We start from the raw sequence: 113,448 nt of genomic DNA on the forward strand, positions 1-113,448 counted from the left end.
ATTTATAAGTCATTCTGGCTTCATCCTCATCTGTTAGTTGTCGCACCCACCCAAACCCTCCCTTCCGAGGGAGGGCCCCAGAGGGCTCTGCCCTCTGGACTCCCGTCTTGCTCATCGGTGTTAGGCCGGGTCTTGCTATGTAACGGTTGTCGTAGGAACACTTGTTGCCAGGCACACCGCTGGTCAGCGGCGGTCCCGGCCAAGCTTAACCGGGACCATTACGGGCAGGGTTTCACTCTCTGCCCGGCTCCCTGCTTCACTTCGTGAAGAACGGGAGCTTTCCCGCCTTCGGCGTTCGTACCAGGGCTTCGTTTCCCTCCACAACTCCCTGCTCCGCTTCGCGAAGGACGGGAGCTTTTACTTCCGCAGAAGGTTCAACTCATCTGCGGTTAGTTCACGATAGCTTCCGATAGCAAGATCGGAAGCTAATTCAAGCTCACCCATGGCAACGCGTTTCAGATAGATCACTCGCTTGCCTACCGCCTGAAACATACGTTTCACCTGATGAAATTTCCCTTCGTGAATAATAAGCGAGATCGACGAGATCGTGCCTTCTTCGGTCTCTTCCCGGCCAAGTATAGTCAGCTCAGCAGGCAGCGTCTCGTATCCGTCATCCAATTGAATGCCCTCCTTGAAACGTTGCACATCCGCTTCATCCACGTTTCCCAGTACACGGGCTTCATAGGTTTTGGGCACATGCTTGCGTGGAGATAACAGATCATGGGCAAGTGGACCGTCATTCGTGAGAATGAGCAGTCCCTCCGTATCCTTATCCAGTCGTCCCACAGGAAACGGATTAAAGACACGATCCTCTTTCCGCAGCAGATCCAGCACGGTTTTATCTCTGTTGTCTTCGGTAGCAGACACGACACCAGGAGGTTTATGCAGCATCAGATAGATCATCTCCCGATACACAATTCGCTCCCCATCAGCTTCAATGACGTTCACCTCGGGATTCACCTGTACACCACTGTCTTTCACCGCTTTGCCGTCCACATGGATTCTGCCTTGTTTCACCATCTTTTTGAGTTCACTTCGTGTCCCCACACCCATATGGCTTAATATTTTGTCCAGACGCAGCGTTTGTTTACCTTTTCCACTCATGCCGATGTCCACCTCCAACCTGCCGGATATTCATTCTTCAGTACACCATCCAGCCATTTCCCCCAGCCAGCGGCATAACCATCTACACATACAAGAACGTACCCTTTGGCAAACGTATCCGCCTTGAGCACCACTCGTTCTTCTTCAATATTTAACGTTTCACCCTTGAGGTATCTCACGGCTTCGCCATCAGTGGATGACAGATTTACGCTTCTCCGTGCTTCAGATGCATTCAGAGCACACGCAAGCGGGTGGGACGGAACGAATCGTCCATTCTTGATCGTGCCCATAAACCAGCCTGCACGAATGACTTTCAGTCCCTCCAACCGTGCTGCACCAACCGAGGATTGATACACACGATCTCCATAACATACCGTTTCTCCAGTTAACTCAATCTCCAATTGTTCTTTCATAAACTGACTGTAGATCGCAACCGGATCAATACTTGCCGGATTAGCTCCGCGTCCCTGACCCCGTTCCGATTTACGTCCACCGTGATCTTTACCTTTTTTGCTCGGTCTACCCGAATTCTTGCCGCCACCAGCCTGTCTGTCATGGGACTCACGGGATTCGATTCGCAACAAACGTTCCTTTTTACGATCAGCCTTGGTCATAGCAATTGAAGAAGCAGCAATAGAGTGATCCTTGTTCCCCTCTATTTCAATCCTGGACACAACCACTACCTGTCCATACTCCATTGCTCCTTCTTTAACTACTCCAGGTTGATCTGTTTCTAATCCTTGCCCTGCACGATGCTGCAACACAGCGACATAATGTCCCTCTCCTTCCAAAAGGTGAGGCCACAATCTTGCGGTACCACGCGTTTGATCCAGTACAGCTTCTGTCTCTTCTGCCTTCTCAGGCATCATCTGACGTACCCATTCCGGACGCCCTGGAGCAAACCCTGTCTCTTCAGGAATGTTCATAACTACGAAATCATGGTTTACATTCAGAAACTCCGCAATCATCGCTTCATTTTCCTCCGGCGCAAAGGTACATGTCGAATATACGATGGTTCCTCCCGGGGCTAGCAATCGTGCCGCAGTCTCCAAGATGTCCCGCTGCATGAGCACACATTTTTCCACCGAATGATGTTCCCACGATTTCACCATGTCTTCATCCTTGCGGAACATGCCTTCACCCGAGCAAGGCGCATCAATTAATACTTTGTCAAAATAATGAGGAAATGCATTTGCGATCCGCTCTGGCGACTCATTCAAAACAACCGCGTTACGCACCCCATACAATTCCACGTTCTTGGCCAGCGCTTTGGTGCGTTCAGCATGGATATCGTTCGTGACAAGTACACCCTTGCCTTGCAGCTTTGCAGCAATCTGTGTCGTTTTCCCTCCCGGAGCAGCACATAGATCAAGCACGCGATCTCCAGGCTCCACCTGCAATAATTCAACTGGAGCCATTGCACTTGGTTCCTGTATATAATACAGACCTGCATGATAATAAGGGTGGAGCCCCGGTTTAACACCATGAGGTACATAGAATCCTGTCTCACACCACGGAATAGGTCTTAGATCAAACGGAGCAATCTCATCGAATTGTTCCATCGATATTTTTAGCGTATTCACTCTCAGTCCCGCATGGGGAGACTGTTCATAAGATTTCATAAATTGTTCAAACTCATCACCCAGCAAACTTTTCATTCGCTCAGCAAAGATCAAAGGTAACTTTACACCCATATTCCCACTCATCCTGTCTTGGTAAGATTGCAATATCGTTTTATTTTATCATATCCAAGCTTTGCTTTCCTATCATATCGTATCTATTCCACTACAGCGTGTAATGTAGTATAATGGCAAGTAGATTGATTCCTGAGCAAAAATTCGGGTGTTTATGCATATTATCCCAACCTTTATTTTTGCCCAAACTATATTTCGATATGATCGATGGGGGATGTCCAATGAAATCCAAGAAGAAAAAGAAAAGTGCTGCGATCCTTATATTCCTGGGTATTTTAATCATTATGATTGCAGCACTGGTTGTCGTAGACCAGCAATCCAAGAAACAGATGGATTCAGTGGAAAATGCTTATGGCATCGCTGCTTCCAAGCTTAATCCTGCTACACGGGAGCTACTGAGTGATCCCAACTATCAACAAATTATTGTACCCACTGATCTCAAAACCAAAATCGATAACAAAGACAGCTTTTTTGTTTATTTCTTTGCTTCCGACTGCTCGCACTGCCGTGCCACAACACCTCAATTGATGCCACTGGTTGACAGTGAAGGTATTGAGCTTCCACAGTTCAATCTGCGTGAATTCGAAGCAGGATGGACCGATTACAATATCGAGTTCACACCTACACTCGTCTATTATGAGGCTGGTGTCGAGAAAGACCGTATGGTTGGCGGACTGAAAGAGAATGGCAGTGACCAAGGCTACACACTGGATGATTACAAACAATTTTTCCAAAAATATAAAGGCAGTGCAGCTCCTTCGGCAAGCTAACTGCTAGATCCGTTTCCAAAAGTATCTACAATCAGGCATTTGTATCACCGACACTGTTCTGTTGAAGGACAGGCTGTGCCACCTGCAATCATCTGAATATGACGCAACATTCAAAAACACCCCGATCTTTCCCTTTACAGGAATCGTCGGGGTGTTTCATATACATGGAACTTCATATCCATGGGATGCTCATTTGAATGCTAACGCTGATAACGGCTTAACTTTTACCCTGTTCCATCGCCTTCATCTTCTCTTCGTAAATTCGCCCTCTGGTAGGACTCCGACGTTGCGGAATATTAGGTTTTAGCTCAAGTGATCTTCTAGATATCTCCTGTTCTAAGACCTCATCAACAATTCGTATGGACAAATCCCTGTAAGTCACAGACTGAATATTTGATTGGGACAGTTCCTTCACGATTTCCTGTACATCCCGTACCAAAGTCCCAAGGTCAATGCCCAGAATTGTAGCAGGATAAGGTTCCAGAAGATCAAGTGAGCTCTGTAACATCATCGTTCCTCCGCGGAGATTGCCATTCCTGAAGTGGTATAATCCAACCGCAATCTGCAACAATCCTTTATAGAGAGAATCCCGGTCCCGCTCAAGCCACAATTCTTCCAGCACCTCATGACACTCGAAATAATCCTGATCCCGATTGAAGTAGATTAAGTAGTCAATGTACAGTGGCTCATAGATGCTCATCCGGGTTTTCGCCCTTTCTGGCGTTGTTCAGAAGTGTTTTCACGTCATCCAGCAAGTCTTTGAGCCCTTCCATATCATGTCGTTCCCAGTAATCGTTAAAACGCTTCTGTGCTTCAATCGCTTCACTGACAAGGTGGTAGAAGTATAATTGATGAATGATATTCAATGTTCTTGACACGATATTGGAATCATCCTCAAAGGCCTTCTGCGCCTCCAAAATCTGTAGACGAATGGCAGACATCTCATTATCCAGTACAAAAGCGGCCTCAGCTGTTTTTTTCAGCCTGGCTCGCATGTCATCCGGTAAACTCTCCCGAAATTTGTAGCTCAGAGAATGTTCAATGGTAGCCCAAAAATTCATGGCAAGTGTCCGGATCTGAATCTCGGCCAATACGATCTTTTGTCCCAGAGCCGTCTGAACGGGATACTCAATAATCATATGAAAGCTGCGATAGCCGCTCTCTTTAAAATTCGTAATATAATCTTTCTCAATGAGTACCGTGAGATCCTTGCGGCCTCGAATGTATTCGGCAACCCGACGGATATCATCTACGAATTGGCACATGATACGGATACCTGCAATATCCTCAATGCCTGTCTCCACGTCATCAAGCGACACATTCAGTCGTCTGGATTTCTCCAAAATACTGGATATTTTTTTGACACGACCGGTAACGAATTCAATCGGGGCATACTCTTCCCGTTTTTTCAGCTCCGCCCGCATTGTCTTAAACTTGACTTTTAGTTCCTCTACCGCTTGTTCATAAGGAAGTAAAAATGTACCCCAGTCTCTACCGTCCATGCTTATGCCTCCTGTCTCTATAGCGTCCCCTGTTCTATTCCATTATACATGATGTTTGGTGGGGGGAAGAGTCCCGAACCATTTTACGCTCTTCCATGCTTCTATATTTTCAATCCGGGGATCCACATTCCTTCTTAACGATGCTCCGCACCAACCGCTTCAGAGATATGACGATAACCGTCCTTGCGCAGTAACTCACGCAGTCCGGCATGAATACGCCGATTCACCTCAGGTCCTTCGTAGATTAATGCTGTATATATTTCGACCAGACTTGCTCCGGCTTTAATTTTCTCGTAAGCATCCTCACTTGTGAAAATACCACCTGAACCGATGATCGGAAGTTTGCCTTCGGTCTGACGATAGATCTGGCGAATAATCTCCGTAGAACGCTCACGCAGAGGTTTGCCGCTCAGACCGCCAGTCTCTTTCGCATGTTGGTGGGAAAGTCCTGTACGACTGATGGTTGTGTTCGTTGCAATAATGCCAGCAACACCGCTGTCTGCAATGGTGCGAACCATATATTCAAGTTCCTGATCATTCACATCCGGTGCGATCTTCACCAGAACGGATTTGGTCGCTCCGCCCGCTCGTGCATGCTGCACGTTCATCTCGTTCATAACCGCAGCGAGCAGTTCCTTCAATTCATTCCCATGTTGCAGATTACGCAAATCCGGTGTATTTGGTGAACTGATATTAACCACGAACAGATCAGCATAATCGTATAATGCCTGAATGCACTTCGAATAGTCCAAGTGAGCTTCCTCATTAGACGTTGCCTTATTCTTGCCGATGTTAACAGCCACTGGAATACGCCGATCCTGTAGACGTGCCAATTCACCTGCCATCGCTTCCGCACCAAGGTTGTTGAAGCCCATACGGTTCACCAAAGCCTCATCTGGAGGCAAACGGAACAGCCGTGGTTGATCGTTACCTGGTTGTGCAAGTGGTGTCACGGTTCCCACTTCCATGAATCCAAATCCGATGGAAGAAAAGCCCGTTACGGCCTGTCCATTTTTGTCCAGACCCGCAGCCAGACCAACAGGTGTAGGGAAATGACACCCAAACATGTCAACAGCCAGATCAGACGTTTCACGAACGCCGTACATCACTCGCAGTCCGGAAGGAACCGGACGGATGCTACCCATGCCACTAAGGCCGCCAATAATCAGATGATGGGCCTGTTCAGGGTCCATTTTGAACAACAAAGGTTTAGCAAGACTTCTGTATAACAAATCACTCACTCCGTTCTGGTCCGGTACGCCAAAAAGCCGCTTTCCGTCTTTTCATATGTAAAAAACACTCTACACACAAGTCTATCTGTTTCTTATTAAAAAGGAAAGTAGTTTGCGCATAGACAGCACAAATCGAATAATACATAATGCTCACAAGAAATCCACCCGCCCACTGGAAATGACGAGTTGAATTCTTTACAATGAGAGCATGGTTACTCTACACCAGTTCTATTCCAAATAAGGAGGAATAACTCATGGCTCCCAAACGTAAACCACCTGCATTACAGCAAAAGAAAGAAGAAGTGAATCGCAAAGCCATTGCATGGACTGCAGCCAGTGTAGGCGGCTTGATCATCATCATTGGTGCTCTTATCATTATTGCCAACATGTAGATGATTCAGGCTGAATCCATCTGATTCTACATATCAAACAGATCAATTCAGCCAGTGATACGTTTTGTTCGGATTATTCTGCTTTGGAACAAGCGTATGCTGATAACGCTGCTTTGCTTCTGGAACAAGCGTCAGATCTGGCAGTACATCTTCTCCAATACGTACCGGAGTGCCTTGCGGAGCAAGAGCGAATAACTCTTCTACATCTCCCGTACGCATTCTCACACATCCAAGGGACTCGTCCAGTCCGATACTGTCTGGCTCGTTGGTCCCATGGATGGCATAATTCGTATTCGAGAGCTGCATACCTCTGCTTCCAAACTCACCGTTCGAGCGTCCATTCGGATTGACCACTTTATCTGTAATGATAAATGAACCCTCCGGTGTTCGATCACCGCCAAGTCCCACATCATACATACGAACAATGGTATCCCCACTGATTAATGCAAGTTTATGTTTATCCTTATCAATGAAAATTTCCAGCGGTTCCTGCAAAAAAGGCAGACCTCCCAGCGTATCTGCAAAAGCGGCATTCTGTCCTTGAGACGAATTCGAAGTCGTCGAACTGTTATCTGCTCCACCGGCTTCACTCTTTCCTTGCTGTGCCTTTCCTTGATGCAAGGCTAGCAGCTTCGGAAACATCTCGGTCATGCCTGGCGCCGTCTCTCCGAGAATATTATTTGGAAATGGCTGAGCCATTTGCGTTACACTCTTGGGCCAAGCGTCATTTTTTTTGCGATAAGCAACAATTGCACTTGATAATGATGCAGCGGCTTCCTGCTTCGCGGTCCACGCCATAGCCATCTTTTTGATCTTCGGCGTGACTTCTGGAGGTTCACAGTTACACTGCTTGGCATCATAACTCTGTGCAGTTAGTTTCCCGCTTGTGTTGGTTTGTACTATGTATTTCACAGGCATATTTCGCTTCCATAAAGACCATCCATCCGAGGTTTGCATACCCAGTACAGCCGAAGTCTCTATTTTCGGGCCAGACCCGGACCAGGCAGCTGCAAGCGCAGCCTCCCCATGGTTGCCTCCACCAAATGCCGCAGCGGTGAACACATTACTTGGCGCAATGGATGCAGTCCCAACCTGTTTATCCGCTTCTACAGGCGCTGCGATATCCTCTGTGGATTCCAATGCTGCTGACAGTGCGTCGGCCGCTTCACGACTGAAACCCGGAGCGTCCGCAGGTGGCAGACCTGCCAGCACAAGCAGCATGAACAACGTAAGCCACATTTTGCGTCTACGTTGTTTTTTCTCTTTTTGCTCAGACATTTCCACCAGTTTGTCCTGATAGTCCACCCAGATGTCAGCAGGAGCTTTACTACGTTCAAATGCCTCGTAAACCTCGCCCGCTTGCTGAAAACAATAATTGGCTTTGGCCTCCTGCCCTTCGCCCAAGTACTCCTTTCCAAGCAGATACCAGGCCATTTTATTGTCGGGATGTTTCTTGACATATGTTCTTAGATGAGTATTTTGCATCCGATCCTCCACTATTTCGCCTTTTTCCTTATATCATTATATATCGGCATAACCAAGCGTTGAATCCATAGGACTTGAGTACCCGGTGGGAAAAAGGGTTTTCGACAATAATCGTCCTTGATTCGCAGGTCATAAGATCACAGTTAAATGAAGACAAAAAAAGCACCTTCCCTTGTCGTAAAGACAAAAGAAAGTGCTCTATGTTCATGTTAGAAATACTTAGCCTTCTTTATTGAAAGGCTCGTCCGCTACTTTGATTGAATCTGTAGGGCAGCCATCGCATGCATCCTGCATATCGTCAAACAAGTCGTCTGGAATAGCTTTGACACCCTGGTTAGCATCGCCGTCAAAGATAACTTCAGCCAAACCTTCATCATCATAATCGTAGATGTCTGGAGCCGTTGCTCCACAAGCGCCACATGCGATGCATGTGTCTTTTTCAACCCAAGTATATTTACTCATTTACATTCTCTCCTCCTAAAATTCGAAACGTACAGTGTTTTTATCTAGAAACATATTAATACAAAGTAAGGATAATTACAAATCATTTTGCAACCACAAGTCTCTATTATCCCTTATTTAATCAAGACTTTGCAAGTTATCTTTTTGCAGGGAAGTACCGCGCACTTTATGATTCCGAAGCAGCACGGAAGGATCGTCTCCAAGCATGCCTGCGGTGACAACAGCATTCTCACCAAATTTATCACGTAACTGATCCATAATCCGAATCAGATTGTCCTTCTTGGGCTTCTGCTCATATTCAAACAAGTCCATCTGCACAGCGGATTCTTCTCTTGGAATCAGGTTCTGAAGTGTCACACCCAGCATGCGTACAGGCTTGCCACTACCCCAATGCTTCTCAAATAGTTTACAGGCCTCACGGTATATGACCGTTGCATCCTCCGTAGGAACTTCCATTAGACGTGATCGGGTGATTGTCTTCATATCCGGTGTGCGGATCGTAATCTGAATACCCTGGCTGAACATTTCGTGCTTGCGCAATCTTCTGGCTACCTGGTCACTTATATTGAGGAATACCCGATGAATCTCATTCATATCCGATACATCCGCCGGTAAAGTGGTTGTATGTCCAATGGATTTATTGGCTTCCCGTTCCGCGTGAACTGCGGAATGGTTAATGCCATTCGCAGAATTTTTGAGCCATGCTCCATTAACTCCGAATAGTTCGGTCAACATGTTCTCATCCGACTTGGCCAATTGACCAATCGTTTCAATGCCCAGTTTTTTCAGCTTTTCAGCCGTTTTTTTGCCAATGCCAAACATCTCGTTACATGGCCTGTGCCAAAGAATCCGGGGTACGTCCCTCATACGTAAAATGGAGATACCGTTCGGTTTTTTCAGATCCGAAGCCATTTTTGCCAATAATTTGTTGGGTGCAATGCCAATGGAACATGGCAGCCCCAATTCATCCTTGATTCTACGCTGAATGCTCTCCGCAATCTCCATTGGATTCCCGAATTGCCTTGACCCTGTAATATCAAGATAACATTCATCAATGGACGTTGCCTCAAGTTGAGGGGTATAACTATACGCAATCTGCATGAAAGCTCTTGAATATTGACGATATAAATGAAAATCAGGACGAATCACAATGAGATCAGGGCACTTTTTCAAGGCTTGGTGGACAACCATACCTGTTGAGATGCCTCGATTACGAGCGGCATATGAGCAGGTTACAATTACACCCTTTCGCAGTTCACTGCTGCCCGCAACGGCCGTTGCTTTTCCTCTATATAAATCTGGTTCCTCGGCTTCATGTACAGAGCAGTAGAAAGCATTCATATCGACATGCAGAATCACCCGTCCGGCTGTAGGGTAGTATTGATCCACATTCGCTGGAGGATTGCCGTCTGAAGACATCATGAACCCCCGCCCTTTCTTGCACACTAATTAATGAAACGAATTTCTTTCTTCTATAGTATATCAAACCCGTTATGTTAATTCAGTCACGAACATTTATTTTCTGCGAGATCTGATCAGAGACCGAATAATTAACCAGCCTACACTCACAAAAAGTATCAAAGTGATCAGGGCAATAACTGTATTTTCCCATACAAAAGTCAAAAATTAACCCTCCTTTTCTTCCATATATTCCAATTGAAACTCAATAATAGATTATAACATACATCCGGATTATGATTACCTTCCTTCTTTTTTCTCTAGAATCCGTTAATTGTTACATGAAACTGCGATTTCTATGTAGCATTTGGCTATAATGGTGCTATAATAATTAATTATACAAATTGACGACTTTAGGACAAATCAGCGCACCCAGTTTAACACAGTGTAGCGTTGCCGAATCGAAGGATTCGTCCACTAACGTACTTAACAGCTTTTCCCAACTTACAATCCAATCTTTTAAAAGAGCGCTTTATCTCAAAGGAGGATCTTCATGTCAAAGGCCATTTCCATCTTCGATACGACTTTACGTGACGGCACACAAGGGGAGGGTGTCAGCTTATCGGCAGACGACAAACTCAAAATTGCCAAGAAGCTTGATGACCTGGGTGTCCATTATATTGAAGGCGGAATTCCCGGCAGCAATACCAAGGACATTGAGTTTTTCAAAAGAGTCAAGGAATTAAACCTGAACGCAAAGGTTGTTGCTTTTGGCAGTACCCGCCGAAAAGGCAGCGTCGCTAGTGAAGACGCCAACCTGAAGCGCATGATCGAATCTGGTGCTCAGGCTGCAACTTTAGTCGGTAAATCATGGGACTTCCATGTGCATACCGCTTTGCAGACTACATTGGAAGAAAATTTGTCCATGATCTATGATTCCATCGCCTATCTGAAGCAGAATGGTATGGAAGTGATCTTTGATGCAGAACACTTCTTTGACGGATTCAAACATAACCCGGAGTATGCTCAAGCTGTTTTGACCAAGGCTCACGAGGCAGGAGCGGACTGGCTCGTCATGTGTGATACCAACGGCGGGACGATGCCAAACGAGGTACACGAGATCGTATCCACACTTCATAGAAGCCTGCCTCACGCACATCTCGGCATCCATACACATAATGATTGTGAACTGGCTGTGGCCAACACACTCAGCGCTGTACAAGCCGGAGCCCGTCAGGTGCAAGGTACAATGAACGGTTATGGAGAGCGTTGTGGTAACGCCAATCTCGCATCCATTATCCCGAACCTGCAACTGAAACTTGGCTATGAATGTGTTACTGAGGATTCCATGAGACAACTTACAAACGTGGCTCGTTATGTTAGCGAGATTGCCAATGTGAATATGCCGATTAATCAGCCTTATGTCGGCAATGCTGCTTTTGCTCACAAAGGTGGGATTCACGTCTCTGCCATCCTGCGGGATTCACGTACCTATGAACATATCGTCCCTGAACTGGTCGGTAACAAACAACGTGTGCTGGTCTCGGAACTTGCCGGACAAAGTAATATTGTATCCAAAGCGCAGGAACTGGGGCTTGAGTTCGATCCAAGCAGTGCCAATTCACGTCAGATTATTGAGAAGATCAAAGATCTGGAGCATCAGGGTTATCAGTTCGAAGGTGCAGATGCTTCGCTTGAATTGTTAATTCGTGAAGCGAACGGTGACATGAAAGAATTGTTCACTTTTGAATCATTCAAAATGCTTGTGGAGAAAACGGCGGGGAAATCCGTTGTTTCTGAAGCTTTTGTCAAACTTAATGTAGCTGGAACAAGTGTTTATACCGCTGCTGAAGGTAACGGTCCGGTGAACGCACTCGATAATGCGCTTCGGAAGGCATTGGTACAATACTTCCCTTCACTTGCCAACATGCATCTGTCGGACTACAAAGTGCGTGTACTGGATGAGAAAGATGCCACCGCCGCTAAAGTTCGTGTATTGATCGAATCCAAAAATACGGAGAACACATGGAACACTGTTGGTGTATCCGAGAACGTAATTGAAGCAAGTTGGGAAGCCCTCGTTCACAGTTTCCGCTATGCATTGCTTCAAGAAAAATTGCAGGATGAGCCGGGCACACTCCCTATTCCTGCTCATGGGATAAGCAACCACTAATAACCCATATTTCCCGGAAAATAAAAAGAAGCCTCTGTACCCATGATTCATGGATGCAAAGGCTTCTTTCTTTGCAGAAAATTAATTCGTAATTAACTTTTTAATCTTACGCTCCAACTCTTTCTCGGGTAATATACCCAGAACAATCTCCTGTATAACTCCTCTGGAGTCAATCAGAACATTCGTTGGAAAAGCCACCCCATTGTATTGAGCATACACAGTCCCCTTCTCATCCAAGGGAATAGGGAAATTCAGTTGGTACTCATCCACAAAAGCTTTGGCATCTTTGAGTTTATCGTATGATGTTACATTAACCCCATACATGTCAAGCTTATCCTTGTATTTCGCGGCCATTCTATTCAGCTCTGGGGCTTCCTGCTTACACGGCTCACACCAGGATGCCCAGAAACTGACGAACGTGGCCTTATCTTTGGCACCGCCCACACTGTACGTCTTCCCATCCATTGCTGTCAGAGAAAAAGCAGGTGCCAGAAGACCCGCACGTGGTCCCGTCTCTGTAGGCATGGGTTCTTCCTGCTTAAAGACGGCTGCAATGCCGTCACCCGCATTCTGGGCCAGTGCAATACCAACCAGCAAGACAACACCAAGGAGTATGTATATGTTTCGTTTCATAACCCGCCACCCTTTTATATAATTAGCCTGTTGAAACTAAAACCGCAATTTCTGCACATGCTAAGTGTTTATCACGCTCTATGACAGTTCACCAGAACATGATTCCCAAATGTTCTCTTTATTATTGTACCCTTTTCCTTTAAAATTTTACAATCCGGAATACAGAAAATAAAATGAAAAAGGACTCCTGCCTAAGCAGGAGCCAAAGAGAGAGGGGTGAATACAAATGGCAGCACTTCACGGGCAGCAAAACGCCTTCTACATCCCTTCTTCCGTAGAACAAGAGATGTCAAAGCACATGTTCCTTTCGCTGCCGCAAGAAGCCTGCGGGGTTATGCTGGGTGAAACCGCAGCGGGCGGTATACGAATCAGTCGGTTTCAGCCCATTCGTAACGTAGCACCTGACCCGCTGCACCATTTTACTCTGGACGATGCCGAATGGATTCGGTGCGTACTTTCCGAACCTAAGCTCATTGGTATCTTCCATTCTCATCCGCAGACCAGGCCTGTTCCTTCCTTAGAGGACTTGCAAGCTCTCCCGGCCTTCGCCGGCTTGCTTCAGATGTACCTCATCGGCTCACCCGACCAAACAAGCGGGTTGCGATCTCATATGCATCTGAACGGTTATCTGATTGAATCCTCGAAGGAATCGCAGGATCCGACACACCGCGTTGTGCCTTCGTACAATCTGCTTCCCGTTCCGTTATGCGTGACTTAGCTGGGTATACAAATCACCCAAGGTCTCCACATTTTGACGCATCATGTCCTCCAGATAACAGGACCATAACTGCGCAGTCATTTTTGAATCTTCCAGTGCATGGTGACGCCCATAGATCGGAATCCCTCTGGATTCCAGCAATTCATCCAGACCATATCCCGGCCTGCTTGGTTCAAGCCAGCGGGCCAACATCATCGTATCGATTAAACGATGTGTCAGCCTTACTTTTGAAGTCCGCCACAGAGCGGCATTCAGAAAAGCTCGGTCATGCGCACTTGCGTGTGCAATCAGAACATTTCCGCCAACAAAAGACATGAAATCATGCAGTCCCTCCAGCAAAGTTGGTGCGTCCAGCGTCATCTCCTGTGTAATACCTGTAAGTTCAGTAATATGTTCCGGAACCGCAGTCTTGGACTGCACCACCGTATAGAACTGCTCTCCTTCCAGCACGACACCACCATGTATACGGACCGCACCAAATGAGATAATCTCATCCCCATGCTGGGGCGAAAAACCCGTCGTTTCCAGATCAAATACAACTGCGTCCAGCTCATTTAGAGGCGTATGCAGAACCTCAGGTCTGCGCTGTTCTCTCATCATAGAGCGGATAAACGCCATGTGTTGCGCCGTAGGGGCTCCCATAATGGAAGCGATGGCGGAAGGGACCCCTCCCTGACGCAGCGAATTCCAGAATCCTGTATTGCCCCTTGCCGGCTCCCTCATGGACGTCTCCTTTCTGCAAAACGCAACTGTCTTTGCAAAGCACGATGCACTCGTCGTACCAACCCGAGCGTATCCCTGAGCTCATAATGAATTTGCTTTTGTTTCATCTGTTTCTCATCCAGGAACCCACTGCTATGTTGCAAATCCCCTTGGATGACAACCGGTGTACTTCTACGAAACTTCAAAGCGGCTAAGAAGGCCCGCTGGCATGCATCCAGTAATGTAAACGGAACAGCTTCAAGTGAAGTCAGTCTCTCCATTCTTTTTAGCGTAGATGACTCCTTGATCCCATGTTGCAAAGCCAAATAACGGGCACTGTTCACCAGCGGAATGTATAAACCATACTTAACATCAAATCCGCCTGCATGTGCACCAAATCGTTCTGTGACCACACGTCCAAGTACATTTAATGTAGCTTTATGTTTAACCGTATTGCGAAGAACTGCATCCGAAAGTTCAGGAACCAGTCTGAACTGTTCATAAAAACTCGTGATCCATTCCTCCGCCAGACTTTGCTCACCTGCAACAAAACGCATGTCTGAAGCAATAATCAGATTACGAACGGGCTCCCAATTCAGATCCGAGCTCCAATCTGCTAATTGATGCTTCCATGACGCCAGCGTTTTTCTCCAGAGTGGCTCAGAGCACATGACTTTGCCTTCGCATTTGGCGTAACCAAGCTCTTCCAACATATCCGTCATTCGCTGTCCGAGGTGAGCAAAATATTCCTCTTTACCTTCATGCGGAGTATCGCTAATGATCATGCCATTATCCTGATCACTCCATAACGTCGCTTCTTCCCTGCCGGAACTGCCAAATACGATAAAGGCATAGGGGACGGGAGGTTGGCCGAAGCCTTCCTCAACCATCCCCTGAATGCATAACTCTACTGCTTTCCGTGCGATCCGGTCATGCAGTTCATTTACCGTTTGGTACCACTCGATCGGCGACAAGGAAGCGGACAACAATTCTTGGAGCTCGTTCTGTAATATCACACGTGCCTGCCGCAGTTCTTGAGAAGACACCGCACCATCGATTCCCTGATAAGACCAGGAATAGTTTGTATACGAGATGGGTTCCATCATGTCCAGCCTCCTTGAAGCATGATTCAGCATCATTCACCTCAGGAGCTGAACGTACCACCATTGGATTTAGAATCTACATTTTTCATTTGTTCAGGGTATCCGTAAGTACCGTGCTCACTGATATCCAGACCCATTGTTTCTTCTTCTTCAGTAACACGGATGCCCATGATCGCTTTCATTCCGCCCAGAATAATGAAGGACATTACCAGTACGAAGGCAAAAGCACCTGCCAGACCGAGAAGCTGTACGCCCAATTGGTGGAATCCACCGCCATAGAACAGACCCGCTTGACCTACACCAGCATTCTCGGCAAGTTCAGGAGTAGCGAACAAGCCCGTGGAGATCGCACCCCACATACCAGCAATACCATGCACGGAGAAAGCGTAGATTGGATCGTCAATTCCTTTACGATCGAAGTACTGTGCTGTGAAGAATGTGATGATACCCGCCAGAGCACCGATAACCAGCGCTGCCCAAGGTTCAACGAATGCACATGCCCCTGTAATCGCAACGAGTGCCGCAAGCACACCGTTTAACATGCTAGGAATATCAGACTTACCAAGTACTGCCCATGAGATCAACAGCGCAGCAACACCACCAGCTGCAGCAGCTACGTTAGTAGTTAATGCAACATAACCGAAGAATCCATCCCCCATAGCAGATAATGTACTACCTGGGTTGAATCCGAACCAACCGATCCAGAGGATAATAACCCCGAGTACAGAATACACTTGGTTGTGACCTGGAATGATGTTAGGTTTGCCGTCTTTGTTATATTTACCAATACGTGGTTTCAACAAGATGGTAGCTACCAATGCTGCAGTCGCACCAGTCAAGTGAACTACCGTCGATCCTGCAAAGTCTTGCATACCCAGCTCAGCCAACCAGCCGCCGCCCCATACCCAGTGAGCAACAACCGGATACATAATAATGGTATACAATGTACCAAACACGATATATACGCTCATCTTTGCACGTTCAGCCATACCACCGCAGGCAATGGCCAGAGATACCGCCGCAAAGGCGAGGTGGAATACGAATTTAATAGTCAGTGGAACATCGGAGAAAGCCAGTGATTCGAAGGAAGCAGCCATACTGTCTCCACTTAGGAAGAATCCGGTAGTTCCAAAAAATCCATTACCATTACCGAAGCCTAGACCAAAACCCAGCCCCCAGAAGGCAATAACTGAAATTCCCAATGTCAGGATGGTCTTACCTGCAATGTGTCCTGCATTCTTCATCCGTGTTGAACCCGCTTCGAGTAAAGCAAATCCCCCTTGCATCAAGAATACGAGTACCACAGCCAGAAACGTAAAGGCTGAGTTCAAACCACTTTGAAGTTCAATGTTAGTCGGACCCTCCGCAGCCGCAAATGCGCTGACCGGAAAAGCGAACAAAGTAAGCATTACTAACACGGAAACCAACCATTTCTTTCTCATATACCCCACTCCCTCTTATGTTAAGTTTCTTCACATAACGTGAAACTCTTAATGTCATTATAAGCAGAAGAGAGGAAAGTTGACAAGAGTATTTTCATCAAAACTGAAAATTATTCCTGGGAATAAAGTCATACGTCTTTTTCTTGCACTTAAGTACATAATCACATTCTATGAGTACATAGATATAGAAATGCAGTATGCTGATTGCCAAAGCATAACGTTTGACTGTACGGTTAAAGATCATGTATCATACTTATTAGTAAGAAAAATTGGGCGTAGTCTAGAAATTCACAAGTGGAAACTACAATTCCCTACATTTGAACTTGCAAGCGAGGTGAATATCATTGGGGATATGAAACTTTTTCGGATTGGCGAACTCGCCAAGACCGCTGGTGTTAGTGAACGGACGATTGATTATTACACGAAGCTTGGACTAATCGCTCCCGAAGAACGTACACAAAAAAATTATCGTCTCTATAGTAATGAAACTTTAACGAGGCTTGAACGTATTGTACAGATGAAACAAGAGAAGTATAGTCTCGACGAGATTAAGCAATCTCTTGAAAAGTGGCGTCTGGTTAGTACAGAAGAACAAGTTGCCAGCAAATTGACAACATTGGAGCTTCATGTACAACAACTTGAGCGAGAGGTTAACGAACTCAAACCGCTACTTGGAGAGATGAAACCTGTACAAGCACGTAAAATGATGGCAGGACTCCTCACCAAAAGTGCCGGTACAATGGAGGCCCTAAAAATCTTGCTTGAGAACACCATGATGTAGCTTATTCTTAGAAAGCGGAGGAATGAATATGAGTTTTAATAACGGTATGTTCGTATTGATCATTATCGCCTTTTTGCTCTCTTTATGGGCGCAATTTCGCGTTAAAGGTACATTTAGACGTTGGTCGGAGGTACCGAACCAGAACGGAATGACTGGTTACGATGCCGCTCGCCAGATGCTTGATGCTAACGGCCTGCACGATGTTCCAATTGAACCTGTACGCGGCACGCTCTCTGATCACTATGATCCGATCAATCGGGTTGTACGTTTATCAGAACCAGTATATTATGAAAACTCAATCTCAGCTGTTTCGGTAGCGTGTCATGAAGTTGGCCACGCCATTCAGCATAAAGAAAGTTATCCGATGCTGGCACTGCGTCACCGGATCTTCCCAATTGTGAACTTTGCATCCGGATTAGCTCCATTCCTGTTGATTGCAGGTTTCATCTTCAATGCCATGAACCTTGTAGGTATCGGTATCATCTTCTTCTCCGTAACTGTAGCATTCCAACTCATCACTTTACCGGTTGAGTTCAATGCAAGTAATCGCGCTAGAGAGATTATGGTATCCGAAGGGTACATCCGTAACGAAGAAGAAAAAGGTGTTGCAAAGGTTCTGAATGCCGCAGCCTTGACTTACGTTGCTGCAGCGTTGATCTCATTGCTTGAGTTGATTCGTTATATCGGAATCTTCAACAGCCGCGATTAATTGGATACCTAATACAACAAAAACAATACCCCACCGTTAATCGGATGGGGTATTGTTTTGTTGTAAACCGAAATAATGAAGCAAAAATGAACGAAAGGACTGGGCAACCAACGGCAATTTGTCATCCGCACGGTGAATTAACCCGATGGTCCGTGTTACTTTGGGATGAGAGATGGCCACATGTGCCGGTTGCAAAGGATTCGTCTGGAATAACGCCATCTCAGGCAGCAGACTGACCCCCATGCCCGCAGCAACCAATCCGCGGATGGTGTCGGTCTCTTCCCCTTCAAAAGCGATCTTGGGTGTAAAACCAGCTTCCAGACAGGCATGCCACACAATAGGACGAAGAGAATAACCTTTGCTAAACAATACAAATTTATCATCCTTGAGTTGTTCAAGCGCAATGGTCTCTTCACCAGCTAACGGGTGATTGGGAGGAAGGATCGCATGCAATTCTTCTGTGAGTACAATATCACCGTCTACTTGATCATGCTTCTCTGGAAAAGGAGAAATGAATGCCAAGTCTACCTCTCCAGATAACACATCACGAATCAGTGTAGGGAACATCCCCTGCTTGAACCTGAATTTCACGTTAGGGTAACGCTGACGGAAAGCAGCCACCACGGAAGGAATGAGATGAATCCCCAGGCTATGCGGAAATCCAATTCGAATCTCCCCATGCTCCGGGTCCAGAAACTCATGAACTTCCCCGACTGCCTTGTCCAAATCTTTCAAGATACCTTCAATTCGTTTGCAAAAAAGCTGCCCCACTGCAGTCAACTGCAGGTTCCGCCCCTTTTGCATAAAAAGGTCCACGCCCAGCTCTTCTTCCAGCTGATGAATCTGACGACTCACCGCCGACTGTGCCACATGCAACTCTTCAGCAGCCTGTGTTACATGTTCCTTCTGTGCCACTTTCAAAAAGTAATGCAACTGTCTTAATTCCACTCGCCTGATCGCTCCAATCTGTTATACCCTACTTATCCTTGATTGCATTCCATCTTGAGAACGTTCTGACTACCGCTTTAAGCTACGGGGTTTCCACAATCTGATCAACAGTCCGTAAATAAAGAATCCACCCAACAATCCGCCAAGGTGAGCCATCCAGTTGATGCCTGACATGGCGAAGGAGAATATGATCCCGAACAAAAGCAACGTGTACATCGTTTTGCGCGAAGCCTCGTCCATCATCGTTCGCTGGAACAGCGCTACATACAGGAATGCACCATAGACGGCATAGATCGCTCCTGAAGCCCCTACCGAGATGGTAATACTCCCAACCGAGTTGTACCACGCAACAGCAAGAATATTACCCAACACACCGCCACCCAGGTACAATACACCATACCTTACCGACCCGAGCAACCGCTCCATCGGTGGTGCAAATACGATTAAAGCAAAGCTGTTAAACAATAAATGACTGAAGCCCGCATGCAGGAACATGGATGTAATGTAACGCCACCATTCATGCGCGAACAGTTCATGATTCGTAAGTGCCCCGAATTTCAGCAGCACCATATTGTTCGTTGATCCACCGTTCACCGTTAACACAATAAACATGACTACATTGGCAATTAAAAAAAGCGACGTCAAAGGGAAATACTTCAAATAACCTTTCCAGTTCTCATAGCGAATAAATATCATAAATTTCTTCTTTCACTCCACCCTGTTCAGATCGGACTTACATCTCTGATCCATCGTAATGGTACATGTCCGAATTGGACAATGCCTTTCATAAAAGATTATAATGGATTTTGGCACGGATCACCAATTTATAAGGAGGAACATTATTATGACACAAGAACGTACAGGCGCAGCCACATTTAAAGGCAACCCTATTACATTGATCGGACCCGAACTGAAAGTGGGCGATCAAGCACCTGATTTTACACTGAGCAAGAACCTGGTTGAGGATGCTTCCCTGAAAGACTTCGCAGGCAAAATCAAATTAATCAGCGTTGTTCCTTCCCTGGATACTGGCGTATGCGATGCGCAAACTCGTCGTTTCAACGTGGAAGCTGGAGAACTCGGAGACAATGTAGTTGTCTTGACAGTCAGCGTTGACCTTCCGTTCGCTCAAGCCCGTTGGTGCGGAGCAGCTGGTGTTGACCGCGTAGTTACATTGTCAGACTACAAAACACGTTCTTTCGGTGAAGACTACGGTGTTCTGATCAAAGAATTCCAACTCGACATGCGCTCCATTTTTGTTTTGGATGCCGAAGACCGGATTACATATGTGGAGTATTTGCCTGAAATGACAGACTCCCCTAACTTCGAACAAGCAATTGCTGCTGTAAAAGCTTTGCTGTAGAAGTTATCATACGTTCAGAACAAAAGCGAGGAAGGTTAACCTTCACTCGCTTTTTGTTATTAATCATCTATTTCAATCATTTGCTTTATACTTGCTTAGCTTTTTATCCAGTACAGAGAATAAGTTCATAATCGTGCGATAATTGGAACCCAAGTCTCCAAGTGAACCACGAGAAGCTGAATACATATCCACCGCACTGCGAACAGGACTTACCGAGATAATGGAAACTGTAATATCCATCGTCCGTCCAAAGGTAGTCCGCTTCTCCAGAATAACTTCTCCAACAGAAGGCACTTCATGCAGCACTTTATAACCCGGAATCTTTTTGAGTGTCGAAGAGACCTCTTCCCAGGCTCTGTCTTTGGATAAGTTATAATACCGTGTTTTTAATTTGGGATCCTTGGCTCGATCGCTGGTCCCCTCCATGCTGCGGATGATACCGACGAGCGTTCTCTTTAAGGTCAAGACCCTTCCTCCTTTGAATGTAACCGTTCCATTTATGTATCTTAGTGTAACATTGTTCAAGTAGTAACAAAAGGGCAAGCATCATATTTATCGTAAAACCAATCAAAAACATTCATCACAACTTAAAAACACCCTGAAATTCCTTCTGAAGAGGAAAAGTCAGGGTGCTGTACATAAGATTTAGGAACCCGCCTATGCCGTCCGGCTACATTGTCTTATGAACCTGCTTGGCAGGTGGGTGACCGCAAAAATGCTTTTTGAAGTCCCCATGTCGTATAGACAGGGCTTTTCAGCAACATTCTGTGTTGATCTCCCGAAGACATCATCATTGGTTCAAAACAACGAATAACCGAAACGTACATCGCAGGATGTACAATTATTATATCCCTAACTGTGTAAAAAGTAAATGGCGATCCATCATGTTTTATTTTTGCAATGTAATGTTTTTGTCGTCTGATGGCTCAGATGTTTCACCATTCTCTGCTGATTGTTCAGCCAGCGCAGCAGCTTCCTCTTCTTCCTTCTTGAGTTGCATCTTCTCCATCTGCTCCTGCATCTTGTTGAAGGTTGCGTAGAAGTTAAAGAAAGCGAACCATGCAATGATGCTGATAATGAAGAAAACAAACAAGACCGGATAACGGAAACCGATGTAGAACAGCAACCCACTTCCCAGCAATGTGGAAAATACACGGAATGGTCTGATCAGCGTAAGTAATACCGCGTTTTTGATAATGAGTCCGATGGACATATGATAGTGTACAACCATCGAGAAAAAGTTAAAGAGTGATACAAATAACAAGAGAAGCAGTACTAGCATGATGATTCCCACGAGCTGCATATTGCGGAACTGCGTCATGTACACTGTATAATCCAGATACATAATCGCGAACAGCAGTGTGTAAAAAATACCCCCAATTAAACTTTGCTTGTAGTTTTCCTTGTAACCTACAAAGAAAGTACGGAAGATCGGTACATCCGTATCGCCCATATTCCATTTACGAACAACCGTAAACAGCGCCGAAGTCGCCGGGAACAGTGTAAGCGGTGCCACAATAGCTATAGCCCAGTTCATTTGCAATGATTCGTTTGCGAGGTTCTGCTGCATCACGAGCAGTTTCATAATCAAGAAAAACAAGAACGGAGACGAACAAATAGCCCACAACAGATTGGTTGCGGCCAGTCTCGTAATCCACTCTGTAAGCCGGTAGATCCCACCCATAGCTCCTTTAAATTCCAAACATTTCTCCTCCTCTGCAGCCTTGCGTATTACCTGAAGTCTAATATTAATATACCTTATTATAGATAGGAAAAGCCAGTACTTCCCGAAAAGAGATCGTCATTGTCCTTAACTAGCGCTTCTGGCAGTGAAATAAAATGATGCAGTAATTTTGAAAATAAAAAAATGGAGCAGTTGCCCGCTCCATTTTTAAGATTATACGTTTATATTACTCGAAAGAAGAATCTTTCGCTGGACGACGTCCTTCGTTGCTGCTTGGACGCGGTTTGCGGTCACGGTTGTAACCACCTTCTCTGCTTCCACCGCCAGTGCTGCTGCCGCTGTTACGATCACGGTTGTAACCGCCACGTCCGCCACCACTGCTGTTGCGATCGCGATTGTAACCACCACCACTGCCGCCGCTACCACTTGTGCGGTTACCGCTGTAACCTGATGGTTTACGTCCGCCAGAGCGAACATCTGGTTTACGACGTTTCGCACGGATTGGATCTTCAGGAGTCAGATCAACTTGAGCATCTTTTTTGTCACCTGTCAGGAGCTTCAGTGCAGCCGACAACAGTTGAACAGAATCATATTGCTCAAGCATTTGAATCGCAATACCTTTGTATTCGTTCAGTTCGCCTGATTGTACGATTTCCAGCAAACGCTCTGCTGTCAAACGTTGTTTACCTTCAACCGCTTCTGCCATTGTTGGCAGTGGTTTACGAGGAATACGGTGACGTGTTACACGCTCGATGAAGTGCAAGTGATCAATCTCACGCGGTGTAACGAAGGACCAAGCAGCACCCTCTTTACCCGCACGACCTGTACGACCGATACGGTGAACATAGCTCTCCGGATCTTGCGGAAGGTCAAAGTTAACAACGTGAGTTACACCTGATACGTCGAGGCCACGTGCAGCCACGTCTGTTGCAACGAGTACGTCAATGCTGCCGTCACGGAACTTACGCATTACCGCATCACGTTGATTCTGGGACAAGTCACCATGAAGACCGTCTGCAGAATATCCACGTTTTTGCAAAGCTTCAGCCAATTCGTCAACACGACGTTTTGTACGTCCGAATACGATCGCCAGTTCAGGAGATTCCATATCCAACAAACGGCTCAATGCTTCGAATTTTTGACGCTCAGGTACTTCGATATAGGATTGGTCAATCAATGGTGCACTAACATGTTTCGGAATCACAGAAATGTGTTCAGGATTGTTCAAGAATTGTTGTGCCAATTTTTGAATGTTAGGAGGCATTGTTGCTGAGAACAGCATGGTTTGGCGCTCGTCTGGAACTTGTTTCAGGATGGATTGGATATCCTCCATGAAACCCATGTCGAGCATTTCATCTGCTTCATCCAGTACAACAGTTTGTACATCATCTAGTTTGATTGTTTTGCGGTTGATGTGGTCAAGGAGACGTCCAGGTGTACCAATGATGATCTGTGGTTTTCTTTTCAGTGCACGGATTTGACGCACGATATCTTGTCCGCCGTAGATTGGCAGGGAGCGCAGACCTTTGAAGCGAGTGAGTTTTTCGATCTCTTCAGCAACTTGAATTGCAAGTTCACGTGTAGGTGCCATAATAAGGGCGCGGATTTTCTCATCACTTTTTGTGATTTTGCTGATCAACGGAATACCGAATGCAGCTGTTTTACCCGTACCTGTTTGAGCTTGACCAATCAAATCTCTGCCTTCGAGTGCCAAAGGAATCGCTTTGGATTGGATCGGTGTTGCTTCTTCAAACCCGAGCTCAGTGATGGCTTGCAGCACCAGTGGTTCAAGATTGAAATCTGTAAAGTTTAAATTTGTCAAAATTATTCATGCTCCTTTTATATGGTGGACATGGTGGACAATCCACTTTGTTGTCTGTATTCTTAAGTAGCGTTAATATTTATAGGGTATCCCAACGGGACGAATTATTTTCATAACGAATATAATTCCAATGAATGGGTCCCCAACATAAGACTAAAACTACATACATGTGTTTGAAACATTTCAAAATTTTATTGCTCCATTTAGGAAAAGTTTCCTACTCAAGAATATCCACAAATTATTATATCACAAAACAATTCAAGATTACCAGCAATCTGGTTTTAAATATAAATGAGGTGATTAAATTGCCCAAAATAATTTGGCACTCTATAGTGATCATTTTGGGTGCTGCAGCTATTGCCTGCGGCTTTAACTGGTTTTTGGTCCCCCATCAGCTTTTAAGCGGCGGGGTGTCCGGTATTTCAATGCTTCTGGGTTATTTTACAACGTTGAATCTTAGTATAATGTATTTTGTTCTTAACATTCCCCTGCTCATTGCAGGTTGGTTTATTCTTGGACGTCGTTTCATTACATTAAGTATTCTCTCGGTAGCAGCCACTTCTTGGTTCATTGCGCTTCTGCCTGTTTTTGCTGTGGCTACAGACCCTTTACTTAGTTCTGTATTTGGCGGTGTGCTTATTGGAATGGGCACTGGCGTTTCCTTCCGAGTCGGTGGCTCCACCGGAGGACTTGACATTGTCGGGTCCATTTTCACGCGTAAACGAGACTTTCCGATTGGTACAGTGATGGCCGGCATGAACGGTTCGATTATTATGCTTGCAGGATACCTGAGTGACAATTGGAACACAGCCTTGGCCTCCATGGTATCCATTTACATTACAGGCAAAGTGCTTGATCTGATCCATATCAGTCACGTCAAAGTAACACTGTATATTATCACAAACGAAACCGAAGCCATGTTAAAAAAATTACTTGTTCGGCCTCGTGGAGTTACCAAAATTAAGACTCAGGGAGCATACACGGATATTGAAAAAGACATGCTCATGACCGTTACCACCCGCTACGAGTTGGTTGAAATTAAACGTATTATCAAGGATACCGATCCAAATGCTTTTGTTAACATAGTGGAAACGGTTGGTGTTATGGGCTCATTTCGCAGAAGTTAAGACACCTGTACGGTTAACAATTCACAACATTGTGGTATAATAACGGTGTACGGCTCCTAAATATGTTGTATAGCAGGTTCAACCCTTCAATTTCACAGGCCATATGCTTTCCCGAATGCACCGAATGACTTACCATTTTGGAATTCGAGTAGGAAAGGGTGATTAATGTGGATATGGAAACGGTAAAACTGTTTGAAATTGTCAACAGATGGTGCCCGGAAATGCTCCCTTTCTTGAAACCGAATGAACTCGACTCACTGATTGTCCTCCGGGATGGGCTGGGCATCCTGGAACAGGGAGACGCAATGGAAATCATTCAGTACAGTATTTGTGAGCATCAAAATGAGATTTACATTCAATAATTTTTTTTCAGATTGATCACGCCGCTTTTTGCAGGGGGATTTCCTCAGCAGGAAGCGGTTTTCATTTTTTCCATGTGTTTCATTACTTGCTTAATATGGTTAAAAGCCCGGAGGCTTTAATGTATAATTCATACATGGAATGCACATAAGGGAGTGGAAATGAATGAACATGTTTTTGGCTTTATTGGCAATGGCCTTTGGAAGCTTTGGTAGTGCCCCCGCAGCAGCGGATCAGGGAAATCCCCAGTTCCAATCGTTAACCAACAGTTTTAACACCGCAATCATCCAATCTCAAAAAGATCAGGTCGTTATTGATGCCGATAACCCACCTGCCAAAATTGATCCTCAACCTGACGCACCTGTGGTCAAAGGTATTTATGTCACAGCCTACAGCGCTGGCGGCGCACGCATGAAAGAATTGCTTGAACTGACAGACAGTACCGAACTGAATGCCATGGTCATTGATATCAAAGACGATCTCGGATACATAACTTATCCCACAGAAAACAAAGCGCTACAGAAAATGGGCAAATCTCAGCCCTTTATTCGGGATATAGATGCATTGATGAAACGATTGCAAAAACATGAGGTCTACCCGATTGCACGTGTCGTTGTATTCAAAGATACGATTCTTGCCAAGAAAAATCCGGAGCTCTCCTTCCGCAACAAGGATGGATCTGTGTGGGCAAATGGCAAAGGCGATAGCTTTGTGAATCCGTACAGCAAGGAAGTATGGGACTACAACATTGAGATTGCCAAGGAAGCAGCCAAACTTGGATTCAAAGAGATTCAATTCGACTACGTTCGTTTCCCGGAAGGTTTCGAAACTCGAGCCGATGTCCTGAAATATACCAAATCCGATAAGTCACGGGTCGATGTTGTGGCTGAATTCGTGCAATATGCACGCAAGGAGTTGGCCCCGCTAGGTGTTCGTGTATCGGTGGACATTTTCGGTTATGCCGCTTCTGTACCCGCAGCTGAAGGCATTGGACAGGATTTTGTTAAAATATCCGAAAATGTGGATGTCATCTCTCCGATGGTATACCCTAGTCACTATTCAACAGGATGGTATGGGGTGAAGGACCCTGACAAAGATCCTTACACAACCATCAAGGGCTCAATGGAAGATACACACAAGAAACTGGACCCTGCCAATGAACTCAAACCCGTCATTCGTCCGTGGATTCAGGACTTCACAGCAAGCTGGCTGGGCAGTGGGCATTATATCAAGTATGGCAAGAAACAAGTGGAAGACCAGATTAGAGCGATGAAGGACATGGATGTGCATGAATATCTGCTCTGGAATGCGTCCAACCGTTATACATCAGGTGTACAATATAAGTAATCCACACTCTTTCATACTTCTCTTTTCATCCAGCCTCGTTCTGCTTGAAGCGGAGCGAGGTTTTTTGTTGTTCATTTTTTGGTGTTCATTTTTCTCTGTACACCCCCTACTCTGCTTCTGTCCCTATTCAAATTGAACAAAATCCTCTACAATAAATAGCTGTCCATATATGACACTTGGATGACATCTCTTTAGAATAGCGAGGCACTGCCAGTGAACATGAACACAATAAGTTTTTCCCAAAAAGTGAAGCAATTCCTGATTATATTTTTGCCCATCTTCACCACTCAAATCGCCCTCTCTGCCATGTCGTTCTTCGACACCAATATGTCAGGCAAGTTTTCTCCGGCCGACCTTGCAGGAGTCGCAATCGGCACAAGTCTGTGGATGCCAGTTCAAACTGGACTAAGCGGGATTCTGATCGGTATTACACCTGTCGTTTCCCATCTGTTAGGTTCCAAACGTAATGATCAGATCGGGTATAACGTCATCCAGGCGTTGTATCTCGGGATTGCTGTCAGTCTCGTCGTGATCGGAGCCGGGGCGTTGTTACTTGGCCCTATACTGAACGGAATGCCTCTGGAACCCCGAGTTGCCCAAGTTGCCTTCTATTTTTTGTGCGCACTCGCTTTTGGCATTATCCCGCTCTTCGGATATACCGTGCTGCGCAGCTTTATGGATGCACTAGGCCAGACGCGAACTACAATGTTCATTACGCTGGTCTCCCTGCCCGTTAATATTTTGCTGAATTATCTGCTGATATTCGGCCGCTGGGGCTTTCCACAATTGGGCGGTGTTGGTGCTGGTGTTGCTACAGCATGTACATACTGGCTGATCTTTCTTATTAGTCTCTTTTTTGTCCATCGGGTCGAACCTTTCGCCCAGTATGGCATTTTCCGTCAATGGACCCGTGTATCATTGTCCAAATGGAAAGAGTTACTCCAGATTGGAGTGCCCATCGGATTTGCGACTTTTTTCGAAACGTCCATCTTCGCTGCTGTGACTTTAATGATGAGCCGTTTCGATACCACAACAATTGCTGCCCACCAGGCAGCGCTGAATTTCGCTTCTACGCTCTACATGCTGCCTGTGAGCATATGCATGGCTCTTACAATCCTCGTGGGCTATGAGGCAGGTGCAGGGCGTCTGAAAGATGCCAAACAATACAGTCTGCTCGGAATTGGTGGTGCCATCGGCCTCTCACTGCTGACAGCGATCGTGTTGATTGTGTTCGGCGAACAGATTGCAGGCGTATATTCAAACGATCGAGAGGTCATTGCACTTACACAGCATTTCCTCATCTATGCTATTTTCTTTCAGATCTCGGATGCGATTGCTACACCGACTCAAGGAGCATTACGCGGCTACAAAGATGTTAATCCGGCACTAATCATTACGTTCGTAGCGTATTGGATCATTGGCTTGCCTGTAGGTTATCTAACTGCTACGTATACTTCACTCGGAGCCTTCGGATACTGGATCGGCCTCATTGCCGGCCTTGCTGTAGGAGCAACAGCGCTTCTCTGGAGACTCTTTCGGGTACAAAAACAAGCCGCACTCCGCAAGGCGTAGCATTGATATACTCACTCCTGAAAACAACAAAAAGAGCACAATCCACGTTAAAGCGGGATTGTGCTCTTTGCTTATGAATCGAATTATTGGGACAAACGTTGTGCAAGCTCGTAAGTCACCATATCGAAATCTTTTTTTGTGTTAACCACTTTATCAATATCCGTCAGGGTAAGCTCACCCTTGATAATGCCACAACCTTTGTCTGTCTCGCCTGCGATGAGGCTACGAACAGCGAAGTCACCTAAGCGGCTTGCCAGGTTACGGTCGAATGGGGTTGGCGTCCCCCCACGCTGAATGTGACCCAGAACGGTTACACGCGGCTCATATGTCGGGCAACGTTCCATCAGTTCTTTTGCTACATCCTCACCCTTGCCCACGCCTTCAGCAACGATGATAATACTGTGGCGTTTGCCGTGTGCAAAGTTAGCTTTCATGCGATCTGCTACTTCGTCCATATCAAATGGAACTTCTGGGACAAGAATCGTTTCAGCACCCGAAGCAAGTCCGGCATGCAGAGCGATATCCCCACAGTGACGGCCCATAACTTCCACGATGGAAGATCGCTCGTGTGAAGACATCGTATCACGCAATTTGTTCACGGCATCCACCACTACACTTACAGCTGTATCGAATCCGATGGTATAATCGGTGAACGAAACGTCATTATCAATCGTTCCTGGAAGACCCATCGTATTAATGCCCAGCTTGCTCAGTTTATTCGCTCCATTGTAGGAACCATCCCCACCGATAACAACCAGACCATCAATGCCACGCGCGCGCAGAATGTCTGCACCTTTTTGCTGACCTTCAGCTGTATAGAACTCCTTGCAACGTGCCGATTGAAGAACCGTTCCCCCACGTTGGATGATATCCCCTACACTCCGCAAATCCATTGGGAAAATGTCATTATTCAAAAGACCCTGGTATCCACGTTGAACTCCATATACTTCGAGACCGTGAAACAGTCCGCTGCGAACAACCGCACGAACAGCCGCGTTCATCCCCTGTGAATCACCACCGCTCGTTAATACTGCGATTTTCTTTACTGCTGTCATGATGTTTCTTCCTCCTCTAGTTTCACTTCAGGCTCCGCAATATCACACCTGACTTACATATTTTTCCGTATCCAGCGACTGAAAATGAAGAAAAATATTCTTGTGATCGGACTATTTTTCAGCAGACGTTTGGATACGACGCGAACTTCCTGTTGTTCGCTGACTTTGGGATCAGACAGGTAAATGGCAATCAGTCCTTCGATGATCATCCGGTGAAAGGAGCTTCCCGGAATCTTCTGTACATCACTGCGTGCCATCTCCACAATAAAAGCAATTCGGTCCAGCATTGTCTCCACATTCTCATAATAGTTGCAGAAGTTGAGATCTCCCCCGATGCGGTCCTCATCCTGATCAATTAAATAATCGAGCATAATGTGCAATGCGCATACATGTGGGAAATAGGCCGTGTGGATCGAGGCCGCTTGCTCTTCAGTCAACTGATCGTCACTCGCAGCCAGAAACAGCATGAAAACGCCCAGTGTAGAGCCAGTTGCAGCAGCAAATTCGTTCCAACGAAACTGAGGTGTGCGATGACGATGCTCCGACCACCATTCGAGCAGTGCCGTTTCTCTCAGTTCCGGCTTGATATGCTTATATACCTGCAGGTCCGTGTATAGGCCTGCCAGATCCTGAATTTGGGGCTTGGCGGACGTATAGCCTGGTAACTGACGGGTCAGTTCCTGACATGTGGTCACCAGATTCCGCAGATATCCACCGTCATCCTGCTCCTCACGGAGGGCATAATAATTAACGGGAATTGCTTCGGGATCTACCGCATCAAGCATGGATTGATGGAGAAGACGAAAGTCATCCGGGTCCATCGACGTGCTGCGGTCGCACAGATTGTCCAAATAATCACTAATAGTTTGATATGAAACGATCAGCGGAATCAGAATGTGTCTGTTGGGCAAATCAGCTAATGCGTAGACGGTTCCGCCTTCACAGTGAAACTGTTTATCCTTCAGACTGGCAAGTGCCTGTGTACGCAATTCCTCATTCGGAATCGCCTCAGCTTGAGCACGCCATCCATTCAGTGCCTTCCGTGTTTCCGGAATGGTGTATTTGTACACCCCTCTCATCAATGCCAGCGGTCCACGCGGATATTGATGACGTTTTCGATTTGATTGGCTCAAAATAAATGTGCCTCCACTTGGTTGAATACGTATTAGAGCGATTTTTAACCATTCCTATTATAATATGATCCCCTTAATTGTACAAATGATCTGCCGCATATTCCGCATAAAAAATCGCATCCGCGCCCAAAGCTTTGTGATATACTAGGCATATTTCATCCATCAAAGGAGTCGTTGACATGTCGTCAAGTGAATCACTTTCGTGGAGACGGTTATTTTCTTTTTTTGTGCCACTTGGCATTTCCGCCTCTCTCGTCACCATTTCTCACGTCATCATAAACAGCACATTAGCACGTTCCGCTCATCCCGAGACGGTTATTGCCAGCTATGCCATCGCTGGTAGCTTGTTAACCCTCACGGAACGCCCCTCCACCCTGCTGCGGCAAACCTGTTCCGCACTGGTTCGCGATCGCCTTTCCTTTCAGGCCCTCACGTTTGTGACCAAAATATTTCTTGCTTGTGTGCTTCTCATTGGGTTTCTCATCGTATACTCTCCCGTTGGTACCGGGGTGTTCAAATACCTGTTTGGTGTAAGTCCGGATCTGCTGACCAAAGTCATCGACGTATATGAAATTCTCATGTATGTGAGCATCTTTTCAGTGATCCGCAACATCTATCAGGGGATCATCATTACGAATAACCGCACCAAGTGGTTAACCATCGGCATGGTATTCCGTTTAGCCGGCATGTACGGCCTATCCCTCTATTTTATATACACAGACAGCATTGACAGTGGACGTGTAGGCGCTATCATTTTTGCTGCTGGCATGATGATTGAAGCGCTCGTCAGCTTTCTGGAGGGAAACAGCATCAAGCGCAAGATGCCAGCCAAGCTTGATGATCATCCCGTCGAGAGCAAGGGAGACGTATTTCGCTTTTATAAGCCGCTGCTGTTATCCAGCTTTGTAGCGCTGTTCATAGGACCGGTTATTAACATTGTACTGGGCAAAACGACCGGGATCGCACTAGCCATTTCGTCCTTTGCCATAGCAAGCAGTCTGATGCAGTTGATGCTAAGCTTCTTTACATACATCCATCAGATCGTGCTGAATTTCTACCTTGTGGACGCCAAACTGGTACGAAAATTCGCACTTGTCACCGGATTTATTCCGTTTGCGATGATGGTGTCGATTGCCTATACCCCCTTGGGACCATGGGTACTCGAAAATGTCATGAGCGTTCAGGGCGTACTGTTGGAACAAAGTCTGTGGACACTGCGTGCGTTCGTCTTATTTCCGCTGATCTTCCCTTTTCTGGATTTCAGCAATGGCCTTATTCTGCTTCGCGGTCAGACGAAAACGATGTTTCGTTCGCAAACTGCGAATGCAATCTGCACGGTAATTGTGCTGCTTATACTGGTTAGTATTTTCCCTGCGTGGAACGGCATGATTGGCGCTGTAGCCCAATCCCTTGGTCTGCTCGCCGAACTTGTTATTGTCTGGCTTGTTATCCGGCGCACGAAGCAAGAACCTACGATGTCCGTGCCGAAAGCCCGTAAATCAACATCCCTGAAAGGGTAATAAAATCATTGAATTGTTATCAGGATTGGAGTCTCTCATCATGAAATTAAGTCACAACGCCCGCCCGGACCAGAACTGGCTGCGGGCTCTCATGTTCACCATCTTTGGTTCCACCGTTCTGGTGGTATCCTACTTCCAGCTTTACTTCAGTCATCTGGGCTTCAGTCGGGCTGAGATTGGATATCTCTACGGAATTGGCCCCCTCATCTCCGTGTTCTCCAATATGTTCTGGAGCATGGCCAGCGACCGCTACCAAACGGTACGCAAAGTGATGATCATTCTGCTTGGTGGTCAATTGATCACAGGGATCATGCTTGCCAACGCAACAACTTTCGGTCAGGTATTTGTACTCGTGACCCTGTTTTACTTTTTCTATTATCCGGTCTACCCACTTTCCGATACGATGGCTATTACAACGGCCAGCAAGTACGGCCGAAATTTCACTTCCATTCGAGTCTTCGGATCGATCGGTTATGCCTTCTTTGCATTAAGTATCGGATATTTCCTTGGATCTTTTGGTCCAGCATGGACGATCTGGGTCTGCGTTGGTCTTGCTGCAACTACACTATTGATCAGTTTTCAATTGAAGGATCAACCTTCGGGGAGCAGTAGCAAAATGGATCTATCGGGGTTATGGGCTATTTTGAAACGCAGAGATGTGCTCACCTTTTTTGGCTGTGTATTTTTGCTTGCCATGGGACATCGCATGAACGAAGCTTTTCTTACCATCACGCTAAAAGATCTGGGTGCCAGCGAGGGGCTGATCGGCTGGTCTTTGCTGATCTCTTCCGTAAGTGAAATCCCCATATTTCTGCTGCTCAGCAAGTATGGAAACCGTTATAAAGAACTGCCGCTAATTGCTTTTGCTGCACTGATGTATACGGTTCGTTTGCTTCTCATGTCCATATCCGATACACCAGCAGCTGTCGTTGCAATTCAGACGATGCACAGTGTTACCTTTGGTATTTTCTACGTTACGGCGGTCCGCTATATCATTCGCCTAGTTCCGGACGGCTACAGAGCTACGGGTATGGCTTTGTTCACCATTGTCTGGTCCAGTGCTTCGGGACTTCTTAGCGGAACGTTAGGCGGACTGCTGCTGGAACATGCAGGCAGACAAACCTTCTATCTCACCGCTATGGCTTTCTCCCTGGCTGCACTGATCGGTTTCGGATTGAAGTTATGGTCCAGCATGACCAATCGCGTCTCCTGAACACACAGGGAACAGACACCGTTTTCAACCGTTATTTCAATGAAAATTTTAGAATCAAAAAAAGCACAGCCTCCCTTGGGGGACTGTGCTTAGGTTCTTAATATTCAGCTATAAATTTATCATATATAAGAAGTCCGTTGACCGGAAAAATTCTTACAGTTTGTTTACGTTAGCTGCTTGAGGACCACGGTTTCCATCAGTGATTTCGAATTCTACCGCTTGACCTTCTTCCAATGTTTTGAAGCCATCTCCTTGGATTGCGGAGAAATGTACGAATACGTCCTCGCCGCCTTCAACTGAAATAAAGCCATAGCCTTTTTCTGCGTTAAACCATTTAACTGTACCTTTCAAATGAAAAACCTCCTAAAAATATCGCCATCTATGGCGAATACCCTTATTATACTGTATGGGCTTCCATTTTGCAATTTATCTTTCCATAAATGTCGAAAAAATTTGCTTTGAATCGTAGGGTACGGTATCATTTTACCAAAACCGTTAGTTTGGAGACTACCTATGATAAAAAAACATGAAATATACAAAACAGACAAGTGGAATATGATGACCGTAGAAGTTCAAGGCAAATATCTCGTACTGCGAGAAATTTCGGAAGAGTGGGGCGAAGAATGCCATACTTTCCTAAGCCGTCCTGCATTAATGCACTGGGCTGAACGCCGTTTCCCAAAAGCAGATTTTGAGAACCGTGAGGATGAATGGCGTCAATTGATGGCTGCCTTCAAAGGGGTCTAACCCATGCAGCTTGACTCAAGCAATGTCGTCATCTTTATTATCCTTGCCTTCTCCCTTGGTATTGTGCTTATTCTGGGACGCAATTCCATCCCGGATCGACTGAGACGGGGAATGGCGCTTATTGCTACCCTGCTCATTTGTTTCGCCTTTTTCCTGATCGTTTATTTTCTGTATAACATGGGAACCTAATCACGGGGACCCAGATGCTCAAATATTTCAACACGCCTAAGGTCATACTATACGAGATTATTCGTATCGTAAGGAGGAAGGCCGTTGAAATACCAGAAATCGCTATCTGTTATCCTGGTACTTAGTCTGATTCCTTCGTCTCTCTCCGCACAGGCGAGCGCGACGAAGGCAGCTTCGTCCATACATTCATCAGATCATCAAAGGAGGATTTCCATGAGTCAATTATTGAAACGTTCCGAGGTGCCAGCTGAACATAGCTGGAAACTGGAAGATTTATTTGCCGATCAGAAAGCCTGGGATCAGGAATATGAAGAAGTATCGTCTTTGACCAAGAAGGCCTCCGAATTCCAAGGCAAACTGAATCAACCCGATGTACTCAAATCTTGCTTCGAATTCGAAGATGAGATCAGTCTCAAAATAGAACGCCTCTTTGTGTACGCACGTATGCATCAAGATGAAGACACAGCTAATCCTACATATCAAAACCTGTCCCAAAAAGCCCAGAAATTAGGCGTACGGGTTGGTGAAGCACTTTCTTTTGTCACACCGGAGATTCTTTCCCTGCCGGATGATCAGTTGGACGCATTTATTGCGAACGAAAAACTCTCTGCTTATACATTTACGCTGGAAGAGATGAAACGTGAAAAAGCACATGTTCTTAGCCAAGCAGAAGAGGCTTTGCTTGCACAGGTAGGCAACCTTTCACAAGCACCACAGACCATCTTCAGCATGCTGAATAACGCCGATCTCAAGTTTCCAAGAATTAAGGATGAACATGGTAAGGAAGTCGAGCTGACACACGGCAGCTACATTCAGTTCCTGGAGAACCCTAACCGTGAAGTTCGCGAACGCGCCTTCAAAGCGGTATACGAAACCTATGCTAAACAGAAGAACACAATTGCCGCTGCCCTGAATGCAAATGTAACCAAAAATATGTTCTATGCTAATGTTCGGAAATACCCTTCCGTGATGGAAATGTCCCTATATGGAGATAACATCCCAACGGATGTGTACACCAATCTGGTAGACACCATTCACGAGAGCCTTCCGTTATTACATCGTTATATGGACCTGCGCAAAAAGTTGCTGGGTGTGGATCAATTGCACATGTACGATCTGTTCGCTCCACTCGTAGACGAATACAAAATGGATATTACCTATGAGGAAGCGAAACAAACGGTCAAAGATGGTCTGAAACCACTCGGCAAGGACTATGCTGACGCATTGCAGACTGGATATGATAACCGCTGGATTGATATATATGAGAATGAAAATAAACGTTCAGGCGCATATGCCTGGGGCGCTTACGGCACTCACCCGTATGTCTTGTTGAATCACAAAGATAACCTGAACAGCATGTTCACACTCGCACATGAAATGGGTCACGCTCTTCATTCACATTACTCGGATACAACACTTCCGTATCGTGATGCCCAGTACACCATCTTCCTGGCTGAGGTTGCATCTACAACCAACGAAGCATTGCTCATGGATTATCTGCTTAACAAATCAACAGATCCAAAGGAAAAATTGTATCTGTTAACCTATTATGCCGACCAATTCCGTACAACGGTATTCCGTCAGACCATGTTTGCTGAATTCGAAAAAATCATTCATGAACGAGCGGAACAAGGTGACGCATTAACACCACAATTGTTATCCGAGATCTATTATGATCTGAACGTTAAATATCACGGAGAAGGCATGGCTGTGGACAAAGAAATTGAAATGGAATGGGCTCGTATTCCCCACTTCTATAACAGCTTCTACGTTTACAAATATGCTACAGGCTTCTCCGCAGCGACAAGCTTTTCCAAGCAAATCCTGGAAGAAGGCCAACCGGCTGTTGACCGATATCTTGGCTTCCTGAAGAGCGGTGGCAGTGATTACTCCATCAACATTCTGAAAAAAGCAGGTGTGGATATGTCTACACCACAGCCAATTCGTGAAGCCATGAGTGTTTTCAAGGAATTGATTGAACAGATGGAGCAGCTAACCAAATAAGGTTGTCTTTCCATGTGACCTGCATCCCTTGCCCGTTTGGGCAGGGGATTTTATCATCATTGCAAGATGCAATATACCCGAATACGGGTAATGCATATCTAGTTCTCAATTGTTCAACAAGGAGGCAACATCATGAAAATGCAATGGGCACTCATAGCAGGTCTTGTTTTTGCACTGCTCACGGGAATCTTTGCGGTCATTAATGTGGATTCCGTACAAGTCAACCTGTTATTTAACACGGTACAAATCCCGCTAATCTTGCTCATTCTCGGCTGTACCCTGATCGGTGGAATTATTGTAGGGTCATATGGCATCTATCGCCAATACAGACTGCAACGTGAGAATAAACAATTGAAATTGCGTGTATCTGAATTGGAAAGTTCCGCGACAAGCAAATCTACATTGGATTCTTTCAAATCGATGGATCCGCTTGACTCAAATGAATCCAACAGCCTATTGGAGAATGATTCGATCCAGAGTCAGCGCAAAGGAAACCCTACGGGAACACTGTAACCAATCAGAGACAGCCTGCTGGCGAGTCAGGAATGGTAGTATCACATTCTCTCCCCCAGACAGGCTGTATTTTGTTTCACACCATACCCACGATCCGAGGAGGAATTTACACAATGAGTTTTACAATTGATGAATCATACGTTATGTCTTTCCTGAAAAAATTGCTGGATACACCAAGCCCAAGTGGTTACACACATCATATTATCGAGATGATCCGGAAGGAAGCAGCAGCACTGGGCATCTCCTGTGAGCTGAATAACAAGGGCGGTGCGGTGCTTACATTGCCCGGACAGGACTCTTCCAAGACAATTGCTTTAAGCGCTCACGTAGATACGCTAGGGGCCATGGTTCGCTCGGTTACATCCTATGGCACATTGAAGCTTACCTCTGTCGGTGGGTTTTCGATGCAAAGTATCGAAAACGAATATTGCACCATCCATACACGGGATGGAAAGACATACACAGGCACCATTCTCTCCCTTCATCCGTCTGTCCACGTCTATCCGGATGCACGCACATTTGAACGGACTGAGAGCCATATGAAAGTTCGAATCGATGAAGTTGTCTCCTCCAAGGAAGATGTGTTGGAACTCGGGATCTCTGTCGGTGACTTTATCTCCTTTGATGCTCGCGCAGTCATCACGCCGAGTGGTTATATCAAATCACGTCATCTGGACGACAAAGCCAGCGTGGCAGCCCTCTTCGGCATCCTTGAGTCTGCACATCGTGAAGGCTGGAAACCATTACATAACGTTTCTCTGCTTATCTCGAACTATGAAGAAGTTGGACATGGCGCATCGTATATCCCTGCGGAAATCAGTGAAATGATCGCTGTAGACATGGGAGCCATGGGTGATGACCTGAGCTGTAAAGAAACTGACGTTTCCATATGTGCCAAAGATTCTTCTGGACCGTATGACTACGATATGACCAGTCGTCTCATTGAACTGGCCCAACAGGATGGGATGGATTACGTCGTGGACATTTATCCCCACTATGGCTCAGATGGCAGTGCAGCATTACGCGGAGGAAACAATATCCGAGCAGCACTGATCGGTCCGGGGGTTCACGCATCTCATTCCATGGAGCGTACGCATAAGGATGCTGTCCTGAATACGGCACGATTGCTCGCAGCCTACATTACGACCAAGTAAAACAGAATCATTGATCGACGAAATTGTCATGGATAACATCCACATGTTCGTCTAAGCAGAAGGCCACTTCCAAGCACACAATTCGGTGTGCTTGGAAGTGGCCTTTGTTGTCATATCTCTTAATCTGCCTTTTCCACATATGCATGATACTTGCGATCCAATATCTCTAACTCTGCCTTATGGTCACGCATTTCATTTCTTAACACATGCATGGTTTGCCGAACCGCGCTCAGTCCATCCTTCACCTGGCGTTCGGCTTTGCGAATTTTGTCCTGAACCATCCAGTCTACGAAGAGGTTATCGAAGAAATAGTCTGCGAATGAAAGCAGACCTCCCAGATGCAGATCCGCGTGTACTGCCATCTCTACATCCTCCAGTTCCTTCTGAAAACGTCGTAGACGCTTACCTGCATCCATGATGGCAACCTGAGCGTCATCCATTCTTCCTCGCTTGATATGTGTGGAGATGACCCCACCGCCCATCATGTCATATACACCCCAATTACCTGCCGAAGACAAAGCCTTCTCGGCACGTTCAAGAGCATAGAGCAGATATTCTCCCTCCCGGAAAGCTTCATCCAGTTCTTGTAGCTCGCTCGCCAGATGTTCCCGATTCTCAGCCATCTGTTGCAATTCCGCATCCTGGTCCAGCAGTCGACCTTCCTTCTTCCCCCACAGAGCGTTGTAATCGCTTTGCCAGTACTGATACTGCCGCCCACCCTCCAACTCCTGCTCCACATGGATTCGTTGCTCCTGTACGTCTTGTAACATGCGACAAGCGGTGTCGTATGCAGCCTTGCTCTCCATGAGTTCGAGCTCTTCCTTCTCCAGACGTTCTGTCTTCTTGCCAATCAGTTGATAGAAAAATGCTGACAATGTCATACCGTTCAATCGATCAACGTCCTTCTGCTCCTTCTGGAGATGCTCCAGACGACATTTTACCTTTGCTTCCCATTCAGTTTCCTCCGTTTGAAGCTTCTCCAAACGTTTGGTCCATTTCTCGTAAATTCTCCCCTTTTCCTTGAGCACAGCCAACTGTTGATTAATTTCCTTATACATAAGTGTGGTGTTCTCTCCCTTCTATGGAATTCTTTACTTATAAAACGTGATGAGTATACAGAACGTTTCACTTTAATGCGCAAATTCACAGACAAAAAAATCGCCCTTTTCTCCAATGCGACATAAAGTCACTATAGAAGAAAGGGCGATGTTTAGTTATAAATCAAGACTTGCTCTGTTCAATCTGCTCTGCAAGTTCATTCAGAACGGTCCAGCGTTCCATCAATTCGTCCAGATGACGCTCAGCCTCAACCTGCTCCGCCATCAACTCCTGCAGACGGGCAGAATCACTAAATGACTCTTCCATCTCTTTGTTAATCCGGACAAGATTGGCTTCAGCCTTCTCAATATTTTCATCAATATGGTCGTATTCACGTTGCTCCTTAAAGCTGAATTTCAACTTCGGTTTAGCCGCTGACACAGCAGGTGTCGTTTTCTCCGATGACTGCTTCACCTTCGCTACTCCCGTGTCACTTTCTTGATTAGCTCCAGGCGCATTTTTCAGCATCCATTCCGCATACTCACTGTAGTCGCCGACGTGTACACGTACAGCACCGTTGCCCTCAAAAGACAGCACTTTATCCACAGTACGATCAAGGAAATAGCGATCATGGGATACCACAAAAACAACACCAGGGAAATCATCCAGATAGTCTTCCAGTACGGCGAGTGTCTGGATGTCCAGATCATTCGTCGGCTCATCCAGCAGCAATACATTCGGTGCAGCCATCAGCACACGCAGCAGATACAGGCGACGCTTCTCTCCACCAGACAGACGCGAGATTGGCGTCCACTGGGATGCCGGAGTGAACAGGAACCGCTCCAGCATCTGGGATGCCGTAATCAGAGAACCATCGGCCGTTTTCACATTCTCAGCCACTTCTTTGATGTATTCTATGACACGCAGAGATTCGTCCATCTCCTGATGTTCCTGTGTGAAATAACCCAAATTGACCGTAGGACCGACGTCAACCACACCTGCATCGGGTTCCAGCTTGCCAGATATCATCTGTAACAACGTGGACTTACCACTACCATTCGGTCCGACAATCCCTACCCGATCTCCAGGTACGGCAATATAACTCAGATCTTCGATCAGTTTGCGACCACCGACGGATTTGGAAAGATGCTCGATCTCCAAAATCTTTTTACCCAGACGAGTGGAGCCAACCGATACTTCCAATGAACCCGAGCGATGGATTCCTTGTTGGTCTTTGAGTTGTTCGAAGCGATCAATTCTCGCTTTTTGTTTCGTCGTCCGTGCCTTGGCACCACGACGAATCCATGCAAGCTCCGTCCGAAGCAAGTTCTTACGTTTCTGTTCGGAAGAGGCTTCCCGTTCTTCACGCTCTGCCTTCAGTTCAAGAAAACGTGTATAGTTGGCTTCATACCGGAACAAACGACCATGATCCAATTCAAGCATGACATTGGCCACACGATCCAGGAAATACCGATCATGCGTTATCATAAGTAGTGCGCCGCGGCGCTTCTGCAAGTACTGCTCGAGCCATACTACCGAATCATTATCAATATGGTTCGTTGGCTCATCCAAAATGAGCAGTTCGCAAGGATGAATCAGTGCAGCAGCAAGTGCCACCCTTTTGCGTTGTCCACCAGACAATGTGCCCATCAGTGCATCGAATTGACGAATACCCAGTTTGGACAAAATGCTCTTCGCTTCGCTCTCCATCTGCCAGAGCTGAAGCTGCTCCATTTGCTGATTCAAACGTAATAACCGCTCTTGCAATGCTGGATCGGACGAATTCAGCTCCAATAATTCCATCGTTTCCGTATATTCACGCACGGTTTTCATTTCCATGCTGTCACCTTCAAATACTTGTTGCAGTACCGTATTATCCGGATTGAAGTCCGGATTTTGCGCCAGGAACTGAATACGTACATCATTACCGATCGAGATCTGTCCCGAATCTGCAGGTTCCATGCCAGAAATTACACGCAAAAACGTGGATTTTCCGGTTCCATTTACCCCAACGACACCAATCTTGTCCTGATCAGCCATGCCAAATGAAGCGTCCTTGAACAATATTTTCTCGCCATAACTTTTTGCAATTTGTTCTACCGTCATTATGTTCATTGCTCGTACCCACTTCTCTGTAAATTAAAATTCAATATTACGTACATTCGCACTTACTTTAAACTTGTAAAAAGGAACGGCATCCATCCAGAAACAATGCTGCTGCAAAAGCAATTCGTTTGTTCAGATGTTCCTCATTAAACTCCGGATTCAACATAATATCCATCTTCAGCCGGTCCAGGATTCCAATGTAGGCTTCAGCAAGCAATACAGGCTCAGGTACACTTGCACTTTCCAATACCTCACAAACCATACTCATGTATTGATTCATGAATGCCTTCATGAATTTCATCAGGTCCGGATCATTATTGGGTGCCATAAAAAAGAGCTTGGTATGATTGCGGCGCTCATAATAATACGTAAGGTGAGTCTTGGCTATTGCTCCAAGTTTATCACCTGTATTCTCATGCGAGTTCAAAGCATATTCCAGGCGGCTAATAAAGCTGTTACAGTCCCGCTTGGATACTGCGATAAATAATTGTTCCTTGCTTTTGAAATATAAATAAATGGTGCCTTTTGCGATGCCGGCTTCGTCTGCAATATCAGACATTTTTGTCTCATAAAAACCTTTCGAGCCAAAAATACCATAGGCCGCATCCAAAATAGCCTCCGATTTGTCTCCCTGTACAGTGTTCAAATGTTACTCCCTCCTACAACGCCAAAATGTTACCTAAACCAATCGCCACACATCCGCCGATCACTGAGCTAAGCACGTTCACCAAGTCGTTACTCATCCATGCCCAGCCACGAGCCCGAACCGTCGGATGCCCGCAATGTTCATGTACCTCAACTTCACGGCCACACACAGTACAACGATACATCATCTGCACCGTTGCGCCCAGATAGGAATCGGCAAAAGCCCCTGCCAACCCGCCTACAAGACCGACAAAAGTCCAACTAAACAGACCAAGCCCTTCGATCCCGGCGATCCAGGAAAACAAGAATGCTCCCGCACCAATCAGAGCCCCACCAACGGCTGCAGCCACGGTGCCAAGAAGTGAGACACCTCCTGAAGCACCTGGCGTAAGTACCTTCCACGTGAGCACAGAGCGCGGCGGCTTACGACTGAGACTCCCAATTTCGGTTGCCCATGTATCCGATGTAACGGTAGCCATTACACCAATGAAAGCATATACCCATGCCGGATGTGGAAATATCCAGTATCCCAGACATAGGAACATGCCCATTCCACCATTAGCCATCACTTGCCCGGCATCCCGATTTCCTGACTTGGCATAGGATTTCTCCAGCTCCTGCTTCCGATCTTTACGAAACCTGGAGAGCAACGTTGAAGTAATGAAAAACAACAATAACGTGCCAAACCAGAACAGGTTACCCGCTCCGTAATATATCGTTCCCATCATGATGGCTGCCAGGCAGCCAGACAGGGTTAGCGACTTTTTCGCATAGGCAGCACCTGCCACCATAGAAGCGCATACGGCGCCAATAATCCAATCCATAATGTCTCCTGCATGCAGCGTATGTACAGCCCGCATGACGTTAATTGTATTTTTGAAATTCAATTATACCACGGTTTGATCCCAATGCCGAAACTCCTTACGCCAGCACACAAAAAACCTGTTTCGGCCTCGTGTAGAAGTGCCAAAACAGGTTATTGATCAAACGTTAAAACAAGATAACTTCACTCTTCAAGTAACGTCTGTAATTCAGTGTTCCTAGGTTCTGTTTCAGACCCGCTTCGCTCCTCCAATGACCCCATATCGGTTGAGTACTCTGCGACCAAACCAGTTGAACAATCGATCCGTCAGGAATCCCATAAAACCCAGGGATATCAGCCCGACAAAGATCCAATCTGTTCGGAAAAAGAGTCTGGAATTCCAGATTAGGTAACCCACTCCCTCATTCGAGGCAATCATCTCAGCACCGATTATGGCCATATACGAGGTTCCCATCGCCAGTCGCACACCTGTGAAGATATACGGGGTTGTCGCCGGAACAATCACATGCAGCAGAATCTGCCGTTCATTGGCTCCCATACTGCGGGCCGACCGGATTTTGTCTTCTTCAACGGAGAGTACGCCTGTCAGTGTATTCAATACAACAATGAAGAAGGTTGCATACATAATGAGCGCGATCTTGGATTGCTCACCAATTCCGAACCACACCAGAAATAAGGTAATAAAGGCGATCGGCGGGATAAAACGTATAAAGTTAAGGAACGGTTCCGCGAACAGCCGGATGAGATGAACTTTGCCAATAATCAGCCCTACCGGAATAGCAATGATGCTTCCGAGTACCCAGCCCGCCAGTACACGAGTGAAGCTGATTCCGATATACTCCATCAGCGTACCGTCAGCTATCAGTTCGCGTGCTCCCAGGATCGTATCCCACGGACCAGGGATCACGTCGGGCCCATAGATAAGGGCACCAAGCTGCCAGATTAAGATGACCGTTACCCATAGAAGCGGGATAGACACCCATTTTTCCTCTAACCATTTCATCTTACATATCACCTCAGTTATTCTTCAAAGTGGCCTTGAATTCGGTCATACAGGGTGTTGAACTCAGACGAGGCGATGTTCCTAGGGTAAGGTAACGTGTTGTGGTAAATATCCGTTATATTCGAAGACGGACCTACGGACATAATGCCTATGCGCTCACCAAGCAATAACGCCTCCTGAATATCGTGGGTGACAAAGATAACGGTCTTATGAGTTTCTTTCCAGATATTTACCAGTTCCTTCTGCATCGTCCGCCGTGTCATCGCGTCCAGCGCACCGAATGGCTCATCCATCAACAAGATCGCCGAGTCATTCGCAAGTACACGGGCCAATTGAACCCGCTGCTTCATGCCCCCCGATAGTTCTTTTGGAAATTTCCCCTCATGAGCACTCAGTCCCACAAGCTGGATGTATCGATCAGAGATCTCACGTCGTTGTGTCTTAGGTACCTTGGACATTCGAAGTCCGAATTCAACATTTTCCCTCACAGTTAGCCATGGAAAGAGAGAAGAATCCGCCTGCTGGAATACCATTGCCCGATCCCTGCCCGGTCTGTCGATCTCCTTGTTGTCTACCTTGAGCTGTCCACCCGACTTGGAGATGAAACCCGCGATCATATTCAGCAGCGTTGACTTCCCGCACCCGCTGGGACCAAGCAGGACAAAGAACTCTCCTCCCTTGATAACCAGATCGACATCCTTAATGATATAATGCACATCCCCATTGGTCGGGGCATGATACGTTTTCCGCAGCTGTTCAATATGAATGGTATGCTGAGTTGCAGGTAAGGACATAACGGACACCTCCCATTTCAATAAGAATTATTTACTATATGTCACTTTTTCCGGCAGAGCCTGCTGGAGAGAAGTCAGATTGAGTTTGGTGTCGAGATCAAAATCCTGTTCGATGATTCCGGTGTCCACCATATATTGCTTCTGACCCGCCAAACTATCATAAGCAGCCTGCGTAAATCCAACTTCCCATGGATTGATCGGAAGATCTTTCAACGTGGCATCTTTAGGCTGTTTTGTCTCTTGATACATCAGATCGGCAACCTCTTCAGGATGCGCTTGGGCATACGTGGATGCTTCATCCAGCGCCGCAAGGAAGTCACTTATCTTTTCAGGGTTTGCCTGGATGAATTCATTACTTGATACCAGTCCCATACCAAGGCGTATAGGGGTCTGAGACATATCTGTCAGCTGATGGACTCCTTCGAGTGCATCGAATTTATCAGTTAACGCGGAACCTATAACCCAAGCGGCATCAAGGTCTCCCTGTTTCAGTGCGATGTAGGCTTCATCAAAAGCCCCCTGACCAATTTGCGTCACATCACTCAGCGCCACCCCCTGATCTTTCAAATATTCATCCCATAGATATGGAATAAATGTGCCTCGAATGAAACTCACTTTCTTGCCTTTCAAATCTGCTCCACTCTGAATATCATCCCTTGCATACAGCTTCCAGGCGGCTGCCGCTTCATCCGTAGTCTGGCCTGCAGAAGCGATGACTGAATATTCCCCTTTAGCCAGAGCATTCAATACAGGGAAGTCCGCTCCGTACGCAATATCTACCTGTTTGATAAATAGTGCATTTACACCTTCAGCCGGTGAGCCAAACGTGATACTCTCTGCATCTATGCCCCGGTTTTCAAAAAAACCTTTGGCAATGGCTACCCTGAACGTTGGGTTCGTACTTGTATCTGCAATTCGAATTTTTACATTATCGGTATTCTTGCCGGTAGCGTCTTTTGCTCCAGATCCTGCTGCGTTTGAACTGCATCCGGATAATATGAGTGCCGTAGCCAGGAATAATATCAATACGCCGGTAATTATGGATGGTTTTCTCACAATATACACCCCATTCGATCTAGTCATGATTCTTGAAGCTTAACCGCCTGACTTGCCTTCATCCGACGTTGCCACACAGGCTGCACCCTCCACAAATGGAAGAGTTGTCTCTACGCTCACGATGGATGCAGAACCTTTGGGTGCTGCTCCCGGGACCCTGTAGGTGGAGACATCAATGGCTTCGATGGCAACTTCCTGCGGCTTCTCCAACTGCGGAACCCACTGATAAGGAACTCGATATGAGCGATAGACCATATTGGTATTCCGCCCATCTGTGTACGGGGAGACATACTCCCAGACCAGCTCATGCTCGGCTGTCACTTCGAACAATCTGCCATTGGAACCTTCGGTTATTAGGGTGTTGCCGTTAGGTAAACGCTGGGCGGAACTGATGTATGGGCTATAAAATTTATAAGAATCCGTCGGAACCGAGAAACCTGCTTCTGCCGAGGTATACTGCCAGACAATCTCCAGAGTGACCGGGCTAATCTCCAGTACACGGGAGTGATCCCGAATCGCATGTTTCAATCCAAATGGAGAAGCCGGATTTGGGAGGCCGTAACCTGCCCAGCCGCCATTGTCGAATACGAGCAAATTCCCTTCACCCGGTAGACCTTGGGGAATGATATGTGCATGATGCTGCCCGATAATTGTGCCGATGTGTTTCACTTCAGGTGAAGTATAGTCTGGCCCTAATCTCCACACGATCTTTCCGCTCTGTCTGTCTGTAATGGCGATAATGTTGGCCTCTCTGGCATCCCAGATAATATTGTCGGGGTGGAACCGTTCGTCTCCTTCCTCATAGAAACGGTTGGGTCCGACATAAGAAGCAGAATTAATATGTAACCAGTCACCGACACCACCGCCCAGATGACCGAAAGAGCGTGTATTCGGGTCACGGAACAGGACATTTCGAGCAGCTTCATCAAAACCCAATTCTTCAAAATGCTCGTTAGGCAACCACTCCCAGAGTACCTTCCCCTCCCAGTCCACTTCGATAATGGCATCATCAAGCAATGGCTTATCGGAAATGTGCGGGTTACTCACATTTTTGTGAGCCAGAATAAGTGTTTTTCCACTCTTCGTCTTCGGCGCAAGCCCAGGTGCATAGTAACCTACCGGATTGCCCTCACGCTGATAATCATGATGCTGGCGGGCATACCATAGTGGCTCATACCCCGGATCCTCGATGTGTTCGTAGCTATTGTATTTCCAAACAATGTTGCCGTCCCAATCCACCTGAACCAGATCGACATTATCCTGAATACCGAACTTCGGATCTCTCCGACCCGTGCTGCCCAGCACGTAGCCGCCAGGTAATATTTTGGCCGGAAAACCTAATAATCCTTTCCACAGGTGAACCTCCTTGCCATTCATATCGATCAACACTACGCCTTCCTCACCTGCCTGATAAACGGTATAACCGCCCCAAGCCTTATCCGGATTGTATAACGTTGCTCCAGTTGGATATATTGTTGAGTGTCCCATTGATCATCTCTCCCTTAGAATGTTTGTGGTATATCAAATGTCGTTACTTTGACCCAACCTCAATAACTGAGATAGTTACTCTTCCCGGTATTGTCCCGCTGCTTCTGCTCAAGGTTACTTGTGGAGGACCGATCATGTTCTTGTATCCCGTTGTTCTCCGCCAATTCCAGCACCGTGTCCGAGAATCCCTCCAGATTCGCTACTACCCGCTCGTAGAATCGACTTTGTTGCTCCAGTTCCTCACTCGTAAAACCCTCAAACAGAAGCGTGATACATCGGGCACCGATATTGCTGTTTCTCGCATACATCTCCCGCCCGCTGGATGTGATGTCCAGCAAAACCGTCCGGCGGTCATCTTCCTTTCGTCTGCGGATGGTGAGTCCCTTTTTCTCCAACTTATCGGTCAGAGCTGTAATGGCACCCGATGTAAAATCCAATTGTTCTGCCAGATCTCCAAGCCGCTGTTCTCCCTCACGAATGATTTTGTGCAGGATAAGCATGCCTGGCAGGCTGATACCTTCTACAGAAATGCGATCCCGCTCTTTGACGAATCGTCTGACCATTTTGCGAAATAACCAATCCGTCCGCTCCAACGCTTCCCAGTCTCTATCGCTCATTTCATAACCTCCTTGATCGTTTGAAGCTTCAACAGCGAACAAAAAAAGGCCCCCGAGGACATTCCTTAGAGGAGTAGTCCCGGGAGCCTTTGGTGGTCCAATCAGCTCAATGCAGTTTTCAGTTCAAATTATTTCACTGTTCATTTAATGAGTATTAAAATAATTGAGATTATCATATAACCAACTAACCCAACCTGTCAAGTGTGAATTATGTTAGTGATCTTTTCTTTTTGCAGCCATTCTCCGCTAGGTTGAAATTACTTATCCTGTTTTAAGTTTCACTTCAGGTTTCCCGTTTACACTATTCTCAGATCGAAACACTTACAAATACATCAACGACAAGTTACGATTCAGTTCGTACTCAACTACAGAAATGAGGATTATCCATATGAATATGAAAAGAGTCATTATTATAGGCACAATGATTGTCACCATGTCCTTCGCTGGAACAGCCTGGGGCCAATCCGCCATCTCTCCCATACCTACTGCTAAATGGTCCATCGTTGACTTGGATACTCGTGAGGGAAACAGCGACGAGCTGCTCAGCGCTCTGAATCAGGCTTCAGAAGCGGATCTCTATCAGGAACTGTACAGCGGCAAATCACTGAGGACGATTACGGAAGAAAATAACGGGAATTTGGATGAGGTCATTGCTATACAAATAAGACAGCTCAGAGAGCAGTTGGATGAACGGCTCGCAAGTGGAAGTATCAGTTCGGAGCAACATGCTGCACAACACGCTGAACTGAAAGAGTTGGTCACACAGAGCGCAAATACAGCATACAGCTTGGCGTAAATTAGTAGCGTATCCGTACGATAAAGGTATAAACATATATCCACGATAACACAGCAAAAAGGAGCGTATTCACGCCCCTTTCTTGTAACCTATTCATCTCAAGCAGGTATGATGTGTAATCCTTATTGCGCTGCCCCAATCGTGCAGGCACCCAAGGATTCGCCGTCCCATGCCAGTTCGAGCACATCTCCTGCTTGTGTTGGTCCAACGCCTTCCGGTGTTCCTGTAAAAATGACATCGCCCGGCCCTAGGCCGTAATGGTGACCTACATAATCCACAATATCCTGTAAACTGAAGATCATGTTACGAATGTTACCACGCTGGACTTCCTCACCATTTTTGGTCAATGTAAAGTCTTTCTCCAGTAATGCTGCCGCACCCGGAAATGCCTTAAATGCAGTAACCGGAGCGGAATTTCTGAACCCTTTGGCCGCTGTCCACGGGTGGCCCTTTTTCTTAATCACGGTCTGTACGTCACGTAACGTAAAATCAATACCAAACGCATACGCATCCGCCAGCTCGTCTACCGCCATACCTGGCTCATAACTCCGGCCGATTTGCACGACCAATTCAGCTTCATAGTGAACTTCACCCTTGGTAGCAGGCAATTCAAGGGTTTCACCATTCAGGGGCACGACTGCATGGGAAGGTTTCATAAAGATCATTGGCTCATCCGGAACCGCGTTACCTAATTCTTCCGCATGAAGTTTATAATTGCGTCCTACACAGTATACATTGCGAATGTTAGTCAACATGGGTATATTACCACCTTTATCGGATTCATTAGTGCATATAGGAAAGTTAGGGTCTGAAAAATCGGCTGCTCGTCTCCTGAAATGCCAACTCCCATACATCAGGACGGTTCGTACATAACATGAGTTCTGGATCAACTGCCGCCAATTTCTTCATAATGGTCTTGTCATCCACTGTCCAAGCCATCACCCGAATGCCTGCACTCCGCATCTCGTTCATTAAGGATTTGTCTACATTGGTGTATCCAATCGAGAGGAATGTACAATTCATCTGCCGCAGGGCGGTTAACAGATCACCTGGTCGTGCATCGATAATCAGCCCCGTCTGGATCTCCGGTGCAAGTTTCTTCACTTCGATCAGAGCGGCTGGTTCAAATGAGGTGATCACAACATCATTTTGCATATGTCTTTTTCTCACTTCATGTATAACAGCCGCAGGCAGACCCGGGTACATGTCTCCCTGTGTTTTCAATTCAATGTTCAAACGCACTCTGCCACACGAGCGATCTAACAATTCACTTAGCGCCGGAATCCGTTCGCCTTTGTAAGACTTGTTTTTCCATGCTCCGGCATCCAGACGTTGCAGATCAGCCCAACCAGTTTCCCGAACCAGACCCTTCCCATTCGTCGTGCGATCCACTGTAAAATCATGAATAACCACTGGCACACCATCACGCGATAACTGCACATCCAACTCCATCCACTGAACTTCAGGCCGCTCCATGGCCATCAGGAATGCAGCCATCGTATTCTCTGGTGCAATAGAAGAAAATCCACGGTGTGCTACACAAAGGTTGTTCATTCGATTCCCTCCTCAAAAAGGTTTTTAATTAGGTGAAGCGACTCCATTCCCATCATATCGAATACCCGGGGAGAGCTTCGCCATCTGTTCCAACAGCAGTTTGTTCGCCTCATCAATCATTGGAATGGCCTGACCTAGCCCGGCCTCATAAGGGATAACTTTCATGCTGCAAGCTGCATCTTGACTACAGCGAGCCTGAAATACCGCCGTTTTCCACGTCTCTTCGGTTGTGGATCTGGAGAAAATGAAATTTCCCGTACTGTATGCAATCCACTTCCCCTTATAGTACTCCAACCCTTGCAACACATGAGGATGACCACCTATAACCAGATCAGCGCCAGCATCTACAAACTCATGAGCCAATCGGGTCTGGTCACTATTCGGGTTACTTACACGTTCCTCTCCCCAATGTGCAATCACGATCACCAGATCAGCCTTCTTACGGGCCTCCTGGATCGCTGTTACTGCTCCTGTGGAATCATAGGCTTCAGCCACGCCAGCCCGATTGCCTTCCGCCTTCCAACTCGTTTCCGGTACCACTCGGGAGAATCCAAGCAATGCAATCTTCATACCTTTGCGTTCCAGATATGCTGGTGCATAGGCCTCATCCCTGTTCATACCTGCCCCGGTGTGAGCTATGCCATATTCCTTAAGATAAGTTAACGTATCCACCAAGCCCTCTACGCCCTGATCCAGAATATGATTGTTAGCCAAGTTGACAGCATCAAAACCCGCAGAGGCCATTGCCGCCAATGCTTTGGGCGAAGATTTGTATACATAGGTTTTGTCGACTGCACCAGTTCCACCCAGGGTTATCGGTGTCTCCAGGTTGCCGATGGTAAGATCATCATCCTTGAATAATCTGCCGAGTTTGGCAAAGGGATAGTCATAACCGTTCTTATCCAGCAACTCAGCAACTTTGCCTGAAAATTGAATATCACCCACAAAGTTAATCGTGACATCCTTCGCTGAATTGGAAGGTTTCGACGTCCCTGATTCCTGATCCACACCTGCATTTCCCTTGGTGCCGGACGGTGTCGAATCTGCCGCAGGTTTTTTCGTTCCGGATTCTGCTTTCCCACTATTGGTATTGCCTGAAGTGTCAGGTGTCGCTACTCCAGATGTCTTATCTGCATCCGCTGTTGTCTCTTCATCCGTAGCTTCGGGTTCTTCTTCCGAAGTCTCATCGGATTCCGAGTCTGGAGAACTTACTTGATCCCCGCCTTTGGCATCGTCTCCAATGGAAGGCTTATCCTGATCAACTATTTCTTGTTTCACTGGCTGGTCTGCCTGTTGCTGACGTGTATTAATGACATAAAAAATGCCCACCAGACCAATTGCCATGATCAATACAATATTAACTGTCCAGATGATTGTATTGCGCGTGCGTTTGCCTTTTTTCTTCTTTACACTTCGCTCTGATCTTGGGGGATACATAAGCAACTCCTCTTCTTCTTCACAGCCATACATACCATTATATCAGGCATATTCTGGATTTCCATCATTCCTTGGAACTGTATCGATTGAAAGGGTATTAACTCGGTTAGCTTCCAGATCTTCATATAAAAAAAGCCATCTCTCCAGTAGATAATTCTACGTTTGAGACAGCTCTCTTGCTGTACTTAATCTGCTGCAAGCTTTTGTGTAGCCTGAACAGACATTTCCTTCGCTTGTCTGATGCAATCAGGCAAGCCTACACCCTCATAACCTGCACCTGCAATGTATACACCCGGTAATTTGCTGCCAAGCTCCTCACGGAGGGCGGCAATATGTTGGAGGTGTCCCACCGGATACTGTGGCATGGATTTACGAAGCCTTGTAATCTCGGAGAAGATCGGCACTGCTTCAATTCCCATCGTCTCTCTCAGATCCTTGAGAACCAGATTCGTCAGCGCTTCATCCGGAAGCTCTACGTTCTGTTCGTCACCGGAGCGACCAACATAACAGCGGAGCAGTACTTTATCATCCGGGCTGGTATGCAGCCATTTCGTCGATGTCCACGTGCAAGCCGTAATATTCCGACCCTCTTTCCGCGGAACGAGGAAACCCGACCCGTCGAATACATGCTCCACCTCTTTTTTCTCAAAAGCGAGCACTACATTGGCTACAGACACATAGTTAATCGCATCCAGAGCTGCTGTATCGACGTGAGGCTTCAACAGCTCCGACGCGACATATGTCGGCACAGTAACCACTACATCATCCGCCTCAAGCTGTTCACCATTCTCCAGCTCAACTTGGTATCTGGTCTCCGCTCCGTCAAGTCGTTGCAGCGATTTGACCGCGGTGTTCAGACGTTGATCCACATCCTGCAACTCATGGACGAGTGCATGAACAAGGCTCTGAAGTCCCTGGCGAAAGTTCAGAAAAGCGCTCCGTTTTGTTCCGGTATGCGTCTCAGCGGGTTTGCGACCCGTCATCATGCCCCGGATCAAGCTGCCGTAATCGCGCTCTACTTCTCCGAACTGCGGGAAGGTAGCCTGGAGGCTCAATCGCCGCATATCACCTGCATAGATTCCCGCGAGCAGTGGTTCCGTCAAGTTCTCCAGCACTTCTGCTCCAAGACGGCGTTCAATCATATAACCGAGCGATTCATCCTCTGTTGTACGACGCGGCGGGATGACAAAATCCATCAACGCCCGCAGTTTGCCTGCCGGAGAGACCAGACCACTTCTCAAGAATGGTCTTAGTTCTGTCGGAATACCGAGAACAAGTCCTGCTGGCATAGGATGAAGCTTGCCACGCTGCATGATATACGTTTTCTTCGACTCCGGATTCTGACTGACCAGTTCATGATCGATCTCCAATTCTTTAGCGAGGTCAATCATTGCTGTTTTGCGAGCCAGGAAAGAATCCGGCCCTTTTTCAATCACAAATCCATCCCGGTGCAGTGTCTCAATCATGCCTCCCATGGACGAGCTTTTCTCGACCAAAGTAATCACGGGTTCAACGCCCGCTTCCCGGTAATGCTTGCGGATATAAAATGCCGCGCTGAGGCCGGTAAGGCCACCGCCGACAACAACAACACGGCGTTTCTTATCACCCATTACTCATCCGACCCTTGCTGCCATTGGCTTATAATAACGTCGCTTAACGTCTCCATGTATAGAGGATCGCTATTGAGAGAATCAATACGCATCAGGCGCATGTCGATCTCTTTGGCAATCGATTTGGCCTCAATATCGAGATCATAGAGCACTTCGAGATGATCCGAGACAAACCCGATTGGTGCCACAAGCACATCCTCTACCTGTTCACGAGAAAGCTCCTGTAACGTATCCAGAATATCCGGTCCGAGCCAAGGCTCAGCTGTTCGTCCGGCACTCTGCCACGTAAATTGCCAATTGGTTATTCCTACACGTGAGGCAATCACTTCCGAAGTTTCCAGCAATTGTTGCGGGTATGGATCACCCATCTCCACAATACGTGCCGGCAGACTGTGCGCACTAAACAACACCTTCACATCTCCGCGTTTTGCTCCAGCTTCTTCGAACGCATCCAACTTGGCACTGACACGTGTGGACAACGCCTGAATTAACTTCGGATGCAGATGATAACTCTCAATAAAGGACATATGAACGCCCAGCTCTTCTGCTTTTTCACGCGCACGTTTGATATAACTGCCTACACTCATCGTGGAAAAATGAGGAGCCAGTACAATACCAATCGCTGTCTGAATTCCATCCTTGGCCATCTGCTCCACGCCATCCTCAATAAACGGATAGGCATGCTTCAGTCCTTGATAACAACGGAATTCCACATCAGTGCCACGCTCATCGCGGTTTAATGTCTCTTGGAGGGCCTTGACCTGATTGTCTGTGTTCTCCCGAAGGGGGAAAACACCGCCAACAATCGCTTCATAACGATCCGTCAGTTCCTTCAATTGCTCCGGTTCAGGCGGACGTCCTCTGCGGATATGTGTGTAATACGCTTCAACACTCTCCATATTTTCGGGTGTGCCATACGACATCACCAGTACACCTACAGTATTAGTCATTGGTTACCGTCACCCCAGTCTTCATTGCTTCGGCAGAATATTCATGAATATACGCCGTTAGTTCTCTGAGCTTCTCTAGCGATGCTTCAGGAAATAATCCGTGTCCCAGGTTGAAAATATAACCCGGCTCCTTGATTCCTTCGTCAATAATCACTTTGGCTTGCTCCTTGATCAGTTCCATCGGCGCAGTCAGCACATATGGGTCCAGGTTACCCTGTACTGCAAATTTGCCGCCAAGACGTTGGCGCCCTTCCGAAATGGATACTCTCCAGTCCAGTCCAATCACATCGGCTTGCAGATTATGCAGTGCTGGCAACAACTCACCGGATGCAACACCAGGGAAATAAATCTTCGGTACATTCAAATCGGATAATTCGGTAAAGATACGGGTAATCGTAGGCAACACATATGTTCTGAAGTCTTTGGGAGAAAGTGCTCCAACCCAGCTGTCAAACAACTGGAATGCCTTACCGCCATTCGCTATATGCGCACGGACATATGTAATAACCATATCACCAAGCTTCTGCATCAGCTTATGCCACACCTCTGGCTCGCTGTACATCATCGTTTTGGTGCGGATATACCCTTTCGAAGGTCGGCCTTCAATCAGATAACTCGCAATCGTGAATGGTGCGCCCGCAAACGTAATAAGAGGCACGTCAAGCTCCTTATCCAGAATTCGAATGGTTTCCAGAATATGTGACAGATCTCCTTCTACGTCGATGGGACGCAGCCGATCCACATCTGCAGCGGACCGAATAGGATTATCGATAACTGGACCAATATTTTTTACAATGTCAAAATCAATGCCCAATGAGGCAACCGGATTCATAATATCGGAATACAAAATAGCCGCATCGACACCAAGTTTGCGTACCGGCATGAGTGTAACTTCAGCCGCCAGCTCGGGTTGTTTGCAGATTTCTAGCAAGGAGTACTTTTCTTTAATTTTGCGATATTCAGGATCGTAACGCCCAGCTTGACGCATGTACCACACCGGGACACGGTCTACCTGTTGTTTGAAACTTGCCCGAATCAGTCGATCATTATAGCTCATGTAAGAAGCCTCCAATAGTTTTTGGACTCATAATTACCATTATGCCCTTTTTAAACAGCCGTAACAACCACATGCAGATGCGTTCTACGTGACAATACTATGACATTCCTTACACCCATCCCTCATATGCCAATTGTGTTATAATGAAAGAATGGTGTTTTTTTGAGAATTACAGAAATATCTTTGAAAGGAAGTGAAAGCACTTTGAAAACGTGGAAAGTAAACCTCATTGTGCTTTGGTTCGGACAATTTTTGGTCAATTCGGGCATGACCATGATTACCCCATTTTTGTCTCTGTATCTCGCAAGAGATCTGGGCGTTGTTGGCGAACATGAAATTGGCATTTGGGCGGGATTTATTTTTGCAGCCAATTTCCTCACCTCATTTTTGTTTCAACCGCTGTGGGGCAAGTTATCGGACAAGTATGGTCGTAAAGTTATGCTGCTTCGTTCGGGATTCGGGATGGCCATCGTAATTGCCCTTATGGGTCTGGCACAGAATCCCTGGCAGCTTCTCTTATTGCGTTTGCTTAACGGTACCATCTCCGGTTTTAATCCAGCGGCTGTTGCGCTGATATCGGGTACCACTCCGAAAGACCGCATGGGTTTTGCCATGGGAATTAGTCAGTCCGGGCAGGTTGCCGGCACAATTCTGGGGCCGCTCATTGGTGGCTTGTTAGCGGATGCGGTAGGCTTCCGCCCCATTTTCTATATTACAGGTGGACTGATCTTTGCTGCTTCCATGCTCGCCATGTTCCTGGTGAGGGAGAAATTTGACCGTCAAGAAGCAGCCAAACTGCCGGCACAATCCGTATTGTCCGGTCTGAAGGAGCTGAACAAGTCACCTCAACTGCCCGCACTGTTTGCTGTGACCTTTCTGTTGCAGTTTGCAATGATTAGCCCCATGTCACTCTTGCCGCTGTATGTGCAAAAATTGCATGCTTCGGATGTAAACGTGGCCTTCTGGGCAGGACTTGTCGGTGCAGTTACGGGACTATCCAATATGGCTATGTCTCCGATTCTCGGGAAGCTGAGTGACCGGATTGGTCCTCACAAGGTACTTACGTTCTCCCTCATAGGAACAGGACTCATGCTTATTCCGCAGGCATTTGTTCAGACCGTGTGGCAGCTCATTCTTGTTCGTTTCATGATGGGTGTGTTCATGGGTGGCCTGCTTCCGAGCGTTAATGCCTTGATCCGTTCCTATACATCCGATAGCATGATCAGCCGTGCATTCAGTTTTAATACGAGTACCCTTGCGTTAGGCAACATGCTTGGAGCGATCATTGGAGGTTTTATGGCAGGATTCATCGGGATCGAAGGTCTGTTTATCGTCTCTGGCGGACTGCTGCTGCTTAATATGGTTTGGGTCCGATTCAAATTGTATAACAAACCTGCTTCTATTCGGGAATCCTGATTCCCTATCCATTTTAGTCCATCTTACTTTTCCATTTGAAAAAGCCGCTTCCAGCGCCTAATTGGCCTGAGAGCGGCTTTTGTCATTCATGCGCCATTCATCATTTATTTATCTATTTATTAATTCGATTGAAGTGTATTGGATAATGTTTCACACCAAACACAAAGGCACTTTGTATCGGTTCCAGAGCCGTTCCCGGCACAAGTTGAATGTTTCCCATGTGCTGAAGCAATGTATGAAGAACTACCCTTGCCTCCAATCGAGCGAGTGGTGCACCCAGACAAAAATGAATGCCAAAACCAAAGCCCATATGCCTGTTCGGCTTGCGATCAGAGATGAAATCTTCCGGGTTTTCAAATTGGGCACTGTCCCGATTGGCTGCTCCAACCCAGGAAATCACCTGCTCTCCAGCTTGAATCGTCTGACCATTCAACTCTACAGTTTCCTTGGCGACCCGCCCTATCGCGACAATTGGCGGATAATATCGCAGCGTCTCTTCAATCGCAGAAGTAATCCGTTCAGGATGTTCGCGCAACTCCTGTTGTAGCTCGGGTTGTTCAGACAGAATACGAACCGCATTGGTAATCAGGTTGGTTGTTGTTTCATTACCGGCAGCAAGTAAGAGAATACAGAAGCCTACCACTTCATCTGAAGTCAATTTCTGACCATCAATCTCCGCAGCAAGCAGTAATGAGATCAGATCATCCTTTGGCTGCAACCGACGTTCTTCCATAATGCCAGTGAAATAGATATGCAACTCCTGCATATTTCTTTTTTTCTCCTCCAATAACTCCTGGAAGGCCTGCTCACTATCGTCACGTGCGCCTTTCACCAATACATCAGACCAGTCTTTGAACTTTTGACGATCCGCCGCAGGGACTCCGATCAATTCCGCAATGACAATGACGGGCAATGGTATTGCAAGGTCATCAATAAGTTCCATATGTCCTTCTGACAGGTGTGGAGCAATTAACTCATCTGTGATTTCCTGAATACGCGGAGCCAATGCTTCAATTGCCTTGGGTGTAAACGCCTGGTTCACCAGATCACGCAGCTGTTTGTGTTTGGGAGGGTCTGTCGTCAACATGCTCGTATTGGCACGATCACGTGCAGAAGAGAACAGTTTGGGATTTTTCAGAACGTACTTCACATCTTCATACCCGAAAACATCCCAACATTCTCGATGCTCATCATATCGGACTGGAGTGTTATCACGAAGTTCTGCATACACCTTGAAGGGAAGTAACCTCTCTTCCAAAGTCTCCAGTTCCCGAATCGGAATGTAATTTGCATACTTTCTCGGTGCCTGTTTCATCGTTTCTCCTCCAATCAATATTATATATTTATTTACATATGTTAATCACCCCTATTATAAACATAACTCTATAACGAAACCACTCTTTAGACCGTAATTGATCCCCATTACCTAATATGCGTTACTATCATCCTCTTATTCCGTTACCTGCTTCTGATATGAGTCCCAATTCGACATTCTTTTATTAAAATGCTTCATTTTATCAGGACAAAAGACTCAACATGTAATATTAAATAACACAATGAAGGCATATTTCTCTTCAAAACTCCTAAAACCAGCTCTTATATATCTCTAGCAGAATGAATATTCTTTCGTAATTCCTCATAAATAATCATTTTACTCTCATTATCTACAAATGTAACCGATTACTCTACCATTATCTAAGTTTGTCACATTACTTAACATGAAATACAATCAATTTGAAATGGTATACATATTCTTCTTAACAAACTTAACATCACACTTACTTGAAGGAGAGTGCTATTCATGAGTAAAACATCCAATCTTCGTCCCTGGGCCGTATGGAGTACCGCAGCTTTAACAGCATTAACCATCTCGTTGTCCCCCATTGGAACCTACGCCGCGCACGTAGCTACGGTAGAGGTGAAAGGCACAACAGGTGCTGTTCAGACAGCAACCACTACCCCAGCTCGCAATACTTCCATTCCCGCAATACCAGACTCTTCCAAGCAATCTGCACTACCTAATGTATTGGTAATCGGAACTGGCGGAACGATTGCCGGACAATCCGAGGATGCCACCAGCTTCCAGAATTACAAGGCAGGCACACTTCCGATTGGAGAGATGGTAGACGCCTTACCGGATAAACAGAAGATTGCTGATGTTAGCACACTCCAGTTCGGAAATTCAGGTTCAGGTTCCTATAGCATGACCGACCTCTATGACTTGTCGCAGACGGTAGACAAAGCTCTGGCAATGTATGACAGTGTTGTCGTTACCACGGGTACAGATACAATGGAAGAAATCGCTTATTTCCTCGATATGACGGTTCAGAGTGACAAACCGGTCGTCATCACAGGCTCCATGCGTCCATGGACTGTCATCGGTTCTGACGCTCAAGCCAATCTGTACAACGCAATCAAACTTGCAGGCAGTGGTCGTACCACTTCATTCGGCACTGTACTCATGTTGAATGACACAATCCAGCTTGCTCGTGGTGTAACCAAGACAAATGATTATCGGACAGATACGTTTGAAACGCCGATGCTCGGCGCTGTAGGATATATTGATGAAGAAAACATTCGAATCTACCGCGCTCCTGCACGTGCGTTGAAACCTGAAGGCACAGCAAAGCCCGTATTTGATCTAAGTAAAATTACAAAGGCAGATCTGGCCAAAGTAGAAATTGCGATCTCATATCAAGAAGCTGGCGGCGGAGCCATTGAAGGATTCGTGAGCAGCGGTGCCAAAGGAATCGTGACTTCCGGTACCGGAGCTGGCGGTATCTCCAGAGCTATGGGACAAGCTCGTACCAAAGCCATTGAAGAAGGTGTCATCTTTGTGACCACCACTCGGACGGGTTCGGGAAGTGTATACGGCGGCGGCAAAGGCATCATTGCAGGTGACAACCTGAGTCCACAACAAGCTCGTGTATTATTGATGCTGGGCTTGTCCTTCAGTGATGATTTTGACACCATCAAAAAATGGTTCGAAACGTACGGAACACCTGAAGTATAAATAGAACTACTACAAAGATATCTGTAAACACAAAGAAAGAGACGACACATTTTCTGTCCTTCAAAATGTTGTCATCTCTTTATTTGTGTGTTTTTAGAAAACTCCGAACAGAATCACGATCCCCCTCACAAACATAAAAGCGTGAGATCGTGTTCCATCGGAGTTTTATCTTTAGGAAATATCCACTTTCACTTCACCCAGGCAAGTACGAGCCCATCGTAGTCCGGCAACATGGTCGTCACCAAGCGCGGGTCACTCGCCATCTGTTCATTGAAGCGACGAACAGCAAGCACGGCCGGGCCCTGCTTGTCCGGATTCAGTGTACGACCTCGCAGGAAACAATTATCGCCTACAATAACAGCACCTGGCCGGGCAAGCTTAATGGCATAGTCAAGATATACCGGATAATTCTCCTTATCTGCGTCAATAAAGAAGAAATCGAACGTGCGACCTTCCTGCTCCAATTGCTTCAGGCTGTCTGCCGCCGGGCCAATGCGGTACTCCACCTTTTCACCAAAACCGCCTTCTTCCAGATGTCCACGCGCCATTGCCGCATATTCTTCTTTCAGTTCCAGCGAAGTCAGGGTTCCACTCTCACGCAAACCGCGTGCAATGCAGATCCCACTGTAACCGCCCAGCACGCCGATTTCGAGCGCAGCTTCTGCTTTGGATGTCTTGGCTAGAAACGTGAGCAGTCGTCCATACGCCGCAGCCACCGAAACTTCCGGCATACCGTTCGAACGGATAGCCTCTTTCACTTTCAGCAAAAGCTCATCCTCTTGAAATAATTGATTTACATATTCATCAGGGGTCAGATTCACCACTAAAATCCTCCTTGGACACTTGGACTGCTTTCCATATGGATGCCAATGTTCTATAATAAATGTTTGTTATCAACACAGGCGGTTGACTGGTGCATCACCTTGAGAGAGGAATGCATACGTTCACCGCATTTCTCATTGTAAGTTTTTTCACGGAAAGCGGCAAGGCCGCACCGTTACTATACAGCAGAGAGAAGGATTTCCCTTCTCCAGCTTGAAATGGAGTTGAAATGAATCACATGGCTCAATTGCAATTGATTGCAACCTCGGCGATGGGACTCGAGGCTGTTGTTGCCCGGGAACTGAAACAACTGGGGTATGAAGATGTTACGATCGACAATGGACGGGTTTTCTTTACAGGAGATTATATTGATATTTGCCGTTGTAATCTGTGGCTGAGAAGTTCGGACCGCGTATTGGTGAAAATGGGTGAATTCCCTGCCACGACTTTCGACGAATTGTTTGAAGGCACCAAAGCACTGCCTTGGGAAGAGTGGATTCCAGCCGACGGCGAATTCCCTGTAGAGGGTCGTTCTCAAAAATCCCAGTTAAGCAGTGTGCCTGCATCACAAGGGATCGTGAAAAAAGCAATCGTAGAGAAACTGAAGCTGACTTATGACACGGAATGGTTCCCAGAGGATGGGTCTCGTTATGTAATTGAGGTCATTCTGTTGAACGATCGCGCCCTGCTTACTTTAGATACAACGGGACCAGGTCTTCATAAACGGGGTTATCGTAAACTCGTCACCGAAGCGCCTCTCAAAGAGACACTTGCAGCAGCTCTGATTCAACTCAGTCGCTGGAATGTATCCCGTCCATTCTATGACCCGTGCTGTGGATCAGGCACAATGCTGATCGAAGCCGCCATGATCGGCTGGAACATTGCACCAGGACTTCGTCGGACCTTCAACTCAGAGGACTGGGCTGTTATTCCTGAAGAATTGTGGGAACAGGCGCGCGAAGAAGCATTCGATGCTGTACGTGACGATGTCCCGTTACAAATTTCAGGCAGCGATATTGATCCTGAAGCGATTGAAGTAGCTCAGGCTGCAATCAAGAGTGCCGGCTTCGCCAAAGATATTGAAGTCAGCGTCCTGCCCGCGCATCGCGCAAGACCACAGGGTGAATATGGTGTCATCATTACCAATCCCCCATATGGTGAACGTTTGAGTGAAGAAAAAGAAGTTCAGAAGTTGCTCCGCTCATTAGGGCGCAGTTACCTCGACATGCCGACATGGTCCTTTTTTGCGATTACGTCAACCAAAGCCTTTGAAGAATATTTCGGTCATAAGGCAGACAAACGTCGCAAATTGTTCAACGGACGCATTGAAACCCAGTACTATCAGTATTCGGGCCCACTGCCTCCACGAAATAAAACACCACAATCTTCATAATTGTTCCAAATATAAAGTGCTCCAGCCACCCATGGCCGGGGCGCTTTTTTTGTGCGCTTTTCTGGTCATATGAATTCTCCTTCATCGACCTTCACTTCCGCAGAAATCAATTCTTCTGAGGCATAGTTGAAAACACATGAGGCCACGCTATAATGGATGGAGCCCTATTTTACATTCCGATTACAAAACAACAAAAGCAAGGGGGACATACATATGGTTGTCACTCGGCCTACGCGCAGCTCCATGCCACGCGGGCTTCTAAATCATCCATTAACGTTATATCTTATTTTTCTTGTGCTCATGCTGCTCAAACTCATGTGGCTCCATCACAATCTGCACGCCTATAACATTACGATGGGACTGCTGGATAAAGTCATTGCTATTGGATCACTTCTCCTCCTGTCCTTCTGGACCTGGTGGCTGCCACGTAGAGGCATGATCGTGTCTCTCGCGGTGCTTAACCTGCTGCTTACCGCACTAATCTATGCCGATATGGTGTATTATCGCTATTTCCAGGATTTCTTGACCATCCCGGTATTGTTGCAGGCCAGACAAGTTGACGCATTGGGGGACAGCATCGCTACATTGATCTACACAAGTGATCTCTGGTTCTTTGCGGACTGGCTTGTCGTCATTCCGTTCGCAGCTATCGTACTGTTCAGCAGACGTTACCGTTCGAAGCGCTCCAGTACATCTGTTACCGGTTACGGGAGTTATTCGTATAACGATGGCAAGACACGGTTGCGCCGCCGTCTCACGGCTGGCAGCATTGCCCTTGTGCTAGGGCTGGGACTCGCCGTTGGCCCGATTTATTTTTACAGCAAAACATGGGCCAAGGGCCTGTTCGATAACAACTGGTGGAATGTATCCATGTACAATGTGACCGGACTGCTCGCTTTTCACGGTTATGATCTGTACAACTATGCCAAAGACCACATTGGCTCCGGGCCACAGGCTGATCCCGCTGATGTTGAGCAAGCAAAAGCATTCTTCGCTGAAAGACAAGGAACTGCTACGCAGAATGATGCCTTGTTTGGCAAATATAAGGACAGCAATGTCATCATTGTTCAGGGCGAGGCTTTTATGAACTTCATGATTGGCCAGAGCATTGGCGGTCAGGAGATTACACCGCATTTTAATGAACTGATGAAAGAAAGTCAGTATTACAGTCACTTTTATCACCAGACCGGTCAGGGCAGAACGTCAGATGCCGATTTTGGAGCAAACATTTCCCTGCATCCACTTCCGGTTGGTTCAGCCTTTGTACGGTATGCAGGCCATACGTATGATTCCCTCCCTTCCATTCTGAAGGATAACGGGTATAGCACCAACGTATTTCACGCTTATGAGAGCGGCTTCTGGAATCGGTATACGATGTATCAGAACATGAAGTACGACAAGTTTTATAGTAAAAATGATTTTGCACAGGATGACCCGCTTGGCTGGTCCCTGTCTGATGAATCCTTTTTCCGCCAATCCGTTGAGAAAATGAGTAGTGAGGTGACCGAACCGTTCTATTCCTTCCTCATTACACTCAGCAGTCACCACCCATACGCCCTGCCTAAAGAGAGACAGCAGCTGGATGTAGGCGAGTTCCAGGGGAGCATGTTCGGTAACTATCTGCAATCCGTTCATTACGTGGATTCGGCGCTCGGCAAGATGGTGGAGGATCTGAAAAATCGGGGATTATGGGAAAATACCATCTTTATGTTCTACGGAGACCACGACAACTCGATCAAGGAACAATCACAATACGAACAGTTCCTGGGACGTTCGCTGAACGAACTGGATATGGCACAGATCATGAACGAAGTCCCTCTGCTCGTGCATTTACCGGACGGAGCAGCTGCCGGAACCATCGACGAACCTTCGGGACAACTGGACATCACACCTTCCGTACTGCATTTGCTAGGCTTATCTGACCAGCCCTATTATCATATGGGTAACGACTTATATGACGGGTCTGAACGTACTGTTGTGCTGCGTAATGGTGCATTCTCGGATGGTTCTGTATTCTATATTCCATCGGATGATTATATTTACGAGAGCGGCGCTTGTTATGACTTGTCCACGAGTGACAAAACAGATATTAATGCCTGCCGTCCTGGTCATGATGAAGCAGCCAAGCGATTACACGTCTCGGACACCGTAATTACCTATGATTTGATTCAGCGCTTTCGAGAGGAAGACAGTTCAGCAGCAACATCGCAATGAGCAATATCGTAATAACAAGCTAACAAATACGCGAAATGAAATGAATTGCATTCAATCAGATTTTAAAAAGGGGAACTTGCATTACATGACATCACACACTGAACCACTTAATATTGAACAGAAATTGTTCGATGCAGCCGAAAATTTTGTGAAGCAACGTTATCCTCAGGGATGGGGCGGTGCGGGTGCCGTTTATACCGAAGCCGGTTCCCTGCTGATTAGCGTAGCTCCAGAGGTCATCAACGATGCCACGCATCTGTGCATGGAAACAGGAGCTTATCTGGAAGCCCACAAATTGAACGAACGTGTCACCCACTCCCTCTGTATCGCTCGTGATGACGAGCATTCGGAATTTAAGGTCCTTACACCTTGCGGTGTATGCCAGGAACGATTATTTTACTGGGGCGAAGAAGTCAAAGCTACCGTATACGATCCTTCTGGTCAACTGGTCTTCAAGAGACTGGATGAGATCCAGCCTTATCATTGGTCCAAGGCATATCGGGATAAATAGCAATCTCCTTGCGAATTGTAGAAAGTGGCTTTATAATTGTAACTATATTAGTTTCAACTAAAAGGATAATGGAGGTTTAACATAATGAATATTGAGATATGGTCTGATTTTCTCTGCCCTTTCTGTTATATCGGCAAACGCCGGCTGGAGAATGTATTGCAACAATTTCCACATCGTGATGAAGTGAAGCTGCAATTCAAAAGCTTTGAGCTTGATCCAAACGCTGCTTTGAACCCAGGCAAAACCAATACGGAATATTTGGCTTCCAAATATAATATGAGTGAGGAACAGGCCAAAGGTATGAATGCCCAGATGAATGCAAATGCTCGCACGGCAGGACTGGAATACAATATCGATGCCATGATCCCTACGAACTCCTTCTCAGCTCACCGATTGACACACTGGGCGGATACACAAGGCAAAGCGCTTGAACTGAGTGAACGGATCTTCCAAGCTGTATTTATTGAAGGTAAACACTCCGGCGACCCTGAAGTGTTGGCTCAGTTAGCAGAAGAAGTAGACCTCGATCGTGACGCAGCTACGGCAGTGCTGTCCAGTGATCAATTCACCGACAATGTCCGCGCTGACCAAGCAGAAGGCGAGCAACTCGGTATCCGCGGTGTACCGTTCTTTGTATTCGACCGCAAGTTCGCCGTATCGGGCGCTCAGCCTGACGAGGTGTTCCTGGATGCCATTCAAAAAGCATGGGACGAGCATTCCCCATTCACAATGGTTGAATCCAACACAACAGAAACAGACGGCAGCGGCGTCTGCACAGATGACGGCTGCGAAGTTCCGAAAAAAAATTAAGCCAATCCACACGAAAAAAAGCAGCAGGATCTCGGGATATTTCCCGATCCTGCTGCTTTTTTTATATACTACACACCATTCTAGCTCATTGTATATTTTTGTGTTTGATGGACAGTTACTGTGGAGGGGACGGAATCGATTCTGAAGAAGCGAAGCGTTCGCCTGAAAGCTTTCTGCAAGAAAGCTACATCGGAAGCATAAGCTGTCTCCAAATTTTAACCTCTGGAAAGAGAATCAAAAAAATTTGGAGACAACAGCGATCGAAAGAACGATCCGTAACCGGAACCTCCACTAACTTATCATCAAACACTTATATTCAATTAGCGCCACCCACTTAATCCCAGAACAGTTGATCCGGATGTGGGCCCGTCCGCTTATCCGAATCCAGTGCATCAATTTGTCTCAACTCATCCGGTGTCAATTCAAAGTCAAAGATGTCCGCATTCTCACGAATACGCTCCGGGGTAACGGACTTCGGAATCGTCACAATCTGATTCTGAATGTCCCAACGCAGAATAATCTGTGCTGGTGTTTTCCCATATTTCTGGGCCAGCGCTTTGAGGGTGGACTCTTGGTTCAGCTTGCCTTTCATGATCGGGCTCCAAGCCTCCAGTTGAATTCCCTGCGCCCCACAGAAATCCTGAAGTTCCTGCTGGATCAGACCCGGATGCAGCTCTACCTGATTTACCGCAGGCACCGTTCCGCCCTCATCTATGATATCTTGCAAATGGTGAACTTGAAAGTTACTCACACCAATCGCACGGATGCTTCCTTCGCTATATAGACGTTCGAATGCTCTCCACGTCTCCTTATACTGGTCTCTGCCAGGCCAGTGAATTAAGTAAAGATCAATCACATTCAGTCCCAGTGCCTTCTGACTGGCTTCAAATGCTCTCAACGTTGAATCAAATCCCTGATCCTCGTTCCAGAGCTTGGTCGTCACAAACAGTTCGTTACGGGCAACACCACTGCTTGCAATAGCTTGTCCCACTTCTTCTTCATTACCATAGATGGACGCGGTATCAATACTGCGATATCCAACCTCCAAAGCGGTCTCAACCGCCTGTTGTACTTCCTTACCTTTTGCTTTATATGTTCCAAATCCTAGCCATGGCATCGTTACTCCGTTGTTCAGAATCGTACAATCTGTAATATGTTTTGTCATTCTGTACCTCCCGTATGGAATTTTGCCTGCTCTTGTTCTATTAACCTTCTCACAGAATTTTAAGCGACCATTCGACATACTGTCGGAGTACACCCATGGATCGAGAGTTCTTTGCAAAAGATATGAAAAACCCGCAAAGCATTGCTGCCCTGCGGGTTCTGATGTGACAGGAACGTTATATATTCCCTTGACCGTGCTGACTCTGGATTGAATTCAATCTTCTCTTCTCCTCGATGAACATTTCCTCTGCCAACTCAACACCTTGCCCTCCGAGTGAAAGCTCAGCTTGTCGCATCGCTTGCTCCGTATGTGCCAGACGACGTTCCGCCTGTATAATGGTCTGTGCCGTCGGATGAGACAGGGCCTGAGATACAGCAAAATGAAGCTTGTTCACCGCATTTTGCGCCTGAGATACGGTGGTATCGGCTTGCAAACTGGAATCATAACGCTTCGGCATGAGTATTCCTCCTTGGGATTATCATGTTCCTGTTACCCCTTTAGGATGGATAACACAAGCCTTCCTTATTCTTCTTTTGTGTTTTTATCGTAACTTTAGTTGATTACGCTACGTTTATTAGATAATCATGTGAGTCGGGAGGAATTTATTTGAAGAAAATATTACTGACACTCTGCATGTTGCCCTTGCTCATTTGGGTACAAGGCTGTGCTCCTGCAACATACGAGATAGAAGGATATACAGCATCATCCATGAACCCAGACATCCCGGTTCCAACCAATGCAAAACTCATTGAAAACATAGCTTATTCCGATCATCCCACTCTTAAAAAAGGTGTTAAGTATGAACTGAAACATATTGGGGGTGAGCAAGGACTATACCCGCCAATGGATTATTTTCAGAAGTTAGCGGATACAGGATGGGTGGAATTAGAGGAAGAACGGCTGGGACATGTACATTTTCTGAAAAAGGATACTACCGTCATTGCCATTGAAATTCGAGAAGATACCTTCCAAATTACTGAAATGGTCAAAGGTGCTATGGAGTAACACATCCTTTCACTGCTACCCAAACGCAAAAAAAGGAGAGGCACATCGCCCCTCCTTGCGGATCTTTGAACTTTTCGTTCACTCACCTTGGTATATCCTATTACTTCACGAACTTTGCGACTTTGGCGAGCACTTCTTCTTCTGTCGGCGCACTGATGTACCGACCATTAATAAAGACAAACGCACGTTTCGCGCAAGGACCGCAATAGGATTTGCACCCAATCTTGATCTCCGTGTCTGGAGCCATTTTTTGCAACTTGGGTACAATCGATTTCAGTCGGACATGATTACACTTTTCGCATACGCGGATATCGTTAGCCATGAGTTCCCCTTCTTCGCGCCCTTAGTGGTCGCCGTGATTACCTTGGGACGGATTCGTAATAACAAATCCCTCTTCCGGGAAGTAGAGGTAGTCAATTTTAACACCGTTCAACAAAGGCTGGTCATTTGCAAGAATGACATCAATCTCTTTATCGGTAGATACAACCGTATCATTTTCTTTTGGTGTGTCGAGATCAAGCCCGTAGTGAGCATGGTCACCATGTGCATGGGTGATGACAACGCGCAGTTTTTTTCCTTCGTTCTCCGGCTTGTCCAATTCAAGCTTCAATACTTTAGCAGCATTACGCGTAATTTTGCAGTTCATTCTCTTCATCTCCTATATTGTAATTGCAGGTTTCAACAATTTCAGCATTCTTAAACTACAGCATCTATTGTAAAGAAAGTTACCGCTCTTCGCAATAACATTGATGCGAATTCAGTGTTAAAATGATCCATTGGGCCGCAAATTAAGAAGGTGCCCCCTCCTGAAGCACAGGATATTTACGTTCTGCCCGGCTTACAAACCAGTTCATCAGAATCAAAGTGACCCCGATATCATCGATGGGCATAAACGGCATTACGTCAGGAAGTACCCAGTACAACAGCGCTGGAATAATAAACAACAGCTTTTCTCCCAAAGGAATCTGCGGAGCCCGGAGCAGCCGGGGGAGCCTTTTGAAAACTTGTGTCCATCGTTTGAACGACAGCAGTCTTCTCCACTTCATTTGAATCCCTCCGTATAATTGTATATGTCGCCGAAACGGCACATCCATCATTACCCGTTCAAAAACATTCAGAACGAATGACGTAGAATGTCATTATCAAAAATAATAAAAACGGAACGTCGCTCATAGCGTCCGTTCCTGTTATACGAATGATCTACTGTTAAGTTTCACACCTTCGTTATTCGGGGTCTTGCCTCATTGTCCATTGGATAACAGTTCAGCCAGCAACATTCCCACTTCTATACAAATATCATCAAACTGTTCTACAGGAAGCGGATTTACACCCAATCCAACTTCTACCGTGAAGCCCGGTCTACCGAAATCTTGAATAAACCAGTCCTTGTATCCAGCATCACTGCCACCGAGCTTCACCGCTTTGTAGCCGGAAGCTTTGGCGAGTCTGCGCGACAGCGGTCCACTCTCTCTAGGTTCCAGATCACGGTAGTTCCAATAGATCTCCTGTCCCTGACTATGCAGGGATACAACCGCATCAAATGTATGTTGCTGCGTCCACTGCGCAAGCGCCTGTGCCTCCGGTTCTGTCAATGGCGCTGTCCCCGCATAATCCCTGGGGCCAGGTGAGGTTATACCTCTTCTCGCTGCCTCTTCATCCCAATGGGCTGGAAATTGATCATTCAAATCCACCCCTCTGATGTTGGCCTTCCAATGGGTGAAATGTGATCTGTCCGCATTCCAGGCTAACAACTGCTGTGCATGTGGATGCTGATTGACCACACCTTCCTGAACCAATTCGACCCCGTCCGGATTAACCATCGGCACGGCCCAGAGTGTCGTCTCTTGCATCCAGCGTTCTGTCTGGTATTGATGCCATGCCCTATGTGCACCATACGCCTCGGCATACTCTTCAATAAACTTCATCAGAACTGCTGTTGTCAACCACTCATTCGCATGAACGGAAGCATTAACATGGATATGTCTCGACCCTTGCCCAATACGCAAATAAGGCAGCGACTTCCCCATGACACTTGTTCCAATGGACCCTGTTTCAATAAACGGGTATTGATTCTCCAGCTTGTCTATATCCCTGATTAATTCTCGATAACCATACTCTCCCTGAATCTTTACAATAGTTTTTCCATTCGAAGCCGGAATATGAATACAGCGACCAACCCAGTCGGTTATATTGGTGATTTCGGGATTGGCCTGGCGCAACACCTCTTCGTCCAGACCAAATCTCTCTGCAATCTCCCCTACACTTTCTCCAGGCGGTACAGCGTATCTGCGACCTGTCCCCGGGACAATACGCAGCATCTGACCTGCCAGCAAGTATGGCTGGGAAGCCACTTCCGGGTTCAGTGCAGCAAGTAACCCTTTGGACATATGATACGCTGACGCAATTCGCGGCAACGTATCTCCCCGCTGAACAATAATCCACTGTAGATCCATGTTGTTCTCCTTTCCACAGGAAAAGACAGGTCTCCTGTCCAGTTCTGACCGATTTCGTGTCTGTAACATATGTATGCAGGTCGGGTTGTCCGTCATGTGACATGAATCATGTTTATCTCCTGTTAATGCATAATGACGACAAAAAATCCCGGAACTTCACAGTTCCGGGATAGTCCACAACCAAAATACATTAATTAAAAGTCTTATTCATGCATATTTTGAGTATAACTATGATAATTGCGTTACCTGCCAGACAACAGGGGTCTTGGAGATCTGCTCCCCCAACCATCGACGGGTGATATTCTGGAACATTCGCGGGTCACCCGTGCAGAAAAATTGATGCACCGGGGTCTCATCCCCACTGGCCAGCTTTCGTTTATCATATAAAATCGTACTGATTTCACGTGCCGTTTCATCTGCTGAACTGATTAACTTCACTTCCTGCCCCATAACTTCCTGAATCGTGTCCATGAGAAAGGGATAATGCGTACAACCCAGAATAAGACAATCGATTGGCTGTTGTTTGATCTCGCCCAATGATTGTTCCACCGTATGTGTCGTGTGCTCGGAACGAAATTCACCTTGTTCCACCAACGGCACCAGCGCCGGACAAGCCTGACTGACCACATCAATATAGGGGGACAACTGTTTGAGTGCCGATGTATAAGCCCCACTACCTATGGTACCCGTTGTACCAATCACACCAATACGTCCTGTACGTGTCGCTGTGATTGCGGCCCGAGCACCCGGATGTATAACACCAATGACAGGCACATTCACCTTGGCACGGATATACTCCAGCGCGGCTGCTGTTGCTGTGTTACAGGCGATAACGATAACCTTCGGATCGAATTGGATCAAGAAATCAACGATTTGTTCCGTAAATTGTTTTACCTGTTCGGACGAACGGGGTCCGTACGGTGTCCGGGCAGTATCCCCAAAATAAATGATCTTTTCCCGCGGGAGCTGACGCATCACTTCCTTGGCGACGGTCAATCCCCCCACACCGGAGTCTAATATAGCGATTGCTTGCTGCACGAACACACCGCTTCCTTCTTCATTGAATTGGTTCTCAAAACGATTGTTTCTCAGAGCTTTCTTCCTACCGTATGAACATTCCGGCAAAAAGGTACCTACATCTTACCCGATTTCATCGCAGGGTTCAAATTAAATCACGCGCTACGTCTTCTATGTGTGGACACGCAACAAAGCAGGCTCTCCTCTAAATAGAGGAAAGCCTGCTTATCAAGCTTTGCTTAGTTGTCGTCCTTGGACTCATCCGCAGGAAGCTTCGCTACAATGTCAATTCCGGGTTCATCAGCTTCTTTATCAATCTCGTTATCAACAATGGCTGCCGATATGCGAATTTCTTTTCCTTCAGCGCAATTGCGCCAGGATTGAATATCCTGAATCACGACATCTGCGGTCTCTTTAACTTTGGATACGATCTGGGAACTTTGTTCACCCACGATACCAGCCAGTTCCTGACCTTTCTCCGATACCTGACGAGCACCTTCTGTAATATCCTGACGAAGTTCACGTCCCGATTTCGGTGCCAGCAATAATGCCGTTACTGAACCAACCACGGAGCCAATAAGAGCTCCCCACAACAAACTTTTGTTAGAATCCTTCACGTCACATCTCTCCCTTTACTATTGTTTAAGTACCGGACCAGAAGCAACGGTCTGTCGCTCAGCCATCCGGGCGAATGCCTACTCTGTTGATGCATTATAAGCAGCACAGGCTTGACTTGACACTCCAGATGTTAAAAATAATCTGCACGCCCTTTTTGAATGGATGCAAATGACTTGGCTTAAACTCAGTTCTGACGAGCCGGCTCGAGATCAGCCGCGGCATGCTCATCCCCCGGGTCCAAATCAATCACATATCGTCCAGGTGCAATCAATGCCGCCTGATGTTCACAACGCCAGCGACGTCCACCTGAAGAACCCAGCGTCTGTCCATCTTGCAGGACATCCCCCTGATCAAATATGTAATACGCTGCACCCAGCAAGGTCTGAGCCACCGTATCTGGATCAAGACCGACGAAGTGACACTGGACATCAGGTACACCCAGCGCAGATAATCCTACGGTATCCATGACCAACCCGCGTTGTTCCTCTGTACCTCCTGCTTGATACATTCGAACATTCATGGCCGCATACAGATGTTCCTCACGTTCCTGAGCTTGCGTATATGCTTCCGGTTCAACGAGCTTATCACTGCCATACCAATACAGCGCGTCACAGGTCAAACTTTCCATGATTGCCAGCACAGTCTTCTGAAACAGCTCCAAGCGCTGCTTACGAGGCATGGCTGCCGTGAACATATCATGTATCCGGATGGAATACCGCGAAGCTTCTACAACCTGTCCCACTTCCGGCCAATGCCATGCTTGTTGCAGAGCACCGCCAAAGCGAGCACGATCTGCGATTTCATTCACAGGAAGCATGCAGGTCTGCGCAGGGATATCCCCTTCCTGAAAGGATACCTTATGGTCCAAATGGTAGAAGACGAGCATCTCATGCTTTTGCCCTCCGCTCTCTTGTTTCACATCCAGTCGGACTTGTCCTGTATGACGAATCATCGCTTCCTGCAAACGCAAGTGATCCACCTCTGGACGTTCCCGGAACAAGAATTCAACCATATACACCGGATGGAATCCGGAAGGTGTTTCATTCGTTTCGTTACTTTCAGTATTTACTTCATTGAATTCTCTTGATTCATTTGTCATGCGATTTCCCTCATTCCTTACGCTGTCCCTCGGCCTGTGCCGTATTGAAAGGACCAAGTTCTGTTTCCACGTAGGCGCTAACCTGAGTAGTAAAATGTTCAAGTATACTCGGCAACTCTACGCTAATCGGATGCAGCTCAGACCGCTCCCAACTGTAATAATCCTGCACCAGTGGTTTGCGTAACGTGACAAGCTGACGCAATATCTCATAGGTCGAATCATCAAAAACCTTTTCTTCATAATTAATCTGAATAATATCATCATAACTGCTCGCATCTCTCATGATGAAGCCGTCTATCAGATAACTTCCCACATCGGTAACAATTTCGATCGCCAGGTGAAGACAACGTTCCTGTACCATCCCCAGCATGAGACTGCCGTCCCAAGCCTCTGCTGCCCCACGAAGTCCTTCAGCTACTTCCGGTACAGCAGCAAGCCGGCGGGCAATCTGTTCTCTGTTCACATAATACATTCGTTCACTTCCCGTTCAGTGAGTTATCGGTTCCGTTTCCCTCTTCGCTTAAGCCAGAATATCATCACAGGACAAGCGATTAGAAACACAACAAAAATATATAGAAATTCCATAACGTCTCTTAAATCGCTCATGCAGAGTCCCCTTTATCTCAACGTAGTTTGAATGACAGATCAGAGTTCGTAGTCCACTGCAATTGACTGTTCTCTGACTTCGTTCATGTACTTGATAACTTCCTGATGAAGCGGGTGTACCTGATACGCCTGGAGATCTTCCAGTGACGCAAACTCCGCTGTGAGTGAAATGTCGAACGATCTCTCCGAGCGAAGCACATCAATCCCGATTTCAAGTGAAACTAGGACATCAATTTTACCTTCCAGATTGCGAAGCACCTGGGCTGCAGCTTCAATACTTTCTGCTGAGCGATCTTTCATTTTAAACAGGACAATATGTTTTATCATCTGGGCAAGCACCTCGTTTAATATAATAGTAGAAATGAATGAATTTTCATGTATCCAAAATATATCATAACGTTCTCTATTACGAAAGGTTACTTGGAAACGTTCTCTTGATAAGAAAAACTAACCCGAACCGTTTCCTTTCGATTCGGATTTCTTTTGCGATCCATCCTCCGTCTGTTTCGCTGAGTCATCCTGCAAAGTTTGTCCTGTTTCAGCCTGCTGCTTGCTGTTGTCTGGAGTTTGCTGCGGTTTGGCCCATTCACGATTCATCAGATACTCCTGATCTTCCTGTTTCTTCAACACTGCAATGGCCTGTCTGAGCTTTGCAGGCAATGGAAGACCGATTTTGGCATAATTCTCGGTAATCGAAATGAGTTCATTCACCAGATAGAAATAAATAGCTCCGCCTTTGATAAAATCCGTTCCCATGATCAGATCAATTCGATGAGCAAGCAAAACAACGGTCAGCATGAGCCCTTTGCGAGCAATCCCCCAGAATCCAATGTTGCTATTCAACCCGGTACCCGTTCTTACCGCCGCTGCCAAACCTGTTATATAATCCACAGCCATCGCAACCGCGAGCAGGCTCAGTAACTGATCCCATCCGCCAAAAGCAAACGTAACAAATGCTCCCGAGATGGCAGCAAAGGTATTCACAGATAGATTCACGTCCCTCACCTCTCCCTTACACTTGAGTATCATACAATATATGTAAAAGTAAGAGATTTGACAGGTCACATGTCATGCTGAACACGCGGATTTATCATTTCAGATTTGTGCACATCCTCTTCGCAACAGGGGAGCGAAATTCACATGCTTTTGGGGAATTCAGGGAAATAAACCGCATCATATCAACAAAAAACAGATAAAAGTTCTTTAGACCTAATAATAAGTAATTAGAACTATATTATTTTTATTCCTGTTCAATTTCTCCCCTCATTTTTAGTGAAACATTGTAATCTAGGAATATACTAGGATGTGAATTGCGCATGGTCTAGTTCGTAGTTCCCTCTTTATCATGAATTGACGCATTGACGCATTTGTAACCGGTAAACCCGGCACTTGAAAGTACCCCGTTGTTTATTGTAGTATTTGGTTAAAAAAAATCGGAGGAAATATGCCTAATCAACCAGAACAACATTCCATCCAGGCGTGGTCTCTGATCAACCGTAAATACTTGGGAAAAGGCGTCCGTGTTAAACGATTCCGAAAACCGACACGCTGTCAAATCCGCAATCGGGTTCTTCTTGCCGTGCTGATGGCCAATGATATCAAGTTGTCCCAGCTTGCTGAAGACCTCTCCATCTCTTCACGCAGTGTCAGTGCGTGGGTATATGAAGGACGGATACCCGGCAGTACCAATTTGGACAAGACTTGCCAATTACTCGGCTACCCGCGTCATATCCTCTTCAACGAAGAAGTTGTGCGTAATAGCCCTGTCATATGTCAACCCGAGTCATCTCGCTTTATGAAGCGTACGGTGACCCGTTCTCCGGTTAGTAACCGTATTTTGACAGGCTTGTGTATGGTCCATGATTTGTCGGTGACAGATGTCAGCCACTGGATCGGGGTTCATCCCGGCACTTTCCGCAAATGGCTGCATCAGGGAACACTGCCTTCTGCTGCGTTTCAGGAACAAGCGGAGCAATTTTTCCGTATCCCGAAAACTATTTTGTTCGCAGATGTCATCTTGAAAGATCGTCGCAACAACTAAATAAGCGAACAGCCAAAAGGCTCTGACCTCCTCTTAGGAGGTCAGAGTCTTTTTAAAATGAAATGCATACCTTCTCTCTCGGACTTGAAGCACTGTTCTGGCTATTCCATCAGAAGTGTCAGATAACCTCCCCTTTTTTGCCTTTTGCTCCCTAGGAGAGCCATCAAAGCCCGCTACAAGCTAAGTTTATGCATTTCATCATGACCATTCTCTCTAAAAGGTCATCCTAACCTCGTGTTCAACACTTCATTGATATATCTCAACCCCGTATATCGAGGACGAAGCGTATGCGCTGTGTTGAACGCATGTTCCACCATCTCAGGGGTTACACCGAGTTGCTCAGTAGTCACAGGTCCACCTACTTGTTCCAACCATGCAATGAGCTGAGAAGCCTCCGGCAATTGGTCATATATCCCAAACACCGGTTCACCAGATGTCTGTGCAAGCTCTTTATATTTCACCGTAAGCAATGCACAAGCTACGCCAACTTTGGCACCATGCAGAACCGGTCTTTCTCCCGCTTGCATCAGATCCATCTCCAAGATGTGAGACAGATGATGCTCACCTCCGGATGCCGGACGGGAATGGTCAATGATCAGCATGGAGATACCGGAAACAATTAATGCGTCCATTAATACAGCTACTCCCTCTGCTCGCCCCTCCGCAATAGCTTGTACATGATCTATGCAGGTATTCAGCGCTTCTTCTGTCATCCGATAAGCAACTGGACAGAACGGTTCTCCGCCCAGTTCACGAGAAACAATCCAGTCTGCAAGTGAAGTATATTTACCAAGCATATCTCCGAATCCGGCAGCTGTCATCACTTGCGGGGCTTGCTCCAGAATATCCAGATCGGCAAAGATAGCCTCCGGCGGAACAGCCTGAAATGTTTGTTTGACGCCGCTTACAATTAAGGGTGCACCCGCAGAGGTAAACCCATCCACTGAAGCCGCTGTCGGTATGGACACAAAGGGCTTGTTCATTTTGGAACAAACAAATCTCACCAGATCATGAATGGTACCTGAACCCACCGCAATTACAGCCTGACTTTCCAGTTTCACACCCAACATGACCTGTACAATAGCCGCTTCATCCGCAATGATATCACCCGCACGATTTTCCGGCAGAGCGATCTCATCCACATGTATTCCCGCTTCGCGAACACTGCTCAGCACATCAGATCCGGCCGCCTGAAACGTATGTCGATCATAAACAACCGTCACCTGACGATATCCTTGCTCAGACAAATAACCCGGTAACCTCTGAATGGCCCCAGCTTCCAGATGAATCAGCATATCCACCACCCGGTGTTGATGACCGCAAGCACACTGTTGTGCTTCCTCATTCCATGCTGCAATTCGTTCGTTCATATTCATTCGCTCTTACCCTCCCATATGAGATATCATGCATAATTAACGGGTTAAAACCACAAGATAAAAAAGGAAATAAAATGTGATGATTTTCCTGATCACACTTTACTGCCTGTACCCAATATTTGCAAATCCATATCTCACATTTCCAAGTAGGTGAAGCAATGAAATTAACGAAAGAATTAGGAATTTCGCTCGGTTTTCTGGCCGGAACCACCTTTGGTAGCGGTATCTCTTTTTTGTTTCGTCTCCAGTCGCTCGAAGTGGTTGCCAGTGTTACGCTATTTGGTATTGCAGGAGCCATTGCCGGGATCATCACGGCAGTCATTCTGCGCCAGCGGCAACATTAGTATTGGCATGCTGGTAGCAAAATGCAGGCTTCACACGAATGATCCAAAAAATAAAAAAAGGTTCGTGAATTGCCCTAGAGCAACTCACGAACCTTTTTTGTTAGATGCGGTCGAGAGGACTCGAACCTCCACGGGGGGTTAGCCCACACGGACCTGAACCGTGCGCGTCTGCCAATTCCGCCACGACCGCATAATATGTATCTCCTCATCCATCGATGAAAAGCGTTCCGGTGAAGCAATTCCTTGTTTTACCGTAATTCAGAGTATACATGCTCCAAAATAAAAATGCAACTTCTTTTTTTATTCAAGATAGGACATATGTCCTTTTTTCTCAACTTCAAACACCCTATCGTAACATTAAACAAATATACCATCTATAATCCATACAAACGCAAAAATGAAGGAGAGATCCACCTTGAAAACAACCCATCTGTGCTTTATCGGTGCCGGGTTTCATGCATCCACGAATATTTACCCTTCTGTTGTTGAAGCCGGAGCGCAGATCCAGGCCATTGCCACACGCAGTATGGAACGCTCTGAAGCAGCTCTGCTGCGATTTGGCAGCAACGGAAAAACGTATGATAACGCTGGGCTTATGTTACAGCAGGAAACTTGTGACGGAGTCGTTGTGGTCGCCCAGCCTGTAGATCAGACCGCTCTTGTCCTTGAATGCATTCGGGCTGGTAAGAATGTATACGTGGATAAGCCGCTCGGATGGAATGCAGCGGAAGCCGCAGCTGTAGCAGAAGCTGCCGAGCAGGCTGGCGTCGTTGTCATGGTCGGTTTTATGAAACGTTATGCTCCCGTATACATGAAGCTGAAGGAGCTCATTGATAGTGGTTCGCTAGGTAAGGTACGTTCATTCCAGATGAAATTCGCTGTAGACAGTACCCCATTTTGCAAGGATGAGGAACAGTTCATGAAGCTCGCTGCCATACATATGGTCGATCTGATGCGTTACTTATTCGGAGAAGTAACACGGGTTACAGGCACAACCGTGAAGGATGGGGAACACATTAATCAAAGCATTTCCCTTGTTTTTGAGAATAACGTAGTAGGCAGCGCTTATTTTGCCGGCATGAGTGCTTGGTCACGGGAGAGTGAAAGTGTAGTCGTCACCTTTGACAACGGATTTGCGTCAGCTGAAGAGATCAACACACTTACTGTCCATCAATCCCGAAGCTCGACCAGCCTTCCCTGGAAATCTCTCGAGGAGCAAGATACTGTATATACACCTTCCGGATCTCCTATGTCAGGAGCTTATCGCGACCTTTATCTACGCGGGTTTGTTGGTGAAATGGTGCACTTTATCGCGTGTTGCCAGAATCAGACTGTCCCACATTCCAGCGCCAAGGATAATATAGCAACGATGGCTCTATGTGACTCCATTCTATCGTCACTGAAGTAGCGTATATACGCTCATCATCATATTTTATACATCCAGAGAAGAGCCTGAAACCGGGGCTCTTTTTTATCTTATAGACATCAACACATCTGTCTTCGACTATAATTAGGGTTTATAATCTGCATCATAAGTGATATGCTCTTTCATGAACTATACGTACTTTATGAAATATAACCACCCAAATAGATACCATAGAAAATCATCCTAAAGTGGAGGTGTACTTATAATGAAAAAGGACGCTACCAAGCTATGTCCCGCGCCATACGGCTGTTCCGTGGAAGTTACCCTCAGTGTGATCGGAGGCAAATGGAAAGGTGCCATTTTGTATCATTTATTCTCCGGTCCTTTGAGATTTAACGAGATCCGAAAATTGTTTCCTGAAATCACCCAGCGTATGCTCACCCTGCAACTTCGAGAGTTGGAAAGCAGCGGAATTGTTCATCGTGAAATATACCCCCAGATTCCACCTAAAGTGGAGTATTCCCTCACACCATTTGGTGAAACGTTACGGCCGATTATCTTCAGCATGCGAGATTGGGGAGAAACGTATACAAATGAGGTTCTGGCCAGATCCTCGCAAGAGGTATAAAACACAAAAGAAGCTGTCCCTAGTTTTTAGGGAACAGCTTCTTTGCTTGCTTATTTAATAACCGTCTGGATCGTAACCGTACGGTTACGCCCGTCTTCCTTCGCTTGATACAATGCATTATCCGCCAAGTGAAACAGTTCTGTGGAAGTTGTGGAGTGCTTCGGATATTCAGCAATTCCAGCCGAGATGGTGACGGAACGATCTATAGGCAATATGCTTTCTTCGACCGTTATTCGGATACGTTCAGCAATCTCAAAAGCCACGTTAGACTCGGAATTTCTTAACAAGACTACAAATTCCTCTCCACCAAACCGGGCGCAGACATCTTCTGGTCGAACAGACAATTGAATGATATTGGCAATGTGTTTCAATACTTCATCCCCAGCATGATGCCCGAATGTATCATTAATGGACTTGAAGCGGTCAATATCCAGAACAATAATGGAGAATGGCACCTCATCCTGAATCCATTCCTGGATGACTTCTTCGAAAGTTCTGCGATTGTTCATGCCTGTTAAAACATCGGTTCTGGCATCATAGACAAGCTGGTTTGTCTGTTTCCTAAAGTTCGCCAATGCGCCAACAACTGCTCTCGTTAGAAGGTCTGCCTCTCTATTCCAATGAGGCTTCATCACAGGTAGATCCACTTGTCCCTTATCGACCTGATTCACCAAATCAGCGAGCATAGCAAAAGGACTGGCCAGCTTGCGTGCAACCCGAACCACAATAAGGGTCAGGATCAGGAAAGGCACTGAAGTGTACAGTAACAACATACGGATATGATGATTCAACTGATCGTACACCGTTTGGGTTGGAGACACGATTACGACGCCCCAGTCTGTTGATGGAACTTTGTAATAACCTGCAAGCGAATCCACACCTGCCAGGTTTTTGTATTGTTCTTTACCGTTCTCGTTTGCCAACAGCTTTTGCACCACTTCATTTTCACTGACATTTTCACCAATTCGGTTGGTGTTTGGATGAAATAACAAAGTGCCCTTCTTATCCACAATAAAAAAGTAGGAACCATTACTTGTCTTGAGCTGACTACCAAAAGACAGACTCAATATATTATTTTCCTGCAAAAAGATATTTCCACCGATTGTTCCTTGATACTCCCCTGCCGAATCAAAGATCGGTTCACTGACAAATACAATTCTGCGTTTGGTTCTGGGTGTCTGGTACGCTTCAGAGATATACGAAGCCCTCAATTTAACCGCTTCTTTTGCTGCATTGGAACTAACATGGTGCCCTACACTAGCCTGTGAGTAAGGTGAGGTAGACCTGACTACCCCCGCTTTATTTACCAAAGAAACGGAATTAAAAAAATTACTACTATTGCGAACCAAATCCAATGTGGAATTCAACTCTTTTGTATTGGCGTGATCCATATCCGGGAAATATTGGGCTGCATATCTCAAGCTCTCCTGCATGGAATAAAAAAGCGAATCCAGCGTTTGGCTCATTTGCACAGCGCTTGCATAGTTTAGCGAAAGGGTGTTATCAATGAGTGACTGTTTCTGAGATGTATAAGATGAGATGACCATAAGGGTCAATGTCATTATAACTGATATAGTGACCAACCCGCCGAGTAAAGCCGTGAGGCTGATCTTCTTGATGTTTTTTATTTTTTTTCGTAACCTAGATCTCTTGATCTGTGCAATCATCGTTTACTTCCCCCGGATTTTCATGAAAAGGCATATTCCTTCTATCTTATACAAAAGTTGTTAAGATCAAATAAAGAGTTTGAGAAATCTTAACAATTACATCGTAAGATTGACGATTTAATGACATTTTACTTTTCCTGGAAGAATCACTGTTCAGGATCGCCCTAATCAACAATGATATATCCTTCTTCTGGTTCTTGTTCAACAAACCCTGCCATGTGACGAACCTGAAATTCGATTGGGTGATGACTGCCCATTAAAATTCGATTCTGAACTTCATCCGCTGTTTCTGTAGGTAATGCAAATGCACGTGTATAGGCAAACTGTGCCTGAAGTGTCGTATAGATCGCATTGACAAGCCGATCGTTGCCCGCACGCCCAAACACATTAAGGATCACAGCTCCGTCCGAGTCCAGCTTGTCCTTGACCATGGTAAAAAAATCACTGGATATAAACTGCTCGGGTGTACCCGTTGCCGTAAAGGCATCAATAATAATATAATCATATGTCGCAGCGGGTTCTTGGCCTAATAATTCACGACCATCCCCGATGAGCACAGGACTTCCCTCATATCCAAAAAAGGTTCGGCTCAACTCCACGACCTCTGCGTCAAGCTCAGCTACTTTTACCTGACGATCAGACAAGTAGGTTGGCAATGTGCCAATACCATGTCCCACCACAAATACAGTATCAAACTCAGGATCATTCCGTTCCATTAGATGCACCATCGCTCTCGGATACTCCAACACCATCCGGTTAGGCTCATCTAAATCCATGGCTCCCTGCACAGCTGCGTTGGAGAATTCTAATACACGAAACTGGCCCTTCTCTCCATAAAGCTTTTTGGTATCATATACCGTCAGCTCATGCTGTTCACTTTTATTACGATACAGAACTCTCACTAACCGTTCTCCCTTCAATCTCTTAAGCCTTTTCGACATATACTTTCATTCTATTACACGGGATGACAACATTCCACCCTATACTTGAAAGATCATAGTACAACAAAAAAACCGTTCCGACTCATACGGAAACGGCCTTTTGATGAACCATTTAACACTTCTAAGAACCTATGGCCTCATGCAGAGCCTGGACATATGCTACACCCAGATTAGAGAGAGAAGTACTCTTGTGGCTTATCCACCCTACATTAATGGATTCCTCACATTCCAGCGGTACAGGAATGATCTCGTTTCCGTTCAGATCAGCGCTAAGTACACCCGTAGAGATCGTATAACCATTCAGACCAATCAACAGGTTAAACAATGTTGCGCGGTCATTGACCTGTATGCTTTTGGGGTGAGATAACGTACTCAGGATCTCTTCGGAAAAATGAAAGGAATTGTACTCTCCCTGATCAAATGACAAGTACGGATAATCCTGCAGTTGCTCGATTGCAACCGACTCCTGCTTCGCCAGCGGGTTCTTCACACTGATAAAGATATGGGGCTTGGCTGTAAACAAACTCGTGAAAACCAATCCCGCATCTTTTAACAATTTGTTAATGACCTTGGCATTGAACTCATTCAAATACAGGATGCCAATTTCACTACGCAGGCTTTTCACGTCCTGAATAATCTCGTAGGTCTTTGTCTCCCGAAGCGCCAACTCGTATTCATCCTGACCATACTGCTGTACCAGACGAACAAAGGCATTCACGGCAAACGCATAATGCTGCGTCGATACAGAGAAGTGCTGTGGGGATGGCTTGGCATTCAGATAACGATTCTCCAGCAATTCAGCTTGTTCTACCACCTGACGGGCATAACTCAGAAACTCAACACCTTCTTTAGACAGTGATATTCCCTTATTGGTACGTTCAAAAATGGTAATTCGCAACTCCTGCTCCAGATCCCGAATGGCATTCGAAAGGCTGGGTTGCGAGATAAACAACCTTTTAGCTGCTTCATTCATGGAACCGCGCGTGGCAACTTCGATCACATATTTTAGTTGTTGTAATGTCACTGCACTATTCCTCTTTTCGTATCAATTGAACCTATTATATACCAAAAGAGGATCCGACCTTAAGCCATGCTTGCTGTCGGTCTTACTACAATTTCATTTACGTCCACCTCTGCAGGCTGGCTAATGGCAAACAAGATACTTTGCGCAATCGCCGAGGCGGAAATGGATATGCGCCGATACTCTTTCATGAGATCACGTGCTTCTTCATCAGAGATTGTATCCGCGAGTTCCGATTCCGTCACGCCCGGTGATACAAGGGTTACACGGATATCTCCGCCTACTTCCTGTCGCAACCCCTCCGAGATGGCGCGGACCGCGTATTTGGTTGCACAATACACCGCTGCCGTTGGTGACACGGCATAAGCTCCAATTGAGGCGATATTAATAAACTGGCCGAAACCCTGCTTTTTCATGACGGGTAGTCCTGCCGCAATGCCATGCAGAACACCACGAATGTTAACATCGATCATGCGATTCCATTCGTCTACTTTTAACGCGTCAAGGGAAGATAGCGGCATGACTCCAGCGTTATTTAAAATAACATCGATACGTCCATAGCGAGTTTGAGCGAGGTCAATAATCGTTTGCATCTCTTCCAATCTGGTAACATCCAGCGAGTGATACTCCACCGATCCGCCTTCCAAACGAATGGAGGAGGCCAATGCCTCCAAACGTTCCATACGTCTGGCTCCAATAACTACATGCGCTCCATGCTGTGCAAGCAATCGAGCTGTTGACTCACCAATTCCACTACTCGCACCGGTAATGAGAACAACTTTTCCTTTTACATTGGACATATTAAATCGCTCCTTGTTCGGTTGTTATTGTACATTTTCTCTATACAAAACCATGCCTGCATGATACAAAACGCCGTCTCTGAAGTCTCCATCCGCTGTAAATCCCGTATCATCCACGTATTCTATATGTTTCCCATGAACAATATAGCGACCCTGATATGCACTTTGCCGATCTCCTCTCGCTTCATCATATCTACCCCAAGGAAGAAGTTCGTGTCTGATATATCCATCCTTCGTGACCCACATCCCCACATACGGGTGTTTTGATTCTTGTTTTTCACCCATTGAACTGCGCTCCACTGTTTCTCACTCCTCTCTGCTTCAAAGGATTCTGTTGCTTATCTCCATTATGGAGTGGATCAATCGTTGTACGATAGAAAAATCCCACAGTATTCTTGCCTATTCCTCCAGAGCATTTTAAAATAATAGTAATAGTGGTTTACAAGGGGGGCTACAATTCATGCTTATTAAAACAAATGAAACGGATACTGGCATCACGGAGCAGCAACAACAATTGGCTCAACTTATTGAGCATTTCACCCCAAGTGACGGGATACATCCTACAGCAATTCCATCGCTTGCCTTAATCCGTGCCTCCGAAATCTCACAACCCATATATTCCGTTTATCAGCCTTCCCTCTGCATTGTCGCCCAAGGTTCCAAATTAGTTATACTCGGCCGCGAGAGCTACATCTACGACCTGTCACAATATTTGGTAGCTTCCGTAAACTTGCCTATTTCAGGGCAGGTTGTACAGGCTACAACCGAACATCCCTATCTATGTATTCGACTGGATTTTGATTCAGGGCAGATTTTCGATCTGATTCAGGATACGCCTTCTGTACAACCCATACCTGACCATTCAACACGAAGAGGATTGTTTGTTAGTTCAACCAAACCTGACCTTCTTGAAGCCGTGATCCGATTAGTTCGACTACTGGATACACCTGAAGATATTCCCGTCCTTGCCCCTATGTTTATCCGCGAAATTCTATATCGTATTATTCAGGATGAACATGGACACTCCATCAAGCAGTTTGCTATTCAGGACAGTCATGCACAGCACATCGCCGAGGTGATTGAAGTCATCCAATCGGATTATGCCAAGCCACTTCGGATTGAACAACTTGCTGCCATGATCAACATGAGTTCTTCCTCATTACACCATCATTTCAAAGCCATTACCGCCATGAGCCCTTTGCAATTCCAGAAACAAATTCGATTGCATGAAGCCCGGCGAATGTTGCTTGCAGGTTCAACCGATGCCGCCGACGCTGCGTTCCAGGTTGGCTATGAAAGTCCGTCTCAATTCAGCCGGGAGTATGCCCGCATGTATGGTCTCCCTCCCAAAAGCGATATCAAACGACTTCGTCATACACTCGATATTAAATACTAGAAACAACAAAAAGACCCGCGTCATCATGACGTGGGTTTTCAGATTCAAATAGGTAGCAGTGCCATCAAGAGAATATGTTCTGTTTTTCAAAAACAGACATCTGGTTCTCCCCGGTAATAGGACATTCATCAGGATACATACTTCGTTTCTCCAACTTCTCATCGATAAAATCAACGACTTGTTGTAGCGAAGCAATCTGTGCTTCAACTTTCTTCCGGTGATTCACCAGCATCTCCCGTTCATCCGGGAAATCTGCGAGATCGGAATCCATGGACATTTGTAAATAAGGCTTCATTTCCTCCAGAGACATCCCTGTTTTTTTCAGGCAAGTGATCAACTTCATCGTATGGATATCCTCAGAGCGATATACCCGATGGCGATTGGCTTTGCGTTCAGCTCGGGGAAGCAGCCCAATCTTCTCATAATAACGAATTGTATCTTCCGATAATCCGGCCTGTTCTGACGTTTCTTTAATGGAGAATACTTCATTCTCGTTCATCATAAGGGCCTCCTTCCACATTCATTTCTCTCCATATTACAACTTGGAGCTGACTCCAAGTCAAGCATGATCCATTCAATCCCAATACCTCTTGACTTGGAGTCGACTCCAAGTTATAGAATGAGCGCAGCATACAGATTCGTTCTGTAATCCCATTCTTCTGGAGGTATATATGAACATACAAAATCAGCTTCGCACCGCTCTCATCACAGGCTCAACGTCAGGAATTGGTCTTGAACTGACACGCAAGTTACTGGCTGAAGGATGGCAGGTAATCGGTCTCAATCGTTCTGCTTTCCCATCCGAGGATACCGTTATTCAGAACGCCTTACGTTCAGGCCAGCTCCGTTGGGTTCAGGCTAATCTGACCAACTACGACAGTTTGAGGACTGCACTGGATCAGATTAAATCCGATACCGATTCAATTGATGTTTTGTTTAACAATGCGGGTGGCAGCGCTTCGGAGCTTCGTTTCTCTGATCAGGGGCATGAACTGCACTTTGAACTTCAAACTGTAGTCCCTTACATCATCTACATGGAATTAGTGGAGCTATTGCTCAAAGGACAGATGAAAACAGTCGTCAACACTTCCACCACCGCGTTCAGTATGGTCAAACAATTTGATCTAAACATCCTGGAACGTCCAGCTGAATTCAAAAAGCTGTTTGGTCCCTATGCCACCTCGAAGCTCGGTCTATCTCTATGGACACGTGAGGTTGCCAAGTCTGCCAAAGCGAATGGCATACAACTGCTAAGCGTAGATCCCGGTGGAAATAATACGCTGAGGGGCAACAAAACATCCGGCCTGCCCTTCTATATCAAACCTATTATGAAATGGTTCTTTCCTCATCCAAGCCATGGCGCTTCGCTGCTCTACAATGCGGCTTTATCACCCACCGGACATGAATCCGGTACATTTCTGGTGAAAAATAAAGCGACAGCACTTCGTTTCACAGAGCAAGGCCCTGCCGTCCTCCACCGGGTAAACGAGATCTACGAGCAGCATTTTCGTACAACGCAGTCTGGGAAGACCACAACTAGCCCATCTTAATCATAATGGATGTGAGCACTATATTATCAGCGCCCCTCCCTCATTGAAGAGCATCTTCAATCCGATCTGGAATTCTGCCTTCATTTGATTCGATAACCGGATTCATTGATTGTTCGACTTCTCACATACGTATAAAGACGTGGCCGCATGCGGTCACGTCTTTTTTGTCGTTTGTCCCTCATATTATCCAGGCCCTGATTCATAGGTGTAAACATAACGATGCAATGTCGCGTGTGACATGTTATTGAATCTGGAGGGATCACTCAATGACCAAAGGACAGCAACCTAACGAAAAACCATTTATTATCCCGCAACCCATTCGCAGTGATGGCGCTGGAGGACCTGATCTGGGACCTAGAGACGTCATGAGAGATATACAGAACCCCGATATGCTGGTACCTCCGGTAACCGATAACGGGTTATTGCCCAATCTAAAAATGTCTTTTTCCGATACGCATATGCAATTGAACCATGGGGGTTGGTCACGTGAAATCACCGTACGGGATCTCCCTATTGCCACTACACTGGCTGGTGTGAACATGAGCCTGACACCGGGAGGTGTACGAGAATTGCACTGGCATCAACAATCTGAGTGGGCCTATATGATCTGGGGAACGGCAAGAATCACTTCGGTAGATCAGAACGGACGTAATTTTATTGCGGATGTCGGTCCCGGCGATCTCTGGTTTTTCCCAAAAGGTCTCCCCCATTCCATTCAGGGACTGGAGGATGGTTGTGAATTTCTGCTTGTGTTTGATGACGGGTCCTTCTCCGATCTGAATACGTTATCCATATCGGATTGGTTTGCCCATACCCCACCAGAGGTATTGTCTGTTAATTTCGGCGTGCCCGAATCCGCTTTTCAGTCGATGCCGAAGGAACAGGTCTACATTTTCCAAGATACCGTCCCGGGTTCCATCAAGAGCCAGGAAGTTCAGTCGCCATATGGTACCGTTCCTCTCACATTCAAACACCGGTTGCTGGCTCAAGAACCGCTCATCACACCCGGCGGAAGCGTGCGGATCGTAGACTCCACTAACTTCCCCATCTCAACTACCGTTGCAGCAGCACTCGTTGAGATCCGACCTGGCGCCATGCGCGAGCTGCACTGGCATCCCAATGCGGATGAATGGCAATATTATCTGACAGGACAAGGAAGAATGACAGTGTTTGGAGGCAATGGCATTGCTCGTACATTTGACTATCGGGCTGGAGATGTCGGATATGTTCCTGTCGCAATGGGACACTACATACAGAATACCGGCACAGACACATTATGGTTTTTGGAAATATTCCGAAGTGATCGATTCGAGGATGTATCGCTGAATCAGTGGATGGCGTTAACCCCTCGTGATCTGGTCCGTGACAATCTTAATGCGCCGCCCATGTTACTCGATGCCTTGCGTAAAGTAAAATGGCCTGTCGTTTAATTTAGTATGTATATCTATCATTTATGCTGAAATGGGGTAATTGTCAGAGAATCCCACTATATAAGGAGGAATATGAAAGATGAGAGCCGTTACGTTTCAGGGAATAAAGGACATTCAAGTCAAAGAGGTTGAAGATCCCAAACTGCAACAGAAGGATGACATTATCGTTCGTATTACTTCTACAGCTATATGTGGATCGGATCTGCATATTTATCAGGGAGCCTTGCCTGCTGCCAAAGATTACGTTATCGGTCATGAACCGATGGGCATTGTGGAAGAAGTAGGTCCTGAAGTGACACGTGTGAAGAAGGGGGACCGTGTGGTCCTGCCTTTTAACATCGCTTGTGGTGAATGCTTCTATTGCAATCATGACATGGAGAGCCAATGCGATAATTCCAATGGCAATCCGGATATTCATACAGGTGGTTATTTTGGGTTCACCGAGCGTTACGGAAACCACCCTGGAGGTCAGGCGGAATTATTGCGTGTTCCCTACGGGAACTTCACTCCGTTTGTGATTCCGGAATCCTGTGAACTGGAAGATGAAGCCTTATTGTTCCTGTCCGATGTTCTTCCAACCGCTTACTGGAGCGTCGAGAATGCCGGGATTAAACCGGGAGATACGGTGACCGTACTCGGTAGCGGACCCATTGGGTTGATGACGCAGAAGTTCGCCTGGATGAAAGGTGCCAAACGCGTTATTGCCGTGGATCGCCTGCCCTATCGACTGGAGAAAGCCAAACGTTTGAACGATGCAGAGATCTTTAATTTCGAAGATTACGATGATATGGGTGAGCACATTCGCGAGATTACACAAGGCGGAACCGACGTTGTTATTGACTGTGTAGGTATGGATGGTAAAAAAACCACGCTGGAGGAGATCGGGCAGAAGCTCAAACTTCATGGCGGTTCACTGAGTGCGATCGAAATCGGCATGAAAGCGATCCGCAAATTCGGTACACTCCAACTTACGGGTGTATATGGCTCTTCCTACAACATGTTTCCGTTAGGCAATTTGTTTGAGCGCAATATCAATCTTAAAATGGGACAAGCTCCTGTTATACATTACATGCCTGAATTATTCCGCAAAATCACTGCTGGTGAATTTGATCCAACCGAAATCATCTCCCATCGGATTTCACTAGAGAATGCAAGCGATGCGTATCGCATTTTCAACGATCATGAAGACGAATGTACCAAAGTTATACTAAAACCCTGAACCGTCGTTTTGATTATAAATATGCAAAATAAAACAAGCAGAACTACCTGTTCAAGGTACTCTGCTTGTTTTATTTTATCAACATTCATCCTTTAGCTCTTTCATAACTGCTCAGCTAAATCTTTTGTTTTACCTAATCAGACATGAGTCGGTTTAATCGCTTGGATATACACACTTTCCCCTTGGAAGCTGTCGAGCTTCCCGTTCGTTGTCACTTCAAAATTAAAAAATTTTCTGATAATGGACGGTGCACTCAACATGCTCGCTTCAAGTTCCTCTCTTTCCTGTTCCGGCAGTGCTGCACGGTTACACCATTCTTCAAACTTAAAGCGCTTCTGGAAGGAAACCATCGTTTCCATTCGGAAGCCGGCATACTCCAACATATGAATCCATTCCGTCTTGCGCCATGCTCGAACATGGCTTGCATCCCGGCACTTCTCCACTTCATTGTAAAACTGGTCATTCTCGTCCCGTTCAGGTGCCACGTTGTCAATGAATAACAACCTTCCACCGGGCTTCATCACTCGTAATGCCTCATGAACAAACGAAGAAACGTCCGGAAAATGGTGGGCAGCGATTCGGCAGGTCACCAGGTCATAGATATCATCATCGAATGGCAGCTTCTCTGCATCTCCGGCTACAAAATCTACATTACCGTGTCCATTACCCTGAATAAATCGTTCAGCTGCCTGAAGCATATCCTCCGTTAGATCGAGGGCTGTCACCCGCTGAACAAGTGGAGCCAAAGCATTAGCAACATGCCCTCCCCCTGTGGCGATATCCAGCACGTTCATATCCGGAGTGGCTTGAGATGAAGCCACGAGCAACGCGAGATCCTCACCTCTGGCATGCCCCGAACTCGTCACATATTTACCTGCATTTTTCGCAAACTGCTTCTGCACCTGACTTTTGATTACATCAGACATTCCAATTCCTCCTGCATAAGTTTCATTAGACGAAACATAGTTTCAAAATATAATTATATTTATTCTACCACACATGAATGTAAAAGCTAAATAAGCATTTTACACAAATTCGGAGGCAACTTTCCACTACCTAACAAAAAAGCTGAAATAAAAAACAAAACATCCCCCAAGTGAATTTCACCCAGGAGATGTTTTTTATATTTATTACTTCACGAGCGTTGGTGACTTCTTCCACAGTCCCAGAATCAGACCAGAGATCACTGAACCAATCGCAACAGCGAGCAGGAACAATAATGCGTGGTTCGCCAGTGCTGCAACAAAGATCCCGCCATGCGGAGCTGGTACATTAATGCTCCACAGTTGTGTCAATCCGCCAGCAACAGCAGAACCCAGAATACAAGAAGTCAATACACGCAATGGATCAGCCGCAGCAAATGGAATTGCACCTTCTGTAATGAAAGAGAATCCAAGTACATAGTTAGTCAGGCCTGATTTGCGTTCTTGCTCCGTAAATCTGGATTTGAAGAACGTTGTTGCAAGTGCAATCGCCAGAGGAGGTACCATACCGCCTGCCATAACCGCTGCCATCCATGCACCGTCTGTGTTACCACTGGATGTGAATACGCCGATAGCGAACGTGTAAGCCGCTTTGTTGAACGGTCCACCCATATCGATGGACATCATTCCGCCAAGCAACAAGCCCAACAATACTGCATTACCTGTACCCAAGTTACCAAGTGCATCTACAAGCCATGTGTTCAGGGAACCAAAGATTGGATCAAAGACATAGAAACTGATTGCACCCACGATCAGCAAGCCAAATACCGGATACAGCAAGATTGGTTTCAAGCCATCAATCGCTTTTGGCAATCCTTTGAACAACTTACGGAGACCAATAACGACATAACCCGCCAGGAAACCGGCAGCCAAACCACCAAGGAAACCGGCGTTTGAGTTAACCGCCATCAATCCACCGACCATACCAGGCATCAGGGCCGGGCGATCACCAATACTCATCGCGATAAATCCGGCAAGTACCGGAATCAGGAAGTGGAACGCACCTGTTCCACCACCGATCGTTTGAAGCAGTTGCACAACCGGATTCTCAGGGCTAGCAAGCTGTTCGAACAAGAAGGAGATTGCTAGCAGAATACCGCCACCTACAACGAATGGCAGCATATGCGAGATACCATTCATCAGATCTTTATAGATTTTGCTACCCACACTGATTTTGCCAGCGCTTGCGCCCTCTTCCTTGGCATTTCCGCCTTGGCTGCGATAGATCGGTGCATCACCGTTAACGGCCTTGCGAATCAACTCTTCGGATTTACGGATTCCATCACTCACCGGTCTTTGCAATACCGGTTTGCCATCGAAACGTGCCATCTCCACATTTTTGTCTGCGGCAACGATAACCCCTTTAGCACGAGCGATCTCATCAGCCGTCAAAACATTTTGTGCTCCTTCGGAACCGTTGGTCTCTACGCGAATATTAATGCCCATTTCCTGAGCTTTCTTTTTAAGTGCATCCTCAGCCATAAACGTATGCGCTATACCGGTTGGACAGGCTGTAACTGCAACAACAAAATCTTCCGAATTGGCATTACCTACAATCACACCAGAAGTATTCTGTTGCTGACCAGTAGTAGAAGTGGATGCGGCATTCGCTGCTTTTTCAGCTTTTGCTTTTTCTTTGGCTGCTTCCTTCTCCGCTGCTTCTGCCTGTTTGGCATCAAACAATGCACTAACTTCGGCAGGTGTATCTGTACTCATCAATTGTGAGATGAAATCGCTATCAATCAACAACCTGGAAAGAGCTGCAAGCGTACGCAGATGGGTATTACCTGCGCCTTCTGGAGCCGCAATCATGAAGAACACATGAGCTGGCTGATCGTCCAACGCTTCAAAATCAAGCCCTTTTCTACTCTTGGCAAATACAACTGTTGGTTCGTTCACTGCTGTTGTTTTGGCATGTGGCATTGCAATTCCGCCACCGATCCCCGTGCTGGATTCAGCTTCTCTTTTATAGATCATTTCCTTGAACAGGACCGGATCATTGATTCGTCCGCTTCGGTTCAGGCTTGCAATTAGTTCATCAATAGCCTCATCTTTGGTTGAGGCTTGCAGGTCCATGATCATCGTTTCCTGGATCATCAAGTCTGTTATTCTCATCTTGGTACACTCCCTTAAGTTCAGTCGGCCTGCCTAGGCAGGCCTCACTACATTACAATTACAGTAAAAACCTTTTATATGGCCGTTTGACTAAATCGTCGTAATGGTTACTTGATTACGTAATTCATCAATCAATTCTCGTGATGCCAGATCATCCGAGAACGCAGTCGCGCTTCCAGATGCAACCCCTGTGCGGAAAGCTTCCAGCAAATCTCCGCTCTGTACATAGGTACCTACGAATCCGCCAATCATGGAGTCACCGGCACCAACCGAGTTTTTCACAGTGCCTTTTGGCACATTCGCATGATGAACTTCCGCTTTGGTAATGAAGAGTGCACCCTCACCTGCCATGGAAATCAACACATGTTTGGCACCGGCTTCCAGCAACTTACGCCCGTATAACACCAGTTCCTCGCGAGTATCAATCGTTACACCGAACAGTTCAGCCAGTTCATGATGATTTGGCTTCACCAGCAATGGTGCATGTTCAAGAGCTTCCATTAACGCAGGGCCAGTTGTATCAATTACAAATTCAGCACCCGTTTGCTTGCATACTTTAATGAGACGATCATAAAAATCCGTTCCAAGTGAAGGAGGTACACTTCCGGAGAGAATGACAATATCTCCTTTTTCCAACGAAGACAATTTGTAAAGCAACCGCTCGGCCTCATCGGCACTTATTGCAGGTCCAAGACCATTAATCTCTGTCTCTTCTCCATGCTTCAGCTTGATGTTAATGCGAGTATCGTCTGCAATCGTAACAAAGTTTGTCCGAATGTTATCTTCTTGCAACTTGTCATTAATGAAACGTCCAGTAAATCCACCAAGGAAACCAATGGCCGTGTTATCTGCTCCAAGTTGATTCAGTATGCGAGAGACATTAATGCCTTTGCCGCCAGGGAGCTTCAAATCCCGATTCATTCGATTCAATCCGCCTAGCTTCAGCTCATCCACTTCCACGATGTAATCAATGGACGGGTTAAGTGTTATCGTATATATCATTGTTATCCCTCAATTATTTTAGTTTTCTGGGCGATTCCAGGCCGCCAGTGTTCTGGCATCTGCTCGGTAATCAAATCGGCCTCCTCCAAATCAAACAATTTGGCAAAAGTAATTTCCCCTATTTTGCTGGAATCAGCCAGCACATAAGATTTTCCCGACAATTGATGTGCACGCCTTTTAATCAAGGCTTCCTCCGGATCCGGTGTTGTATACCCCATTTCGGGATCAACTCCGTTGCTTCCAAGAAAACATTTATCAAAACGGAAATTATCCATGTTCTGTAATGCGATACTGCCAATGACTGCTTTTGTATGAATCTTCATCATACCTCCAAGCAAATAACTGCGAATACGTTTGCTTACCAAAGCTTCAACATGTGAAAGTCCGTTGGTAACAACCGTTACGTCTTTAGCTTCAATAAAAGGAATCATGGCTAACGTTGTCGTTCCTGCATCCAGATAAATGCATTCGCCATTTTCGATCTCCTGTGCAGCCAAACGGGCAATCGTCGTTTTTTGTTGAATGTTTTTGAACGTTTTTTCTTCCATACCCGGTTCCAGCGTTTTTTCATTCACCAGTGCGGCACCGCCGTGGATGCGTTTGAGCATCTGACGACTCTCCAGATCGATCAAGTCACGCCTAATCGTTGATTCAGAAGCACCCAACACATCAACGAGCTCTTGCAATTTCACAATTCCCTGTAAATGTAAGCGCTCTATAATTGCAGCATATCGTTCTTCAGTCAGCATCTTCATTCCTCCAACTGCTTCTATAGTATCATAATCCACTCAAAAAACAACCACTTTCATTCAAAATAATTTAAAAACATTCAAAAACACGCATCTTTCGACTTATTTCCTTGTCCAATTGTCCCTTTCTCTGACGCCTGAACGCACATCTGATCTAGTCCCGATTTTATCGAAGGTGGTGACCTGACTTACCTCATGTTCTTAAAGTTGGAATTTCGTGCCCTTCGTGTCTCCATTAAAAATCCTGCAGCTTCCAGCGCTTGATGCGCGGCGCTGCAGGATTTTGCTTATCATGAAACCTTTATGGCGTTTATGACTCTACAACCATTCCATCCGGTTTGGGTTTAAGCCATTTTCCATCTTCATTAATAAAAGCCCCCTTGAAGCGGCCCATCTCCAATTGTTCAATCAGCCTCTCCTCGTTCATGACCAGAATCTCAGCGAGCTGCCCCGAGGTGTAATAATGAGCGGGATTGTAATCGAGCAGCACAGGAACAGACGTATCATATAGTTCTTTGATCAGATTCTCAAAGGAATGCCGACCCAGGTTCTCCATATCTCTATAAAATTGCAAATGTTGGGACACCATATTACGGAAAGATTTATTCTCCAGATGCATCCACAACGTGTTGCAGGCCTGAACACTCATATGATTTTGTTCTACATCGTAAAATTGAACTTCTTCAATCTTCATGTATTTCTCTTGAAATGCAACAATCTTAATCAAAGGTACATTTCGTTTACGTGACGCTTTCTTCAAATGGGCTCTAAATTGTTCATAGTTCATTTTTATTTCATTCATCTATTATCCCTGCCTTTAACATGTTCCAACCGACATTTTACAACAATTTAAAGGCAAGTGTAACCTTCATCATGTGAAAAACAAAAAAACGTGCAGCATCAGATGCCACACGTTCGCAATATTATGGAGTGCAATTACTCAGCGAGGGCACCACTTTTCACCCACGTTGCCGTAAATTCCTGTTCTTCATACGCATAGAATTGCTGCAAAATAATCTCCCGATCATCGAGGAACAACTGATCCGCTATGGCAGTGACGAGTTTCGGCACTGCACTCTTCGTTCCCGATATTGCCGATGCCGACAGACCGCAGCTGGCAAGTGCAGAGTAGTTGAATACAAACAGTCCGTGCAACGGTTTCTCACCTTTTTCACTCCTGCTTGTCATTGCAAACCCGGAACTCAGGTAAGGATGTGCATCCAGCAATGCATTGCGATGCTCTGGCGGAGCCTGGTAACAGTCCTTCCAGCGCGCGATGTATGGCTCCACAAGCTTCAGTTCAGGACGGAGTGCCGGATCACTAAGCAAACCTGTGCTAATAATTAGAAAATCAAACGTAAATGCTCCCTTTGCCGTGTGAACAATCGCTCCTTGCTCCGTCGCTTCCACACTCAGCCATGGAGCGTTCAGATGCAACTCGAAACCAGGCCAGGCTGCCGCACGATTAAACGTATCATTGGTTGGGGGTTGATTGAATTTGAAGAAATGAGAGATCACTTCATATTTATCAGCAACCGGAAGAACGTGGTATCGCTCGATCATACCGGATTGTTCCATCTGACGAATAGGATTAACACTAGGCAACTGTTCCCGCCGTACAAATACATGAGCTTCCGCCACACCCGTGGCAAGGGCATAGCTCGCATTATCGAATGCAGAAGCGCCGCCGCCAAGTACAGCAATCCTTTTACCTTTTAACCGATCAAAATCAATCGCTTCCGACGTATGGGCATACCGATCCCGAGGTAATCTATCCGCAATCATGGATGGCACATGCCACTCTCCACCACCTTGTATTCCAGTAGCAAACACTACTTTGCGAGCAAGTATAACATCCATCTGAGTTCCTGACTTGTTCACATGAAGTCGATGTATTCCGTCCTCTATTGGCTCAACCAGCGTCAATTTCACCTCATTTAGCACAGGCAGATTCAGGACTTTCCGATACCAGCGCAAATAATTCATCCAGTCTCCACGCGGGATCTTGTCTACCTCTTCCCAACCTTCTGGCCCAGCCTGTGCTTCCCACCACGAGCGAAAGGTTAACGAGGGGATACCCAGATCGATGGAAGTCAGATGCTTGGGTGTGCGCAAAGTAACCATACGTGCATAAGTCTCCCAAGGTCCTTCAAGCCCTGCTGCATTCTCGTCAATGACGACAATATTAGAGATCCGTTCACGAAGAAGTCCAAATGCCGCCCCTAATCCACTCTGTCCTCCACCTACAATGACGACATCATAGACATGACCATCCGCATGTTCTCTTGGACGTACCCAGTTCGCGCCACCAAATGACAAATAAGCTAGATCATTCTTCACACGTTCATTCAAAGCCTCCAGACTCATGATTCATCAACCCTTTCGAGATACATATATGAACTAGTCTTTCTTTAATTATTTGATGTAAGTTTGTTGTTAGTTATATTGAGAGTAATTGTGTTTTTTGTTTGTTTTTCTGAAATATATAGCGTTATTATATGAGTTGTCGGGGATGAATTGAAGTTGGCGGCAGCTTTATTGTCATCAACACTAAAAATATCTAACATGCTTGTTAATTCGCACGAAACTCTAACTGGATTATTGATACAGTTCCTGCAGAACGGATGATTTGAAGATAAAAAAAAGACAGACCAGATGTAACCTTGGTCTGTCTTATTAAAGGAATGCTATTGGCCGGCTTGTTCACGGCGCTGCAATTTTTCATTGGTTAATTTCTCAGGGGTCACATCATGACCCAGAGGGTCCACAACGGATACTGCCAGCATGGTTGTCAGTACCTGACCTCGAATAGCCTGCAAATATTGTTTTCTAAGCTCCTGCTGCTCGCTTTTTTCTGCTTTTGTCAAACCGACGCTGCTGCGTTGTTTTCGACTTAATTCGTTAATACGCCCCAAAATAGGAATCATGAAATCCACCTCACTTGTTAGTCCACTTTCCAGAAGATATTTCGAATATCTTCAAACTAACTTATTACAACTTTACGAATTTGTCCATAGGCGCAATCCATTGAGAAGTGTTTAGGTGATCTCATGCACAGACCACACGATGCCATTCGTAGCACTACTGCCCAGGTTCAGTGTAATCGTCAACCCGTTTGCAGCATAGAACAGTCCAATCACATCTCCCGCATTCAATGCCACTTCCACTGCCAAAGTCACTGAACCGCTTCCCAGCACTGCCCGCAGTGTGAGTAGCGTAATCGCGACATTTAGGACGGGTAACAAACCACTGACAAGTGTCGTTACCGTAGGTGATGTTCTCTGTACAAGAAAGGCTGGGTTAACCCCAGCACCCAGAGATAGGGCAATCGCTGCAGTCGTTGCATAATTGATCGTGGCCACAATCGAGTATCTTCCAGTTACCGGGACGGTATAGTTTCCTGTGGTTGCATTGAAGTTGGCATTACCGTAATAAGGAGCCGTGGTCGTCCAGTTGGTTAACTGAGTGCTGGTTGCTGTCGAAAGTGTAGCCAGGAATGCCGAGAACCCTTGTGTTGCAAAATTGGGGCCGGTTGGTCCAGTGACTCCGGTCAAGCCCGTGGCCCCGGTTGCGCCTGTTGCGCCTGTTGTTCCTGTGATTCCTGTTGCTCCCGTAGCTCCTGTTTCACTCGTTACACCAGTTATGCCGGTAGCTCCTGTAAGTCCGGTAGCACCAGTTGGGCCAGTATCTCCGGCAACCCCAGTTGCACCTGTAGAACCAGTAGCACCCGTAATGCCTGCTGTTCCGGTTATTCCTGTAACTCCTGTTGTGCCGGTACTTCCGGTGGTTCCCGTTGCACCTGTAGTTCCAGTTGTTCCAGTTACACCAGTCAGTCCTGTAGCTCCCGTTATTCCTGTTTCTCCAGTTGCTCCGGTGGCTCCTGATACACCTGTGAGCCCTGTAGCCCCAGCTGCTCCGGTCGCGCCAGTAATACCCGTGGTTCCTGTTGCTCCAGTCACACCTGTGATCCCAGTGGCACCAGTTACGCCAGTAACTCCCGTAGTTCCCGTTGCTCCAGTCGTACCTGTGACCCCTGTTGGACCCGTCTCACCAGTTTGGCCAGTTGTGCCGGCGGCACCTGTCATTCCAGTAGCTCCAGTTACACCCGTAATGCCAGTTACGCCGGTCGTGCCGGTTGCTCCTGGTTCACCAGTAATACCCGTTGGACCGGTTGGTCCTGTTGGTCCTGTCGTGCCTGTTGCACCCGTCTCTCCTGTAATGCCCGTGATTCCTGTTGCTCCAGTAGCCCCGGTGGGCCCCGTCACACCAGTCGTACCTGTCACCCCTGTTGGACCTGTAGCTCCAGTAGTTCCGGTTGCACCAGTAGTTCCTGTGGCTCCTGTTACACCAGTAACTCCCGTGATACCCGTTGCCCCAATCGAACCTGTTGGTCCTGTTTCACCAGTAGTCCCTGTTAGTCCTGTAGTGCCTGTCGGACCGGTTATACCAGTAACTCCAGTCGTACCTGTGCTCCCAGTTAGACCCGTCTCTCCAGTGACGCCTGTTGCTCCTGTCACACCAATTGTACCCGTAACGCCAGTTAAGCCAGTCGTGCCAGTTGGCCCTGTTTCACCGGTGACCCCGGTTATGCCCGTAGCTCCGGTATTACCAGTGGAACCAGTAGCCCCGGTGAGTCCTGTCGTGCCAGTTACACCAGCAATTCCTGTTATGCCACTAACTCCGGTTGCACCTGTAACACCAGTTACTCCCGTCGCACCCGTACTTCCACTAGCTCCAGTTATACCTGTTAGTCCTGTTTCTCCTGTTGGGCCAGTCAAACCGGTAGATCCCGTTACACCTGTGTTCCCTATCAGACCGGTCTCCCCAGTAACACCAGTGGCCCCGGTCACTCCCGTCAGTCCTGTGAACCCTGTTTCTCCAGTAACACCTGTCGTTCCGGTTACGCCAGTCACTCCCGAGATACCTGTAATTCCGGTTGCTCCTGTCGCCCCAGTCGATCCCGTCGCGCCTGTGAATCCTGTTAGACCTGTTTCCCCAGTGACACCAGTCAGTCCGGTAGCTCCGGTCACGCCTGTGAAACCTGTGGTTCCAGTAATGCCAGTTAGTCCAGTTGTACCTGTAATTCCAGTTTCTCCAGTTACACCGGTCAGTCCCGTCACACCAGTCGGACCTGTGACCCCTGTTGAACCTGTATCTCCAGTAGTTCCGATTGAGCCAGTTGAACCAGTAACCCCGGTGAATCCTGTCGCGCCAGTTACACCAGCAATTCCTGTTGTGCCACTAACTCCGGTTGCACCTGTAACACCAGTAGTTCCCGTCGCACCCGTACTTCCAGTAGCTCCAGTTATACCTGTTAGTCCTGTCTCTCCTGTTAGCCCCGTCTCTCCAGTTGCACCAGTGGCTCCGGTCACGCCTGTGATACCCGTGGTTCCAGTAAAGCCAGTTAGTCCAGTTGTACCTGTAATCCCTGTGGCTCCGGTCTCACCGGTGATTCCGGTTACCCCTGTTAACCCTGTCGTTCCTGTTGGACCGGTAACTCCCGTTAGTCCTGTGAACCCTGTTTCCCCAGTTGCGCCAGTTGATCCCGTCACACCTGTCGTTCCTGTGACCCCTGTTTGACCTGTATCTCCAGTAGTTCCAGTTGCTCCAGTAATTCCTGTGGTTCCTGTTACACCAGTATTGCCGGTTATGCCTGTAACTCCCGTAGTACCGGTCGTACCTGTTATGCCAGTAACGCCGGTTGCACCTGTACTTCCCGTTGCCCCTATCGCCCCAGTAGATCCTGTAGCACCTGTAACTCCAGTGGTACCCGTTTCTCCAGTAGCCCCGGTCGGTCCTGTCACACCTGTCGTACCTGTGACTCCGGTTGTGCCAGTGGCACCAGTTGCTCCGATCGCACCTGTACTGCCTGTAAATCCAGTAATACCTGTTGCACCTGTTATTCCAGTCGTTCCTGTTGTGCCCGCAATTCCAGTAACGCCAGTTAATCCGGTTGTACCTGTTGGTCCTGTTTCACCAGTGACACCACTTATACCAGTGGCCCCAGTGAGTCCTGTCATACCAGTCGTACCTGTGATACCGGTAGTGCCAGTAGCACCAGTTGCTCCAGTAATTCCCGTGAGGCCTGTAATTCCAGTAGAACCGGTTACACCTGTGGTACCCGTAACGCCAGGTAATCCGGTCGTACCTGTTGATCCTGTTTCACCAATACTACCTGTTATTCCAGTACTTCCTGTAGTTCCGGTTGTTCCTGTTTCGCCAGTGCCCCCGGTGGGGCCCGTTAGACCAGTCGTACCTGTAACTCCTGTGGGCCCCGTCTCACCAGTACTTCCTGTCGCTCCGGTGAATCCTGTCAAACCAGTCGCTCCGGTCGCACCAGTAATTCCTGTCGTTCCTGTGTTACCTGTTTCTCCAGTAGTACCAGTTACGCCAGTTAGTCCAGTCCTACCTGCTGTACCCGTAATGCCAGTTACGCCAGTCGTGCCAGTGACACCAGTTGGACCTGTGACTCCTGTTAGCCCCGTCTCACCAGTACTTCCAGTAGATCCGGTTACACCCATAACACCAGTAACTCCCGTAGACCCGATCCCTCCAGTGGGTCCTGTCGTACCAGTAAGTCCCGTTTCCCCAGTGGCACCAGTTGCGCCGATCGCACCTGTTATCCCTGTCGTGCCGGTTATGCCAGTATTTCCAGTCGGACCTGTAATTCCTGGGGTTCCTGTCGCTCCAGTCACTCCCGTGAATCCTGTCTCACCAGTAGATCCCGTTAGTCCCATCACACCAATTCCGGTTGGGCCAGTTGCTCCAGTGAACCCGGTAGCCCCAGCTAATCCTGCAACTCCAGTTGGACCTGTAAAGCCGGTTACACCAGTATTTCCTGTAGCCCCGGTCACGCCTGTAACACCAAATCCGGTAATTCCAGTCACACCTGTGGTGCCCATCAGTCCGGTAGCTCCTTTTGCACCTGTGACTCCAGTTACTCCGGTCCGTCCTATTAAACTGGTTGCTCCCCATATGCCGGGATACCCAGGGTCTCCGGTTAACCCAGTAGCGCCTGTTGCTCCAGTGAATCCTCTCATTCCCCGATAACCCCGTGGGCCGCGAAGGAAAGGAATCCTGTGGCTTTTCTTTTTTTTGCATTTACGTCTGCTTTTCTTACAAGACTTCCTCTTCTTCTTTGGGACAGAGTGCTTTTTTGATTTTTTTGCTTTCCGTTTACCTGTACTGACTGAGGAAATTTTGTGTTTCCTTTTGGATATACCGCTCACAAGAGAATCCCCCCTCCCTGTACACCACGTCAAATCCCCGCATTTTACAATAGTACACTCTATGCCCTGGACTAGCTTTGTGCGCCCCTATTCAATATACCTATAAAACCTTCACGATTAGTGATCAATCAATTACTTTTCTCTAAAAAATATATTTCCCTCTACTCCCCCTGCAACTCCTTAATCGTCAACGCAATTCCTTCTTCAAAAGATGTTGCCACAACCGGGCCAATCCGTTCCTCATACTTATGTCTACTCAAGATCAGGGGTTCCTCGGTCAGATATAACATTTCTACAATTTCTTTCATAACGGGTACACCTAGTCCAATCAACGACAACCCTATTTTTCCTAACGCTATCACAGGTTTGCTTCTTCCCGCAGCCTTCTGTGCCAATCGCACGATGTCATGACCCGAGATGATCCCCGATCCAGGAATGTTCCAATTCTGTCCATACGTCATCTCTTTGCTAGCCAGCTCCACCACCATGACTGCAGCATCCGGTAAATAGATGTACTCTCTGGGTACCTTCATATTTCCGATAAAAAAAGCCATCTTACTTTTTGCTATCGCTTCAAGGGTTGAACCCAGATAGGAAGCTTGATTAGCCGATGGGCCATAATAGTCTGGCAAGCGAACAATCATCACCTGAGCTCTGCTCCATCTTGTGCTGAATAACATCTGTTCATAAGCAAGTCGTGTCTTGCCTTTTCGGGTATGTGGCTGCTTCGGATGTTCTTCCGTTACCTCGCTCATTTGTCTTCTACCATAAGGGTAGATTCCGTCTATTACAACCACGTTCAGACCCAAGTATTCTGCCGCCGCCATTACGGATTCGCCCAGCGGAATTAGCCTGCTTTCCATCTCGTTATACGGGACATTCGCACAATGAAACATGACATCCGTTTCTAGGGAAGCAGCGATAATATCATCCGACCGAAATGCATCTCCCACAGCGATTTGCAGGTGATCTGGAGATCCCAACTTTACCGCAAGTTGCTCCAGTTTTTGACGGGATCGCCCAAATGCAATTGTAAAAATACCCCGTCTAATCAATTCTTCCGTAATTGCTGCACCTGTTCCACCTGTGGCTCCAATCACAATAGCTCTTTTCATCATACATCGACCTCTTTCATCCATTTAGTTATTGATCAATTACTTACCTAAAAAACAATATAAACCATATTTAGTGATTGATCAATAACTAAAATTCAAAAAGGGATTTTTCCTCCCTTTCTATCGCTCCTTCAGCTCCGGCATATCCAGTGCATTAGATACATTACACAACATCCCGATTGCCAGAAAAATCATGGTTCTTTTTAGCGGTTCAGCAATTCCTGCAACGGTGAAAGCTTCCAGTACCATGCTGCGTACATCACTGATGCCTTTTTGCATGGCCTTACGAATGACTTCCTCCCTGATCGTTTGCGCCTGCATCTGAAGCAAGATTTCGCTCTTGTGCGATTCCAGAATCTTATCGTAGGCTTCAATTAGATCATGTTCCAACTGATCTGGCGTCGCCGTCTCAACCACAATTCGAAACGAATCAATCACCCGTGTCCATGAGACCTCAATTGCAGTTAATAATAAAGCTTCTTTTGTTTTGAAAAAACGAAATATATACGGCTGTGAGATCTGTGCCCGTTCAGCCACCTGGGCTGTAGTCGCACGATAATAGCCAATTTCCGCGAAGACGTCAATTGCTGCAGAGATAATATCATTTCGCCGGTTAACCGACGCTGCTGTATCTTTAGCCATGATAATTCGTCCTCCAATAGTTAGTGATTAATTGATCAATAGCTTGTAGTATAACGAATACTATCCATCAATGCAAAGGTATCGTGACCCTGTACAAAGCCAACAAACCCGCAGACGCTGGCTCAAGCCGCTGCAGGTTGTGTAGCTTGTTGATCCTAGATTCTACCCACTGGAAACCGAAGAGAACATGGATTGTCTAAAACAGATTCGTACCATGCGGTACAAGAGTGTCTGTTCACTGCTGGAGAAGTTTGCGCAATCGGGATTCCGAATCCAGCTTCGGACAACTATTACAATATGCATGTGCGTGACTGCCGCTCTCAACCTGATATGCCAAACAACAATATCGGCGTATCAGGAACGGCGGTCCCTGCCACTTGGGGTGATCAACGCGATGCAGATCGAAGGCAAATGTAAATGCATTTTCATTTTGTTCGTCAAGCCATATGCTTTGATCTTCCTTGATCTGTTCAAGCCGTTGATCCGTCTTCCATATGCTCTGATCATTGATCATTCGTTCATACAATTGTTGCACATTATGGGCAACTAGAGACCACATCACCTTATCGCTCGCTCCTGTACTAACGGCTACTGCTCGCAGAACAGGTTCCAGATGCAATAGCATTCTCTTCTTAAGCAAGCCGCTCTCTGATCTGCGCTGAACAGGATCTCCACCCTCCAGAAAGGAGCTCTTCAGCCGAGTCTCATATCGCATGCCACCTGCTCCATTCAATTCAAACCGCACATCATCGTCTGCAATGCTAAGTATAGTATCGTATAGACTGAATGCTGAGATTACGGACATAACAAATACGGAGTAACGCTTAGCAAAAAGTGTACCGACGGCCACACTTCCTTTTCCTCCCAGTTGAAGCCCTTGCTGCATAGCCTGTTCACGTAATATCAAGTTTCGTTTCTCTTCATCCAGCAGCTCCTTCACACGGAAAGGATACTTGGAATCATCGCAGTCCACTTGGATCGTCGTCACAAAAAATTGCTGTAACGCTTCCGACATCTCTGAATAATCATGTCTTAGATAACGTCTCATCTATTAATCATGTCTTCAACTTCGTTGATAATCTCGCTTCGCCCAATTGCTCCCCAGCCCTTAAACAACCAGAACGAATCTGTCGTATAGACCTGATCTGCACCAACAGCCGGTACTCCCTTCCAGAGTGAGCTTGCATTGATGTTGTTTAAATACTCATCGGCATTCGGGTCAATCTCCAGAACTACGAAATCAGCATCCACATCTGCAATTTTCTCCATGGATAAGTCCTCACGTTGTTCGGCAGGTGTCACAATCGTTGGCACAAATCCAAGATCATCATATAAAAGTGTGTTGGTTGGATGTCCTTTTGCTGCGTATATTTGCAAGGTCTTCTCTCTTACACGCAGATAAGCCAACTTTTTTTGATCCAGTTGTTCGATCTTCGCTTTTAGTTGCTTCGCCTGCTGCTCTACCTCGGCTATCTTTTCTTTTGCCAGATCCACTTTGTTGTACATCCCGGCAATGGTCAACAGATCCTGTGTCCAATAGGTTGTATCATCAGCATAATCCAGCCATTCGGTACCAAGTACAATCGTCGGAGCGATTTTCTCCAACTGATCATACGTATTCTCCGCAGTTCGACTCTCAATAACGATGACATCCGGATCAATCTGAAGGATAGCCTCCAGGTTAGGACTGTCTGCCGATCCTACCGTTGGAACGCCGGCAAGCTGATCTGCAAAATAAGGCAAATAATCTCCTCCGTAACGAGCTTCTACATTAACTCCTGCTGGTTTCTCACCAATCGTCAACATGTGATCGATGTAAGCAGCAGATAATACCACCATTCGCTCTATTTTTTGCGGTACAACCGCTGTTCCTTTAAGATGCTCAATCGTTTGCGTACCACTCTCTTCCACAGGTGTATCCTGTTGCGGAGGCGTTGCTTCCGTTACTTCTGATGCCTTGCTACATGCCGTCAGGACGAGCACAAGCAGGGCCAACAGTATCATCGTTGCTGCTCTCTGTCTTACCATTTGTAGTAAATCCCCTCTACTATTTAATAATAATAATCATTATCACTATAGTAGGGAAAAGCATACAGGCTTACCATGGATTATTCCACTCTCTTCTCTTGCACAATATCACCGTAACGTAACCCCAAGTTGCTCTGCCACATATCGCATCGCCCACATGCGTCCGGTGGGACCCAGCGTTTTGAAGAAAATATCTCCTGCATTATATACATGGCCTTCTTGAACAGCCTTTAATGCCAACCAAGCACTGGATTGCTGTAATTGCCTCAGTTGAGCACTTGCCTCTCCTGTGGGATCGACCATTACAAACACATGATCCGCGTCGTATAACTGCAAATTGCAAACTTTACTCTCTACAGCCCACTGTTGTTCCGGAAAATCACGAGGCAAATAAAATCCCAGATCATTATACAATAAGGCCCCTGTCTGGTTGTTCAATCCATACATTCGGTAGAAATGAGAAGTCACCCGGATGAACATGGCACTCTGTTTCCCCCACCTCGATTGAATGCGTCCTCGAAGAACCCGGCTCAGTTCAGCATGTTGTTCAATCCACTGTACAGCCTGTTTGGTGCGACCCATAATGTCCGCCATATACAGAAGCCTCTCGCCAAAATGGTTGGTGTGCTCCAGCATGGCGGTAGGCGCGATACGATGCAGGGAGTCATTTGGCTCCAAACGATCACTTGTAATGATCAGGTCCGGTTGGACTCGCCTCAAATCATCATAGTTCTGATTGAAGCTATCCAGAATAAGTCCCTGATGACTGTGCGCTTGAAGCGCAGGTATGGCAATATGACGAGCCACCCTCTGACCATAGGATAAAGCGGACACTGGCCTCAAACCAAGTGTTATCACATAATCGTCCAACCCGTAATATAAGGTGGCAATGCGATTCACTTTATTTTTCATATACAACGTTGGGGCGATTCCTTCGTTTTTCTTGAAGACTCTGCTGAAATAGTGCTCGTCCTTATAACCCACTTGCTCCGCAATTTCCTTGATTTTATCTGAAGAAAATAACAGCTGCTTGGCCTTTGCCATACGTAGTTTCAGTATATATTCAATCGGGGTCATATTTAATTGTCGTTTGAATGTTCTTATAAAATGGTTCACACTAAGCCCTGCCATGCGGGCCATCTGATCAATTCGAATGTCTTGCATATACTGATGCGTCATATATTCAAGTGCCAAATCCATCCCTGCTACAGGGGGTGTCGCTTCATTCACGTGCATCATTAGCTGAATCAACAACTGATGCAAAAGATGTTTCCTGCGCGTCTTTTCCAGACTCGTAAACGAGTGTTTTCCACTCACAAGGGTATCCATCATCTCCTGAATAACACGTGTATTGGAAGGAACATTAAGTTTGCCCGTCACAGGAAAATCAACTGCATCGCTATGCCAAGCATTCCGGCTCCGGGTAAGTGTAACACAGGAAAACAAAATGATCTGATATCGGACAGGTGCTTCCATATCCGTCTGAAACTCCACATGCATTCCTGGCTTCAACAAAAACCACTCGTCTTGAGATACCGTATGTACAATGTTATCCATAGACAAAGATCCCTTGCCAACGATGACCCTGCAAATGGCGAACCTTTTCCAGATCCGACGCTGTACAGCCCCCGGATTGCTAGAGTAATGGCAGACGTGGACAGCAGAGAAATGTAGTTGCTCCAGTTGTTTGATCCAATCATTTTCCTCCATGCTCACGTCCCCTCCCTGTTTGGATCGAACCTTGTAATCGTCAGATTAAACCACGAGCTCAGTTAACTCATCCCCTATGTATCCAAAGGAGCCCTAAGCATAACCTGACCTTCTTGCACCGCCAGAAGCTGTTTCCATCCTCAATTCCTTTATTATAGATAGATTGATAACAATTCTCAATAAAATAAATAATCAATATTAACTTATCCATCTGGACACCCTATACGGACTGTAATGTATACGTAGCGGGAAAATAGCGCCAGCATCAGTAACATTTTCTAAGCTGTTGCAAAATCATAAACGGCATGATATATTAATTGAGCCATCAATGATTGACGCATCAAATATTGATACATCAATGATCGAGAGCATCCAAATAATCATTAGGCAATGGCATTGTATACTGCAACATTAATCATTGGTTAACATACGCCGTTGTTCATGATTCAGATTCACCCGGGAGGTCTAGTCATGACACGTATTGTTTCCAAAGAAGAACAAATCATCAATCTGCTGAACGTGTTGGGCAACAAAATCAGTCCCAAGTTCGAACGCTGTACGGGTATCAGTTCCTCTCGCTTTGAAATTCTGCATGAGCTGGATCAGGTCGATGAGATTAACCAATCCATGCTGCAGAAAATCATTAACATTGATAGTGCTGCGATAACACGCCACTTAAAACAGCTTGAGGCGGACCTGATGGTTACAAGACGTAAGAACCCCGATGATAATCGGGTCACTTTTGTTCGTCTGACGGATCACGGTCGGAAGCAGATTGAAGGCTACAAAGCTGAGAAGACTAATTTTATCAACCAGATTTTACAGGATTTCAGTGAAGACGAAGTTCAGTCACTCGCCGATTTCCTGGAACGTATGCACAACAATTTCTAAACCCATATATAGAGGAGAGATCCATTCATGAGTACAATTCAAAGCAAATTCCAAAAAACCAATGATTTCAACGAAATTACCTACGGTCGCCGTTCTGTTAAGCTTTACGATCCTGAAGTGAAAATCAGCCGTGAAGAAATGACTGAAATTCTGTCAGAAGCTTCCCGTGCACCATCTTCGATCAATTTACAGCCTTGGCGTTTTCTGGTTGTAGATACAGCTGAAGGCAAAAAAAAGCTTGCGCCTCTTGCAAGATTCAATCAAAATCAGGTTTTGACTTCTGCCGCTGTTATTGGCGTATTCATTGATATGAACAACGTTGAATACATGGATGAGATTTTTGGTAAAGCTGTAGAACTTGGTTACATGCCACAAGACATTAAGGATATGCAGCTCAAAACCGTAATGCCTTATTACGAAAAAATGGCTGCTTCCGATCTTCGCGACGTTAACCTGATCGATGCTGGCCTTGCATCCATGCAATTGATGCTTGCTGCACGTGCTCATGGTTATGACACCAACCCAATCGGTGGTTATGAGAAAGATCAAATTGCAGAAGCATTTGGCATGGACAAAGAGCGTTATCAACCAGTTATGTTGATCTCGATCGGTAAATCGGCCAAAGAAGGTCATCCTTCTTACCGTCTGCCTGTAGAAACCATCACAACTTGGGCATAATAACAGGGAGTGTATCCCTGTAAGTCATGATTATATTGTTCCAATAGGTTTATATTACTAACAAATCTCAAACACACTATCAAACACACTATGGAGGTTAACTATTATGATTATCATTCATGCACACCTGCAAATTCAAGCGGCTCAAGAACAAGCTTTTCTGGCTGCAGCTAAAGAACTGATCACGGCTACACGTCAAGAAGAAGGTAACATTAGCTATGATCTGGCAAAAAGCACAGAACACGAACAACAATACACCATGATCGAGCTGTGGAAAGATGAGGCTGCTACAGCTGCCCATAACACAAGCTCACATTTCCAGGCTTTTGTTCAACAAGCAGCAGCTTTTATGGCCGCTCCAATGAACGTGGAAGTATTTGCTGGAGAAAAAGTTAACGTTTAATTGCCCAATAACTGCCATGCGTATCTAACATGTGAAAAAGCTGCTCTTGGTCATATGACCGAGGGCAGCTTTTTCATTCCTTAAAAGTAAGTTCACTTCAGATTCACAGTTACTTTGTGGCCTCGTGTATCTCATAAGGACTGTTTGCAATAGGTGGCTAATTGTGCGACGTTAGGTTCCGTTCCAACTCAAAAAGGACACACTGCCAATTAGTTCTCATGTTTGACCGTAATCACGACATTTCCCCTCTTTCGTCCTGTTTCCACATAACGATAAGCTTCCTGAATTTGCTCCAAGGCATAACGTCTGTCAATCACCGCTCGCATCTCACCAGCCTCCATCAACTCTTTAAGAAGTATCAGATCCTTTGCAGTGACCCTTGCGATGCCTTGCCCCTCAACAGTGACATATGTGCCGTTAGGTGCCAAGAGGTGCCGACACTGACCTTTGGAGACTTTGCCGACTGCATCCAATATCAGATCATACCGCTGACTTGTTTTTGTAAAGTCTTCCTTCATATAATCTATAACATGCTCGGCACCAAGTGACTTCGCGAACTCCACATTCGTTGTACTGCATACCCCCGTCACTTCTGCTCCAAAATATTTCGCAAGCTGTACAGCAGCAGTTCCTACGGCTCCCGAAGCTCCATAGATGAGCACTTTCATTCCCCGTTTAATGTTTCCTTTGCGCAGAAAATATAAGGCCGTAGTTCCACCAAAGGGAATCGCTGCTGCTTCCTCATACGTTGCGTTGAAGGGTTTCAGAGCGACTGGATCCTCTTCGGAGAGACATATATATTGAGCATGGGCACCAAAAGACAATCCATTGATGGCATACACCTGATCACCTAACTTAAATTGCTTTACTTCCTTGCCAATCGCCGTAACTTCTCCTGCCAACTCTACGCCCAGGACCGAATTTCGAGGTTTTCGGAATCCCAAAAATAGACGCATCGGCACCCAGTACAGAAACGGAACATTGGAACCACGAACTCTGCAGTCCCCGGATGTTACAGTTGTTGCGTGTATTTTAATCTGAATCTCATGATCTTTGGGTGATGGCTTCGCTATGTCTTTAAGCTGCAACACATCGGGTGATCCATACTTTGTACATATGATAGCTCTCATATCTTTCCCTCCACATATTCCTGTTTGCCAACAGTATATCGGGAAAGTGGGTTCGGCCCCTAGATACTAAAGTATCGTTCGTGAATAACAAGTTACAGGAGCTTCCATTCACGCGCTTTTGCCACTGCTTCGGTTCGTCGCTTCACCTGCATTTTGTCAAAAATAATCCGGTTGTGTCCTTTCACGGTAGGCAGTGCAATATGAAGTATCTCACTAATCTCCCGATTAGACCTCCCTTGTGCAATGAGATGTAATACCTCCAGCTCGCGCGCACTTAACGGGTCAATCGGTAATTTGGAAACGCAAGGATGTATGTTGGACTCTTCCACAACAATTTCCCTTCTAATATTCTCAGCTTCATCAAATGCAGCCAGTAATTGAAGCAGATATAAACGTGAGTCACCGCGTGCTGTTATCCTCTTCAAAAGGCTGTGCACAACAACACCTTCGTCTACAAATACACGAATGAAGCCTGCTGGCTCTGCCATCGTCATGGCCTCAGTCAGGAACTCAATAGCTTGTGTTCTAGTTCCATGTTCCTCATGGATAACCGCCAGAAGGATTGTTGCCTTGAGCTGTTCATCCTTGAAGCCTTTGGTTATGGCCAAGCGAAGACAGGATTCCATAATACCAAGTGCCTCCAAGGTGTTCCCCTGCCTCAGCAATACTCTGGCCTGACTAAGCGCATGATTTCTGTCCCATGATAATCGCATTGCTTTTTTCAAATCGCCCTGACGAAGGAGCGCAAGAACGTATGCAGCAGTAATATCAGGGAGTTCCTTTGTAAAATTTAACCGTTGGGCCGTTTCGTTGATTCTATCTAACATGATATCGGCTTTATGAAGATCCGCCTTCGCAAGTGTCACTCGGGCGAGCCATAACTCACTTGCAACAACCCTGTCCGTTTGGACAAATTGATGTGCCAACTGCACACTGTGTTGAGCGTGCAACATCGCCACATCAAGGTTATTCCATTCATAATGAACTCGCGCCAGACCCAAATGGGCTTCACAAGCAATGGGTAGCGGTGGCTTACCTGCCATATTCAGCACCTGCTGATAAGATTCAGCCGCTAAGTGTAGCTGGTTGTTGGATTCCTGTATATTCCCCACGCCCAGTGTCGCCATCATCGTGATGATATGATGTCCGATCTGGGTACTGTTCGCTAATGATTCCAGGTAGGACAGTTCAGCTTCTGCACGTTTCCTCTGGAGTTGGTATGCATATCCTAATGTCCAGGCTGTTGCTGCACGAATAGGAAGATTATGGGGATGCAAATGTTGCAGTGCGTGAAGCGACTCCGCAATAATCGTATCCGCATCATGCCGGCTGACAGCCAGCGTGGCTCGGATGGAAGCGATATGTCCGATCAGATCAGAATCGATCTGATCGGGGCCCATATCTTGTAGCGCTTGTTCAGCAGATTGCAACTTGGGTTCCACGTCTATCATATGGCCTGACACCAGTAACGCAGCGGCATACATCACCCATAGTGATGGGATTGAATCCAATTCCGCTGATGATAGAGAACCCAACCATTGAAGAGCAGGAACAACACCCCCGCGAAAAAGAAGTGGCATCCCCTTTCCTTCCAACAGATTCGATGCCCGATAAGTATCTGCCGCAGCTACAGCATGATTGAAAGCCTCCAGTTCCATTTGATGCTTCTCAAACCAGATGCTCGCTCGCTTATGTATTTCAGTAACAGACAGAACAGTCTCAGCTTTGCCAGCGTAACTAGAAGTCTGGTGTACTCTTTTACGTAATAAATCTGCAAACAGATGATGGTAACGATACCATCGCCTCTCATTATCCAGGGGAATGATGAAAAGATTGGCTTGCTCCAGCCACTCCAACATGTCCTGTCCGATAAAATCAACGGATTGATGTTCCTTTGGTTCACCTATATCAAAGATCGCATCACACAACGAACCGCATAATCGATCCAACATGCACGTTTTCAACAAAAAGTTCTGTACCTGTTCGGTTAGCCCTTGTAATATTTCTTCCATTAGATAGTCCAGTACAAATGGGTCCGTGCCACTGAACGTTTCCATAAAGTGATTTGGATCAGAAAAACCCTGCATGGATAAGGCAGCTAACTGCAACCCCGCAACCCAGCCTTCTGTTCGTTCTTCAAGGAGAGCAATGTTTTCTTTTGAAAGTTTCAATCTCATGACCCGATCCAAAAACTCACTGATTTCGGGAGAATTAAAACGCAAATCACTGCCACGTAATTCAATCAATTCTCCCTTTGCCCGCAGTCGAGCCAAAGGTAACTTGGGTTGCTGACGCGTAATCATAACGAGATGCATATGCGGGGGTATGTGCCTCAGTAAGTAGACAAGTGCTTGATTGATAACTTCTGAAGTCATGAGATGATAATCATCCAGAACAAGCACAAAATGATCGGATACATCAGAAATTTCATTCAGGAGATATGTAATTACAGTCTCAACGGGCGGCGGCTCCGAAGATTGAACAAATCCTACGATGCCTTCTGCAAGTTTGGGGAAAATCGTCTGTAACGAAGCACATAGATATGTCAAAAAACGCGAAAGATCGTTATCCGCTTCTTCCAGCGAGAGCCAAGCCGTAGGTATTAAAGAAGACTTAACCCATTGATTGACTAGTAGGGTTTTGCCTGATCCGGCAGGAGCAGAGACCAGTATTAGTTTGGCGTACATTCCCTTGTCCAAACGGACAATCAGGCGTGGACGATCGACTACATGAGAGCGATGAACTGGAATGGATAATTTCGTGGATAAGATCGGTGCATACATGAGCCATACCTCCATTCAAGGGTCACCAACAGCAACTGTATTGTTTCAAATATCGTTTTGGCATCTATACTACCATAAAAATCAAAAAGACACGCCATAAAAGACGTGTCTTTACTGTTATTAGTATGAGTACTTAGATGAATTCAACTTCTGATTAACACAAGTTGCTGATAAAAATAAATGGCTCTGCCTTTACGCTCTACGAGCCGGCGTGATGCTTTGAGGATTGTTAAACACATTTTTCGGATCATACTTGGCTTTGACTCTCCGCAGTCTCGCATAGTTGGCTCCATAGTACACCGGACCGGAATTTTTGATTCCTTGGTCTGGAACGTTGATATAGGAACCGACAATGTATGGTTGCAATTTCTTGCGAGTGTTACGAGCGAGTGCAATATTTTTAGCGGCATGGGATGGTTTGATCCACGTACTGGTCCATTCCACATAGAACTTCTCTTTCCGCCAGAAAAACGCGGTTGATCTAGGCGATTTGCGACTTACTGCTCCGCCCCAGTTGAGGAAATAGAAACCGCCTGGTCCCTCTTCCAAGTTCTCCAAAAATGCGCGCATCGATTTGATGGCTTTATCGGGAAATGGTTTTTGTCCAAAACCGGATGAGAACTGGTTACTGTACCTTTGCGTTTCAATCGGATCAGGAAGCAATAAAAACTTCACAACTTCTGTGTAAGGTAACAATCGAACAATGGAACTTGACGGTGTGCCAACACTCGTAATCGGCTGTAATAGACGGAGTGCCTCTGTTTTTGACCCTAGGAACAGCCCCTCCATGACGACATTGCCACCCTTTTTGGGTCCGATGGATAACTCGCTGCCCAATCTTGTATCAACAGAGGGAGCCCACCTCTGCCATACTTTGAGCACCTTTTCGAATTGAGCCCATGGCCAGGTGATTTTAAATACAGTCGCCTTCGCTGGAGCACGGCGCACTTTGAATTTGTAGCGGGTATATACTCCGAAGTTACCACCGCCGCCTCCCCGCGAGGCCCAAAAGAGATCTGCATTATGATTTTTATTAGCCCGAAG

108 protein-coding genes, 1 tRNA gene, 1 other RNA gene and 1 pseudogene are annotated in these 113,448 nt (G+C 46.4%); 37 read left to right on the forward strand and 74 right to left on the reverse strand.

Going from position 1 to position 113,448, the window contains the following annotated elements:
* Nucleotides 1–357 precede the first annotated feature (357 nt).
* Nucleotides 358–1,104, reverse strand: a complete 747-nt coding sequence (locus FE296_RS04600) for a pseudouridine synthase (protein ID WP_124113957.1) — start codon at nt 1,102–1,104, stop codon at nt 358–360.
* Entirely contained in the window at nt 1,101–2,798 is a 1,698-nt protein-coding gene (locus tag FE296_RS04605; RefSeq protein ID WP_124113956.1) for an RsmB/NOP family class I SAM-dependent RNA methyltransferase, read from the reverse strand. The genes FE296_RS04600 and FE296_RS04605 overlap by 4 nt, the downstream gene beginning before the upstream one ends.
* Before the next feature lie 221 nt (nt 2,799–3,019).
* Between FE296_RS04605 and FE296_RS04610 the strand changes: the two genes are divergently transcribed.
* Nucleotides 3,020–3,568: a thioredoxin family protein gene (locus FE296_RS04610; RefSeq protein WP_124113955.1), complete on the forward strand. Its 549-nt coding sequence runs from the start codon at nt 3,020–3,022 to the stop codon at nt 3,566–3,568.
* Nucleotides 3,569–3,785: 217 nt separating this feature from the next.
* Here the strand turns inward: FE296_RS04610 and FE296_RS04615 are convergent, their stop codons facing one another.
* The 3 genes from FE296_RS04615 to FE296_RS04625 all read right to left on the reverse strand — a co-directional run bounded on the left by FE296_RS04615 (nt 3,786) and on the right by FE296_RS04625 (nt 6,302).
* A complete protein-coding gene (locus FE296_RS04615; RefSeq protein ID WP_150364359.1) occupies nt 3,786–4,268 on the reverse strand; it encodes a DUF309 domain-containing protein in 483 nt (160 codons plus the stop codon).
* On the reverse strand, nt 4,255–5,070 hold the full coding sequence (yjbM, locus tag FE296_RS04620) for a GTP diphosphokinase (protein WP_124113953.1): 816 nt from the start codon (nt 5,068–5,070) through the stop codon (nt 4,255–4,257). Before yjbM ends, FE296_RS04615 begins: the two co-directional genes overlap by 14 nt.
* A gap of 134 nt (nt 5,071–5,204) precedes the next feature.
* Nucleotides 5,205–6,302, reverse strand: coding sequence for a quinone-dependent dihydroorotate dehydrogenase (locus FE296_RS04625; protein WP_124115506.1), 1,098 nt, complete (start codon nt 6,300–6,302; stop codon nt 5,205–5,207).
* Nucleotides 6,303–6,556: 254 nt separating this feature from the next.
* Between FE296_RS04625 and FE296_RS32635 the strand changes: the two genes are divergently transcribed.
* Nucleotides 6,557–6,694 (forward strand): hypothetical protein, encoded by a 138-nt coding sequence (locus tag FE296_RS32635; protein WP_017689367.1) that lies wholly within the window; start codon nt 6,557–6,559, stop codon nt 6,692–6,694.
* A gap of 42 nt (nt 6,695–6,736) precedes the next feature.
* Here FE296_RS32635 and FE296_RS04630 read toward each other — a convergent pair whose 3' ends face one another.
* The 3 genes from FE296_RS04630 to FE296_RS04640 form a co-directional block, all read right to left on the reverse strand.
* Nucleotides 6,737–8,179, reverse strand: coding sequence for a L,D-transpeptidase (locus FE296_RS04630; protein ID WP_150364360.1), 1,443 nt, complete (start codon nt 8,177–8,179; stop codon nt 6,737–6,739).
* 219 nt (nt 8,180–8,398) lie between these two features.
* Nucleotides 8,399–8,641 (reverse strand): ferredoxin, encoded by a 243-nt coding sequence (locus FE296_RS04635; RefSeq protein WP_124113951.1) that lies wholly within the window; start codon nt 8,639–8,641, stop codon nt 8,399–8,401.
* Between the two features lie 117 nt (nt 8,642–8,758).
* Nucleotides 8,759–10,060, reverse strand: coding sequence for a DNA polymerase IV (locus FE296_RS04640; protein ID WP_091017506.1), 1,302 nt, complete (start codon nt 10,058–10,060; stop codon nt 8,759–8,761).
* A gap of 532 nt (nt 10,061–10,592) precedes the next feature.
* On the opposite strand from FE296_RS04640, the gene cimA reads away from it, so the two are divergent.
* On the forward strand, nt 10,593–12,212 hold the full coding sequence (gene cimA / locus FE296_RS04645; protein ID WP_091017507.1) for a citramalate synthase: 1,620 nt from the start codon (nt 10,593–10,595) through the stop codon (nt 12,210–12,212).
* An 81-nt stretch (nt 12,213–12,293) separates the two neighbouring features.
* Here cimA and FE296_RS04650 read toward each other — a convergent pair whose 3' ends face one another.
* A complete protein-coding gene (locus FE296_RS04650) occupies nt 12,294–12,845 on the reverse strand; it encodes a TlpA disulfide reductase family protein (protein WP_124113950.1) in 552 nt (183 codons plus the stop codon).
* 226 nt (nt 12,846–13,071) lie between these two features.
* Between FE296_RS04650 and FE296_RS04655 the strand changes: the two genes are divergently transcribed.
* Nucleotides 13,072–13,563 (forward strand): M67 family metallopeptidase, encoded by a 492-nt coding sequence (locus FE296_RS04655; RefSeq protein ID WP_124113949.1) that lies wholly within the window; start codon nt 13,072–13,074, stop codon nt 13,561–13,563.
* On the opposite strand, the gene FE296_RS04660 is transcribed toward FE296_RS04655, so the two are convergent.
* From FE296_RS04660 to FE296_RS04670, 3 genes are read right to left on the reverse strand one after another with little or no spacing between them, the layout of a single operon-like run.
* A complete protein-coding gene (locus FE296_RS04660) occupies nt 13,549–14,286 on the reverse strand; it encodes an exonuclease domain-containing protein (RefSeq protein WP_124113948.1) in 738 nt (245 codons plus the stop codon). The genes FE296_RS04655 and FE296_RS04660 overlap by 15 nt on opposite strands.
* Nucleotides 14,283–15,368 (reverse strand): DUF294 nucleotidyltransferase-like domain-containing protein, encoded by a 1,086-nt coding sequence (locus FE296_RS04665; protein ID WP_411860559.1) that lies wholly within the window; start codon nt 15,366–15,368, stop codon nt 14,283–14,285. Before FE296_RS04665 ends, FE296_RS04660 begins: the two co-directional genes overlap by 4 nt.
* Before the next feature lie 41 nt (nt 15,369–15,409).
* Nucleotides 15,410–16,810, reverse strand: a complete 1,401-nt coding sequence (locus FE296_RS04670; RefSeq protein ID WP_124113946.1) for an ammonium transporter — start codon at nt 16,808–16,810, stop codon at nt 15,410–15,412.
* 352 nt (nt 16,811–17,162) lie between these two features.
* On the opposite strand from FE296_RS04670, the gene FE296_RS04675 reads away from it, so the two are divergent.
* Together FE296_RS04675 and FE296_RS04680 are read left to right on the forward strand one after the other, a co-directional pair.
* Nucleotides 17,163–17,591 (forward strand): MerR family transcriptional regulator, encoded by a 429-nt coding sequence (locus tag FE296_RS04675; RefSeq protein ID WP_017689377.1) that lies wholly within the window; start codon nt 17,163–17,165, stop codon nt 17,589–17,591.
* Between the two features lie 28 nt (nt 17,592–17,619).
* Complete coding sequence (locus FE296_RS04680; protein WP_036609646.1) at nt 17,620–18,300, forward strand: zinc metallopeptidase; 681 nt, start codon at nt 17,620–17,622, stop codon at nt 18,298–18,300.
* A 36-nt stretch (nt 18,301–18,336) separates the two neighbouring features.
* Here FE296_RS04680 and gltC read toward each other — a convergent pair whose 3' ends face one another.
* Nucleotides 18,337–19,248: a glutamate biosynthesis transcriptional regulator GltC gene (gene gltC, locus FE296_RS04685; protein ID WP_062833647.1), complete on the reverse strand. Its 912-nt coding sequence runs from the start codon at nt 19,246–19,248 to the stop codon at nt 18,337–18,339.
* A 69-nt stretch (nt 19,249–19,317) separates the two neighbouring features.
* Nucleotides 19,318–19,944 (reverse strand): rhomboid family intramembrane serine protease, encoded by a 627-nt coding sequence (locus FE296_RS04690; RefSeq protein WP_036609651.1) that lies wholly within the window; start codon nt 19,942–19,944, stop codon nt 19,318–19,320.
* Between the two features lie 148 nt (nt 19,945–20,092).
* Here FE296_RS04690 and tpx point away from each other — a divergent pair, with 148 nt between their 5' ends.
* The gene (tpx, locus tag FE296_RS04695; RefSeq protein WP_036609653.1) at nt 20,093–20,611 is read left to right on the forward strand and encodes a thiol peroxidase; all 519 of its coding nucleotides are present in this window, start codon (nt 20,093–20,095) and stop codon (nt 20,609–20,611) included.
* Between the two features lie 72 nt (nt 20,612–20,683).
* Here tpx and FE296_RS04700 read toward each other — a convergent pair whose 3' ends face one another.
* From FE296_RS04700 to cshA, 4 genes are all read right to left on the reverse strand, one after another.
* Nucleotides 20,684–21,076, reverse strand: a complete 393-nt coding sequence (locus FE296_RS04700; protein WP_017689382.1) for a DUF1499 domain-containing protein — start codon at nt 21,074–21,076, stop codon at nt 20,684–20,686.
* 181 nt (nt 21,077–21,257) lie between these two features.
* Nucleotides 21,258–21,449, reverse strand: a non-coding RNA gene (ssrS, locus tag FE296_RS04705) — 6S RNA.
* 51 nt (nt 21,450–21,500) lie between these two features.
* Nucleotides 21,501–22,313 carry a YesL family protein gene (locus FE296_RS04710; RefSeq protein WP_017689383.1) on the reverse strand — a complete coding sequence of 271 codons (813 nt, stop codon included), beginning with the start codon at nt 22,311–22,313 and terminating at the stop codon, nt 21,501–21,503.
* Between the two features lie 208 nt (nt 22,314–22,521).
* Nucleotides 22,522–24,117: a degradosome RNA helicase CshA gene (gene cshA / locus FE296_RS04715; protein WP_091017518.1), complete on the reverse strand. Its 1,596-nt coding sequence runs from the start codon at nt 24,115–24,117 to the stop codon at nt 22,522–22,524.
* A gap of 305 nt (nt 24,118–24,422) precedes the next feature.
* Between cshA and FE296_RS04720 the strand changes: the two genes are divergently transcribed.
* The 4 genes from FE296_RS04720 to FE296_RS04735 all read left to right on the forward strand — a co-directional run bounded on the left by FE296_RS04720 (nt 24,423) and on the right by FE296_RS04735 (nt 28,523).
* A complete protein-coding gene (locus tag FE296_RS04720; protein ID WP_124113945.1) occupies nt 24,423–25,244 on the forward strand; it encodes a YitT family protein in 822 nt (273 codons plus the stop codon).
* Between the two features lie 173 nt (nt 25,245–25,417).
* Entirely contained in the window at nt 25,418–25,606 is a 189-nt protein-coding gene (locus FE296_RS04725; RefSeq protein ID WP_029880762.1) for a hypothetical protein, read from the forward strand.
* Nucleotides 25,607–25,769: 163 nt separating this feature from the next.
* Nucleotides 25,770–26,951, forward strand: a complete 1,182-nt coding sequence (locus FE296_RS04730) for a putative glycoside hydrolase (RefSeq protein ID WP_124113944.1) — start codon at nt 25,770–25,772, stop codon at nt 26,949–26,951.
* Between the two features lie 219 nt (nt 26,952–27,170).
* A complete protein-coding gene (locus FE296_RS04735; protein WP_124113943.1) occupies nt 27,171–28,523 on the forward strand; it encodes an MATE family efflux transporter in 1,353 nt (450 codons plus the stop codon).
* 83 nt (nt 28,524–28,606) lie between these two features.
* Here the strand turns inward: FE296_RS04735 and pfkA are convergent, their stop codons facing one another.
* Nucleotides 28,607–29,578: a 6-phosphofructokinase gene (gene pfkA, locus FE296_RS04740; RefSeq protein ID WP_053783630.1), complete on the reverse strand. Its 972-nt coding sequence runs from the start codon at nt 29,576–29,578 to the stop codon at nt 28,607–28,609.
* A gap of 53 nt (nt 29,579–29,631) precedes the next feature.
* Nucleotides 29,632–30,711 carry a tetraprenyl-beta-curcumene synthase family protein gene (locus FE296_RS04745; RefSeq protein WP_017689390.1) on the reverse strand — a complete coding sequence of 360 codons (1,080 nt, stop codon included), beginning with the start codon at nt 30,709–30,711 and terminating at the stop codon, nt 29,632–29,634.
* A 179-nt stretch (nt 30,712–30,890) separates the two neighbouring features.
* On the opposite strand from FE296_RS04745, the gene FE296_RS04750 reads away from it, so the two are divergent.
* Together FE296_RS04750 and FE296_RS04755 are read left to right on the forward strand one after the other, a co-directional pair.
* Nucleotides 30,891–32,231, forward strand: coding sequence for a polysaccharide biosynthesis protein (locus FE296_RS04750; protein WP_150364362.1), 1,341 nt, complete (start codon nt 30,891–30,893; stop codon nt 32,229–32,231).
* Nucleotides 32,232–32,271: 40 nt separating this feature from the next.
* Nucleotides 32,272–33,444: an MFS transporter gene (locus FE296_RS04755; RefSeq protein WP_074094449.1), complete on the forward strand. Its 1,173-nt coding sequence runs from the start codon at nt 32,272–32,274 to the stop codon at nt 33,442–33,444.
* A 153-nt stretch (nt 33,445–33,597) separates the two neighbouring features.
* Here FE296_RS04755 and FE296_RS04760 read toward each other — a convergent pair whose 3' ends face one another.
* Complete coding sequence (locus FE296_RS04760; RefSeq protein WP_017689394.1) at nt 33,598–33,795, reverse strand: cold shock domain-containing protein; 198 nt, start codon at nt 33,793–33,795, stop codon at nt 33,598–33,600.
* Nucleotides 33,796–33,957: 162 nt separating this feature from the next.
* Here FE296_RS04760 and FE296_RS04765 point away from each other — a divergent pair, with 162 nt between their 5' ends.
* The 5 genes from FE296_RS04765 (at nt 33,958) to FE296_RS04785 (ending at nt 38,051) form a co-directional block, all read left to right on the forward strand.
* Nucleotides 33,958–34,191 carry a hypothetical protein gene (locus FE296_RS04765; RefSeq protein ID WP_017689395.1) on the forward strand — a complete coding sequence of 78 codons (234 nt, stop codon included), beginning with the start codon at nt 33,958–33,960 and terminating at the stop codon, nt 34,189–34,191.
* A gap of 3 nt (nt 34,192–34,194) precedes the next feature.
* Nucleotides 34,195–34,380 carry a hypothetical protein gene (locus FE296_RS04770; RefSeq protein ID WP_047842378.1) on the forward strand — a complete coding sequence of 62 codons (186 nt, stop codon included), beginning with the start codon at nt 34,195–34,197 and terminating at the stop codon, nt 34,378–34,380.
* A gap of 213 nt (nt 34,381–34,593) precedes the next feature.
* A complete protein-coding gene (pepF, locus tag FE296_RS04775; protein WP_091017526.1) occupies nt 34,594–36,384 on the forward strand; it encodes an oligoendopeptidase F in 1,791 nt (596 codons plus the stop codon).
* 132 nt (nt 36,385–36,516) lie between these two features.
* On the forward strand, nt 36,517–36,897 hold the full coding sequence (locus FE296_RS04780) for a LapA family protein (protein WP_150364363.1): 381 nt from the start codon (nt 36,517–36,519) through the stop codon (nt 36,895–36,897).
* A 113-nt stretch (nt 36,898–37,010) separates the two neighbouring features.
* Nucleotides 37,011–38,051: a M42 family metallopeptidase gene (locus tag FE296_RS04785; protein WP_150364364.1), complete on the forward strand. Its 1,041-nt coding sequence runs from the start codon at nt 37,011–37,013 to the stop codon at nt 38,049–38,051.
* A 119-nt stretch (nt 38,052–38,170) separates the two neighbouring features.
* Here FE296_RS04785 and FE296_RS04790 read toward each other — a convergent pair whose 3' ends face one another.
* The 9 genes from FE296_RS04790 to FE296_RS04830 form a co-directional block, all read right to left on the reverse strand.
* The gene (locus tag FE296_RS04790) at nt 38,171–39,109 is read right to left on the reverse strand and encodes a hypothetical protein (protein WP_150364365.1); all 939 of its coding nucleotides are present in this window, start codon (nt 39,107–39,109) and stop codon (nt 38,171–38,173) included.
* 163 nt (nt 39,110–39,272) lie between these two features.
* Nucleotides 39,273–41,204, reverse strand: coding sequence for an ABC-F family ATP-binding cassette domain-containing protein (locus FE296_RS04795; protein WP_150364366.1), 1,932 nt, complete (start codon nt 41,202–41,204; stop codon nt 39,273–39,275).
* Between the two features lie 58 nt (nt 41,205–41,262).
* A complete protein-coding gene (locus tag FE296_RS04800) occupies nt 41,263–41,841 on the reverse strand; it encodes a TetR/AcrR family transcriptional regulator (RefSeq protein WP_124113935.1) in 579 nt (192 codons plus the stop codon).
* Nucleotides 41,842–41,854: 13 nt separating this feature from the next.
* A complete protein-coding gene (locus tag FE296_RS04805; RefSeq protein ID WP_150364367.1) occupies nt 41,855–42,664 on the reverse strand; it encodes a DUF92 domain-containing protein in 810 nt (269 codons plus the stop codon).
* A 228-nt stretch (nt 42,665–42,892) separates the two neighbouring features.
* Complete coding sequence (locus tag FE296_RS04810) at nt 42,893–43,666, reverse strand: ABC transporter permease (RefSeq protein ID WP_150364368.1); 774 nt, start codon at nt 43,664–43,666, stop codon at nt 42,893–42,895.
* A gap of 17 nt (nt 43,667–43,683) precedes the next feature.
* Nucleotides 43,684–44,460, reverse strand: a complete 777-nt coding sequence (locus FE296_RS04815) for an ABC transporter ATP-binding protein (RefSeq protein ID WP_074094443.1) — start codon at nt 44,458–44,460, stop codon at nt 43,684–43,686.
* Nucleotides 44,461–44,487: 27 nt separating this feature from the next.
* Nucleotides 44,488–45,543: an ABC transporter substrate-binding protein gene (locus FE296_RS04820; protein ID WP_150364369.1), complete on the reverse strand. Its 1,056-nt coding sequence runs from the start codon at nt 45,541–45,543 to the stop codon at nt 44,488–44,490.
* Nucleotides 45,544–45,555: 12 nt separating this feature from the next.
* Entirely contained in the window at nt 45,556–47,004 is a 1,449-nt protein-coding gene (locus FE296_RS04825; protein ID WP_150364370.1) for an aryl-sulfate sulfotransferase, read from the reverse strand.
* Nucleotides 47,005–47,063: 59 nt separating this feature from the next.
* Nucleotides 47,064–47,621, reverse strand: a complete 558-nt coding sequence (locus FE296_RS04830; protein WP_124113931.1) for a MarR family winged helix-turn-helix transcriptional regulator — start codon at nt 47,619–47,621, stop codon at nt 47,064–47,066.
* Between the two features lie 388 nt (nt 47,622–48,009).
* On the opposite strand from FE296_RS04830, the gene FE296_RS04835 reads away from it, so the two are divergent.
* On the forward strand, nt 48,010–48,417 hold the full coding sequence (locus FE296_RS04835; RefSeq protein WP_150364371.1) for a hypothetical protein: 408 nt from the start codon (nt 48,010–48,012) through the stop codon (nt 48,415–48,417).
* A 122-nt stretch (nt 48,418–48,539) separates the two neighbouring features.
* Here FE296_RS04835 and FE296_RS04840 read toward each other — a convergent pair whose 3' ends face one another.
* From FE296_RS04840 to hemE, 6 genes are all read right to left on the reverse strand, one after another.
* Complete coding sequence (locus FE296_RS04840) at nt 48,540–49,172, reverse strand: fumarylacetoacetate hydrolase family protein (protein WP_124113929.1); 633 nt, start codon at nt 49,170–49,172, stop codon at nt 48,540–48,542.
* 46 nt (nt 49,173–49,218) lie between these two features.
* Nucleotides 49,219–49,971 (reverse strand): glycerophosphodiester phosphodiesterase, encoded by a 753-nt coding sequence (locus FE296_RS04845; RefSeq protein ID WP_150364372.1) that lies wholly within the window; start codon nt 49,969–49,971, stop codon nt 49,219–49,221.
* 24 nt (nt 49,972–49,995) lie between these two features.
* Nucleotides 49,996–51,408, reverse strand: a complete 1,413-nt coding sequence (locus FE296_RS04850; protein ID WP_150364373.1) for a CapA family protein — start codon at nt 51,406–51,408, stop codon at nt 49,996–49,998.
* 185 nt (nt 51,409–51,593) lie between these two features.
* Nucleotides 51,594–53,018, reverse strand: coding sequence for a protoporphyrinogen oxidase (gene hemY, locus FE296_RS04855; protein WP_150364374.1), 1,425 nt, complete (start codon nt 53,016–53,018; stop codon nt 51,594–51,596).
* Nucleotides 53,018–53,968 carry a ferrochelatase gene (gene hemH / locus FE296_RS04860; protein ID WP_036609705.1) on the reverse strand — a complete coding sequence of 317 codons (951 nt, stop codon included), beginning with the start codon at nt 53,966–53,968 and terminating at the stop codon, nt 53,018–53,020. The genes hemY and hemH overlap by 1 nt, the downstream gene beginning before the upstream one ends.
* Nucleotides 53,961–55,025, reverse strand: a complete 1,065-nt coding sequence (gene hemE / locus FE296_RS04865) for a uroporphyrinogen decarboxylase (RefSeq protein WP_133384225.1) — start codon at nt 55,023–55,025, stop codon at nt 53,961–53,963. Before hemE ends, hemH begins: the two co-directional genes overlap by 8 nt.
* 204 nt (nt 55,026–55,229) lie before the next feature.
* Here hemE and FE296_RS04870 point away from each other — a divergent pair, with 204 nt between their 5' ends.
* Entirely contained in the window at nt 55,230–56,441 is a 1,212-nt protein-coding gene (locus FE296_RS04870; protein WP_150364375.1) for an MFS transporter, read from the forward strand.
* A gap of 112 nt (nt 56,442–56,553) precedes the next feature.
* Here the strand turns inward: FE296_RS04870 and FE296_RS04875 are convergent, their stop codons facing one another.
* Nucleotides 56,554–57,756, reverse strand: coding sequence for a cytochrome P450 (locus FE296_RS04875; protein WP_150364376.1), 1,203 nt, complete (start codon nt 57,754–57,756; stop codon nt 56,554–56,556).
* A 486-nt stretch (nt 57,757–58,242) separates the two neighbouring features.
* On the opposite strand from FE296_RS04875, the gene FE296_RS04880 reads away from it, so the two are divergent.
* Nucleotides 58,243–59,454 (forward strand): asparaginase, encoded by a 1,212-nt coding sequence (locus FE296_RS04880; RefSeq protein ID WP_150364377.1) that lies wholly within the window; start codon nt 58,243–58,245, stop codon nt 59,452–59,454.
* 188 nt (nt 59,455–59,642) lie between these two features.
* Here FE296_RS04880 and FE296_RS04885 read toward each other — a convergent pair whose 3' ends face one another.
* Complete coding sequence (locus tag FE296_RS04885; RefSeq protein WP_150364378.1) at nt 59,643–60,275, reverse strand: O-methyltransferase; 633 nt, start codon at nt 60,273–60,275, stop codon at nt 59,643–59,645.
* Nucleotides 60,276–60,514: 239 nt separating this feature from the next.
* Here FE296_RS04885 and FE296_RS04890 point away from each other — a divergent pair, with 239 nt between their 5' ends.
* The 4 genes from FE296_RS04890 to FE296_RS04905 all read left to right on the forward strand — a co-directional run bounded on the left by FE296_RS04890 (nt 60,515) and on the right by FE296_RS04905 (nt 65,204).
* The gene (locus FE296_RS04890) at nt 60,515–61,669 is read left to right on the forward strand and encodes a THUMP domain-containing class I SAM-dependent RNA methyltransferase (RefSeq protein ID WP_150364402.1); all 1,155 of its coding nucleotides are present in this window, start codon (nt 60,515–60,517) and stop codon (nt 61,667–61,669) included.
* 213 nt (nt 61,670–61,882) lie between these two features.
* Nucleotides 61,883–63,883 carry an LTA synthase family protein gene (locus FE296_RS04895; RefSeq protein WP_150364379.1) on the forward strand — a complete coding sequence of 667 codons (2,001 nt, stop codon included), beginning with the start codon at nt 61,883–61,885 and terminating at the stop codon, nt 63,881–63,883.
* Between the two features lie 85 nt (nt 63,884–63,968).
* Nucleotides 63,969–64,394, forward strand: coding sequence for a cytidine deaminase (locus FE296_RS04900; RefSeq protein ID WP_150364380.1), 426 nt, complete (start codon nt 63,969–63,971; stop codon nt 64,392–64,394).
* Between the two features lie 84 nt (nt 64,395–64,478).
* Nucleotides 64,479–65,204: a DsbA family oxidoreductase gene (locus FE296_RS04905; RefSeq protein WP_150364381.1), complete on the forward strand. Its 726-nt coding sequence runs from the start codon at nt 64,479–64,481 to the stop codon at nt 65,202–65,204.
* A 334-nt stretch (nt 65,205–65,538) separates the two neighbouring features.
* Here the strand turns inward: FE296_RS04905 and FE296_RS04910 are convergent, their stop codons facing one another.
* Together FE296_RS04910 and FE296_RS04915 are read right to left on the reverse strand one after the other, a co-directional pair.
* Complete coding sequence (locus FE296_RS04910; RefSeq protein WP_036670089.1) at nt 65,539–66,369, reverse strand: aldo/keto reductase; 831 nt, start codon at nt 66,367–66,369, stop codon at nt 65,539–65,541.
* Between the two features lie 175 nt (nt 66,370–66,544).
* Nucleotides 66,545–66,826, reverse strand: coding sequence for a hypothetical protein (locus FE296_RS04915; protein ID WP_124113920.1), 282 nt, complete (start codon nt 66,824–66,826; stop codon nt 66,545–66,547).
* Between the two features lie 149 nt (nt 66,827–66,975).
* Here FE296_RS04915 and FE296_RS04920 point away from each other — a divergent pair, with 149 nt between their 5' ends.
* Nucleotides 66,976–67,374: a hypothetical protein gene (locus FE296_RS04920; protein WP_124113919.1), complete on the forward strand. Its 399-nt coding sequence runs from the start codon at nt 66,976–66,978 to the stop codon at nt 67,372–67,374.
* A 100-nt stretch (nt 67,375–67,474) separates the two neighbouring features.
* Here FE296_RS04920 and FE296_RS04925 read toward each other — a convergent pair whose 3' ends face one another.
* The 10 genes and pseudogenes from FE296_RS04925 to FE296_RS04970 form a co-directional block, all read right to left on the reverse strand.
* A complete protein-coding gene (locus tag FE296_RS04925; RefSeq protein ID WP_017689421.1) occupies nt 67,475–67,696 on the reverse strand; it encodes a YuzB family protein in 222 nt (73 codons plus the stop codon).
* Between the two features lie 21 nt (nt 67,697–67,717).
* On the reverse strand, nt 67,718–68,020 hold the full coding sequence (locus tag FE296_RS04930) for a heme biosynthesis protein HemY (RefSeq protein WP_036670085.1): 303 nt from the start codon (nt 68,018–68,020) through the stop codon (nt 67,718–67,720).
* Between the two features lie 142 nt (nt 68,021–68,162).
* Nucleotides 68,163–68,420: a hypothetical protein gene (locus tag FE296_RS04935; protein WP_017689423.1), complete on the reverse strand. Its 258-nt coding sequence runs from the start codon at nt 68,418–68,420 to the stop codon at nt 68,163–68,165.
* Between the two features lie 195 nt (nt 68,421–68,615).
* Complete coding sequence (locus FE296_RS04940) at nt 68,616–69,827, reverse strand: M14 family metallopeptidase (protein WP_150364382.1); 1,212 nt, start codon at nt 69,825–69,827, stop codon at nt 68,616–68,618.
* Nucleotides 69,828–70,055: 228 nt separating this feature from the next.
* Nucleotides 70,056–70,865 (reverse strand): glutamate racemase, encoded by an 810-nt coding sequence (racE, locus tag FE296_RS04945; protein ID WP_076209504.1) that lies wholly within the window; start codon nt 70,863–70,865, stop codon nt 70,056–70,058.
* A 218-nt stretch (nt 70,866–71,083) separates the two neighbouring features.
* Nucleotides 71,084–71,461: a YtxH domain-containing protein gene (locus tag FE296_RS04950; RefSeq protein ID WP_091017573.1), complete on the reverse strand. Its 378-nt coding sequence runs from the start codon at nt 71,459–71,461 to the stop codon at nt 71,084–71,086.
* 185 nt (nt 71,462–71,646) lie between these two features.
* Entirely contained in the window at nt 71,647–72,561 is a 915-nt protein-coding gene (locus tag FE296_RS04955) for a DUF4261 domain-containing protein (protein WP_150364383.1), read from the reverse strand.
* A gap of 10 nt (nt 72,562–72,571) precedes the next feature.
* The gene (locus tag FE296_RS04960) at nt 72,572–73,033 is read right to left on the reverse strand and encodes a DUF86 domain-containing protein (protein ID WP_124113915.1); all 462 of its coding nucleotides are present in this window, start codon (nt 73,031–73,033) and stop codon (nt 72,572–72,574) included.
* Between the two features lie 173 nt (nt 73,034–73,206).
* Nucleotides 73,207–73,494 carry a Dabb family protein gene (locus FE296_RS04965; protein WP_124113914.1) on the reverse strand — a complete coding sequence of 96 codons (288 nt, stop codon included), beginning with the start codon at nt 73,492–73,494 and terminating at the stop codon, nt 73,207–73,209.
* Between the two features lie 285 nt (nt 73,495–73,779).
* Nucleotides 73,780–74,196: pseudogene (locus tag FE296_RS04970) on the reverse strand (phage holin family protein); the annotation flags it as partial.
* Nucleotides 74,197–74,611: 415 nt separating this feature from the next.
* Between FE296_RS04970 and FE296_RS04975 the strand changes: the two are divergent.
* On the forward strand, nt 74,612–75,208 hold the full coding sequence (locus FE296_RS04975; RefSeq protein WP_017689431.1) for a helix-turn-helix domain-containing protein: 597 nt from the start codon (nt 74,612–74,614) through the stop codon (nt 75,206–75,208).
* A gap of 221 nt (nt 75,209–75,429) precedes the next feature.
* Here FE296_RS04975 and FE296_RS04980 read toward each other — a convergent pair whose 3' ends face one another.
* The gene (locus tag FE296_RS04980) at nt 75,430–76,584 is read right to left on the reverse strand and encodes a sn-glycerol-1-phosphate dehydrogenase (RefSeq protein WP_124113912.1); all 1,155 of its coding nucleotides are present in this window, start codon (nt 76,582–76,584) and stop codon (nt 75,430–75,432) included.
* Between the two features lie 119 nt (nt 76,585–76,703).
* On the opposite strand from FE296_RS04980, the gene FE296_RS04985 reads away from it, so the two are divergent.
* Nucleotides 76,704–76,928 (forward strand): hypothetical protein, encoded by a 225-nt coding sequence (locus tag FE296_RS04985; RefSeq protein WP_223868771.1) that lies wholly within the window; start codon nt 76,704–76,706, stop codon nt 76,926–76,928.
* Between the two features lie 105 nt (nt 76,929–77,033).
* Here FE296_RS04985 and FE296_RS04990 read toward each other — a convergent pair.
* Nucleotides 77,034–77,118 (reverse strand) — tRNA-Leu (locus tag FE296_RS04990).
* A gap of 225 nt (nt 77,119–77,343) precedes the next feature.
* Between FE296_RS04990 and FE296_RS04995 the strand changes: the two genes are divergently transcribed.
* On the forward strand, nt 77,344–78,336 hold the full coding sequence (locus FE296_RS04995; RefSeq protein WP_150364385.1) for a Gfo/Idh/MocA family protein: 993 nt from the start codon (nt 77,344–77,346) through the stop codon (nt 78,334–78,336).
* 223 nt (nt 78,337–78,559) lie between these two features.
* Nucleotides 78,560–78,922: a winged helix-turn-helix transcriptional regulator gene (locus FE296_RS05000; RefSeq protein ID WP_091017583.1), complete on the forward strand. Its 363-nt coding sequence runs from the start codon at nt 78,560–78,562 to the stop codon at nt 78,920–78,922.
* Between the two features lie 50 nt (nt 78,923–78,972).
* Here FE296_RS05000 and FE296_RS05005 read toward each other — a convergent pair whose 3' ends face one another.
* The 5 genes from FE296_RS05005 to FE296_RS05025 form a co-directional block, all read right to left on the reverse strand.
* On the reverse strand, nt 78,973–80,484 hold the full coding sequence (locus FE296_RS05005; RefSeq protein ID WP_317889398.1) for a sensor domain-containing diguanylate cyclase: 1,512 nt from the start codon (nt 80,482–80,484) through the stop codon (nt 78,973–78,975).
* Nucleotides 80,485–80,753: 269 nt separating this feature from the next.
* Nucleotides 80,754–81,491, reverse strand: coding sequence for a spermidine synthase (locus FE296_RS05010; RefSeq protein WP_124113908.1), 738 nt, complete (start codon nt 81,489–81,491; stop codon nt 80,754–80,756).
* A gap of 160 nt (nt 81,492–81,651) precedes the next feature.
* Nucleotides 81,652–82,554, reverse strand: coding sequence for a LysR family transcriptional regulator (locus tag FE296_RS05015; protein ID WP_076209057.1), 903 nt, complete (start codon nt 82,552–82,554; stop codon nt 81,652–81,654).
* A gap of 59 nt (nt 82,555–82,613) precedes the next feature.
* A complete protein-coding gene (locus FE296_RS05020; protein ID WP_150364386.1) occupies nt 82,614–83,351 on the reverse strand; it encodes an SDR family oxidoreductase in 738 nt (245 codons plus the stop codon).
* 24 nt (nt 83,352–83,375) lie between these two features.
* Nucleotides 83,376–83,636 carry an Atu4866 domain-containing protein gene (locus tag FE296_RS05025; RefSeq protein WP_150364387.1) on the reverse strand — a complete coding sequence of 87 codons (261 nt, stop codon included), beginning with the start codon at nt 83,634–83,636 and terminating at the stop codon, nt 83,376–83,378.
* A gap of 175 nt (nt 83,637–83,811) precedes the next feature.
* On the opposite strand from FE296_RS05025, the gene FE296_RS05030 reads away from it, so the two are divergent.
* Nucleotides 83,812–84,747, forward strand: a complete 936-nt coding sequence (locus FE296_RS05030) for an AraC family transcriptional regulator (RefSeq protein ID WP_150364388.1) — start codon at nt 83,812–83,814, stop codon at nt 84,745–84,747.
* A 64-nt stretch (nt 84,748–84,811) separates the two neighbouring features.
* Here FE296_RS05030 and FE296_RS05035 read toward each other — a convergent pair whose 3' ends face one another.
* The gene (locus FE296_RS05035) at nt 84,812–85,246 is read right to left on the reverse strand and encodes a MerR family transcriptional regulator (RefSeq protein WP_223868772.1); all 435 of its coding nucleotides are present in this window, start codon (nt 85,244–85,246) and stop codon (nt 84,812–84,814) included.
* Between the two features lie 172 nt (nt 85,247–85,418).
* Here FE296_RS05035 and FE296_RS05040 point away from each other — a divergent pair, with 172 nt between their 5' ends.
* From FE296_RS05040 to FE296_RS05050, 3 genes are all read left to right on the forward strand, one after another.
* A complete protein-coding gene (locus FE296_RS05040) occupies nt 85,419–86,297 on the forward strand; it encodes an SDR family NAD(P)-dependent oxidoreductase (RefSeq protein WP_150364390.1) in 879 nt (292 codons plus the stop codon).
* Between the two features lie 266 nt (nt 86,298–86,563).
* Nucleotides 86,564–87,727 carry an oxalate decarboxylase family bicupin gene (locus FE296_RS05045; protein ID WP_150364391.1) on the forward strand — a complete coding sequence of 388 codons (1,164 nt, stop codon included), beginning with the start codon at nt 86,564–86,566 and terminating at the stop codon, nt 87,725–87,727.
* 79 nt (nt 87,728–87,806) lie between these two features.
* Nucleotides 87,807–88,946, forward strand: a complete 1,140-nt coding sequence (locus tag FE296_RS05050) for a zinc-dependent alcohol dehydrogenase (protein WP_150364392.1) — start codon at nt 87,807–87,809, stop codon at nt 88,944–88,946.
* A 137-nt stretch (nt 88,947–89,083) separates the two neighbouring features.
* Here the strand turns inward: FE296_RS05050 and FE296_RS05055 are convergent, their stop codons facing one another.
* From FE296_RS05055 to FE296_RS05115, 13 genes are all read right to left on the reverse strand, one after another.
* Nucleotides 89,084–89,872: a class I SAM-dependent methyltransferase gene (locus tag FE296_RS05055; RefSeq protein WP_124113900.1), complete on the reverse strand. Its 789-nt coding sequence runs from the start codon at nt 89,870–89,872 to the stop codon at nt 89,084–89,086.
* A gap of 204 nt (nt 89,873–90,076) precedes the next feature.
* Nucleotides 90,077–92,044 carry a PTS fructose transporter subunit IIABC gene (locus FE296_RS05060; RefSeq protein WP_150364393.1) on the reverse strand — a complete coding sequence of 656 codons (1,968 nt, stop codon included), beginning with the start codon at nt 92,042–92,044 and terminating at the stop codon, nt 90,077–90,079.
* 90 nt (nt 92,045–92,134) lie between these two features.
* Nucleotides 92,135–93,046, reverse strand: a complete 912-nt coding sequence (pfkB, locus tag FE296_RS05065; protein ID WP_150364394.1) for a 1-phosphofructokinase — start codon at nt 93,044–93,046, stop codon at nt 92,135–92,137.
* 2 nt (nt 93,047–93,048) lie between these two features.
* Nucleotides 93,049–93,795: a DeoR/GlpR family DNA-binding transcription regulator gene (locus FE296_RS05070; protein ID WP_017689448.1), complete on the reverse strand. Its 747-nt coding sequence runs from the start codon at nt 93,793–93,795 to the stop codon at nt 93,049–93,051.
* 310 nt (nt 93,796–94,105) lie between these two features.
* Nucleotides 94,106–94,597 (reverse strand): hypothetical protein, encoded by a 492-nt coding sequence (locus FE296_RS05075; RefSeq protein WP_150364395.1) that lies wholly within the window; start codon nt 94,595–94,597, stop codon nt 94,106–94,108.
* A gap of 134 nt (nt 94,598–94,731) precedes the next feature.
* Nucleotides 94,732–96,162: an NAD(P)-binding domain-containing protein gene (locus FE296_RS05080; protein ID WP_150364396.1), complete on the reverse strand. Its 1,431-nt coding sequence runs from the start codon at nt 96,160–96,162 to the stop codon at nt 94,732–94,734.
* Between the two features lie 320 nt (nt 96,163–96,482).
* The gene (locus FE296_RS05085; RefSeq protein ID WP_047842338.1) at nt 96,483–96,722 is read right to left on the reverse strand and encodes a DUF896 domain-containing protein; all 240 of its coding nucleotides are present in this window, start codon (nt 96,720–96,722) and stop codon (nt 96,483–96,485) included.
* Nucleotides 96,723–96,833: 111 nt separating this feature from the next.
* Nucleotides 96,834–100,835: a beta strand repeat-containing protein gene (locus FE296_RS05090; RefSeq protein WP_150364397.1), complete on the reverse strand. Its 4,002-nt coding sequence runs from the start codon at nt 100,833–100,835 to the stop codon at nt 96,834–96,836.
* 350 nt (nt 100,836–101,185) lie between these two features.
* Complete coding sequence (locus tag FE296_RS05095) at nt 101,186–102,139, reverse strand: NAD-dependent epimerase/dehydratase family protein (protein ID WP_150364403.1); 954 nt, start codon at nt 102,137–102,139, stop codon at nt 101,186–101,188.
* 120 nt (nt 102,140–102,259) lie between these two features.
* On the reverse strand, nt 102,260–102,781 hold the full coding sequence (locus tag FE296_RS05100; RefSeq protein WP_124113894.1) for a TetR/AcrR family transcriptional regulator: 522 nt from the start codon (nt 102,779–102,781) through the stop codon (nt 102,260–102,262).
* A 235-nt stretch (nt 102,782–103,016) separates the two neighbouring features.
* Nucleotides 103,017–103,829 carry a hypothetical protein gene (locus tag FE296_RS05105; protein WP_124113893.1) on the reverse strand — a complete coding sequence of 271 codons (813 nt, stop codon included), beginning with the start codon at nt 103,827–103,829 and terminating at the stop codon, nt 103,017–103,019.
* The gene (locus tag FE296_RS05110) at nt 103,826–104,809 is read right to left on the reverse strand and encodes an ABC transporter substrate-binding protein (RefSeq protein ID WP_150364398.1); all 984 of its coding nucleotides are present in this window, start codon (nt 104,807–104,809) and stop codon (nt 103,826–103,828) included. The genes FE296_RS05105 and FE296_RS05110 overlap by 4 nt, the downstream gene beginning before the upstream one ends.
* Before the next feature lie 108 nt (nt 104,810–104,917).
* Nucleotides 104,918–106,519, reverse strand: a complete 1,602-nt coding sequence (locus FE296_RS05115) for an AraC family transcriptional regulator (protein ID WP_150364399.1) — start codon at nt 106,517–106,519, stop codon at nt 104,918–104,920.
* 471 nt (nt 106,520–106,990) lie between these two features.
* Between FE296_RS05115 and FE296_RS05120 the strand changes: the two genes are divergently transcribed.
* The 3 genes from FE296_RS05120 (at nt 106,991) to FE296_RS05130 (ending at nt 108,491) form a co-directional block, all read left to right on the forward strand.
* The gene (locus FE296_RS05120; RefSeq protein WP_017689456.1) at nt 106,991–107,410 is read left to right on the forward strand and encodes a MarR family winged helix-turn-helix transcriptional regulator; all 420 of its coding nucleotides are present in this window, start codon (nt 106,991–106,993) and stop codon (nt 107,408–107,410) included.
* Nucleotides 107,411–107,437: 27 nt separating this feature from the next.
* Nucleotides 107,438–108,088: a nitroreductase family protein gene (locus FE296_RS05125; protein WP_150364400.1), complete on the forward strand. Its 651-nt coding sequence runs from the start codon at nt 107,438–107,440 to the stop codon at nt 108,086–108,088.
* A gap of 106 nt (nt 108,089–108,194) precedes the next feature.
* On the forward strand, nt 108,195–108,491 hold the full coding sequence (locus tag FE296_RS05130) for a putative quinol monooxygenase (protein WP_124113890.1): 297 nt from the start codon (nt 108,195–108,197) through the stop codon (nt 108,489–108,491).
* A 209-nt stretch (nt 108,492–108,700) separates the two neighbouring features.
* Here FE296_RS05130 and FE296_RS05135 read toward each other — a convergent pair whose 3' ends face one another.
* From FE296_RS05135 to FE296_RS05145, 3 genes are all read right to left on the reverse strand, one after another.
* Nucleotides 108,701–109,621 carry an NAD(P)-dependent alcohol dehydrogenase gene (locus FE296_RS05135; protein WP_124113889.1) on the reverse strand — a complete coding sequence of 307 codons (921 nt, stop codon included), beginning with the start codon at nt 109,619–109,621 and terminating at the stop codon, nt 108,701–108,703.
* A gap of 92 nt (nt 109,622–109,713) precedes the next feature.
* Nucleotides 109,714–112,404 (reverse strand): winged helix-turn-helix domain-containing protein, encoded by a 2,691-nt coding sequence (locus FE296_RS05140; protein WP_150364401.1) that lies wholly within the window; start codon nt 112,402–112,404, stop codon nt 109,714–109,716.
* Between the two features lie 192 nt (nt 112,405–112,596).
* The coding region (locus FE296_RS05145; RefSeq protein ID WP_190945032.1) for a BBE domain-containing protein at nt 112,597–113,448 on the reverse strand (852 nt) is incomplete at its 5' end.

The sequence above is a fragment of the Paenibacillus sp. UASWS1643 genome (assembly GCF_008693195.1).
In the GTDB taxonomy this organism is placed as follows: Bacteria; Bacillota; Bacilli; order Paenibacillales; family Paenibacillaceae; genus Paenibacillus; species Paenibacillus amylolyticus_B.

Excerpts from the sequence above, each read along its gene's own strand:
- FE296_RS04600 (WP_124113957.1), bottom strand. The coding sequence starts at position 1,104 with ATGAGTGGAAAAGGTAAACAAACGCTGCGTCTGGACAAAATATTAAGC.
- FE296_RS04605 (WP_124113956.1), bottom strand. The coding sequence starts at position 2,798 with ATGGGTGTAAAGTTACCTTTGATCTTTGCTGAGCGAATGAAAAGTTTG.
- FE296_RS04610 (WP_124113955.1), top strand. The coding sequence starts at position 3,020 with ATGAAATCCAAGAAGAAAAAGAAAAGTGCTGCGATCCTTATATTCCTG.
- FE296_RS04615 (WP_150364359.1), bottom strand. The coding sequence starts at position 4,268 with ATGAGCATCTATGAGCCACTGTACATTGACTACTTAATCTACTTCAAT.
- yjbM (WP_124113953.1), bottom strand. The coding sequence starts at position 5,070 with ATGGACGGTAGAGACTGGGGTACATTTTTACTTCCTTATGAACAAGCG.
- FE296_RS32635 (WP_017689367.1), top strand. The coding sequence starts at position 6,557 with ATGGCTCCCAAACGTAAACCACCTGCATTACAGCAAAAGAAAGAAGAA.
- FE296_RS04630 (WP_150364360.1), bottom strand. The coding sequence starts at position 8,179 with ATGCAAAATACTCATCTAAGAACATATGTCAAGAAACATCCCGACAAT.
- FE296_RS04635 (WP_124113951.1), bottom strand. The coding sequence starts at position 8,641 with ATGAGTAAATATACTTGGGTTGAAAAAGACACATGCATCGCATGTGGC.
- FE296_RS04640 (WP_091017506.1), bottom strand. The coding sequence starts at position 10,060 with ATGTCTTCAGACGGCAATCCTCCAGCGAATGTGGATCAATACTACCCT.
- cimA (WP_091017507.1), top strand. The coding sequence starts at position 10,593 with ATGTCAAAGGCCATTTCCATCTTCGATACGACTTTACGTGACGGCACA.
- FE296_RS04650 (WP_124113950.1), bottom strand. The coding sequence starts at position 12,845 with ATGAAACGAAACATATACATACTCCTTGGTGTTGTCTTGCTGGTTGGT.
- FE296_RS04655 (WP_124113949.1), top strand. The coding sequence starts at position 13,072 with ATGGCAGCACTTCACGGGCAGCAAAACGCCTTCTACATCCCTTCTTCC.
- FE296_RS04660 (WP_124113948.1), bottom strand. The coding sequence starts at position 14,286 with ATGAGGGAGCCGGCAAGGGGCAATACAGGATTCTGGAATTCGCTGCGT.
- FE296_RS04665 (WP_411860559.1), bottom strand. The coding sequence starts at position 15,368 with ATGGAACCCATCTCGTATACAAACTATTCCTGGTCTTATCAGGGAATC.
- FE296_RS04670 (WP_124113946.1), bottom strand. The coding sequence starts at position 16,810 with ATGAGAAAGAAATGGTTGGTTTCCGTGTTAGTAATGCTTACTTTGTTC.
- FE296_RS04675 (WP_017689377.1), top strand. The coding sequence starts at position 17,163 with ATGAAACTTTTTCGGATTGGCGAACTCGCCAAGACCGCTGGTGTTAGT.
- FE296_RS04680 (WP_036609646.1), top strand. The coding sequence starts at position 17,620 with ATGAGTTTTAATAACGGTATGTTCGTATTGATCATTATCGCCTTTTTG.
- FE296_RS04690 (WP_036609651.1), bottom strand. The coding sequence starts at position 19,944 with ATGATATTTATTCGCTATGAGAACTGGAAAGGTTATTTGAAGTATTTC.
- tpx (WP_036609653.1), top strand. The coding sequence starts at position 20,093 with ATGACACAAGAACGTACAGGCGCAGCCACATTTAAAGGCAACCCTATT.
- FE296_RS04725 (WP_029880762.1), top strand. The coding sequence starts at position 25,418 with ATGGAAACGGTAAAACTGTTTGAAATTGTCAACAGATGGTGCCCGGAA.
- FE296_RS04730 (WP_124113944.1), top strand. The coding sequence starts at position 25,770 with ATGAACATGTTTTTGGCTTTATTGGCAATGGCCTTTGGAAGCTTTGGT.
- FE296_RS04735 (WP_124113943.1), top strand. The coding sequence starts at position 27,171 with ATGAACACAATAAGTTTTTCCCAAAAAGTGAAGCAATTCCTGATTATA.
- pfkA (WP_053783630.1), bottom strand. The coding sequence starts at position 29,578 with ATGACAGCAGTAAAGAAAATCGCAGTATTAACGAGCGGTGGTGATTCA.
- FE296_RS04750 (WP_150364362.1), top strand. The coding sequence starts at position 30,891 with ATGTCGTCAAGTGAATCACTTTCGTGGAGACGGTTATTTTCTTTTTTT.
- FE296_RS04755 (WP_074094449.1), top strand. The coding sequence starts at position 32,272 with ATGAAATTAAGTCACAACGCCCGCCCGGACCAGAACTGGCTGCGGGCT.
- FE296_RS04765 (WP_017689395.1), top strand. The coding sequence starts at position 33,958 with ATGATAAAAAAACATGAAATATACAAAACAGACAAGTGGAATATGATG.
- FE296_RS04770 (WP_047842378.1), top strand. The coding sequence starts at position 34,195 with ATGCAGCTTGACTCAAGCAATGTCGTCATCTTTATTATCCTTGCCTTC.
- pepF (WP_091017526.1), top strand. The coding sequence starts at position 34,594 with ATGAGTCAATTATTGAAACGTTCCGAGGTGCCAGCTGAACATAGCTGG.
- FE296_RS04780 (WP_150364363.1), top strand. The coding sequence starts at position 36,517 with ATGAAAATGCAATGGGCACTCATAGCAGGTCTTGTTTTTGCACTGCTC.
- FE296_RS04785 (WP_150364364.1), top strand. The coding sequence starts at position 37,011 with ATGAGTTTTACAATTGATGAATCATACGTTATGTCTTTCCTGAAAAAA.
- FE296_RS04790 (WP_150364365.1), bottom strand. The coding sequence starts at position 39,109 with ATGTATAAGGAAATTAATCAACAGTTGGCTGTGCTCAAGGAAAAGGGG.
- FE296_RS04795 (WP_150364366.1), bottom strand. The coding sequence starts at position 41,204 with ATGAACATAATGACGGTAGAACAAATTGCAAAAAGTTATGGCGAGAAA.
- FE296_RS04805 (WP_150364367.1), bottom strand. The coding sequence starts at position 42,664 with ATGGATTGGATTATTGGCGCCGTATGCGCTTCTATGGTGGCAGGTGCT.
- FE296_RS04810 (WP_150364368.1), bottom strand. The coding sequence starts at position 43,666 with ATGAAATGGTTAGAGGAAAAATGGGTGTCTATCCCGCTTCTATGGGTA.
- FE296_RS04815 (WP_074094443.1), bottom strand. The coding sequence starts at position 44,460 with ATGTCCTTACCTGCAACTCAGCATACCATTCATATTGAACAGCTGCGG.
- FE296_RS04820 (WP_150364369.1), bottom strand. The coding sequence starts at position 45,543 with ATGACTAGATCGAATGGGGTGTATATTGTGAGAAAACCATCCATAATT.
- FE296_RS04825 (WP_150364370.1), bottom strand. The coding sequence starts at position 47,004 with ATGGGACACTCAACAATATATCCAACTGGAGCAACGTTATACAATCCG.
- FE296_RS04830 (WP_124113931.1), bottom strand. The coding sequence starts at position 47,621 with ATGAGCGATAGAGACTGGGAAGCGTTGGAGCGGACGGATTGGTTATTT.
- FE296_RS04835 (WP_150364371.1), top strand. The coding sequence starts at position 48,010 with ATGAATATGAAAAGAGTCATTATTATAGGCACAATGATTGTCACCATG.
- FE296_RS04840 (WP_124113929.1), bottom strand. The coding sequence starts at position 49,172 with ATGTTGACTAACATTCGCAATGTATACTGTGTAGGACGCAATTATAAA.
- FE296_RS04845 (WP_150364372.1), bottom strand. The coding sequence starts at position 49,971 with ATGAACAACCTTTGTGTAGCACACCGTGGATTTTCTTCTATTGCACCA.
- FE296_RS04850 (WP_150364373.1), bottom strand. The coding sequence starts at position 51,408 with ATGTATCCCCCAAGATCAGAGCGAAGTGTAAAGAAGAAAAAAGGCAAA.
- hemY (WP_150364374.1), bottom strand. The coding sequence starts at position 53,018 with ATGGGTGATAAGAAACGCCGTGTTGTTGTTGTCGGCGGTGGCCTTACC.
- hemH (WP_036609705.1), bottom strand. The coding sequence starts at position 53,968 with ATGACTAATACTGTAGGTGTACTGGTGATGTCGTATGGCACACCCGAA.
- hemE (WP_133384225.1), bottom strand. The coding sequence starts at position 55,025 with ATGAGCTATAATGATCGACTGATTCGGGCAAGTTTCAAACAACAGGTA.
- FE296_RS04875 (WP_150364376.1), bottom strand. The coding sequence starts at position 57,756 with ATGAAACAGGCACCGAGAAAGTATGCAAATTACATTCCGATTCGGGAA.
- FE296_RS04880 (WP_150364377.1), top strand. The coding sequence starts at position 58,243 with ATGAGTAAAACATCCAATCTTCGTCCCTGGGCCGTATGGAGTACCGCA.
- FE296_RS04890 (WP_150364402.1), top strand. The coding sequence starts at position 60,515 with ATGGCTCAATTGCAATTGATTGCAACCTCGGCGATGGGACTCGAGGCT.
- FE296_RS04895 (WP_150364379.1), top strand. The coding sequence starts at position 61,883 with ATGGTTGTCACTCGGCCTACGCGCAGCTCCATGCCACGCGGGCTTCTA.
- FE296_RS04900 (WP_150364380.1), top strand. The coding sequence starts at position 63,969 with ATGACATCACACACTGAACCACTTAATATTGAACAGAAATTGTTCGAT.
- FE296_RS04905 (WP_150364381.1), top strand. The coding sequence starts at position 64,479 with ATGAATATTGAGATATGGTCTGATTTTCTCTGCCCTTTCTGTTATATC.
- FE296_RS04910 (WP_036670089.1), bottom strand. The coding sequence starts at position 66,369 with ATGACAAAACATATTACAGATTGTACGATTCTGAACAACGGAGTAACG.
- FE296_RS04915 (WP_124113920.1), bottom strand. The coding sequence starts at position 66,826 with ATGCCGAAGCGTTATGATTCCAGTTTGCAAGCCGATACCACCGTATCT.
- FE296_RS04925 (WP_017689421.1), bottom strand. The coding sequence starts at position 67,696 with ATGGCTAACGATATCCGCGTATGCGAAAAGTGTAATCATGTCCGACTG.
- FE296_RS04930 (WP_036670085.1), bottom strand. The coding sequence starts at position 68,020 with ATGAACTGCAAAATTACGCGTAATGCTGCTAAAGTATTGAAGCTTGAA.
- FE296_RS04935 (WP_017689423.1), bottom strand. The coding sequence starts at position 68,420 with ATGAAGTGGAGAAGACTGCTGTCGTTCAAACGATGGACACAAGTTTTC.
- FE296_RS04940 (WP_150364382.1), bottom strand. The coding sequence starts at position 69,827 with ATGGATCTACAGTGGATTATTGTTCAGCGGGGAGATACGTTGCCGCGA.
- FE296_RS04955 (WP_150364383.1), bottom strand. The coding sequence starts at position 72,561 with ATGACAAATGAATCAAGAGAATTCAATGAAGTAAATACTGAAAGTAAC.
- FE296_RS04960 (WP_124113915.1), bottom strand. The coding sequence starts at position 73,033 with ATGTATTATGTGAACAGAGAACAGATTGCCCGCCGGCTTGCTGCTGTA.
- FE296_RS04965 (WP_124113914.1), bottom strand. The coding sequence starts at position 73,494 with ATGATAAAACATATTGTCCTGTTTAAAATGAAAGATCGCTCAGCAGAA.
- FE296_RS04975 (WP_017689431.1), top strand. The coding sequence starts at position 74,612 with ATGCCTAATCAACCAGAACAACATTCCATCCAGGCGTGGTCTCTGATC.
- FE296_RS04980 (WP_124113912.1), bottom strand. The coding sequence starts at position 76,584 with ATGAATATGAACGAACGAATTGCAGCATGGAATGAGGAAGCACAACAG.
- FE296_RS05000 (WP_091017583.1), top strand. The coding sequence starts at position 78,560 with ATGAAAAAGGACGCTACCAAGCTATGTCCCGCGCCATACGGCTGTTCC.
- FE296_RS05005 (WP_317889398.1), bottom strand. The coding sequence starts at position 80,484 with ATGACATTGACCCTTATGGTCATCTCATCTTATACATCTCAGAAACAG.
- FE296_RS05020 (WP_150364386.1), bottom strand. The coding sequence starts at position 83,351 with ATGTCCAATGTAAAAGGAAAAGTTGTTCTCATTACCGGTGCGAGTAGT.
- FE296_RS05025 (WP_150364387.1), bottom strand. The coding sequence starts at position 83,636 with ATGGGTGAAAAACAAGAATCAAAACACCCGTATGTGGGGATGTGGGTC.
- FE296_RS05030 (WP_150364388.1), top strand. The coding sequence starts at position 83,812 with ATGCTTATTAAAACAAATGAAACGGATACTGGCATCACGGAGCAGCAA.
- FE296_RS05035 (WP_223868772.1), bottom strand. The coding sequence starts at position 85,246 with ATGAACGAGAATGAAGTATTCTCCATTAAAGAAACGTCAGAACAGGCC.
- FE296_RS05040 (WP_150364390.1), top strand. The coding sequence starts at position 85,419 with ATGAACATACAAAATCAGCTTCGCACCGCTCTCATCACAGGCTCAACG.
- FE296_RS05045 (WP_150364391.1), top strand. The coding sequence starts at position 86,564 with ATGACCAAAGGACAGCAACCTAACGAAAAACCATTTATTATCCCGCAA.
- FE296_RS05050 (WP_150364392.1), top strand. The coding sequence starts at position 87,807 with ATGAGAGCCGTTACGTTTCAGGGAATAAAGGACATTCAAGTCAAAGAG.
- FE296_RS05055 (WP_124113900.1), bottom strand. The coding sequence starts at position 89,872 with ATGTCTGATGTAATCAAAAGTCAGGTGCAGAAGCAGTTTGCGAAAAAT.
- FE296_RS05060 (WP_150364393.1), bottom strand. The coding sequence starts at position 92,044 with ATGAGAATAACAGACTTGATGATCCAGGAAACGATGATCATGGACCTG.
- pfkB (WP_150364394.1), bottom strand. The coding sequence starts at position 93,046 with ATGATATATACGATAACACTTAACCCGTCCATTGATTACATCGTGGAA.
- FE296_RS05070 (WP_017689448.1), bottom strand. The coding sequence starts at position 93,795 with ATGCTGACTGAAGAACGATATGCTGCAATTATAGAGCGCTTACATTTA.
- FE296_RS05075 (WP_150364395.1), bottom strand. The coding sequence starts at position 94,597 with ATGAATGAAATAAAAATGAACTATGAACAATTTAGAGCCCATTTGAAG.
- FE296_RS05080 (WP_150364396.1), bottom strand. The coding sequence starts at position 96,162 with ATGAGTCTGGAGGCTTTGAATGAACGTGTGAAGAATGATCTAGCTTAT.
- FE296_RS05085 (WP_047842338.1), bottom strand. The coding sequence starts at position 96,722 with ATGATTCCTATTTTGGGGCGTATTAACGAATTAAGTCGAAAACAACGC.
- FE296_RS05090 (WP_150364397.1), bottom strand. The coding sequence starts at position 100,835 with ATGAGAGGATTCACTGGAGCAACAGGCGCTACTGGGTTAACCGGAGAC.
- FE296_RS05095 (WP_150364403.1), bottom strand. The coding sequence starts at position 102,139 with ATGAAAAGAGCTATTGTGATTGGAGCCACAGGTGGAACAGGTGCAGCA.
- FE296_RS05100 (WP_124113894.1), bottom strand. The coding sequence starts at position 102,781 with ATGGCTAAAGATACAGCAGCGTCGGTTAACCGGCGAAATGATATTATC.
- FE296_RS05105 (WP_124113893.1), bottom strand. The coding sequence starts at position 103,829 with ATGAGACGTTATCTAAGACATGATTATTCAGAGATGTCGGAAGCGTTA.
- FE296_RS05110 (WP_150364398.1), bottom strand. The coding sequence starts at position 104,809 with ATGGTAAGACAGAGAGCAGCAACGATGATACTGTTGGCCCTGCTTGTG.
- FE296_RS05115 (WP_150364399.1), bottom strand. The coding sequence starts at position 106,519 with ATGGAGGAAAATGATTGGATCAAACAACTGGAGCAACTACATTTCTCT.
- FE296_RS05120 (WP_017689456.1), top strand. The coding sequence starts at position 106,991 with ATGACACGTATTGTTTCCAAAGAAGAACAAATCATCAATCTGCTGAAC.
- FE296_RS05125 (WP_150364400.1), top strand. The coding sequence starts at position 107,438 with ATGAGTACAATTCAAAGCAAATTCCAAAAAACCAATGATTTCAACGAA.
- FE296_RS05130 (WP_124113890.1), top strand. The coding sequence starts at position 108,195 with ATGATTATCATTCATGCACACCTGCAAATTCAAGCGGCTCAAGAACAA.
- FE296_RS05135 (WP_124113889.1), bottom strand. The coding sequence starts at position 109,621 with ATGAGAGCTATCATATGTACAAAGTATGGATCACCCGATGTGTTGCAG.
- FE296_RS05140 (WP_150364401.1), bottom strand. The coding sequence starts at position 112,404 with ATGTATGCACCGATCTTATCCACGAAATTATCCATTCCAGTTCATCGC.